Here is a 112,997-nt window from a genome sequence, read left to right as displayed (position 1 = left end):
CGGCGGCACCCGGGCGCCCGCGCCCCGCCGCCGGGGGCACCCAGCGGCGGCGGTCAACGAGCCCGGCGCCGACACGGTCGCCACGAGAATCAGGCCGACGGCGCACACCGGCGACCGCACCGCACGCGTGAGGTCAGTGCTCGCGCGGGGCGGGCACCACGCGCTCGACCTCGGGGTGGACCGTGAGCAGTTGGCGCATGGCCGTTTCGGCGGCCGCGCCGTCGCCGGTGCCGAGCGCGTCGACGATCCGCGCGTGCTGCCCGAGCGACGCCTCGTTCGGCCGGTCGCAGCCCGTGACCGGACCGCCCGACACCTGGAGGGCCGCCGAGACGATCCCGGAGAGGTGCTCCAGCATGCGGTTGCCGGCGATCTGGATGAGCAGTCCGTGGAACTCGTTGTCGGCGCGCGAGTACGTCAGCGCGTCGCCCTGCGCCATGGCGTGACTCATGATCTCGACCATGTCACAGAGGCGCTGCTGCACGTCCTCCCGCCCGTGCCCGGCGGCGAGGCGGGCGGCGAGCGGCTCGATCGTCCAGCGCAGCTCGCTCAGCTCGCGGCGCTGGTCGTCGCGCTGGGGCCCGAAGGCCCGCCACTCGATGATGTCCGGGTCGAGCAGGTTCCAGTCGCTGACGGGACGCACGCGCGTGCCGACGTTCGGGCGGGCGCTGACCAGGCCCTTGGCCTCGAGGACACGGAGGGACTCGCGGACGACGGTGCGGGAGACCTCGAAGCGCTGGCCGATCTCCTCGGGCACCAGCGGGCGGTCCGCGCCCAGGTCGCCGGAGACGATCATCTGTCCCAGCTGCTGAACGAGTTGGCCGTGCAGTCCGCGTCCGCGGCTGCCCGCGGCGCGCCGGCCGACGCGGCCCAGGTCGGGGTCCGCGCCCTCCCAGGAGGGTGCTCCGACGCGGTCGGCCACCTGGGGCTCTGCGTAGGGGTAGCGGTCGAGTTCGCCCGGGCCGGCCAGACCGGAGTCGGTGGAGCGGGCGGCGGTCATCATGGTGTGCGCAAGGGTACTCACGGATCCTTTGTCGGCGCCGCCTCCAACTCCCTTGAGGTCTTTGGTGAAAAGCACACGAAAGGGTGATCGCTCACCCCGTCGCAATTGACGCCTTATCGGAAAGAAATGGGCTTTCCTCGGGGAGTTGTGTACACGGCGGGATCGGAAGTGGACGCACGTCCATCACCGGAGCCGGGTGCGCAGTGTCGTGTACAGATACGCGCACAGCAGCGCCGACAGCGACAACGCCAGTGCGCTGCCCACGGGTTGGGCGAGCACGCGCGCCATCCCGAGCAGGTAGCGCTCCCCGCCGAAGGGCCACTGCAGCAGGAGGACCTCCCGCATCCGCACCGGGAAACCGGCGGCCACGCGCGGGGCGGGCCCCCGCAGTGCCTTGTGCACGACGGGGACGACGACAACGGGTACGGCGAGAACGGCGGCCATCCCGCCCGCGGTGGACCGGAACACGCCGGCCGCCAGCACACCGGCCCAGGCGCAGCCGACGACCAGACCGAACCAACTCGCGCCCAGCGAGAGCCAGTCCGCGGGAACTTGCGTCAGCTCCCGTCCGTAGAGAACGTAGAGCGCTTCGGCATCGCAGCCCACGGTGAGGAAGGCCAGCATGGCCGCGGTGGCCCCGGAGACGAGCAGTTTCGCGGTGAGCAGCCCCAGCCGGCGGGGCACGGTGCCGCGGTCCGCCGCGAGGGCGGGGTGGCGGAACTCGTCTCCGAAGGCCAGTGCACCGAGCAGCCCCGCCGCGAGCGCCGCGGGCGGCAGCGGCAGCTCCCGCGGCCACGCGGCGAACAGCCGCGCCTGCGGGGTGTGCCCGGTCCTGGCCAGCAGTACGGCCGTGAGCGCGGACACCACGAGCACGGCACCGCAGGTCAGGAATCCGACGCCGATGCCGGCGGCGCGCCGGATCTCGTAGCGAAGAGGGCGCAGGGGGCTGGGGGCGGGGCGGGGGGAGATGGGGGGCGGGAGAGAGGAAAGGGAATCAAGGAAACCTACACCGTCGGGGCGGCCGGCGCTCGTGGCCTGCGCCTGGCGGGTGCCGGGGTTCCTGGCGCCGGGGAGGCGGGTGCGCAGGATGGAGATGACCGCTGCCGCAGTGCTCGCGCCGCCGGTCTGCGGTTGCCGGGCAGCCGAGGCCGCATCGCGCCCGGCCTCCGTGTCGGCCGCAGCCTCGGTGATCCGGCCGCCGGCTTCCGCGAGGACTTCGGCGGGCACGAGTCCAGCGCTTCCGTCGCGCGTGTCCTCGCCCGCGGGCCCGGCATCGCCGTCTGCCGTGCGGCCGGTTCCCGGGGCCGCGTCGTCCGGCGCCTCTCTCTCGGCCGGTACGCCCCGGGCGGGTTCCGTGTGCTCCGTCCCTGGCCGGGCCTCGGACGTCTCCCCGAGCGACGGCTGCTCGCCGCTTGGGGCCTGCGCCCGCCCGTCCGCCAGTGGTTCCTCGCACGAGGAGACACCGGACACATCCCGCTGCGGCGCCGGAGTGTCCGCCGGGCAGTCCTCCCGCTCCCCCACCGAGAAGCCGAACGGCATGACGCCCCGGTCTCTCCCCGAGGCACCCGACGCCGTGACGCCCGGCTCCCCCGACGAAAGTCCGGACGCCACAGGGACCTGCTCCGAGACGGACGCGTCCAACACCGACCCGCCGCACTCGGCCGCCGGCGAACCGGGCACCGGGACGCCTGACACGGACGCGGCCAGGCCGACCTCCGAGGCACACGTCTCCACCGTCGCCAAGCCGTGGACCGTCGGCTCGGGCTCCACGGGCGAAGAACCGGGCCCGGCGTCTTCCCGCTCCGCAAGCGGCTCGTTCGCCGCCTCCGTGACCGCCTCCCCGGACGAGACTGCGGCCCCGCCGCCGGATCCCGGCCCCATGTCACCGACCTCGTCGGCGAGTTGGTGCACGAGGATGCCGTGGCGGAACGCCGTCTCGCCCACATCGGCGGTCGTGGAGCCGTACACCGAGAGGCGATTGCCTCCCTCCCGTACGACCTCGACGGACCGGCGCCCGGTGCGGGCCTCCTTGGCGAGCAGGGCCGCGAGGCGTGGTGCGTGCGGGCTGCGGACGGCCACGCGCGGACGCAGCCGGGTGCGGGCGAACTCCCTGGCCTCCTGATCGGCCACGAGCCTGCCGCCGTCGAGGGTCACGACCCTGTCGGCCGTGCGGGCGGCCTCCTTGGGGTCGGCCGTGGTGAAGAGCACCGTGCCCCCCTGGCCGGCGTGCGCTCGCAGCATGCCGTGCAGCCATTGCGCCTCACGGACGGAGAGGCCGTCGGTGGGCTCGTCCAGGACGAGTGTGTGCGGATCGGGCAGCAGAGCGCACGCCAGGCCGAGCCTGCGGTCCATCCCGCGCGAGAGCGTGCCGAGGCGTTCCTCGCGGAAACTGACGAGGCCGACCACTTCGAGGACCTCGTCGGCCCGTCGCGCCGGAACGCCCGAGGCCGCGCACAGCATGCGCAGATGTCCGCGGACCGAGCGGGCCGGATGCCCCGGCACATCGCCGAGGAGCACGCCGACCTCCCACGAGGGATGGGCGATCCGGTGCAGGGGCCGCCCCCTGAAGTAGGTGACACCGCGCCCATGCTGAAGCTCGAGCATCAGTCTGAGCGCCGTCGTCTTACCCGCGCCGATGCCTCCGAGGAGCACGGTGACATGTCCCGCGCGCGCTTCGAAGGAGAGGTCGTCGACGACGGGCGGGTACGCCTTGCGGGGATTGCTGGTCAGTCCGAAGGCCTGGATCACCTGCAGCAAGATAGCGCGTGATGTCGGTTTTTTCGGGTATCAGTCGATCTGCTACCACACATACTGCCGATAGACCCGGTTCACGTCCGCCGTTCGGATGAATCGACGCCCCGCCCGAGTGGTCGGCCCACCTGATCGCCGGGCGGGCACTCCCGAGTGCGCCTCAGACCTCGGGGCGCAGCATCGGCGGATTGAGCAGGGTGGCGCCGCCCGCCCGGAAGAGCTGTGCCGGCCGACCGCCCTGGCGCGTGGTCGTTCCTCCGGTGGGGACGAGGAATCCGGGGGTTCCGGTGACCTTGCGGTGGAAGTTGCGCGGGTCCAGGGCCACTCCCCACACGGCCTCGTACACCCGGCGCAACTCGCCGACGGTGAACTCGCTCGGGCAGAACGCGGTGGCCAGCGACGAGTACTCGATCTTGGAGCGGGCCCGCTCCACCCCGTCGGCGAGGATCTGGGCGTGATCGAAGGCGAGCGGTGCCACGGGCTCGCCGTCACGGCCGTAACCGCCCTGCTGGAGCAGTTCCTCGACCGGCGCCCAGCGCGCGTTGCTGGCGTCGCCTCCCGCACGCGGGGCGGGCAGGTCGGGCGCCAGCGCGAGATGCGCGACGCTCACCACGCGCATGCGCGGGTCCCGCTCGGGGTCCCCGTAGGTGGCGAGCTGCTCGAGATGAGCCCCGTTGTCCTGGGCCGGGGCCGAGGGGTCGTGTGCACACAGCCCGGTCTCCTCGGCGAGCTCGCGCGCCGCCGCCTGGGAGAGGTCCTCGTCGGCCCGTACGAAACCTCCGGGCAGTGCCCAGCGCCCTTGGAACGGTGGCTCGCCCCTGCGGACCGCCAGCGCGCACAGGGCATGGCGGCGCACGGTCAGCACGACCAGGTCCACGGTGACGGCGAAGGGCGGAAAGGCTGACGGGTCGTAGGGCATGCCGCGATCATAGTCGTCTGCCTGACGATAAACACTCCCTTCCCCGGCCGCATCGGTCGTGGTTCCGCTTCGTTCTGGTATGGGGCGCAGAACCGGCTCCTGTTGTTCGTCTCGGTGGCGTCGTACGAGGTCACACTCCCAGTTGCAGGCCGTCCGCCGCCTCCTCGACCATGGCGAGCCCCAGCCGGCTGATGCGCACGGCGAACGGGGCGCCGGCGACGCGCAGCCCGGTGAGGCCGAGTTCACCGAGCGGCGCGCTGCGCACGGGGCAGAGGGTGACCGTCCGGGCGGGGGTGTCGGGGCGGATGCCCGCGAGCGTGGTGAGAACCATGATCGCGGACGCCGCCGCGGTGGCCGCCGGCCGGCAGGCCGCGGGATGCGGGAGGGGAGCGCTCGCGGCGGAGCGCTGTTCTCCGGCGAACATCTCGGGCAGCCGGTGGCCGAAGTGTTCCGCTGCGTCCAGCAGTCCCTTCAGCAGGCCGCCGGCTTCCTTCTCGTAGCCGGCGGCGGCCAGTCCGGCGATGGCGACTGCGGTGTCGTGGACCCGGACGGCTCCGGTCCGGTGGCCGAACGGGTTGTGTCCCGCCTCCTTGGCACCGAGACCCCGCAGTCCCCAGCCCGCGTCCATGGCGGGGGCCCCGAGCAGCCGGGCGAGGTGTTGGGTCTGTGCGGGGTCGAGCAGGCCCGGTGCGAGCCGGCCGGAACCGAGCAGGCCGGTGTCGAGGAGGTGGACTGCGGCGGAGCCCAGGTGCGGTACGGGTCGGCCGTCCGGTGCCAGGGCCGCGGCCGGATGTCCGCCGCCGAGGTCCTCGATCCAGAAATCGGCCCGGAATGCCGCCTGGAGGGCCTGGGCCCACTGGCGTAACTCGGTGGCGCCGGGCCGGTCGTAGGTGTCGAGGAGATCGGCGCCGAGCAGGGCCGCCCGATGCGCGTGGGCCTGTGTCTCGCAGCGGGCCGGACCCCCGGGCTGGGGGTCGCGGAGGTAGGTGCCCTCGCCGATGGTCGTCCGCAGCCAGGTGAGGCAGCGTTCTGCCGCGGGCAACAGCTCCCTTGTCTCCTGCTCGGGCAGTCCCCAGCGGCGGGCCTCGGCGAGCAGTGCGGGAAAGAGCAGTGTGGCCTCCGTGCCCGTGCAGCCGGGTGGTAGGAGCGGGCCGGCATCGCGTCGTGGCCCGGGAATCAGGCCGGCCTGTGGGCTCCGGTCCGCCAGCTGGGTGCGGGCCAGGGTACGCAGTGTGCCCGCGGCGAGCCGGGTGCCGAGCGGCAGGGCCATCCGGGCCGCGGCCAGGGCCTCGGCGGGAGACATTCCGCAGCGCCAGGGCGCGCCTGCCGCGAGATGGGTGTCGGCGGGGTGGGCGGGGTCTCGCAGGAGCAGCGCCTGGAGATCGACGACCGCCCAGTCCAGCAGCGGGGCCACCCGGGAGTCGTCGCCTGTCGCCCGTGCGGGGGCGAGCGGGCTGGTCGTGGCCTGTGCCGCCGCCCGCAGGGGGCCCGCGCCGTCGAGCCGCACCCTCAGTTCCACGGCTGCCGTACCGCCCGGCGGGAGTTCCAGCTCCCAGCGCAGCAGCCCGGCGGACGCGAGGGCGTCGGAGGGCGGCGGGTCGGCGGTGACGGAGGCGGCGACACCGGCCGTGGCCCAGCGCAGGCCGGAGTCGTGGACAGTGGCCGGGAGTTCGGGGCCTGCCTTGCCGGAGGCGATGGCGCCGAGGTCGGCGAGGTCCGTGCCGAGGGCGAGCTCGACGGGCAGCCTCAGCGGTCGTGCGGCGGCATTGCGGAGCGTGATCCGCTCGGTTCCGTCGGCACGACGGGTCCGCTCGACCACGACATCGGGATCGGGACCGGCGGTCGGGGAGGCACGCAGAGTCCCCACGAAGCGGGCGCTGTCGGCGCCGGTCATCCTGGCAAGCACGGCGAGCGGTTCGCGCCCGGCCACGCGCATCTGGCACCGCGAGAGCAGGCGCCTGCCGGCACGGTAGAACCCGTCCAGTCCCCGGCCGGTCAGTTGTCCGCCACCGGAGATGGCGAGACCGGGCAGGGCGACACAGATCAAGGCGGTGTGCGTGGGCGGCAGCTCGGGTGCCGGCCGACTGCCCTGCGGTGTGCGCACCGACGGGGCGGCGGACCGGCGGCGGCTTGGGGCAGGGGTGGGCGCGGGTGAGTCGCCCCGGCCCCGGACCGGAGCCGACACCGGTGACGTGCCCTGGCCTGGGACGGGGGTCGACGCCAGTGGCATGTCCTGGCCTGTCGAGGAGTTCGCCCGAAACTCCTTGGGCAATGACAGGGGGCCGATGGTCTGCCGTTCGGTGACACCGGCGCCGTCCGTCGGCGACCACTCGCCCCTGTCCCAGGGCAGGCGTTCCTCGTCGGCGGCGGAGGTCGGAGTCGGCGGTTGGTGCATGGGGTGGCTTCCTCTGCGCTCGCGGCGCCTCGAACATGCCGGGCGACCCGTGGGACGCCCCGGCGGACCAGGGTCGTACGGCGGCAGGGCCCGTCCAGGCGCTCCGCCACTCAGGTGAACGGAGAGGGACTCGTCCGGGTCACGGCTCGCCTCGGGGGGAGGCGGCCGAACGGCAGCGCAAGGGACGAGTGGTGCCGCTCGAGCCGGCCAGGCGGCCCAGAAGTGTGCCGCCGCCACGGCAGCCGCACCGGCTCGTGCGGGATCGGTTCCGGAACAGGCTCCCGGGGGGTGCGCAGCGCCCCGTGGATACCGTTGACGCGCCACGCGTCCTCGCTGGGCAGACCTGCTGCTCGGCCAGGCACCCGCCCGTACTCCCCCGCATGGCGATCAACCCTCCTCTTCAGGCTTGCGGTGGTCGTTGTTCGACCGGACTGCTCCGGTCGTGGTGGCGTCCGGTTCCGTCGCACGCGTGCGCGCGCTGCCGAGGCTGCGACTGCGACCGCCGGAGCTCGGGGATTCGGCAGCCGACGGGCCGGGGTGGGAACCGGCCGGCCTCCGCCGTCCGGCCATGGGCCTGGCCGCGCGAGGGGCGTCGCCCCCGTCGGCCGATCGCACACGGCGCCGTCGGCGCGTGCCCGTCCCCCTGCCCGCTTCGGCGCCCCGGTCGTCCGCGCCGGCGCTCGGTCCGTGCGTCGGGTCTTCCGTTGCCGGGAGCTCGGCCCGAGCCGTGGGCTTCCCCGCTGTCTTCTCCGCGTGCGGTTGTGAGCCCGTCTCCGCCGGCGTGCGCCTCGCGCGATCCGCAGGGTCCGCGCGCAGGCAGCGGCGGATCGCTTCCGGGTCGAGGCCTTCGTTGCAGGCCTGGTGCAGGAGCCGGGCGAACAGATAGTCGGGGTCCGCGCCCAGCGCCATGGCCAGCGCTTCACGGGCCTCCAACTCGTCACCTGTCGACCAGGCGACCCAGCCGGCCAGGGTCAGCGGGGCCGCGGCGTGTTCGCCGTAGGGTCCGACGCAGCGGCGGGCCAGGGCGCGCCAGAGCCGGAGGGCCGGGCCCGCCTCGTCGCCCTCCATCCACGCGGCCGCCCGGTCGCGGGTCGTGCGGTCCTGGAGCCCGAGGATCAGAGTCGCCGCCTCGTCGTGGGCGAGCAGGCGGTCGTCGCGCAGGTCCGCCGGATGCGTGCCGGACACCGGTGCCGCGGCGGCGAAGCGGTGGATGATCCGCTCAGCGAGGTCCAGGGTCTCCCCTGCCACGTCCGCGCGGGACGCCTCGTCGAGAATTCGGGGCACCAGAGTCATACCGGCCGCGTCCAGGGCGGTCTCCTGCTCCAGAGCCGCGGTCGTCTCCCAGGGCTGCAGCCTGGCACGCAACTCCCTGAGCGTGCCGCGCACTTGGATGCCTGCGTAGGTGGCCGCGGCGGCCAGCACGGAGGTGCCGGGAAGTCCCATGGGCGAGCCGTCCTCGGGGCAGCAGCTCTCGATCGGGCAGCAGTACGACCAGAATCGGCCGTCGGAGATGCACAGTGCCTCGATGACCGGCACGTCGAGGTCGCCGCACTGGGTACGCAGCAGGTGGGCCAGCCGCTCGAGCCGCCGTTTTACATCGCGGCCGGACTCGCCCGGGGCCGGTTCCTGGCAGACGTAGGCCACCATCTGTTCGGGCCGGGCGCCCCGCCGTTCGCTGCCGGTGACCAGCCCGTGGGCCAGCTGGCGTACGGCCGCCTCCCAGTCCTCCTCGTTCGCCGGGATGCCGAGCCGGGCCCGGCCGCCGAACCTGCCCCGGCCTTCACGGTCGTGCAGGGCCACCAGCACCATGCTGTCCTCCGGCCGGTAGCCGAGGAGATAGGGGAGGGCGTCGGCCAGCTCGGCCGGGGTGCGCAGGGTGACCTGCGTGTCGTGCGCGGACGGGCCGCTGAACGGCTCCTGTCCCGAGATGTCGCTGTTTTCGAAAGGTCCGGTGGTTTCGCTGTGATTCGCCATGCGCAGACGATCTCGCGGATCCTGCGATTCCGGTTGAGCCTGTGGACAAGTTGGATCAGGGACACGACAACGCTGGCCTGGCTGTCCACAGCCCGGGACAGTGGCCCGCCCGCTTGTCGGTCCCGTCCTGTTGTATGGGACGCATGGAGCACACGAGCAACGCGGATCTCCGGGCGCAGGCTGACGCCGTCCTCGCCCGGCTCGTCGGGGATGCCACGGGCGCGGCCCGGCTGCGCGAGGACCAGTGGCGGGCGATCGAGGCGCTGGTCGCCGAGCGGCGTCGGGCTCTGGTCGTGCAGCGCACGGGGTGGGGCAAGTCCGCGGTGTATTTCGTGGCGACCTCGTTGCTGCGGGCCAGAGGCAGCGGGCCCACGGTGATCGTCTCGCCCCTGCTCGCCCTCATGCGCAACCAGGTGGAGGCCGCGGCCCGGGCCGGCATCCACGCCCGCACCATCAATTCCTCCAACACCGAGGAGTGGGACGCCGTCCAGGCCGAGATCGCGGCCGGCCAGGTCGATGTCCTGCTCGTCAGCCCGGAGCGGCTGAACAACCCGGACTTCCGCGACCAGGTCCTGCCCAAGCTGTCCGCCGCGACCGGCCTGCTGGTCGTGGACGAGGCCCACTGCATCTCCGACTGGGGTCACGACTTCCGTCCGGACTACCGGCGGCTGCGCACCATGCTCGGCGACCTGCCGCCCGGTGTCCCCGTCCTGGCCACCACCGCCACGGCCAATGCCCGGGTGACCGCGGACGTCGCCGAGCAGCTGGGCACCGGCGGCACCTCGGACGCCCTGGTGCTGCGCGGGCCGCTGGACCGGGAGAGCCTCAGCCTCGGCGTACTGCGGCTGCCGGACGCCGCGCACCGGATGGCCTGGCTCGCCGACCACCTCGACGACCTGCCGGGCTCCGGCATCGTCTACACGCTCACCGTCGCCGCCGCCGAGGAGGTCACCGCGTTCCTGCGGCAGCGCGGGCACACCGTCGCCTCGTACACGGGAAAGACCGAGAACGCCGACCGTCAGCAGGCCGAGGACGATCTGCTCGCCAACCGGGTCAAGGCGCTGGTCGCCACCTCCGCGCTCGGTATGGGCTTCGACAAGCCGGATCTCGGTTTCGTGGTACACCTCGGTTCCCCTTCCTCCCCCATCGCCTACTACCAGCAGGTCGGCCGGGCGGGCCGCGGTGTCGAACACGCCGAGGTACTGCTGCTGCCGGGGAAGGAGGACGAGGCGATCTGGCAGTACTTCGCGTCGCTCGCCTTCCCCTCCGAGGAGCTTGTCCGGCGCACACTGGACGTCCTCGCCCGGGCGGACGGCCCCCTGTCGCTTCCCGCGCTGGAGCCCCTGGTCGAACTGCGCCGCTCCCGGCTGGAGACCATGCTGAAGGTCCTCGACGTGGACGGAGCGGTCCACCGCGTCAAGGGCGGCTGGATCGCCACCGGGCACCCCTGGTCGTACGACACCGAGCGCTACGCCTGGGTGGCCCGGCAGCGGGCGGCCGAGCAGGAGGCGATGCGCGCCTACGCGTCCACCACCGAGTGCCGGATGGAGTTCCTGCAGCGTCAGCTGGACGACGAGGGTGCCAAACCCTGCGGCCGCTGCGACAACTGCGCCGGCCCGCGCTTCACCGCCGACACGTCCACGGCGGCGGTGGACGCCGCGCGCAGCGACCTGGGCCGGGCCGGCGTCGAGGTGGAGCCCCGCCGCATGTGGCCGACGGGCCTGCCGGCCATCGGCATCGATCTCAAGGGGCGCATTCCGGCCGGTGAACAGGCCTCGTCGGGGCGGGCTCTGGGTCGACTGTCGGACATCGGCTGGGGCAACCGGCTGCGTCCGCTCCTCGCGCCGCAGGCACCGGACACCGCTGTGCCGGACGATGTGGCGCGGGCCGTGGTCGGCGTCCTGGCCGACTGGGCGAAGGGCCCCGGCGGCTGGACCTCCGGTGTGTCCGACGCCCAGGCGCGGCCGGTGGGCGTCGTCACCGTCGCCTCGCGCACCCGGCCCTTGCTGATCCACTCCCTGGGCGCCCGGATCGCCGAGGTCGGCCGGCTGCCGCTGCTCGGGTCCGTGGAGTACGCCGAGGACGTACCGTGGGTGTCGCGCAGCAACAGCGCGCAGCGGCTCAAGGCCCTCGACGGTGCGCTGACGGTACCGCCCGCCCTCGCCTCGGCGCTGACCGCGGCCGACGGCCCGGTGCTGCTGGTCGACGACTTCACGGAGACGGGCTGGACGCTCGCGGTCGCGGCACGTCTGCTCAGAAGGTCCGGCGCGCGGACGGTGTTGCCGCTGGTCCTGGCCGTCCAGGGCTGAGCGCGCACCCGCGGCGGCAGCCGTACGGGACACGGCCGGGCACCTCAGGCGTCATCGGGCTGAGCTTTGGGTAGGGATATAAGCCACGCACCAGCAGATAACAGTCGGTGGCCCCAATTGCTCGTTGCCGCATCCAAGTTCGGCAGGAAGAATTGAGGTCCGCTCCCCGCGCGGCTCGTCCGTGATCGGTCGGGCTCTGCTGCGGTGCGCGGTCCCTCGAATCCGACCTCGCCCGCAGTGTGGGCGCGTAGCCGAAGGGAGGAACGTGACCTTCGGATTCGCCTCGTCCTCGGCGGCCTCGTTGTCGACCTCCGCGTCCGCCGCTTCCGCCAGTCGCCTGCTCGAGCCGGCCGAATGGGCCGCCGCCGGAATCCCTCTGCTGCGCAACCCCCGTGAGGTCATCAGCGGGCTGCACGCCCGCCATCGGCCGAGGCCCTCCACGGCGATCGTGGCAGTGCTCGATCCGGACGAGCGGCTGTGCGCCAGCGCGTCGTTCACACGTCGGCCGGCCCCGGCCGACGGCTGGATGTTCCGTAACGCGCTGCTCGCGCAGTTGCGCCGGGTGATTCCGCACGACCTGAGACGCCGGACGCCGGTGCGCACCGCCATCCTCGTCTACTGCCGTGAGGGGGACGCGCATTGGACGGAGGAGGACGGCGCCTGGATGTGGGGCCTGCGTGACGCCTGCACCCTGCACGGGCTGAGGTGCGGGGCGTACATCACGCTGACCCACGACGGCTGGCAGGTGCTCGGCGAAGGACGCAGCGGCCGCCATCCCAACGCGGACTCCGCCCCCGAACCCTTCGCCACGTCCGAGACACCGCCGCTCGCGCCGCGCACCGGCGGCCCGGTCTCCGAGGTCCTGCGCCGCGTGGCGGCTCGCTGAAGGGCATGGCAGGAGGCCGGGGCTGCGCCCGACCGTCTTCCGGCCACCGCCCTGCCCGCACGGACGGACGGCGGGCCGGCCGGCCGCCCACCGCTCGGCCGCCCACCGCTCGGCCACCAGGACACCCACACCGCACCGTGCCGGGCCGGCCCGTGTTCCGAGGAACGCGAGGGCCGCCCGTCTGCGAAGCGAGGTGAGGGCCATGCGACGTGAGGCCGTACCGTGCCGGGGGCACACCGTGGTGCCGCGCCGGGCAAGCCGGCGCCCGCCCCACATCCGGATCCGGCAGCCGTGCGAGCCGTACTCGTGGTACGAGAAATACGAGAGCCTCGCCCCGAGTGCCCGCGGCCATGGCTCTGCGGACGGCGGCGTCACGGTCCGGCCACGGCAGGGCAGGCAAGCCGCGCGAGCCAGGGTCCCGCCTCCGCGCTGCAACCACTGCTCCGCGTCTGGCGTCTCGGCATACTGCCGGGAAGCCGTCCACGAGCGGTGGTCCGCCGGTCATGCGGGCATGCCACAGGCCACGCCGTGCGGATTCCACCGGGACGGTTCCCTTGTCACCCCGGTGCCCCGAGGTGCCGGACGAGGCTCAGACGCCTGCGCCCAGCACCGAGTTGATCTGCTGCGGGTCGCCGCAGACGATCAGCAGGGCACCGGCCCGGGTGTGGGCCAGCGGAAGAGCCGAGGCAGCGGCGGAGGCGGGGCCTCCGTTGACGGCCACGACGACCACGGGACGGGTCGCGGCGCGGGAGGCCACGGCGGCGTCCGCATAGAAGACGTCGTCACCGGCGTCGTGCTGCGCCCAGTAGGAAGCTTCACCGAAGGACAGCTCGTGCTCCGCCCACGGATGCTGGGACCCGGTGGTGATCACGAGCACGTCGCCCGGGGCACGACCCGAGTCCAGCAGCAGGTCCACCGCCTCCTCGGCGGCGTCGAGCGCACCCTCGGCCGAGGCCGGGATCAGCTGGATCTGCGGGGTGGCCGCCGGGGCGGCGGGAGCGGCCGGTCCGGACGGGCCCGGCTTGGCCGGAGCCCCGTCACGCGGCGTGCGCTGCACCGGCGGCACCGGCCGCGGAGGACCGGGACGACCGGGGCGGGACGGAGCCGCGGGGCGGGGGCCGGGTACGGGACGGGGGGTCGGCGCGGTACGGCCGCTGGCCGGAGTGGCGCGGGGACCCTGGGCACTCTCGTGAATCTGAGGCTCCTCGGGAATGAGAGGCATGAGCTGATATTTATCAAACGTTGGTGCGGCGCGGGTGACCGGGTGGCACATCAGTGCGGGCGGAACCGTCAGAAATCGAATCCGAGCTGACCCTCGATTTCCGGAACACTTCCGTCCGCCCAGCTGCGGACCTTCTTGAGGTGCCGCCACTGAGGCAACGCATCAAGATACGCCCACGACAAGCGGTGGAGCGGGGTGGGCCCCCACTCCTCCAGTGCGGCCTTGTGCACGGGCGACGGATACCCGACGTTGTCCGCAAATCCGAAGTCTGCATGGTCGACACCCAGTTCGGCCATCATTTTGTCGCGCTGAACCTTGGCGATCACCGACGCCGCCGCGACGGCCACACACGACTGATCGCCCTTGATCACCGTGCGCACCCTCCAGGGGGTGCCGAGGTAGTCGTGCTTCCCGTCGAGGATCACGGCGTCGGGGCGGACCGGCAGGGCGTCCAGGGCGCGGACCGCGGCGAGCCGCAGCGCGGCCGTCATCCCCAGGTCGTCGATCTCCTCGGGGGAAGCATGCCCCAGCGCATAGGCCGTCACCCACGCCCGCAGGACCTCCGCCAGTTCCGTGCGCCGCTTGATCGTCAGCAGCTTGGAGTCGGTCAGCCCCTCGGGCGGGCGGCGGAGTCCGGTGATCGCGGCACAGACGGTGACAGGCCCGGCCCAGGCGCCGCGCCCCACCTCGTCGACACCGGCAATGACCTTCGCTCCGGTCGTGGCGCGCAGGGAGCGCTCGACGGTGTGAGTAGGCGGTTCGTACGGCATGGCGCCCCTAGCGTACGCCGCCGGGGTCATCAGCCGACACCCCGGTCGCCCGACCGTCACACGGTTCCCGGGGGTGCGGGATCAGCTTCCGTGGGGCCGCAGCAGCGGGAGCATCAGCTGGTCGATCATCTCTTCGAGATCCCGATCGCACCATTCGCTGGCGCACATTTTCGAGCGGTACATCATCATGGCCGGGATGGCGTCGAAGACATAGCTGTTGGCCGCGTCCGGACGCACCTCGCCCCGTTCAATCCCTCGGGTGATGACCTCGCCCAGGAGCTTGACGGTCGGCTCCACCACTCCCCCGACGATCACCTCCTGGAAACGCTCCGCCTGGATCTGGTCGCATTCGTGAATCACCGAGCGCAGCGCCACACCGGGGGGTGAGTACATGATCTGCCGCACCTGCCGGCACAGGGCGAGGAGGTCCTCGCGCACGCCGCCGAGGTCCGGGGCCGTCTCGACGCGGGGCAGTCCGGCCACCAGGGCGTCCGCGACAAGGTCCTCCTTGGAGGGCCAGCGGCGATACACCGCCGCCTTGCCGGTCTGGGCGCCGGCGGCGACTCCTTCCATGGTCAGGCCCTTCCAGCCGACCTCACCGAGTTGCTCCAGCGCGGCTTCGAGGATCGCGCGTTCCAGCACCACGCCGCGCCGACGAGGGGAAGCCGCCCGAGCGGGAGCGGCCGTCCAGCGCGAGGTAACCATCTGTTTCTCTCCAACTGCAAGGGAAGCGGGGATTCCGGGGAAGGGTGGGCCGCGCCGCAGCAACAGGGGGGACGCGAGGCGGCACCTTTACTCAGGATCCATAGTGGCGGCCTCTCAGCTCCTTCAGGAACCAAAACCGGGCACGGCCCGCCGGGAGGGGCATCCCGGCATCGCACTCACCGTCATCGCGGCCCGCCAACTCATGGTGGTCCTGGACGCGACCGTTCCATCGCGCGTTTCACCGTCCCTGTCTTCGCCGTCGTCCGTGAGGAACAAGTGGGGTTCGACCACGCCCTCGACCAGCATGTCAGGCAGCGGCGGCTCTTTCGATGGTTCGGGCACCGGAAGGACCGGAAGGACCGGAATCGCCCGGAACCCCGCCAGCACCTCGGCCGGCCCCCGACTCACTCCCCGGTGCCCGATGACGGGCAGGACGGTGGTGGGCAAGGGCGGCGTGCTGAACGTCACCGCCGTTGACATCGGCTCGGGCATCTCGTGGACCGCGCGGACGCCCGGGGCCTCTTCGGCGAGGGTCGCGATCAGGGCAGCCAGGTCGATGTCCGCTGATGACCGGCGCACAACGCCCACCCGCGGCACGTGCCGGGCGACGTCCTGGGCCGTGGCCACCGCGGCGGTTGCCTGGGCGACCCGGCCGCCGATCTCGCCACCCCACGGCGCCACTTCAAGGTCAACCCCTTTAGAGAACGCTTGTGTTCACAAAGGCCGACTCGCTATCGTCCCGAGTAGTGAACGCATACGTTCACTAATTCGCCTCTGGGGGACATTCTGTGACGCACGATCAGATACAGACGCAGTCACCCGTACCCGCGCCACCGGGTCCGGCCTCACGCCCGTCACACCCAGGCATCGCGCTCATGGTCATCGCCGCGTGCCAGCTGATGGTGGTGCTCGATTCCACGATCGTCAACATTGCCCTGCCCCACATCCAGACCGCGCTGAACTTCTCCACGACCGACCTGACCTGGGTGGTCAGCGCCTACACCCTCACCTTCGGCGGCCTGCTGCTGCTCGGCGGGCGAGTCGGGGACATCCTCGGGCGCCGCAGGGTCTTCATCGCCGGCATCCTGCTCTTCACCTTCGCCTCCCTGCTCGGCGGACTCGCCCAGGAGCCCTGGCAGCTGCTGGCCGCACGAGTCCTGCAGGGAATGGGCGGAGCCATCGCATCACCCACCTCGCTCGCGCTCATCACCACCACGTTTCCCGAAGGCCCCGAGCGCAATAGGGCATTCGGCATCTTCGCCGCCGTCTCCGCGGGAGGCGGCGCCATCGGACTCCTGGCCGGCGGACTGCTCACCGACTGGCTCGACTGGCGCTGGGTGCTCTTCGTCAACGTACCCATCGGCATCCTCATCGCGGCACTCGCACCGCGCTACATCAACGAGTCCGAGCGCCACCCCGGCCGCTTCGACGTGACCGGCGCGCTCACCTCGACGCTCGGCATGGTCGCACTGGTCTACGGGTTCATCAGGGCCGCATCCGACGGCTGGCGGGACTCGCTGACGCTCGGCGCGTTCGGCGCGGCCGTGGTACTCCTCGCCGCCTTCATGTTCGTCGAAAGCCGCGCCAGGGAACCGATCACCCCCCTGCGGATGTTCGCCGACCGCAACCGCTCGGGCACATACGTGATCATGATCAGCCTCGCGGCAGCGATGTTCGGCATGTTCTTCTACATCGTGCTGTTCGTGCAGAACGTGCTGGGCTACTCCCCCACCCGCGCCGGCCTGGCCTTCCTGCCCGTCACCGTGGTCATCGCGGCGGGCGCGGGGGTATCACAGCGGCTGCTGCCGGTGCTCGGCCCCAAGCCGTTCCTGATGACCGGAACCATCCTCGTCGCCGTCGGCCTGGCCTGGCAGTCCATGGTCGACTCGGGTAGCTCGTACGTCGGCGGGGTGCTCGGCCCGATGCTGGTCTTCGGCTTCGGCATGGGACTCAACTTCGTCACCGTCACCGTCACCGCCGTATCCGGCGTCGCCCCCCACGAGGCGGGCGCTGCATCCGCGCTTCTCAACGCGACACAGCAGGTGGGTGGTTCGCTCGGGCTGTCCATCCTCACCACCGTCTTCGGCTCGGCCAGCCGCGACGAGGCGACCAGGCAAGCCGCGTCGTTCCTGGCCCGGGCCACGCCGGAGCAGAAGGCCGCGTTCGCCAAGTCCCATCAGCTTCCCGCCCCGTGGAGCCACGAAGTCCTCGCCCACGGGATCTCCACTGCCTTCGTCCCGGCCGCCGCCATGGCCGTCCTCGCGTTCGTCGTCGCCGCAGTCGTCATACGCGTCCGCAAGAGCGACTTGCAAGCCCTCAGCGGCGCGGGCGGCGGCCCGGCCGTGTGACCCCGCGCGTCCCCCGATCTCGGCGTCCGTAACCGATCGAACCGCCCGCCACGGGTACGTCGGCCTACGGACGCCGTGCGCCGCCCCCCTGACCGGCTCCCGCCGTCGCACCGTGACCCCAATTGGCGCCCTGGCAAGGCCCGTTGCAACGCCACCGGTGACCTGGAGCCAGGGAAAGCCCGGGGCTATGGTTACTGGGCATGGGGTCAGGAGAGCCGCCCGAGGGCGAGAACCCTCACAGCCACAACCCCCGCCGGCAGCCGAGGTGGCCGCGGCCGTCGAGCGGCGGGGACGGTGGGAACCGGGCAAAGGCCGTTGCGATCGCTGCGGTCACGACCGTGGTCGTAGCCGCCTGCGTCACCGGCTCGCTGATCCTGGGCGGCTTCAAGGGCGACAACGCCGACGGCGGCAGCAGGAACACGAAGGCGCCCGCGAGTGCCCCGCGGAGCCCGACGGCCTCGGCTCCGACGTCCAAGAACCCACGCGGCAGCACGACCCAGAGACCCACCGTCCCGGGCTGGAAGGTCGTCATCAACCCCGAGTGGGGCACGGCCTTCGACGTGCCGCCGGACTGGGACGTCAAACCGTCGAACCTGTTGTTCGGCTTCGAGAACAGCAAGCTCGACTACAACGACCCGAAGAACGCGGGCGAGTTCGTCATCATGATGGGCGCACCGGCGGTCCTCCAGGAGGACTGGTGCCTGTCCGACGCCGACAAGGACGGACGCGTGGACGGCACAGCGCTGGCGGTGGCGGGCACCAAGGGCGCCGAGGGTGCCCGGAGCACCGCTGACGCCGCCCTGAGCCAGTCGGTCCAGTGGGTGTACGGCGGTTACACGCAGCCCGACAGGAAGAGCATCGTCTCCGACAGGACGGCGAGGCCTTACACGACCACGTCCGGTCTCAAGGGCAGCATCGCCTGGGCCCGGTCCAAGAACGCGCCCAGGAATGACAAGTGCACGAGCGACGGGAAGGCCATCACCTTCAGCTTCAAGGACTCCGCGGGTGGCCTCGTCGCATGGAGCCTCCTCGGCGCCACGGGCGTGCGGGGCGAGCTGCCGGACCGGACGATCATGAAGATCCTCAGCACGGTCCGCCTCCACGGGAAGCCGACGGAATCCTGAACCGTCACCGGCGACGGCCGTTCCCCGATGAGTACAGTGGGAACGGCGACGACGGGGGCGGACGCACATGGAGAGGCAGACGGGGTCGGGCGGTGGGCCGCAGATCACCAACACCGCGGTCGACTGCACCGCCGATTACCTGATCCAGATCGGGATCCTGCACGGCGACATCATCGTCCACTCGCCGGTGGACACGCCCGTTGGCGACACCCCGCTGGCCGCGGCCGAGCAGGAACTCGCGCGCAGCCTCCTGCGCCGCTGGCGGGCCGAGGCCGACGCCTGGGACATGACCGACCCGCAGCCGCTGCCCGTGCGCTGGACGCCCAGCCGCCGGGTGGTGTCCGCCGGAGAGTACATCCCGGCGGGTTCCGGGACGGACACCATCGCCGGGACGTTCCTGAGACTCAGCCCCCGGCGGCGGCTGGTCGTGCTCGGCACCGCGGGGTCCGGCAAGACCGTCCTGTCCGTCCTGCTCACCCTCGAACTGCTCGCCCGCCGGCTCACCCAGGGCGAGCACGAGGTACCGATCCCGCTCGTACTGTCGCTGGAGTCCTGGGACACCCGGCGGCAGTCGCTGACCGAGTGGCTCGTGGACCGGCTGCACCGGGACCACCCGGGTCTGCCGCCCGTGGACGGCGTCCACCCGGGCCGCCGGCTGGTCCTTGACCGGCGGGTGCTGCCCGTCCTCGACGGCCTCGACGAACTCCCCGCGCACCGCCGCGCCGAGGTCCTCGACGCTCTCAACACGGGCCTCGGCGGCGACGGGGACGCCGTACTCGTCTCCCGCTCGGCGGAGTACGCCGACCTGGACGGGAAGGGCAAGGGCCTGCGGCACGCCACCGTCATCGAGTCGCTGCCGCTGCGCCCGGAGGAGGTGGCGGACTACCTCCGCAGAGCCCGGCCGCCGGCCCGCGCCGCCGCCTGGGCCGGCCTGCTGAGCACCCTGCGCAACCAACCCTCCGCACCGGTCTCGTGGGCCCTGACCAGTCCCCTGATGGTGTGGCTGGTGCGCCGCTCGTACGAGCAACCGACGGCCGATCCGGACGAGTTGACGGAGCGGGAGCGCTTCCCCACGCGGGAGGCCGTCGAGGCGCACCTGCTCGACCGGATCGTGCCCGCCGCTTTCCCGGCGCGGCCGCCGGACCCCGGCCGGCTGCACCCGCCCCGCGCCTGGGACGCCGAACGGGCCGGCGCCTGGCTGTCGTACCTGGCGCTGCTGCTCAGCCGCCGGGGGGAGTCCGAGCTCGCCTGGTGGCGGTTGTACGCGGCGCCGCTGCCCCGGCTGCTCGCGGTGCCCGCGCTGCTGTCGGCCGGCATCCTGCTGTCCTTGGTCATCAGGGCGGGCATGTCCGGCTATGCGGCGGACTCCCCGGTGGGCCAAGTCGGCGTGACGATGGACGTGTCGTTCGGGGCCATTCTGGCGGCGCTCGCGCGGTCCGTCACCGCGGGCTGGTTCGGCCAGCGGCTCGCCGAGCCGCGCCGCAGCGCCAACCCGCTGCTGTTCATCCACGCCCTGCGCTCCGTCGACCGGCACGCGCGGGTCGGCCCACGAGTCCGTCTCGCGGCGCTCACGGGCGGTCCCGCTCTCGTCGTCCTCCTCCTCGCGCTGTACCTGTCCGGGGCGCGGGACCCGGGCCTGGTCGCGCTGGCGATCGGAACCGTGCTGCCGATCCTGCTGATGATCGTGTACGCGGCACCCGCCGACACCGTGGACGCCGCCACCCCCGGGGAACTCCTGCGCGGCGAACAGACCGCGCTCGTCACGACGCTGACGCTGGTGGCTCCCCTCATCGGGGTCGGTGCCGGTTCGTTCTTCTGGCTCGACTCGCAGGGTTCGGGCAACTGGTGGCCCGCGTTCGCGGCCTGGGCCGGTGCCTCCGCGATGTTCGTGCTGCTCAGCCCGTGGAGCCGCTGGTTCCTCGCCAAGTGCTCCCTGGCGGCGACCGGGCGGGTGCCCTGGACGTTCATGACCTTCCTCGGGGACGCGCGGACGGCGGGCCTGCTGCAACTGTCGGGCGGCACGTACCGGTTCCGCAACCACAGGCTCCAGGAGCACTTGGCGGCGCGGCTCGCTCGGGAGCGGGGCTCGGCGGCCGCCCCCGAGCCGCCGCGCGTCCCCACGCTCGCGGACCCCCGGCACTTCACGGTGGAGAGCACGACGGACCATTACCGCCTCCGCGGCCGCTCCCGCAGGGTGCCGCTGGCCCACTGGGCGGCGCTGGGCTCCATCATGGCCGTCTTCCTCGTGCGCTTCTCCGTGTCCGGCCAGTGGCGGCAGGCCATCTACTGGTTGCCGCTGCTGTTCTTTCCCTTCCTCGGCGTCCTGATCACGGTGATCGGCCTCCTCATGCCGCGTCAGCGGATCGAGCTGGAGCTGACCCGGGACGGCGTCACCTCGGTCACCGGACGCAGGCGGCGCTCCTACGCCTGGCGACACGTGGAGGAGATCACGGTGCGCCGGGCGGTCTCCCGGGGCCGGGACGCGGGCTTCTACGCGCTCCAGGTCCGGCTGGCCCCCGACGCCCCGCGCCCACCGCGTCGCTCCCGCATGGGCGACGGCTGGTACTTCGTGCTGTCGCTCGGTCTGACCGGGCACGTCGACGACCGGCTGGGTGCGGCCCTGGCCGACTTCGCCGGGCCGCGCTGGACGCACTGAGGCCCTCAGCAGGCTGACGCCCTCAGCAGAGCGACTCGGTGCCTCCGGCGGCCGTGAGCAGGGCCAGGCAGCGGGACGTCACCGTGGTCCCGTCCTCGGTTGCGTCGACGGCGTAGGCGACCGGGGCGCGGCCCTCGGCGCCGCTCGGCGCCGTGATCCGCCAGCCCGCCTCGTAGGTGTCCTCTGCCCGCAGCACCCGGGGCGGGCGTCCCACGAGCGCGGCGTGCCAGCCCGCGGGCAGCAGGGGCGGCCGTACGACGATGGCGAGGTCGCGGGCGGTGGCGTTCTCGATGCGGAGCCGGCCACCGTCCGCCGGGTGCAGGCGCAGGGCGTCGGAGCTGGTCCAGCGGATGTTGAACTCGCGCAGGCGCAGCTTCTTCTCCCGACTCTCGTCACGCAGGGAGTCGAGACCGATGCGGACGGAGTCGACGGTGTGCCGGTAGGGGAAGTCGTAGCCGTACGTCTTGCCGTCGCTTCCCGTCCTGGCGGCGCGCCACTCGTAGGAGTCGTCGGCCGAGACGGTACTGGCACCGACCTGCCCCTCCACGCTGACCCCCGGCGACGAATACGCCCCGATGGTGTCCGGGTCGAAGTCCACCGAGACCCTGCTCAGCGGCAGTGGCATCCCGAAGTCGACGCGCAGCCAGTTGTCCGGGTGCGGGGAGCCGCTGACCGACCAGTACCCGTCGTGCCCGGGCAGCGCCGCCGAGGGCGGATGCCCCGGGTCCGCGTAACTGACGCTGAGCCTCGGCCAGTCCCGGGTCGCGAAGGCCATGAGGTCGACCTGGTGGACCGAATCCCGCAGCGGATGCCGCCACTTGTCGTAGGCGGAGGGCAGACCGAGGAACGCCCTCGGTGGCAGGGCGCCCGCCTGCAGGAGGACCAGGACGATCGGCACGGCGAGGAAACCGGCGAGGTGGGTGGCCAGGAGGCTGTGCCGGGCCACACGGTGGCGTGGCAGCCGGGCGGCGGCACCTGTGGGGCGGCGCGCGGGCGGTGGGGTGATGCTCCCGCCCGGGGCCGGGGTGCCGTCCGTCCCGGCCAGCCACTGCGAGATCCCGGCGAGAGCGGAGGCCGGGACGCAGCGCACCGGGATGCCGGTGGCGTCGAGGGCGCGCAGCAGATGGCCGCCGTCGGCCGCTTCCAGCTCGGCGCGTACGGCCGTGTCGTCGCCCTGCCGGGCCCGGGTGTACAGCAGCGCGAGACGGCGTGGGCGTCGGCGCGCGGGCAGGGCGCTCACGACGTGCAGGACACGGGTGACGGCGTGCACGGCGACGCTGTGCGCGGCCGGGTCGTCCACCACCAGCAGCAGTCCGTCGGCCCGGCCCAGCACCTCCAGCCGGGCGACCGACTCCTGACTGCGGTACGCGTCACCGGCCGGGTCGTACCAGAGCAGGGGCGTCCGGCCCGAGCGCACCAGCGGCGGTTCACTCCCGGGCGAGGCGCCCAGCTCGGTCAGGCCCTGCCGGTGGACACCGGTGCGCTGCTCGCGCGGGCCGCCGACGAGCACCACGACCCGGGCCCGCTCGTATCCGGCGGGCAGTGGGTTCTCGCAGTGCGGGCAGCGCGCGTCCAGGCGGCGGGCGCCGAGAACGGCCGGCAGGCGGGTGCCGCAGCGGCAGCGGTGGTACAGCGCGCCGTACCGGTTCGGGGTCAGCGCACCGTGCCCGGCGCCGCAGCGGGGGCACAGGCGTACGGGCCGCACGACGGTGCGTCCACAGTGCGTGTACGGGCACGGCGCCGGCCCGCGGCGCAGTGCGCGTCCCGTCCGTTCGACCGCGGCCCACATCACCCACCACAGCGTCCACAGCGCGCAGCACAGGGCCCAGAACAGGAGCGAGAACAGCAGCGGGAGGATGCTCAGCGCGGTCGCGGTCAGGATGACGGCGGTCATCGTGGCCACGAGGACCGGGGCCACGACGACCACCAGGAAGCGCTGTCCGCGGGTCACGCTCTGCGGCGAGGGCTCGAGTCCTCTCACACAGCGGTCCAGGAACCGCTCGGCATCGCTCACCAGCCGTGTGTGTTCGTCGAGACCGTCCCACCAGGCCGCGCGCAGGTCGCGCAGCGCGGTGACGCGGAAGTAGGCGGGGGCGGCCGGTTCGCCGTCCGGGGCGGCTGCGGCGCCGGCGGCCGGGCCGAACGTCCGCCAGACGATGCCCAGTTGGGACAGGACGAGACGTGGCAGGGTCACGCACACGCCATGGCCGACGATCAGGGCGACCAGCAGGGTGACCATCAGGAGGAGAACGACGGGGTTGGCCACGGCTCACTCCTTCTCCCGCGCGGATCCGCGCCGCCACGGCAGCCGTGGCCCCCGTTCCCGCTCGGGTTCCGGCTCCTCGGCCCGCACGAGGTCGCGCAGGGCCTCGTAGGTCTCCGTCTCCTCCCACAGCCCCCGCCGGTACAGCCGCAGGATCCTCAGGCCGGCCCGGCGCGGCTCTTCGGGCGCCCGGCGCAGCACGTGCAGCGCGGTGCCGGGAGCCTCGGCGAGCACGTCCGGTACCCCGCCCGGTGCTCCGTCGGCGAGGAAGGCGAGGAAGGCACACGCCTGGGCGTCCAGTACCTCGGCCCGCGACTCGGCGGCGGCCTCGAGCGCGGTGAGCAGCCCCGCCAGGACGGCGCCCCGGTAGGGCTCGGGCAGCGGCGCGAGCGCGGCCCGTAGGTCGCCGAGTGGTGCCGTCAGGGTGGCGAGGTGGCGTTCGGCCGCGTTCCGAACACGCTCGGGCGGGACACCCGCCGCCTGTGGCCGCAGCTCCGCCAGCGCCCGTACGAAACCCACGAGCCCCGAGGGGGCGGACGTCGCCTGGACCAGGTCCCCGGCGGTGCCCTCCGGCGCGAGCAGTGCGCACGCGGACCGCAGCCGCCGCACTCCCGCCCCGGCGCCCTCGTCCGGAGCCGCGTCCCACAGCTCGGCCACCGTGTCCACCACGTCCAGCCGCCCGCTGCCCCACGCGCCCGCGAGGAAGCGCGCCGTCGCGCACGGCTCCGGGTCTCCGTCCTCCCTCAGCCCGTCGAGATCGAACACCGGGGCCGGCGCCCGCTCCCCCGTCTCCGGCCGTGTTCCCGTCAGATGACGGTGGTCGTCCTCCGGCCGTGCCGTGTACGTCGTGAACGTCAGTCGGGCGGCCAGGCCCGCCGGGAGGGTGTAGGAGACCGCGGCGATCCAGTCGACGACACGTTCCGGGTCCGCGGAGGCCAGGGTCGCGCCCGTGCCCTCGCCGGCGAGCGCCCGCAGGGCCACGGCGAGCAGCCGCTCCAGGAGGCGGACTCCCGCTTCACCGGTGGCGTCCAGCAGCCGTCGGACCCGGTCGGGCCCGACGGCACTGCCGGGCACGAGTTCGGCCAGGTCGGGCAGGACGTGGCCGTCGTCGGGCGCGGGGGACGGTGCCCACTGCGGGGTGTCCCACAGCTCGACGGGGCGCAGGCCCGCCAGTTCGCCGGGGCCGGCGCAGAGGGCGTGGCAGAAGTGGTTGCCCAGGCGCCCGGTGTAGTCCCGGCCGGTGAAGCGGGTACGGGTCAGTACGGCCGTGTCGTCGTCGGGGCGGTCGTAGGCGAACGCCATGGGATATCCGGCAGGTGGGACGGCGCCCGGCGGGGGCGTGTACCCCGTCAGGGGGCGCAGGAGGCCGAGCGCGGGGCGGGCCGCCGGGGAGACGGCGGTGAAGCGGAACCCGCCGTGGCGGTCGGCGGCCGACGGCGGGGCGGAGGTGTAGTGAGCCTGCCCGGCCATGCCGGTCACCCCCGTCCCCGGTCGAGGGCGCCGAAGCGGTGCAGCAGCCACATCAGGGGGTCCTCCACGCGGTGCGGCCGTACGACGCCGCCGTGGCCGAGGCCGCCGCCGCGCTGTGGCGCGGTGCCGAGTGTGGAGAGGGCGAACAGTTGGTAGTCCGTGCAGAACCGGCGCAGCCGCGCGTCGAGTTGGTGTTCCTGCCAGCGGTTCAGCAGGGCCTGGAGTTCGGCGTGGACGGCGGCGCGGTCGTCGGCGTCGAAGACGGGCCCGGGGCGGCGGGTGCGGTGCAGGGCGGAGTTGTCCGGCAGGTGGGGCCACAGCAGGTCGGCCTTGGTGAGGGCGACGGCGACCGGCACGGTCACCTTCCCGCCGCCGCCCAGGTGGCCGAGCACCCGCGCCAGTACCTCGCCGGACCGGCCCGGCACCCCGTCCCCCTCCTTCAGGGGGGCGCCGGGCAGGTCCTGCGGGTCGACGAGGACGACGACGGCGTCGGCCGAGGTGAGGTAGCGCAGTTGGGTGTCCATGCGGTCCCGTGAGGTGAAGTGCTCGCCCGCGGTGTCGAGGAACACCAGGGTCAGCACCTGCTCGCGGGCGCGCCCGAAGCGGCCCCGCCGGGTGCGGCCGAGGCGGTGCACCAGGGGTCGGCCGCCGTCGTGCTCGGCGGTCTTGGGGACGGTGTGCTGCTCCTCGTACAGGTGCCGCTCGTACCGTTCGTGGTAGTCGGTCATGGTGTCGTCGTCGCAGGGCAGCAGGGCCGCGTCGAGTTCGGCGCCGAGGCGGTGCAGCAACTCGTGCACGAGGACGGCGATGTAGGTGCTCTTGCCCGAGCTGACGGGGCCCGCGAGCGCCACCAGTTTCCCGGGGGTGCGCAGATAGCCCTCCGGCAGCCGGCCCCCGCAGGCCGTGCAGCGCAGCCGGGTGGCGGTGCGGCCGCAGGTGCGGCACACCGCCGAACCGGTCCGGGGGTCGGCGGACATCAGGCCCTTGCCCTCGGCGCAGGCGGCGGTGCCGCTCGCGCAGACGTACGCGATCTGCGTCCGGGTGACGTTCCGGAAGCAGTGCGGGCACACCCAGGTGCGGCGGCGCGTCGGTCTCATGTCCCCTGCCCCTAGGTGATCTCGAGCGTGTGGTGCGGCGGGTCCCGCAGGACGAGCCCCTCACCGACGGCGAAGCAGCGCAGCCAGCCGCCCGGGCCGCGGGGCAGCCGCGCCGACAGCCGCACGTCCCGCCCCGGGCCGAGCTCCGCCTCGGCGAGATCCGCGAGGACGTCCCCGTCGGCGGGCTCCAGCGGCCAGACCGGGCCGTGGGAGCGCACCAGCAGCAGGCGCTCGGCCCGTACGGGGGCGGGCGCGGTGAACACGGCGGTGACCGTGCGCCGTCCGGGCATGCCGTGCCGCTGAAGCCGGTAGCCGACGTCGGTGCGCGCGGGCAGCACCGCCGTGCTCGGCGGGCCGTACGTGCGCAGCCCGCCGAGCACGGCCACCGGCCGCACCTCGACCTCCACGCCGGCGCCGTCCGCGACGGGCAGCCGTACGCCCGCCTCGTGCCGGTAGGCGGACCGGCCGACGGTGCGCCGACGCTCGTCCTGCTCGCCGGGGGTCCGCCAGGTGACCTCGACCTCGTCGCCGGCGTCGGGCGGCCAGTCGAGGACGACGGCCACGCCCGTGCCGCCGTGCCGGGTGAGGGTGAGGGCGCCGAGCGACCGCACGGCGGCGACCGCGTGCGCTCCGGTGACGGCACGTTCCCCGGCGACGGTGACCGCCAGCACCACCGTGGGCCGGTCCGGCGGCGGGAACCGCAGCCCCTCGGGGGCGGGCCGGGCCGTGATCGGCCGCCCGGGCAGTTCCGCCGTGCGCAGCCGGGTGCCGGGCGGCCACGGGGGTTCGTCGCCGAAGCCGTACAGGCGCACCTCGCCGCCGGGCGGCGGGTCGAAGGAGGCCAGGAGGTCGCCGTCCACGCGGCGGATCTCCAGGTCCGTGACGGGCTCGGGCGGCCCGAGGGGTGTGGCGGTGAGCGAGACGCCGCCCGTGCGCACGGGCCGCCCGTCGTCGGTGTGGTAGACGACCCGGATGCGGTAGCGGTACGTCGTGCCGTTGGTGAGCCCGCCGTCCGTGAAGCCGTCGGGGCGGGCCGCGACCCGCACGTCCTCGCCGTCCGGCCCGGCGCGGACGACCTCGACGGACCGGGTCTGCGCCGGACGGGTCCACGCGGCGGTGATCACGCGGTCCTCGGGGCGCAGTTGCACGCCGCTGACGTCGGGCCAGTACGTGACGGGTCCGCACACCGCGAGCGGCGAGGGCCCACTGTCGGGTTCGGCGGCCCGGCGCACGGCGACCGCGTAGTACAGCGGGACACAGGCGGGTGCCGAGCGGTCCACGAACGAGGTGGCCCGCGGCGACGGCAGCGGCAGCCCGGTTCCGTCGGCCGGGTCGTACGGCGGGCGGCGTTCGGTGCGCAGCAGCACGTACTCGGGCTCGCCCGCCGTGGACGGGCTGGGCCGCCACGTCAGGGCGACGCCCGTGCCGTCGGGCGTGGCCGTCAGGCCGGAGACCGGGCGGACCGCGAGGGCCCGGCGCACGGCGTCGGCGCCCGGCACGTCGCGGGCTACGGCCTCCGCCTGCTCCAGCAGTTCCCAGGCCAGGTCGGCCTCGCGGGCCGGCAGCCTCCGGGCGCGGTCGACCAGGGCGCGGGCCTCGGCCAGTTTCCCTCGCACGTGGGCGGCCAGGCTGCGGACGTCCTCGGGCAGGGCGTCGGCGGGCAGGCGGTCGGCGACGGCCGCCGCCTCGGCGAGCCGCCCGTCCGCGGTCAGCCTCCGCAGCCGTCCCGCCAGGGGGTTCCCGGCCTCCTCGTGAAGCACCGCGAACACCAGCCGCCGCGCGTCCGGTGCGGCGATCGACAACTCCCCGGTTGCATGGGCGAGAAGGGTGGCCGGGGTGGCGCGTGCGGCGAGCCTCTCCCGCAGCGGCACCGCCACCTCGTACAACCGCACCTGCGCGAGGCCCTCGGCGCCCTGGTCGGCCAGTACCCGGCGCACGGCGGCGCCGACGGCCTGGGCGGCCGTGTGCGCGGCACTGTGCGGCAGCCGACCCCAGCGGCGGGCCGCCTCCTCCACGGCCGCGGCCTCGACGGGCGGCGCGTCGAAGAGGCGTACGGCCTGCGGGGTGCGGCCCCCCGGGGTGCCGGTCGTGAGGAAGTCGTCGAGGTGGCGCAGGCGCAGCACCTCCAGGTGGCGGGCGCAGCGGGCGTAGGCGGGGTGCGGCACGTCCCGGGGCAGCGGGTCCGGTTCGGCGATGCGCAGCCCGAGTCCGGGCAGCAGGTCCCGTGCCTGCGCCTCGCTCACCCGGTGTGCCGCGGCGGCTTCCGCGACGGTGGCCTCCGCGAGCAGGCCGAGCCCGCCCGCGGCCTCCTGGAGGGTCGCGCCCAGGGCAGCCTGCCCGGACTCGGCGTGCCGGTCGTGCTCGGCCAGGGCCGCCCGCAGCGGGCCCAGGTCGCCGCCGGCCGCGGCGTCGAACAGCGGCCGGTGGATGAGGTGCCCGGCCTCGAGCTCCTCGATGACCGGGCGGTACTTGAGGCGGGCGCGGTTGCGGCGCCAGCAGGCGCGTGCCGCGGCGACCGTCTCGGTGACCGCGGGCCCGTCCAGGCGCCGCGGCAACTGGTAGCGGATGCGCAGGTCGTCGGTCACCGGCAGTCCGGCGTCGAGCACCTCGCGCCGGTAGCGCGGCTCGTCGAACGGCACGGCGTGGTCCCCCGTCCTTCCCCCCGCGTCAGCTGAAGCGCTGCCGGCTCAGAGCGTCCCGTGCGGTGGCGACCGCGTCCGGCGTCATCCCTCCGATCTGCACGGTCAGTTCGAGCCTCTCGCCGCTCTCCTTCTCGACGGCGACGACGCCGAGGAGTCCGGAGGAGTCCAGCGTGTAGACGCACTGGATGGGCCAGTTCTCGGGTTTGCCCGGCGGAATGGCCAGGTGCCCCTCGGCGACACAGGTGTTGTGTGCCAGCTCCTCGGACTCCTCCACGCCCGCCTGCTCCATCACGCGGATGCGCACGCTGCGCTGCCCCGCGTGCGTGGTGTAGAACTCGTCGGTCACCGACACGGGCAGGGGGTCGTTGGCGTGCACCAGGTGGAAGACGTAGCGCCGGTCCGTGGTCCGCTCCACGAGCTGGATGCCATAGCCGCGCGAGGCCACGGTGGAGATCTGGTACGGACGGTGCGGCAGCCCCGTCTCCGGCACGTCCGGCACCTGGTCCGCGGGGAGTTCACCGCTGGAGACGATGTACGCGGCCCGGTCCAGCGCGTAGATCGCGGCGCCGCGGGCCACCGCGAGGTCCGGGTTGTGCAGCCTGGGTTCGAAGCCGAACTGGGTGCGCAGGGCCTCGGCCACCGCGGGCATCTTGGTGGCGCCGCCGACCAGCAGCACCTCGTCGAAGTGCGACACCCCGCGCTCGGCGGCCAGTTCGACCGTGCGGCGGGTGATGTCGATGGTGCGGTCGAGCAGGTCGCCGGTGAGTTCCTGGAGCTTCTCCCGGGTCAGCTCCACCGCTTCGACCCTGCCCTGGTGCATGACGCGGACGGTGTAGCGCTCCCGGAAGGACAGCGCCTTCTTCGCCTCCTCGGCGTCCTTGCGCAGCTGCGTCTCGGACTGGGGGTCGGACAGCGGGTCGTCGACGTCCGGGAAGCGCTCGCGGAACCGCTCCACCAGGTGCACGACGATACGGTCGTCGAAGTCGCTGCCGCCCAGCTCCTTGGCACCGTCCGTGCACAGCACGGTCAGCTCGCGCCCGCGCAGGGTGAGCACGGTGGTGTCGAAGGTGCCGCCGCCCAGGTCGTACACGAGGATGGCCCGGTCCCCGCGCTCCTCGTCTCCGTCCAGGGCCCCGTAGTCGAGCGCGGCCGCGACGGGCTCGGCGACGACGTCGAGAACACGCAGGCCGGCGATCTCGCCCGCCTTGCGGGTGGCGTCCCGCTCCGCGAGCCCGAAGTAGGCGGGCACGCTGATCACCACGTCGCGCGCTTCCTCACCGCCGGCGGCCTTCGCGTCCTCGACGAGTTTGCGCAGGATGCGCGCGGAGATCTCCTCGGGTGTGTAGGTGCGGCCGTGGAACTCGCGCGGCACCACATCGCCCATGTCCCGCTTGATGAGCTGTACGACGTGGTCGGGGTCGAGGACGGTGGCGTCCTTGGCGCTCTGTCCCACGACGACGCTGTCGGTGCTCTCGAAGTAGACGACGGACGGCGTGGTGTCCGCCCCTTCGAGGTTGCGCAGCACGGTCGGTCTGCCGACGTCGTCGATCCGTGCGACGCAGGAGTAGGTGGTCCCCAGGTCGATGCCGTACACGGCCATACGGTCTCCCGCCACCGGGACGGCCGCGCTCGCAGCCGTCCCGTCTGCTGTTCGTCAGTTGTCCTGGTAAGTCGTGCCCTGAGAGCCCGGCGGAGAAGCCGACGTTCACGAGGCCTCCGGTTCCCACCGGGAAACCACGACGTCGGCCTTGCGTACGACCCGTTCCCCCTGGACGAATCCGGCCGCCACGACGTGTGCCACCGTCCGGTCCGCCTCGGGACCTTCGGCGGCGACGCGGCCCACCGGACGGTGCAACGCCATGTCGAATGCCTCGCCGGACCGGGGGACGTACCGCTCCACGCCGGTCCTGCCCACGGTGTCCGCCGCCTCGTCGGCCAGCGCGGTCAGCAGGGCACGCAGCTCCTCGACGCCGAGCGGCCCGGTGACGTGTTCCGCCTGGCGCAGGATCTGGTCGTGGAGCCGGATCAGGGAGTGGCGCACCAGGTCGAGCGCCATTTCCATCTCGCCCCGGCGCAGCCGCTCGACCTCGTCGTGCAGCCTGGTCACGACCTCCTCGCGGCGTTCGGCGAGCTGTTGCTGACGAGCGAGCGCAGCGGTGAACTCACTTGCGAGCGCACAGGGTTCGACTCGTTCCGACACGTCGCTCACACTAGACCACGGGGGCACGACGCGTCAGCCGAGGCTGTCACGACCGTCCACCGCGTCAGCCACCGAGATTGATGGAGCCGTGAACGTCCCGCGCCTGGACGACAGTGCTCTGAGTGCCCCCGGAGATCGTGTTGTGCACATCGCCCGCGCCGGTCCGGGTCCCCTCCAGGGCTTCGGCCTCCCGCCGCCAGGCCGCGAGTGCCTGGGCGAACGCGGGGTCCTGCCGGGCGCGGCGAGCCAGTACCTCGGCCAGCTCGGCAGCACGCTCCGCGCTGTCAGGCGCCTCGGCGAGGGCGGTCAACTCGCGCTGGTCGCTCGGCTCCGCTCCCGAATGCCGTCGTCTGACCAGATCCCGCAGGGACGTCCAGATCTGCTCCCCCGCCGCACCCGCGGTTCCGCTGGCCAGGGCCATCAGCAGTTCGGGGGCAATCAGGTCCACGAGGCCCTCCACCGTTTCCCACACACAGGTCGTGGATCGAGCGTAAGGCACGGTGGGCCCGCGGAGACCCGATTCCGGGAATCCCGCCGTCGCATGCTCAACTCCGCGCAGCAGGCGGGCGGTTCGCTCGGACCGTCCATCCTGACGACGCCGTCTGGTTCGGCCGCCGAGGACGGGACGAAGAAGCAGTCGCCGAAGCTCCTCGCCCACGGCATCTCCACCCCCTCCGAACCGTCACTCTCCACCTGTCCGTCGGCCCTCCGCCGCAGGCCGCGGCGTACGGCGGACATGGGAGGAACGCGCGACGGTCACGGAGAGTTCCCGGCGGGCACGGAGTGTTTCCAAGTCCCCTACGCCCGTCAGAGCCCGGTCGGCACCCAGTCCGGCAGCGCCTCGGAGCGTTCCGCCCACTTGGCGGGCGGCGTCCCCGCCTTGCCGGAGGCGAGCACACCGCCCACGATCGCGCAGGTCGTGTCCACATCGCCGCCGACCCCGGCCGTGGTCCAGAAGGCCGCCTCGTAGTCGCCCAGACTCCGCGCGGCGGACCAGAGGGCGAAAGGAACGGTGTCGTGGGCGGTCGTACGGCGTCCGCAGCCCAGCACCGCCGCGACCGTGCCCGCGTCGTCGTAGTCGAGCATGTCCCGGGCGCGCCGGAGCCCCTGGCCGACGGCGCTCTTCGGCACCAGGGCGATGACGCCGTCGAGGAGCGCCTCGGGGCTGGGCGGGCCGTCCGGCGAGCCGGCCAGCGCCGCCGCGGCGGCCACGGCCATGGCGCCGACGACGGCCTCACGGTGCTGGTGGGTGGGGTAGGCCGAGATCTCCGCCTGGTGGGTCGCCTGCTCCGGATCGTCCGCGTACCAGGCGCCCAGCGGCGCGATCCGCATCGCCGCTCCGTTGCCCCAGGAGCCCCGTCCGTTGAACAGCGCGGCGGCCAGTTCACGCCAGTCCTCGCCCTCCCGGACGAGTCTCAGCAGCCGGTTGACGGCGGGGCCGTAACCCCGGTCGAAGTCGTGGTGCTCGGCGAAGGAGCGGGCCAGTGCGTCCTGGTCGATGCGCCCGTGGGCGGCCAGGACGGCGACCACGGAGCAGGCCATCTCGGTGTCGTCCGTCCACTGCCAAGGCCCCGCGGGCAGCTCGCGCCGCTTCAGCAGGGGGTAGTTCGCCGGGACGAAGAACTGGGATCCGAGGGCGTCCCCCACGGCCAGTCCGTGCAGGCTCGACAGGGCGCGCTCCAGGCGCCCGGAGGAAGAGGAGTCAGCGGTCATCGCTCTGCCACTCTATCCGTTCACCCAGTACGGCACCGGCTTCCGCCAGCGCTCGAAAGGCCGGTCGAGCGTGTACTTGCCGTCGTCCCCCAGAACGAGCATCCGCATCTCGGCGTTCCCGGGGTTCGACAGTGACTCGAATTCCGCGACCGTCCAGTGGAACCAGCGCATGCAGAACAGCCGCATCGCGAGTCCGTGTGTCACGAGGAGCACGTTCGGCGGGTGGTCCGGGGCCTCGAAGCTGCGGAACAGGCTCTCCAGGAAGCCGCCGACCCGGTCGTACACGTCGGCGCCGGACTCGCCCTGCGGGAACCGGAAGAAGAAGTGGCCGTACGCGTCGCGGTAGGCCTTCTGCAGGCGCACGTCGTCGCGGTCCTGCCAGTTGCCCCAGTCCTGTTCGCGCAGCCTCGGCTCCTCCCGGACCCGTATGAGGTCGGGGTCGAGGTGGAAGGCGCGGAGCGTCTCGTGCGTCCGGCGGTACGGGGAGACGTACACGCTCACGCGTTCCCGGCCGAAGACCTCCCGGAGCTCCTTGCCGGTCTCCTCCGCCTGCCGCCGGCCGCGCTCGGTCAGCGCGAGAGCGTGGTCGGGCTCGCGCTCGTACACGGAGTCGTCGACGTTGCCCGTGGACTCGCCGTGCCGGACAAGGACGATGCGCCGTGGTCGTGCCATGCCAGAACCCTAGATCGAGCGGGGGAGAGTCGAGCACTCGTACGGGCTCCATACGGCGTAGGTCACACGAATCCCGTCTCCAGGGCCGTCCCGGACGCCATGACCCGCACCTCAGGACCGGTAAGTCTGCCATTCAAACGTACGACGGTGGTCTCAGACCGTCCAGGACGGCTCCAGCTCCACGATGTCACCGGAGAGCGCCGCCACGTCGGCCTCGGTCTGGGCACGCAGCGCGAGGCGTTCCACGCGCTCGGTGCGGTACTTGCCGTGCTCGGCCGCCGCCCGCCACATCGACAGGACCAGGAACTCATGCCCGGGCGCCTCGGCGAACATCCCGCGGATCATGCCGGGCGAACCGGCCATCGCCGGGTTCCAGACCTTCTCCTGCATGAGCGTGAAGTGCTCGACACGCTCCTCGTGGACCCGGCACAGGGCCACCCGGATCAGGTCGGAGTCGGTGAACCGCGGCTCGAAGCCCGTCTTCACATCGAAGCGGTACTCGAACAGCTTGACCTGCGCGTCCTTGAACGTGCCGGACTGGGTGGCCGCCAGGCGGTCGTGCGAGCGGGCCATGAAGGAGTCGTAGAAGGCACGGCTCTCCCAGAAGGCGAAGATGTGCGCCACTCCCGGCCGCTGCCGGCTCCAGCCTCCACCCTGCCCCCGGAAACCCGGCTCCCCCGGAAGCCCCGCCCATTTCCGCTGCCCCCGCTCGAAACCGCGGCGGTCCACCACGGTGCAGCGAATCCACTTGACCAGCACCGCGCCATCGTAAGGCCACGGGACGTGGCGTCGGTCACGCTCCGGCGGAGATCGCCCGCGCACGCGCCCCGCGCGCGTGGCACGATGGACAAGGAGCCCTGACTGCACCCGAGTTGGGGAGTGAGGCAACCACCCGGGGGAAGGGGAAGCCTGTTGACCGGCTTCAGCAAGGGAATCACCAAGGTCGAGGTCGGGCTCAAGTGGGACCCCAGTCCTGCGGGCCGGCCTCCCACCGATCTCGACCTCGTCGCCGCGACGTTCCTGTCGGGCGACCCGTACGGGACCCCGGCCTATCTGGTGCACTTCGACAGCCGTTCACCGGACGGCACGATCTTCCTCAACCGGGACAGCACCGACGGCAGGGGCTTCGGCTGGGACGAGGTCATGACGCTGGAGCTGGACCGGCTCGACGCCCGGTACGCGCGCGTGGTGGTCGGTGTCGTCATCCAACAGCGGTCCGGCCACAGGACCTTCGCGGGCGTGCTGAATCCGGCCATGCGCATCCGGGAGGACCGCTACACCGTGCTCGCCCAGGACGACTTCGCCTCGGTCCTCGGGGCGACGGCGGCCACCATCGCGGAATTCGTCCGTGACGCCGACGGGGAGTGGATCTTCCGTCCCGGCGTGCACGGCTTCGAGGAGGACCCGGCGACCTTCACCCGGGTCATGGGCAGAGCCCGATAGCGGTAAGGGGCGCCGGCCCATGGCCGGCGCCCCTTACCTCACTTCAGGAACCGCGCGTCGTCAGCTGCAGCCGCTGGTCGAGCCGCAGCCCTCGCAGATGTAGCAGGACCCGGCCCGCTGCATCTTCGTGCCGCAGGAGAAGCACAGCGGGGCGTCGGCCTGGATGCCCAGCTGCATCTCCACCAGCTCGGCGCTGGTGTGGGCCTGCTTCGGGGCGGGCTTGGCCGCCTCGGACTCGGCCTTCGGCGTGGCGACCGCCTTCAGCTCCTGCGCCCGCGGCGCGGACTGGGCGAGGCCCTCGACGTCGACCTCGTCGTCGTCCATGGACTGCTCGTAGGAACCGGTCTCCAGGTGCCGCTGACGCTCCTCGGCGGAGTGGATGCCGAGCGCGGAGCGGGTCTCGAAGGGCAGGAAGTCCAGCGCCAGGCGGCGGAAGATGTAGTCGACGATCGACTGCGCCATCCGCACGTCCGGGTCGTCGGTCATGCCGGCCGGCTCGAAGCGCATGTTGGTGAACTTCGAGACGTACGTCTCCAGCGGCACGCCGTACTGGAGGCCGACGGAGACCGCGATGGAGAAGGCGTCCATCATGCCCGCGAGGGTCGAGCCCTGCTTGGACATCTTCAGGAACACCTCGCCGAGACCGTCGTCCGGGTAGGAGTTGGCGGTCATGTAGCCCTCGGCGCCACCGACCGTGAAGGACGTGGTGATCCCCGGGCGGCCCTTGGGGAGGCGCTTGCGGACGGGACGGTACTCGATGACCTTCTCGACCGTCTCACGGATGGTGGCCTCGGCCTTCTCCGTGACCTCGGCCTTCTCCTTCTCCTTGGTCTTGGCGGAGAGCGGCTGGCCGACCTTGCAGTTGTCGCGGTAGATCGCGAGCGCCTTGACGCCCAGCTTCCAGGCCTCGAAGTAGATCTCCTCGACCTCCTCGACGGTGGCCGTCTCCGGCATGTTGACCGTCTTGGAGATGGCGCCGGAGATCCACGGCTGGATCGCGGCCATCATGCGGACGTGGCCCATCGGGGAGATGGCGCGCTCGCCCATGGCGCAGTCGAACACCTCGTAGTGCTCGTGCTTCAGGCCGGGGGCGTCGATCACGTTGCCGTGCTCGGCGATGTGGGCGACGATCGCCTCGATCTGCTCCTCCTGGTAGCCCAGGCGGCGCAGGGCCTGCGGGACGGTGCCGTTGACGATCTGCATCGAGCCGCCGCCGACCAGCTTCTTGAACTTCACCAGAGCCAGGTCGGGCTCGACGCCGGTGGTGTCGCAGGACATCGCGAGGCCGATGGTGCCGGTCGGGGCGAGAACGGATGCCTGGGAGTTACGGAAACCGTTCTTCTCACCGAGACGGACGACGTCCTGCCAGGCCTCCGTGGCGGCGGCCCACACCGGGGTGTCCAGGTCGTCCATGCGGACGGCCGCGCCGTTGGCGTCGGCGTGCTGCTTCATGACGCGCTGGTGGGCGTCGGCGTTGCGGGCGTAGCCGTCGTACGTGCCGACGACCGCGGCCAGCTCGGCGGAGCGGCGGTAGGCGGTACCCGTCATCAGGGAGGTGATGGCACCGGCGAGGGCGCGGCCGCCGTCGGAGTCGTAGGCGTGGCCGGTGGCCATCAGCAGGGCGCCGAGGTTGGCGTAGCCGATGCCGAGCTGGCGGAACGCGCGCGTGTTCTCGCCGATCTTCTGGGTCGGGAAGTCCGCGAAGCAGATCGAGATGTCCATCGCGGTGATGACCAGCTCGACGACCTTCTGGAAGCGCTCGGTCTCGAAGGACTGGCTGCCCTTGCCGTCGTCCTTCAGGAACTTCATCAGGTTCAGCGAGGCCAGGTTGCAGGACGTGTTGTCCAGGTGCATGTACTCGCTGCACGGGTTCGACGCGGTGATCCGGCCGGACTCGGGGCAGGTGTGCCAGTTGTTGATGGTGTCGTCGTACTGGATGCCCGGGTCGGCGCAGGCCCACGCGGCCTCGGCGATCTTGCGGAACAGCGCCTTGGCGTCGACCTCCTCGATGACCTCACCGGTCATGCGGGCGCGCAGGCCGAACCTGTCGCCCTCCTCGACCGCCTTCATGAACTCGTCGTTCACACGGACCGAGTTGTTGGCGTTCTGGTACTGGACGGAGGTGATGTCCTCGCCGCCCAGGTCCATGTCGTAGCCCGCGTCGCGCAGGACGCGGATCTTCTCCTCCTCCTTGACCTTGGTCTCGATGAAGTCCTCGATGTCGGGGTGGTCGACGTCGAGCACGACCATCTTGGCGGCGCGGCGGGTGGCACCGCCGGACTTGATGGTGCCGGCGGAGGCGTCGGCGCCGCGCATGAAGGAGACCGGACCGGAGGCGTTGCCGCCGGAGGACAGCAGCTCCTTGGAGGAGCGGATGCGGGAGAGGTTCAGGCCGGCACCGGAGCCGCCCTTGAAGATCATGCCCTCTTCCTTGTACCAGTCGAGGATCGACTCCATGGAGTCGTCGACGGACAGGATGAAGCAGGCGGAGACCTGCTGGGGCTGCGGGGTGCCCACGTTGAACCAGACGGGGCTGTTGAAGCTGAAGATCTGGTGCAGGAGGGCGTAGGCCAGCTCGTGCTCGAAGATCTCGGCGTCGGCGGGCGAGGCGAAGTACCTGTGGTCCTCGCCGGCCTTCCGGTACGTCTTCACGATGCGGTCGATCAGCTGCTTGAGGCTGGTCTCGCGCTGCGGGGTGCCGACGGCACCTCGGAAGTACTTGCTGGTGACGATGTTGACCGCGTTCACCGACCAGAAGTCGGGGAACTCGACGCCACGCTGCTCGAAATTGACCGAGCCGTCGCGCCAGTTGGTCATGACGACGTCACGGCGCTCCCACGACACCTCGTCGTACGGGTGCACGCCGGGGGTGGTGTGGATGCGCTCGATACGCAGCCCCTTGGTGGCCTTGGCGCCCTTGGCTCGGGAACCTCGTGCCGGACCGCTCGCCGTCTCTGTCATGCCGCCTCCCTGTACGGGCAAAAACGCCCTGAAGTGCCCCGTTTGTTCCCGTGGCACGGTGTTCTGTCTTGTGTTGCGGGCACCCTCAGCTGCCACCCGCAACAGGTCTTCGGTCGCCGCCTTCCGGCCGGAACCCGTCTCTCCTCCGGATTCCGGCCCGCCGGTCAGTCGGCGGCGTGGGCGGGCACGGGGACCTCAGTGGTCCCGCCGGGCCCGCGTTCGTCTTCCTGGCCCCCCGCTCCCGCGTCTTCCTCGTCCGCGGCGGGGCCTCGCGTCGTCTCCCTCAGCTCCGCGATGGCGGCCTCGAAGTCCTCGAGCGAGTCGAACGCCCGGTAGACGGAGGCGAATCGCAGATAGGCGACGAGGTCGAGCTCCTGCAACGGGCCGAGTATGGCCAGCCCGACGTCGTGGGTGGTCAGCTCGGCGCTTCCGGTGGCCCGCACCGCCTCCTCGACCCGCTGGCCGAGCTGGGCGAGTGCGTCCTCGGTGACAGGCCGTCCCTGGCATGCCTTGCGCACGCCGTTGATGACCTTGGTACGACTGAAAGGCTCGGTGACCCCGGACCGCTTGATCACCATGAGTGAGCAGGTCTCCACGGTCGTGAAACGACGGGAGCAGTCGGGGCACTGGCGGCGCCTGCGGATCGACGTGCCGTCGTCGGTCGTACGACTGTCGACCACGCGGCTGTCGGGGTGCCTGCAGAAGGGGCAGTGCATGATCTCCAACCCTCCTCACAGCAGACTCAAAAACCTCATCGGGCCACAGGGGCCCCGTGAAGCAGCCCTAAGCATAGGCGATCGCAGAGCCGCCTCAGACCGGGGGGACCACAACTTCTGGGCCGGTGTAGCCATCCAACCACTAGATGTGGGGATTGGCTCATACATCAAGGCCAACTCGCGTGTCGCGAGGAACGAAAGCGGACGCCCGGGACACCGAGGGCCTGCGGAGACACGCGGGCGCAGAGGCGTATCGCTGTGCGACTTACGGAGATACCGTGGGCGCCGCACGGAGGACGCGTGGGACTCCGGCACAGAAGGGCCCCGGAACCCGGACGAGCAGGTTCCGGATGGCAGACTGGGGCGGCGGCCCACAAGGTCGGCGACCCCGGCGGGGAAGAGTACAACAATGGGCGCTTTTGCCCGCCAGGTGGCGCGTCAGCAATACACCCAGACACGTGATCGCGTCAGGTGAATCGCACTTTTTCACTCGAACGTGTGTTTGGCGCAACCTTTCGAAAGCAACTACCGTTGTCCAGCAGGGAGACCATCGAGAGGGGCCGACGTGACCACCACCGCAGACAGTGCCACCATCACCGCCCAGGACCGCTCCCAGGGACGAGTCGAGCCGGTACACGTGATGAACGAAGCCACGAATCCCGAGGGACACAAGCGCTCCCTGCCGGGCCGACCTCCAGGCATCCGGGCGGACAGCTCGGGACTGACCGACCGCCAGCGCCGAGTGATCGAAGTCATCCGGGACTCCGTGCAGCGGCGCGGTTACCCGCCGTCGATGCGGGAGATCGGCCAGGCCGTCGGCCTCTCGAGCACCTCTTCGGTCGCGCATCAGCTGATGGCGCTGGAGCGCAAGGGCTTCCTGCGCCGCGACCCGCACCGCCCGCGCGCCTACGAGGTCCGGGGCTCGGACCAGGCCGTGACCGTGCAGCCCACGGACACCGCCGGCAAGCCCGCCGCGTCGTACGTCCCGCTGGTCGGCCGCATCGCCGCCGGTGGCCCCATCCTCGCGGAGGAGTCCGTCGAGGACGTCTTCCCTCTCCCCCGCCAGCTCGTCGGCGACGGTGAACTGTTCGTCCTCAAGGTCGTCGGCGACTCCATGATCGAGGCAGCCATCTGCGACGGCGACTGGGTCACCGTCCGCCGGCAGCCCGTCGCCGAGAACGGCGACATCGTGGCGGCGATGCTCGATGGCGAAGCCACCGTCAAGCGCTTCAAGCGCGAGGACGGCCATGTCTGGCTCCTCCCGCACAACGCGGCCTACGAGCCGATCCCCGGCGACGACGCGACCATCCTGGGCAAGGTCGTCGCGGTGCTGCGGCGCGTGTGACGCCTGCGGCGAGCGGGCCGTACGGCCGGCTCGCCCCCTGACCGGGCCCCGGAACCCCTGCGCCGGTTCCGGGGTCCTGCTGTGTCCAGGGGGCTGCTCTCTGCTTTCGCATGCGGGGTAGCCTGACCGGCGGCCGGTCAGGCTACCCCGCGATCACTTCGCCTCGGCCTGCTGCGCTTCCGCCGCCTTCGCCGCCGCGTCGATCGCCGCGAGCGACTTGCGCACCTGGTTACGGTCCGTGGTGTACCAGAAGTCGGGCAGTGACGCCTTGAGATAGCCGCCGTACCTCGCGGTGGCCAGTCGCTGGTCCAGTACGGCGACCACGCCCCGGTCTCCCGACGCGCGGACGAGCCGGCCGGCGCCCTGGGCCATGAGCAGGGCCGCATGGGTGGCGGCCACCGCCATGAAGCCGTTGCCGCCCGCGTCCTCCACCGCCTTCTGCCGGGCACTCATCAGCGGATCGTCGGGGCGAGGGAACGGGATCTTGTCCATGACGACCAGCTGACAGCTCGGGCCGGGGACGTCGACGCCCTGCCACAGGGACAGGGTGCCGAACAGGCAGGTCTTCGGGTCGGCCGCGAAGTTCTTGATCAGCTCGCCGAGCGTCTCCTCGCCCTGGAGGAGGATCGGGAACCCGGGAATCCGGGAGCGCAGCTCCTCCGCCGCGAGCTGCGCGGCCCGCATGGACGAGAACAGCCCGAGGGTGCGACCGCCGGCCGCCTGGATGAGTTCCGTCAGCTCGTCGAGCATGTCGGAACGCTCACCGTCACGCGCGGGGCGCGAGAGGTGCTTGGCGACATAGAGGATGCCCTGCCTGGGGTAGTCGAAGGGCGAACCGACATCGACGCCCTTCCACTTCGGCAGGTCCTCGCCCGCGGCACCCTCCGGGCCCAGGCCCAGGGACGCACCGACGCCGTTGAAGTCGCCGCCCAGCTTGAGGGTCGCGGAGGTGAGGACGACGGCGCGGTCGGCGAAGAGCTTCTCCCTGAGCAGGCCCGAGACCGACATGGGAGCGACCCGCAGGGACGCGCCGAAGCGGTCGTGCCGCTCGAACCAGACGACATCCCATTCCGAGCCGTTCAGGACTCGCTCCGCCACGTCGTGCACCGTCTCCACCGAGGCCAGCGCCTGTTTGCGGACCGCGTCCTCGTCCTGCACCGACTTGTCACGTGTGGCACCGATGGCGGAGATGACCGTGCGGGCCGCGTCCCGCAGCGCCATCAGCGCGTAGCCGAGGTCTTCCGGGATCTCCTCCAGACGGCCCGGCAGGGCCAGCTCCATCAGCCGCTCGAAGCCCTCGGCGGCGGTCTGGAGCTGATCGGCGGCCTTCTCGTTCACCAGCTTGGCGGCCCGGCGCACCGCACGGTTGACCTGGCCGGGCGTGAGCTCGCCGGTCGCGACGCCGGTGACCCGGGAGACGAGCTCGTGAGCCTCGTCCACGATCAGCACCTCGTGCTGCGGCAGCACCGGCGCACCCTCGATGGCGTCGATGGCGAGCAGCGCGTGGTTCGTGACCACGACCTCGGCGAGCTTGGCACGCTCGCGGGCCGTCTCCGCGAAGCACTCCGCGCCGTACGCGCACTTCGACGCGCCCAGGCACTCCCGCGACGACACCGACACCTGCGCCCAGGCGCGGTCCGACACGCCCGGAGTGAGGTCGTCCCGGTCGCCGGTCTCCGTCTCGTCCGACCAGTCCCGCAGCCGCAGGAGGTCCTGGCCCAGCTTGCTGGTGGGCGCGGCGGCCTCGAACTGGTCGAAGAGTCCGTCTTCCTCGTCCTGCGGCATGCCCTCGTGCAGGCGGTGCAGGCAGAGATAGTTCGACCGGCCCTTGAGCATCGCGAACTCCGGGCGGCGGCGCAGCAGCGGGTGCAGGGCCTCCACCGTGCGCGGCAGGTCGCGCTCCACGAGCTGGCGCTGGAGTGCGAGCGTGGCCGTCGCGACGACCACTCTTTCCCCGTGCGCGAGCGCGGGCACGAGATAGCCGAGCGACTTTCCGGTGCCGGTGCCGGCCTGGACCAGCAGGTGGGATCCGTCGTCGATCGCCTCGGCGACCGCTTCGGCCATGGTCACCTGGCCGGGGCGCTCCGTGCCGCCGACGGCTGTGACGGCGGCATGCAGGAGTTCGGGGAGGGAGGGCTTCGTCATAGCCCGACCACCCTACGGCCCGGCACCGACAAAGGTGCGGTCAAGCGGGTGAGGGAGGGCGGGATCACGGCCTGGCTCCTGAGGGAAATGGGCTTCGGAAATTTCTCGGAACGCGGGAACTCCGCCGCCCCGCGCTTCGTACTACATGTGAACGCGCAGTCACACGGCGCTACATCACATCGCGCAGGACTCGGTCCCGGATCATGAGGGCGGCCCGCTTGCCGGGCAGGTCGACCTCGTCCGCGTACCGGAAGCCGGCGCTCAGGAACGCCGCGACGGAGGGGGTGTTGCGAAGATCGGGTTCCGCTACGACCCGTGCGCACGCGGGGCGCCGGTCGAGGATCAGGTCGGCTACGGCTCGGAGCAGGGCGGATCCCATCCCCCGCCCTCGATCCCCCGCCGCGCCGACGAGCAGGTGGATCCCGGTGTCATGGGGACGGGCCGGGTAGTGGCGGGCCAGTGGATCCAGGTCCGCCCGGTAGATCTCCCAGTAGCTCATCGGTGTGCCGTCCAGTACGCCGAGGCACGGCATGCTGCGTCCGTCGCCGGCCAGTTGGGCGCGCAGGTGGTCCTCCGTCCGGTTCCGGGGCCCGGCCAGCTCCCAGTACTCCGCGACGCAAGGGTCGTTCATCCAGCGATGGATGAGCGGCAGGTCTTCATCGAGGCGGACAGGAGCCAGTTGGAAGGAGCCGAAACGAGTGACCAGGGGGCCCCAGGTGTGAAGTTGGTCCAGGAGGCAGGAGGTGCCTGCGGCGAAGAGCGCGAGGTACTCGGCGGGCAGATGCAGGTCCAGCGTGTCCTCGCAGTCCCCCTCGTCGTCCTCGATGGCGAACCCGGTGAACGGGGCCCCACGGGTACCCATGCCGTCCGCTCGGGGGCCAAGGGTGCTCCCCCACGCCCGGCTTCGCTCGCGCGGGGGCGCCCCCACGTGGGCGGGGGCGCCCGGATCGGCGGGGGCGCCCGGATGCGCAGGGCCGGGGCCGGGGCCGGTGTTCGCGTCGGTGGGAGGCATGGTGCGCTCCTCTCAGGAGACGGGGTGGGTCATGGTCCTCGGAAGTGCGGGGCGAAGGTGCGATGCGTTCAGGAATGAAGGGGGTTGGCGATGGTGACGTAGACGGACTGGGTGTCGACCGGGCCGACGAGTTCGTCGAGGCCGTGCAGCCGGGTCAGCAGGTTGGCCTTGCAGCGCAGCACGGGTGAGTCGAGCAGGTGGCGGGGCAGGGCGGTGCGCAGGGCGTCGGGTCCTGCGGCGGCATCGGTCAGAAAGCGGCGGAAGGCCGCGAGGAGGAGTCGTTCGTCGGCCAGGCCTTGCGAGCCGAACGCACCGATCAGGCCCAGTACGTTGTTGATGGCGAGGTAGTAGGCGAAGCGTTCGTCGGCGACCTCGTCGGAGACGAAGGTGTCGGTGCGCTCGCCGATACCGGGCAGCCGGGCGTCCAGTTCGGCCCGCCGGGACTCGCGGAAGTAGTAGCCCTGGTTGTCGCGGTAGTAGCCGCCGGCGGGCCAGCCATGGCCGTCGAGCAGCAGCAGGGTGTTCTGCTGGTGTGCTTCGAGGGCGATGCCGGCCTCGCTGTCCAGCCAGAGCACGGGGCGGACGACCTGCTCCAGGTAGCGCAGGAACCACTCCGCGGCAACGGCTCCGACGGGCCGCCCGGTGCGTGCGGCGAGCCTCGCCACGAGCTCGGCCAGCCGGGAGCGCATGGGCCAGGCCGCCTGCTGGACCGAGGAGTCGCCGCCGGGTTCGGGAGCGGGCCGGGGCGAGACGAGTCCGGCGACACAGCCGGCGTCGTCGGCCGGACCGAACGGGTTGTGCCTGATCACCACGTCGAGTCCGGGCACGGGCCGGCCGTCCGGGTCGTCGACGGCGAGCCAGGCCGGGTCGCGGACGATGTCGAAGCAGGGGTGTACGGCCTGCCATTGCCTGGACAGCCCGGTGCGCAGCAACCGGTGCACCTCGACTCCTCGACGGAGTTCCTTGCGCAGGTTCTCCCGGCGGGAGTTGGTGATGCGCAGGCCCAGCGACAGTTTGAGCATCGCGGGGGCCCCGGATCGGTGGACCGTGCGCACGGAGGAGGTGGGATGCCAGCCGGTGCCGAGGGGACCGAGGTCCCGGAGGAGACCGGAGTCGAGCAGGGCGGCGACGGGTTCGCGATGGCCCAGTTCGCGGGCCTGCCACGGGTGCAGGGGGAGGGCGGCATGCCCGTCGGGCACGGGGAGGTCGGTTTCGGCGAGGCGTCGGGTGAGGTGGTCGGCGGGAACGGGACGACCGCGCTCGGTCCAGGCCGAGTCGGTGGCCAGGAGAGAGGGGGCGACAGCCATCCAGTGCAGGGGGAAGGATCCGCGCAACTCCGGTGAGTAGAGGCGGGCTTCTGCCTCGGTCAGGCCTTCCCGGCTTTTGGGGGTCGGGTGCAGGGGATGGCCGAGGAGGAGGGCCTGCTCGGCGGAGAGGAAGAGGTCGGGGGTGTCGGTGGGGTGCTCGCGCCGGTCGCGGATGAAGGTCGCGGTGCGGCGGAGGGAGTCGGCCACCCTGGCCACGAGATCGCCTGCGCCGTGCGGGTCGGCTGCGCTGCAGGTCTGGGCGCGGGAGGTGCTGCCGGTGTCACCGGGTGACTCCCGGGCGAGCAGCGCCGCCAAGGTGACGGCGTCGACGGCCGGGGCGGCGTCGGATGCGCTGGTCAGGCGTGGTGGACCGAAGCGGTGTGCGCCGGTCGGTGACCAGTAGCGGACGGGCACGAGCAGGGAGGTGCCGCTGGCCGGAAGCGGGAGGCGGAGGGTGCCACCGGTGGGGGCGGCGAGGTTGGTCTCGCGTGCCCAGCAGCGCAGCAGGTTCTCCACGGCGGCGGCCTGGGCCGCGATGTGCGGGTCGGGATGTTCCAGCAGGTCGGCGCCGGGCTCGGTCACCCGGGTGAGATCCGCGGTGCGCCTCTTCTGCGGGGGAACGGACTCGGCCAGCGGCACGGCAGAGGCCGGGGTGGCGGAGTCTCCCTGCTCGTCGGGAGCGCCGGAGCTGCCGTCGGGAGGGGGAGTGGCGTTCATGACGGCTCCTCGTGGCCGGCTGGGGTGGTGCTGGGCTCGTGCCGTCGCTCGGGCGCCGTTCCTTCGTGGCCGATGGTCGCCTCGGCGGCGTCGGCGGTTGGCCTGGCCGGGCCGAAGGGCCGGGGCGGCGGGGAGAGCGGGCTCGGGCGAGAGGGCTGTGGGTGTGTCATGGGAGGCCGTTTCGGCCTGACGTCCTTGGAGCGGGGTGCAGTGGGATGGCGAACGGCAGTGGTGCAAAGGCTGATTCCGGCTTCGAGGGCCGGGCGGTGGGGGTGCGGGCCTCAGCCCGTGCGGCGGCCGGGTCCGTGGTGTCTGTCGTGGTGTGCGCCGTGCTCTTCGTGACCGCGGGCGACCGCGGCCACCGCGTCCGACAGGCGGTCCAGAACGGCCGCCGCCTGCTCGTCGCTGATCGTGAGCGGGGGCAGCAGCCGGACCACGGCCGAGTGGCGGCCGCCGAGTTCGACGATCAGGCCGCGTTCGAGGCACTCCCGCTGTACGGCCACGGCGAGTTCGGGCGCGGCCGGGTGCGGGGCGGGGGTGGCCTCCGGATCCGTGGCCGCGGCGTGGTGGTCGAGGGGCTGGGGTCCCGGGCCCGCCGGGTCCACCAGCTCGACCCCGATCATCAGTCCGCGCCCCCGTACCTCGCCCACACACGCGAACTGGTCGACAAGTTCACCGAGTTGGCTCAGCATGCGGGCGCCGAGGTCGGCCGCTCGTTCGGCGAGGCCGTTCTCCCGGACGTGGGTGAGGGTCGCGGTGCCCGCGGCCATGGCGAGTTGGTTGCCCCGGAAGGTTCCGGCGTGGGCTCCGGGCTGCCAGACGTCGAGATCCTCGCGGTAGACGATCACGGCCAGCGGGAGGCTGCCGCCGATGGCCTTGGACAGGACCATGACGTCGGGGGTGACGCCACTGTGGTCGACGGCCCAGAAGGTGCCCGTCCTGCCCACTCCGGTCTGGATCTCGTCGGCGATCAGCGGGATGGACCGGTCCGCCGTGAGCCGGCGCATACGGCGCAGCCAGTCGTCCGGGCCGGGAATCACCCCGCCCTCGCCCTGGACGGGTTCCAGGATCATCCCGGCGGGCAGGGGCACGCCCGACTTGGGATCGTCGAGGAGGGACTCGGTCCAGCGGGCGGCGAGTTCGGCGCCACGGGGTCCGCCCACGCCGAAGGGGCAGCGGTAGTCCTGCGGATAGGGCAGGCGGGTGACCTGGACGTCATGGGCTCCGCCGGAGGCGGCCAGGGCGCCGGCTGTCATGCCGTGGTAGGCGCCGGTGAAGGCGAGGATGCCGGTGCGGCCGGTCGCGGCCCGGACCAGTTTGAGGGCGGCTTCGACGGCGTCGGTACCGGCCGGGCCGCAGAACTGGACGCGGGCGCGGTCGGCGAGTCCGGGCGGGAGGGTGCGGAACAGTTCGGTGATGAAGGCGTCCTTCACGGGGGTCGCCAGGTCGAGGACGGAGAGGGGAGCGCCGGAGTCGAGGACCCTGCGGATGGCTTCCAGGACGACCGGATGGTTGTGCCCGAGGGCGAGTGTGCCGGCGCCGGAGAGACAGTCCAGGTAGCGGCGGCCGTCGGCGCCCTCGATGGTGAGCCCTCGTGCCCGGACCGGGACGATGGGCAGGGCCCGGGCATAGGTGCGGGCGGAGGACTCACGCGCCGACTGGCGTCTGAGGATCCCCTCGTGCACCGCACGCGCTTCCCCGTGCCTGCCTCCAGCCATCGACTCCGTAACGGCCACGGCTCGCTGTCCTCCCCGCTGTCCAGAGGCGAGTTGATCCGCGGGGACCGGATACAGGCAGCTGGCCCCCCACCGCTACAACCGTGGACCGTCCGGTGGGTTACGGGTTTACGCGAGATCATTTGTGACGACGGGACGACAGCATGCGCGGCACACCGGGGAGCCGTCTCGGTGAGTGGACGTCAAATCGGGCAATCTGGGGATGACTGGCCTGGTCAGACGGCTTGTAGCCGAACCGTTGCCGTTCCGTCGGAAGTCCCCCACAGCGAGCGCATAGTGTGTGATGCCGTTCCTAGACGGTCGTGAGACCGGCGTGAACTCCTCATGAGTTCACGGCCGGTGGCACGGCCGAAGCGCCGAGTACCTTCACAGCAGGGGGAGTCACACCATGCGATCCATACGGCCGTCGTCCATCGTTCGGCGAGGGAGGGGCCCCCGCCGCACCTCCTCCGCACTGGCGGCCGTCGCCCTCGCCTCGGCCCTGGCACTGACCGCCACCGCCTGCAACGGCGGCGACAAGGCCGACGGCCAGCCGACCGCCTCCGCGACCGCGGCCGGCAGCGGCGACGGAAAGATCAGGATCCCGGACGACCTCAAGCAGAAGCTCAAGGAGCACGGGATCGACATCGACAAGTGGAAGAACGGCGCCTGGGAGAACTGGAACAAGCAGGACTGGCTGCGCGAGGCCAACGACTTCATCAACCCGATCATCAAGGGCCTGTGGGATCCGAGCCGGATGCGCCACGCCAACGACCCGAACAAGGGTGTCAACGACAACGACATCTCCGGTGACCAGGGCGTGACGGACCCGACCCCGCAGCCGGTGAAGGCCCAGGCGGTCGCGCCGCCGTACCACACCGACGCGGCCACCTCGGGCAAGGTGTTCTTCGACTCCCCCGAGGGCCACATGGTGTGCTCGGGCACGGTCGTGGAGGACCCCGCGCACCCGGGCAAGTCCAACCTGGTGTGGACGGCGGGTCACTGTGTGCACGCCGGCAAGAAGGGCGGCTGGTACCGCAACATGGCCTTCGTGCCGTCGTACAACAACTCCGGCAAGTCGGTGGCCCAGCTGCAGAACGCCAGCCGGTCCGAGATCGCCCCGTTCGGCGTCTGGTGGGCCGACGCGGCGCGGACCTCGCAGCAGTGGATCGACCAGGGCGGCGAGACCGGCGGCAACGGTGCCCCGTACGACTTCGCGGTGATCCATGTGACGCCGGAGCAGGGCAACGGCGGCAAGTCGCTGGAGGAGACCGTCGGCGGGGCGCTGCCGGTGAACTTCAACGCTCCGGCGGTGCCGAAGGTCAGCAGCATCACGGCGTCCGGCTACCCGGAGGCGGCTCCGTTCGACGGTCAGCTGCTCTACCAGTGCAAGGACAAGCCGGGTCGGCTGTCCATCGAGCAGTCGGCCCCGACGATGTACCGGATCGGCTGCACGATGACCGCGGGTTCCTCCGGAGGGGGCTGGGTGGAGACCGGTTCCGACGGCAAGCCGGCGCTGGTGTCGAACACGTCGATCGGTCCGGTGACCTCGGGCTGGCTCGCCGGGCCGCGGTTCGGTGACGTGGCCAAGGGTGTGTATCAGTCGGTGAGCAAGAAGTTCGCCGGGCAGTGAGTAAGCCGCATATTGACGCGGCCCCGCGCCCCTGAAGGGGCGCGAAAGGCCCGCTCCCCGACAAGGGAGCGGGCCTTTCGCATGGCCTTGGATCAGGCCGCGGACACCGGTGCGTACGGCGCCAGGTCCGCCGCGAGTTCCTCGTGCACCCGGACCTTGAGCAGGGTGCCCTCCGCGGTGTGCTCCTCGGAGATCACCTCGCCCTCGGTGTGGGCGCGGGCGACGAGCTTGCCGTGCGTGTACGGCACGAGGGCCTCGATCTCGACCGACGGACGCGGCAGATCGTCGTCGATCAGGGCGAGCAGCTTCTCGATGCCCCGGCCGGTGCGGGCCGAGACGGCGATGGAGCGCTTCTCGACCCTGAGCAGCCGCTGGAGGACCAGCGGGTCGGTCGCGTCCGCCTTGTTGATCACGACGATCTCGGGCACGTCGGTGGCGCCGACGTCCCGGATCACCTCGCGCACGGCGGCGAGCTGCTCCTCCGGGTTCGGGTGCGAGCCGTCCACCACGTGCAGGATCAGGTCGGAGTCGCCGACCTCCTCCATGGTGGAGCGGAACGCCTCGACCAGGTGGTGCGGCAGGTGCCGGACGAAGCCGACGGTGTCCGCCAGCGTGTACAGCCGGCCGCTCGGGGTCTCCGCCCGGCGGACGGTCGGGTCCAGGGTCGCGAACAGGGCGTTCTCGACCAGGACGCCCGCGCCGGTCAGGCGGTTGAGCAGGGAGGACTTGCCGGCGTTGGTGTAGCCCGCGATGGCGACGGACGGCACCTTGTTGCGCCGGCGCTCCTGGCGCTTGATCTCGCGGCCGGTCTTCATCTCCGCGATCTCCCGGCGCATCTTCGCCATCTTCTCGCGGATCCGTCGCCGGTCCGTCTCGATCTTGGTCTCACCGGGGCCACGCGTGGCGAGGCCGCCGCGACCGCCACCCATCTGCCGGGACAGCGACTGCCCCCAGCCGCGGAGCCTCGGCAGCATGTACTGCATCTGCGCGAGCGCGACCTGCGCCTTGCCCTCTCGGGACTTGGCGTGCTGGGCGAAGATGTCCAGGATCAGGGCCGTACGGTCGATGACCTTGACCTTGACGACGTCCTCCAGCTGGATCAGCTGGCCCGGGCTCAGCTCACCGTCGCAGATGACCGTGTCGGCGCCCGTTTCGAGGACGATGTCGCGCAGCTCCTGGGCCTTGCCGGAGCCGATGTAGGTGGCCGCGTCGGGCTTGTCCCGGCGCTGGATCACGCCGTCGAGAACGAGCGCGCCCGCGGTCTCCGCGAGGGCGGCCAGCTCCGCGAGGGAGTTGTCGGCGTCCTGAGCGGTGCCGGTGGTCCACACCCCGACGAGCACGACCCGCTCCAGCCGGAGCTGCCGGTACTCGACCTCGGTGACGTCCTCCAGCTCGGTGGACAGGCCCGCCACACGGCGCAGGGCCGCGCGCTCGGAGCGGTCGAACTGGTCGCCGTCCCGTTCGCCGTCGATCTCGTGGCTCCAGGCGACGTCCTCTTCCATCAGGGCATCGGCCCGAAGACCCTCGGGATAGGCGTACGCGAGGCGCTTGGCGTCCTGGGAAGGGGAAGAAGAGGAGGTCATTGGATCCTTACGTCGATGGGATGCCGTTTGCGGCGTCGGTGGGGCGGTCCTGCCGGACCGCGCATCTGGTCAACGTCCGGGCACCTCGGGAAATTCCGTGCCCCGGCTCGCGCCGACCCGATGATGGTCGCACGAGGCGGCCCGTGTCGTCACCGCGTTATCACGCGCTCCGCTTTGCCTTGTGCCCTGCGGACGTGTCCGGTGCCAGCTGCTTCCAGTCGGGGTGGCCGGGCATCGGCGGGGTCTTCTCGCCGTACAGCCAGGCCGTGAGGAAGCCGCTCAGGTCCTGGCCGGAGACCGCCGAGGCCAGCCGGACGAAGTCGGCGGTGGAGGCGGTGGAGTCCCGGTGTTCGCGGACCCAGCTCCGCTCCAGCTGCTCGAAGGCCGGTCGGCCGATCTTCTGGCGCAGGGCGTAGAGGACGAGCGCGGCGCCGTCGTACACGTTGGGCCGGAAGATGCTGATCTTCTGCTCGGGGGCGGGGGGCTTGGGCCGGGCGGGCGGGCCGCCGGACTCGCGCCAGCGGTCGGACGAGCCGTAGGCGGCCTTCATCCGGTCCTCCATGGACCGGTGCGCGGTCTCCTCGGCGTACAGCGCCTCGTACCAGGTGGCGTGTCCCTCGTTCAGCCAGACGTCGGACCAGCTGCGGGGGCTGACGCTGTCGCCGAACCACTGGTGGGACAGCTCGTGCACCATGATCGACTCGATGTACCACTTGGGGTAGGCGGGCTCGGTGAACAGGTTCTTCTCGAAGAGGGAGAGGGTCTGTGTCTCCAGCTCGAACCCGGTGGAGGCCTGTGCCATGAGCACGCCGTACGTCTCGAAGGGGAACTTCCCGACCTTGCTCTCCATCCAGGCGATCTGGCCGGGCGTCCTGGCGAGCCAGGGCTCGAGGGCCTTGGCGTCGGCACGGGGCACGACGTCACGCATCGGCAGGCCGTGCGGTCCCTCGCGGTGCAGCACGGCGGACCGGCCGATGGACACCTGGGCGAGTTCGGTGGCCATGGGGTGCTGGGTGCGGTAGGTCCAGGTCGTGCTGCGGCCGACCCGCTTCGTACCGGCGGGCAGACCGTTGGCGACGACGGTGTAGCCGTTCGGGGCGGTGATGTGGAAGGTGAACATCGCCTTGTCGGACGGGTGGTCGTTGCAGGGGAAGACCAGGTGGGCCGCGTCGGCCTGGTTGGCCATGGCGAGGCCGTCGGAGGTGCGCACCCAGCCGCCGTCCTGGTCCTTGGCGAAGACGGGATCGCTGGTGTGCTTCACGGTGATCCGGGTCCAGCGGCCCTGCGGGATGCCGTGTTCCGGCGTGACGACCAGGTCCTCGCCGGCGCCGGTGAAGGCCGCGGGCCGCCCGTCGACCTCGACGGACTGCACGGAGCCGTGCGCGAAGTCGAGGTTGATCCGGTCCAGGTCGGCGGTGGTCCGGGCGGCGATGGTGGTGACGGCCTGGAGCGGCTTGTCGTTGGTGCCGGGGTAGGTGAAGGACACGTCGTACGACGCCACGTCGTAGCCCGGGTTGCCCAGGTACGGGTAGAGCCGGTCGCCCACGCCGAGGGGCTCGGCCGGGGCCGCGGCGGCGAGGAGGCAGACGGAGACGGCGGAGGCGAACAGGGCCGCCTTCCGGTGCCGGGAGACCCGGGGCTGGGTCCGGGACGTCCTGGACTCGGTCCTTGACCGGGTCCGGGACTCGGAGGAGGCGCGGAGGCCGACGCGGGGGGTGAGCAGCATGCACCACCGCTACCAGTGCGTTCCCTTGCTCCGACGGCGACTCGCGCCCGGCCCACCCGAACGGGTTCGGTTCGGACGGCCTTCTGATCCAAGCCACCCCGTCGAACGCCCGGCGCTCCCGGTTGTGTCCACGCTCCCCGGTCGTGTCCTACGCTCCCCGGTCGCTCCCCGCGCCCCTCAGGAGCCCGGGGCCTGGTGCTGGGCGCGGGCCACGTCGTACACGCCCGGGACGTCCCGCATGGCGCGCATCAGGGCGGGGAGGCCGGCCGCGTCGGGGAGCAGCAGGGTGTATGTGTGCCGTACCCGCTGCTGGCTGGGCGGTTCCACGGTCGCCGAGACGATGTCGACGCCCGCCGAGGAGATCGCCTCGGTGAGGTCGGCGAGCAGATGAGGGCGGCCGAACGATTCAGCGACCAGTGTGACCCGGCACTCGGTGGTGTCCCCCCAGCGCACGCCGATCTCGGCGCGGCCTCTGCTCTTCATGTGCGCCACCGCGGCGCATTCCACCCGGTGCACCGTCACCACTCCCCCGCGTACCGCGAAGCCGGTGATCTCGTCGGGCGGCACGGGCGTACAGCACCGGGCGAGCCGTACGGAGGCCCCCGGCCGGTCCGTGAGGACGTCGGCGCCGCGAGAACGGGCCGCGGAACCGCTCTCGGCGGGTGCCGCGTCCGCCGGGCGGGACGCGGCCGTGCCCGGGGCCGCGTCGGGGCGCCGCGCGGGGACGGCGCCCTCCGCGGTTTCGGCGCGGCCGCCGGTCATGTCCTCCGTGCCGGTGCCGCCGCCGGGATGCGTCGCCAGCCAGCGCTGGATGGCGATACGGGCGGCCGGGGTGTGGGCGTGCTCCAGCCATTCGCGGGAGGGCTCGGAGGCCGGGTCCTGGCCCATGAGGAGCTGGACGGTGTCGCCGTCCTTCAGGACGGTGCTGAGGGTGGCCAGGCGGCCGTTGACGCGGGCGCCGATGCAGGCGTGCGCGTCCTCGCCGTACTGGGCGTACGCGGCGTCCACGCAGCTGGCGCCCTCGGGCAGGCCGAGCGTGCCGCCGTCGGGACGGAAGACGGTGATCTCGCGGTCCTGGGCCAGGTCCTCGCGCAGGGTGGACCAGAAGGTGTCGGGGTCGGGGGCGGCCTGCTGCCAGTCGAGGAGCCGGGAGAGCCAGCCGGGACGGGTGGGGTCGGCGCGCTCGCCGTCGGCGGGGGCGTCGGAGGAGGAGGTGTCGGACGCGGGGGCGTAGGGGTTGCCGAGGGCGACGACGCCGGCCTCGGCGACCTTGTGCATCTGGTGGGTGCGGATGAGGACTTCGACGACCTGGCCGTCGGAGCGGGCGACGGCGGTGTGCAGCGACTGGTAGAGGTTGAACTTCGGTACGGCGATGAAGTCCTTGAACTCCGAGACGACCGGCGTCATACAGGTGTGCAGTTCGCCGAGGACGCCGTAACAGTCGGCGTCCTCGCTCACCAGCACGAGCAGGCGGCCGAAGTCGGTGCCGCGCAGCCGTCCGCGTTTGCGGGCCACGCGGTGCACGGAGACGAAGTGCCGGGGTCGGATGAGGACTTCGGCCTGGATGCCGGCCTCGCGCAGTACCCCGCGCGTCTCGTCGGCGACCTCGGCGAGGGGGTCGTCGGAACGGGCGGCGTTCCGGGCGATGAGATCGCGTGTGTGCTCGTACTCCTCGGGGTGCAGGATGGCGAAGACCAGGTCCTCCATCTCGGTCTTCAGGGCCTGCACGCCGAGGCGTTCGGCGAGCGGGATGAGGACGTCGCGGGTGACCTTGGCGATCCGCGCCTGTTTCTCCGGGCGCATCACGCCGAGCGTGCGCATGTTGTGCAGGCGGTCGGCGAGTTTGATCGACATCACGCGCACGTCGCTGCCGGTGGCGACGAGCATCTTGCGGAAGGTCTCCGGTTCGGCGGCGGCTCCGTAGTCGACCTTCTCCAGTTTCGTGACGCCGTCGACCAGATAACGCACCTCCTCGCCGAACTGTTCCCGCACCTGGTCGAGCGTCACATCGGTGTCCTCGACGGTGTCGTGGAGCAGAGAGGCCGTCAAGGTCGTGGTCTCGGCGCCGAGTTCGGCGAGAATCAGGGTCACGGCGAGCGGGTGGGTGATGTACGGTTCACCGCTCTTGCGCATCTGGCCGCGGTGCGAGGACTCCGCGAGGACGTAGGCGCGGCGCAGCGGATCGAGGTCCGCGTCGGGGTGATGGGCGCGGTGCGCCTCCACGACATGGCCGATGGCGTCGGGCAGTTTGCCGCGCACGGCGGGGCCGAGCAGCGCGGCCCGGCCGAGCCTGCGCAGGTCGATCCGGGCCCGGGACTTCCTGCGGTCCGACCTGGGCACCGCGGGGGCGGTCGCCGCCGCGGACGCCGTGGGCGCTACCGGGCCAGGGGTCGCAGGGTTCGTGGCCTCCGCACTCATGGGCACCTCCGGCTCGTGGACCGGCGGACGGGGCCCCAGGGCGTACGCGGCTCAGGGATGGCGACGTTCCCCCGTCCGTGCCGGTGCTTGATGCTATCGAGCCCACCACGTGCGACCGACCGCCTCTCGCCGAGCGTGAAACGGATCACCCATTCGAGCGACGAAAAGGAGGTTTAGGGTTTGCGCCAACTGCCCTGGATTCGTCCGGGGCTTCGAACGCCCCGGGCACCGGAAACAGCTGCTCCGGGAGCCGTGGGCGTCCCCCTCGTGGTGACGCCGGGTCAGCGGACGGCGTTTTCCAGCCATTCGCCGTCGATCTCGCCCTCGGCGACGATCACGGCGGGTCCGGTCATCTCGATCTCCCCGTCGGGCCGCTCGGTGATGACCAGACGGCCGCCGGGCAGGTCGACGGTGTACGTGGCCGGGGTTCCGGTGACGGCCGGGTCGGCCCCGTCGCGCCGGGCGGCGGCCACGGCGACGGCGCACGCGCCCGTGCCGCAGGAGCGGGTCTCGCCGGAGCCGCGCTCGTGCACGCGCATGGCGACGTGGCCGGGGCCTCGGTCGACGACGAACTCGACGTTGACCCCGTCGGGGTAGGCGGCGGCCGGGCTGAACGGCGGCGGGTCGTACAGGTTGCCGGCCTGCGTGAGGTCGTCGACGAAGGCGACCGCGTGCGGGTTGCCCATGTTCACGTTGCGGGCGGGCCAGCTGTGCTCGCCGACACTCACCGTGACCTCGCCCTCCGGCAGGCGGGCGCGGCCCATGCCGACCGTGATGTCACCGTCCTTCGCGATGTGGACGGTCTTCACGCCCGCGCGCGTGGCGATGGCGAGGTCACCCTCCCCCACATGTCCGGCGTGCTGGAGGTAGCGCGCGAACACACGGACGCCGTTGCCGCACATCTCGGCGACCGAGCCGTCGCCGTTGCGGTAGTCCATGAACCACTCGGCGTCGGCCGCCATCGACGTGGCCTCGGGGTGCGCGGCGGAGCGCACGACGTGCAGCACCCCGTCGCCGCCGATGCCGGCCCGGCGGTCGCACAGGGCGGCGACGGCGGCCGGGCTCAGGTCGAGGGCGTTCTCCGGGTCCGGGACGATCACGAAGTCGTTCTCGGTGCCGTGACCCTTGAGGAAGGGGATCCGCGTGCGCGTGCTCATTCCTCGATCGTAAGGGACGGCAGCGCTCACGCTGCGGGCCGGCTGTTCAGCGGAGCCTTGCCACGCGCCAGACCGCGAGGACCGCGACCACGGCCACGAGGAGTACGTATCCGAGTACGACCCGCCAGTCCGGGCGGCGGCCCGAGCCGCGGGCCGGCAGGCCCGGCCAGGTGTAGCCCACGCGGCGGGCGGCCATCATGCCCCAGCCGGCGGCGCAGGAGCAGATCAGCAGGCCGAGCATGGCGATGACGGCGCCGCTGTCGCCGAAGTCGAAGGCGAGCGGGAAGGCGAACATCAGGGAGCCGACGGCGGACAGTCCCACGATGGGGGCGAGCTGCCAGAGGCGCAGCCGGCGCTGCGGGCGCAGCTCGACCTCGACCTCCGGACCGCCCGGGTACATCTCCTCGGGCTCCGGCCCGTCGTCGGTCACGCCGTCCGGCGTCTCGTCGAAGCCGTCGTCGGTCAGCCGGTCGCCGGTGAGGTGGTCGACGACGAGGTGGTCCGCGGCGAGCCGGTCGCCGGTGAGGTGGTCCGCGGTCAGCCGGTCCTCACCCAGGCAGTCGTCCAGGCAGTCGTCCAGGTGGTCGTCGGCCGGACGGCCGCCGGCCGGGTCCGGTTCGTCACCGGCGGTGGTGACGTGTTCGGCACTTTGTGCGGTGTCGCGAGGGCCGGCCTCCATCGCCACGCGCCCTCCCAACTAGGCTCCACTTGGTCGATCGAAGCTCGATGATGGCACGGCGTCGGAGGCCTCGATGACCGGCGGCGCATCCCGATGCCATGACGTGATCAGGCTGTAACCGGTCGTTCGACCAACGCCAGGGCCTGGTGCGGAAGTTCCCCGCGATCGGCCACGGCCCCACTCAACCAGTGCACCCGGGGATCGCGCCTGAACCACGAATCCTGACGGCGCGCGAAGCGCTTGGTCGCACGGACGGTCTCGGCCCGCGCTTCCTCTTCGGTGCACTCACCGGCGAGCGCCGCGAGCACCTGCTGGTAACCCAGCGCACGCGACGCCGTGCGCCCCTCGCGCAACCCCTCCGCCTCCAGTGCGCGCACCTCGTCCACGAGGCCCGCCTCCCACATACGGTCGACACGGCGTGCGATGCGGTCGTCCAGTTCCGGTCGTGCCACGTCGACGCCGATCTGGACGGTGTCGTACACGGAGTCGTGACCCGGCAGATTGGCGGTGAAGGGCCGGCCGGTGATCTCGATCACTTCGAGCGCCCGGACGATACGGCGGCCGTTGCTCGGCAGGATCGCGCGGGCGGCCTCCGGGTCGGCGGCGGCCAGCCGGGCGTGCAGCGCGCCGGAGCCGCGCAGCGCCAGCTCCTCCTCCAGGCGGGCCCGGACCTCGGGGTCGGTGCCGGGGAACTCCAGGTTGTCGACGGCCCCGCGAACGTACAGGCCGGAGCCGCCGACCAGGATCGGCCAGCGGCTCTCGGCGAGCAGTGCGTCGATCCGGTCGCGGGCCAGCTTCTGGTACTCGGCGACGGAGGCGGTGACCGTCACGTCCCAGATGTCCAGCAGGTGGTGCGGGATGCCGCCGCGCTCCTCGGGCGTCAGCTTGGCGGTGCCGATGTCCATCCCTCGGTACAGCTGCATGGAGTCCGCGTTGACGACCTCCCCGCCGAGCTGCTGGGCCAGGAAGACGCCGAGATCGGACTTTCCGGCCGCGGTGGGGCCGACGACGGCGATGACGCGGGGGGAGGAGGGTGCACTGCTCACCGCACCAGTCTCGCAAACCTCCTGGGGGCGCCTCGAACGAGTTACGTGACGGGTGGGGTTCCGGGTCGTTGCCCGTGGCGGATACCGCCATCCGGATCACGGGAGGCGGTGACCCGGGCGGCGCAACCGTACGCACCGGGTAACGCGGGAATTCGCCCGCACGAGTACCGTATGGAGTGGATATGGGCGTTTTTGCACGGCTCCTCGGCAGGTCGAAGGCGACTCCGGAGGCGTCGGCCGCCGAGGCGCAGACCGGCGCGGAGCCGGAGGAGGCCGAGGCGGCGGAAGCAGAGCCGGCGGAGGCGGAGGCGGAGGCGGCCGGGACGGCGGAGGCGAAGGGTACGGCCGGGGACGGGAGCGAGGACGTGGCGGCGGAGTCCGACGCCGCCGCGGACGACGCGTCCGAGGGCTCCGGCATCCCCAAGCAGCAGTCCGCCGAAGAGGCCGCCGACAGCGAGACCGGCGAGGGCGCCCGCAGGTAACTGGCCCGCGAGGGAAGGTGGACCATGGGGCTGTTGGACAACATGAAGGCCAAGCTCGGCCCGGCCAGGGACAAGGTGTCGGACCTCGCGCGGCAGCACGGGGACAAGGTGCAGCACGGTCTGGACAAGGCCGCCAAGGCCGTGGACGAGCGGACCAAGCACAAGTACAGCGACAGGATCCAGGCGGGCACGGGCAAGGCCAAGGAGGCGATGGACCGCCTCGCCCACAAGGAGGGTCCCGGCCCGGCCAGGACCACCGGAGATCCGACGCCCCCCACCCGTCCGGAGGGCCCGCCACCGGCATCCTGAGCCTCTTGGACGGCATGCGGATCGGCGGACGGTCGCGGAGCACACCGGCTCCCGGCCGTCCGCCGTTTCCGCCTGCGCGGGCGTGGGCTCGCGCGGGCCGGAGTCCCCGCCGTGCTAGGACCAGGTGGCCACCACGTACCCCACGCCGTACGGCGCGTCCTCGTACAGCAGCGCGCCGCTGAGGTTCGCGCCCTCCGCGGCGCCGGCCAGGACCTGCCAGGGGGCCCGGCCGGAGGCCTTCAGTTCGGCTGCCAGCTCGGCGTCCAGCGCCTGGACGGCCGCCACGTCCGCCGCGCCCAGCGCCCGCGCGACCTCGGCGTCGAAGGGTGCCGCCCGCTCGTCCAGGTAGCCCGGCGCCTTGACCGTGCGGCACGCGCTGGCGTCTCCCAGCACCAGCAGCGCCACCCGCCGGGCCTTGGCCCCGATCTCCCTGCCGGCTTCGGCACACCGCTCGGGCGCGAGCGGTTCGCCCACCCCGAGTCCCTCGATCGGGGCATCCGCCCAGCCGGTCCGCTCCAGCAGCCAGGCGCCGACGGCCAGCGACGGCGGCAGCTCGCGCTCGGAGACGGTGTCCCCGGCGGGACCCAGGCGCACCTCCACGCCGACCCCGAACCCGCGGAAGGACCCCGGCGCGCCCTGCGGAAACCATCCGCGCCCGCTCTGCTCGGCGGGCCCGACGACCACCAGGAGGTCCGGGCGGGCCGCGGCGAGCACCCCGAGCGCGTCGGCACAGGCCGAGCGCGCCGCGTCCATCTCGGGAGCGGCGCCCGCGGCCAGCTCGGGCACGAGCAGCGGAGGACAGGGACAGACTGCGGCGGCGACAAGCATGATCGGCAGGGTACGCCGCCAGGCGGTCGGTAGGTGCCGAGGCGGCCGAAGCGCGCCCCGGCCTCCGCGAACGTGCCGTCGGGCCGGGCCCGGTCAGTCGCAGCCGCAGCCGCTTGCCGTGGCGACCGGCAGCGGCTCCGGCACCCCGATCTTCGGCAGGCCGAGCATGACGCCGGCCGGCCCCGCGGGCTCGGCGGCGTTGCGCTTCTCCCAGGCGTCGCCCGCGCGCGTGCGGCGCACGGAGAGCACGGGGCCCTCGGCCAGGAGGTGGTGCGGGGCGGCGTAGGTCACCTCGACGGTGACGACGTCACCGGGGCGGACCTCCTGCTCCGGCTTGGTGAAGTGGACCAGCCGGTTGTCGGGGGCGCGGCCGGAGAGGCGGTGCGTGGCGCCGTCCTTGCGCCCCTCGCCCTCGGCGACCATCAGCTCGAGCGTGCGGCCGACCTGCTTCTTGTTCTCCTCCCAGGAGATCTCCTCCTGAAGGGCGACCAGCCGCTCGTAGCGGGCCTGGACGACCTCCTTGGGGATCTGGTCGTCCATGGTCGCGGCCGGGGTGCCGGGCCGCTTGGAGTACTGGAAGGTGAAGGCCTGCGCGAACCGCGCCTCACGGACCACGTGCAGGGTCTGCTCGAAGTCCTCCTCGGTCTCGCCGGGGAAGCCCACGATGATGTCGGTGGTGATCGCGGCGTGCGGGATGGCGGCCCGCACCTTCTCGATGATCCCGAGGTAGCGCTCCTGCCGGTAGGAGCGGCGCATCGCCTTCAGCACGGTGTCCGAGCCGGACTGCAGCGGCATGTGCAGCTGCGGCATCACGTTCGGGGTCTCGGCCATGGCGGCGATGACGTCGTCGGTGAAGTCACGGGGGTGCGGGGAGGTGAAGCGGACCCGCTCCAGGCCCTCGATGTTCCCGCAGGCGCGCAGCAGCTTGCTGAAGGCCTCGCGGTCGCCGATGTCGGAGCCGTAGGCGTTGACGTTCTGGCCGAGCAGCGTGATCTCGGAGACGCCCTCGGCGACCAGCGCCTCCACCTCGGCGAGGATGTCGCCGGGCCGGCGGTCCTTCTCCTTGCCGCGCAGCGCCGGGACGATGCAGAAGGTACAGGTGTTGTTGCACCCGACGGAGATCGACACCCAGGCCGCGTAGGCGCTCTCGCGCCGGGTCGGCAGGGTGGACGGGAAGGCCTCCAGAGACTCGGCGATCTCGACCTGCGCCTCCTCCTGCACGCGGGCGCGCTCCAGCAGGACCGGCAGCTTGCCGATGTTGTGCGTGCCGAAGACGACGTCCACCCAGGGCGCCTTCTTCACGATGGTGTCGCGGTCCTTCTGCGCGAGGCAGCCGCCGACCGCGATCTGCATGCCGGGCCGCGAGGCCTTCTTCGGCGCGAGCCGGCCGAGGTTGCCGTACAGCCGGTTGTCGGCGTTCTCCCGTACCGCGCAGGTGTTGAACACGACCACGTCCGCGTCCCCGTCCGACCCCTCGGGGGCCCGCACGTACCCGGCGTCTTCGAGCAGGCCGGCCAACCGCTCGGAATCGTGGACGTTCATCTGGCACCCGTAGGTGCGCACTTCATAGGTCTTGGGTGCCTGAACGTCCACTGCGGGGCTCCGGTCGCTGCTGCTGGTCATGGGTCAAGGGTAGGCGGTGCCCGGACATGCCGGTTCCGGGGTTCGGCCCCGCCCCCGGGCACCTACGGCCGGCCCGGAGGCCAGTACAGAGGCCGGAGGGCCAAGCGGCGGCTGTGGCGCCGGCGTCGCGAACGCGCCCCTCGCCGACGCCGGTGGATCACCAGGTCTTCGCGGCGGCCAGGAGGCACTCGCGGACGAGCGTGACGTGGGGGTTGGTGGAGCTGCCCGGGCGTTGGACGAGGTAGGCGGCGTTGATCGGGGGATCCTCCGGCTGGTGGAGCAGCCGGAGGGCACCGGAGGCGAGTTCGGTGCGGCACAGGTAGCTGGGCAGGACGCTCCAGCCGGCGCCGGCGGTGAGGGCGGTGAGGACACCGCGCAGGTCGGGGATGGTGATCGCGGCCTCGACGTGCAGGCGGCGGTCGAAGACATGACGCCAGTAGCGGCGGGCGATGGGCAGGTCCTCGGCATAGCTGATCAGCGGAAGGCTCTCCAGGGCGCTGGGCAGGTCCCGGCCCTTGAGTCGTTCGACCCATGCAGGGCCCGCGACCAGGACGAATTCCTCGTCGGCGAGGACTTCGGCGCGGAGCGTCCGGCCGCGGGGGCGGCGGGTGGCGACGAGGAGGTCGTGGCGTCCGGCCCGCAGTTCTTCGAGCAGCGGTTCGGTCAGTCCGATGGCCACCCGCAGCCGGACGCCCTGGGCGATCAGCGGAGCCAGCACCTTGAGGCCGGCGGCGCTCATGAACTCCGCGGGCCCCGCCAGATGCACCGGCTCCACCGTGCTGCCCGGTTCCTCCCCGGTGATGACGGCCAACTGGTCGAGGGGGGCCGACAGGCGGGTGGCGAGTTCGTCCGCATGAGGCAGTGGGGAGACGCCCTGCGCCCGGCGTTCGAACAGCTCGTGGCCCAGGCGGTGCTCCAGTGCCCGGATCTGCGTGGTGACGGTGGACTGCGACACGCTCAGCTGACGTGCGGCGGCGGTGAAGGAGCCCAGGCGGTGCACCGCCAGGAAGGTGCGCAGCAGGTTCAGGTCCAGCGGACCGGATCCCTGCGGGTCGTGAGCGCTCACGGTGTCGAGCGTACGAGGTGCGAAGGGCAGCCACGTGCCGTCCGTGCCCGGGAGGGGCATCGGTTCGTCGATACCTGGTATCGGTCTCTTCATTGGCCCAGATACTTCAGTACCTTTAATTTCGAGAGCTGAAGCACTGGCGTTCCGAGCACGAGCGGCAGAGCGTGAACCCCCGGACTCTCGGAGACCGCACCATGTCGAAGATCCTTTTTGTGATGACCGGCGCCGACCACTGGACGCTGGCGGACGGCACCAAGCACCCGACCGGCTTCTGGGCCGAGGAGGCCGTCGCCCCGTACCAGGCGTTCACGGCCGCCGGCCACGAGATCGTCGTCGCCACACCGGGCGGCGTCGTGCCGCCCCTGGACCAGGGCAGCCTGGCGCCGCAGTTCAACGGCGGCGAGGAGGGGGCGAGGAAGACGGCGGCCGCCCTCGCCTCGATCAGCGAGATCCAGCATCCCCTCAGGCTGGAGGACGTCGACCTCGACGACTACGCCGCCGTCTTCTACCCCGGTGGCCACGGCCCGATGGAGGACCTGGCGGTCAACGCCGACTCCGGCCGGCTGCTCACCTCGGCGCTGAAGTCCGGCAAGCCCCTCGGCGTGGTCTGTCACGCCCCGGCTGCCCTGCTCGCCGCGGTCGAGCAGGACGGCACCAACTCCTTCGCCGGGTACAAGGTGGCCGCGTTCACCAATGCGGAGGAGGCCCAGTCGGGTCTTGCGGACCAGGCGAAGTGGCTGCTGCAGGATCGTCTGACCGAGGTGGGTGTGCAGGTCCAGGTGGGCGAGCCCTGGGTTCCGAACGTCGTCGCGGACCGCAACCTCTTGACCGGCCAGAACCCCTCCTCCTCCGCGCCCCTGGCCGCGGAACTGCTGAGGAAGCTGGCCTGACCCACGCATCGCCGATCACGGAGGCAGGCCGCGCGCCAGATCGACGAGAACGGCGGCCTGGTCTCCTCGGTCTGCCACGGCGCCTGCGGACGCTCGTCATCACGCTGTCCGACGGCTCCCTGCAGAACCCCTGCTCCACCGAACTCCACCAAGGCGGTGACGGCCGAGATCATCGAGACCCTGCGCCGCCCTTCCGACAGCTCTGCGCACGGAGGAACGTCATGAAAGCAATATCGATCACGCAACCCGGGGGGCCGGACGTCCTGCAGTGGATCGATGCAGAAGATCCCGTCCCCGCAGCAGGAGAAGTGGTCATCGACGTCGTCGCCGGCGCCGTCAACCGGGCCGATCTGGCACAGCGGCTGGGGCTGTACCCGGTTCCGGAGGGAGCCTCGCCCTATCCGGGGCTGGAGGTCTCCGGACGGATCAGTGCCGTCGGCGAGGGTGTGACGCGTTGGCAGCCCGGCGACGAGGTGTGTGCGCTGCTGACCGGAGGCGGATACGCGCAGAAGGTCGCTGTTCCTGAAGGGCAGCTGCTCACGGTGCCCCAGGGCGTCAGCCTGGTCCAGGCGGCGGCGTTGCCGGAAGCCACCGCCACGGTGTGGTCCAACGTCTTCATGACGGGTGGCCTGAAGGCAGGCGAGACCTTCCTCATGCACGGCGGAGCCGGCGGCATCGGCACGGCGGCCATTCAGATCGCCAAGGCCCACGGCGCCCGCGTCGTCACCACCGTCGGCGGCCCCGAGCAGGCCGCCCGGGTCCGGGAACTCGGCGCCGACCTCGCGATCGACTACCGCACCGAGGACTTCGCCGAGTACGGCCCCTACGACGTGATCCTCGACGTCATCGGCGGCGATTACCTCCCGCGCAACGTCACGTCCCTGGCCCTCGACGGGCGCCTGGTCATCATCGGGCTGCAGAACGGTCTGACGGCCGAACTCAACCTCGTCGAACTCCTCGCCAGGCGCGCATCCGTGCACGGCACCACCCTGCGCTCCCGACGGGCCGGACAGAAAGCAGCCATCGTGGCCGAAGTCCAGGAACACGTATGGCCGTTGATCGAGAACGGAACCGTGCAGGTCGTCATCGACCGGACCCTGCCCATGGACCAGGCCGCAGAGGCGCATCGCCTCCTGGACGCCCGCCACATCGGCAAAATCGTCCTGCTCAACCCCGACGCGGCATGACTCGAGGAGTCACCGCAATGGCCCCCCGTGCTGCCGGGCGCACACTGTAAGCAGAAGGCCATGCGTCATGAGCCGCACAGGGAGGTCAGCCATGAGCACCCTCGAGCTGCATGTCGACGTCGACGTTCCGGTCGACAGGGCCTGGGAGACCCTGCACCGGGTGGAGAACTATCCGCGTTTCGTGCAAGGAGTGCGGGGCGCGCGTACGGAGGCCGGGGGGCGAGCACATCTGGAGGTCGAGACGGCTGGGCCGGCCCGCGAGGTCGAGGCCGAGGTGATGGACCGCGGTGAGCGTGTGATGGAGTGGCTCACCACGAGCGCTCCCGAGCTGACGGGCTCCTTCTCGGTCCAGCCGATCGACCAGAACCACACCCGGATCCAGGCACGACTGGAGTACGACCCGGCCACGGTCCACGACACCTTCGGCGGGCCCAAGGGTTTCGCCCAGACCAACGCGATCGAACGGCTGGTCCGCAGCGACCTGGAGCACTTCAAGGAGTACGTCGAGGGCAGCCGATAGGCCGGTCAGGTCTCCATCACGGCATCGCAGTCCTGGCAGACCACGGAGGCGTGTTCCGGGGGGTACCAGGGCGCTCCCGGGTGGTCGGACGGCTTCCAGCCGGCCGGCTCCATGGCGAAGGTGTCCTTGCCGCAGAGGGTCCGCGGTCCCGTGGCCGTGTGCGACCCCGGTGCCATCGGTGCCGCGTGCACCTTGCGGACGCGCCGTTGCGCGCCACTCGCCGGTCCTGTGGAGGAGCCGGTCGCGCCCGGCCTGTCGAGTTCGTAGACGACGATCTCGCTCATGTCTCCACCGTAGGCGTCGCCACCGGGTGATGGGGTGAACCAGGCCGTGAACGCCGTACCCGGAGAACCCGACGACCTCGTGCGGGCCCTCACGGCCGCCGGGGTCGGCGACGAGCGGCTGCTCGCGGCCGTGCGGACGACACCCCGGGCGGGATTCGTCCCGGCCGATCAGCTGGCCGCCGCCTACCGGGACGTACCCGTTGCCATCGGGCAGGGCCAGGTCACCACGCAGCCCTCGCTGTCCGCGATGATGATCGAGGGCCTCGGTCTGGACGGGTGCGAGCACGTCCTGGAGGTCGGTACGGGTCTGGGCTTCCAGACCGCTCTGCTCGCCCGGCTGGCCGCGGACGTGGTCAGCATCGAGATGCGGCCGGACCTGGCCCGCCAGGCACGCGTGAATCTCGCACGCCAGGGCGTGCGGAACGTGGAGCTGCGCGTCGGCGACGGCAGCGGCGGTGTACCGGACCGGGCTCCGTACGACGCCGTCCTCGTGTCGGCCGCGTTCCCCGAGGTGCCCGGGCCGCTGGCCGCACAGGTGCGCCCGGGTGGCCGCCTGGTGCAGCCGATCGGGCCGGGCGGGCACGAGCAGGTGGTGTGCTTCGAGCGCACCGCATCGGGACTGGTGCGGTTGCGGGTTCTGACCTCGGCCTGCTTCGTCCGGTTGCAGGGGCGGTACGGCTTCCCGCCGGACGAGTCGGGGTGGCGCTGAGCTGCTCCTTGGGCCGTGAGGTGTTCCTTGTGGTGTTCCTCGGCCTCGACTATTCGTCGGCGACGCGTACGACCGCCAGCGTGATGTTGTCGGGGCCGCCCGCCGCGATGGCCGCCTTCCACAGCTCGAAGGCAGCACGGCCGTCGTCGTGCTCCCGCATCACCTCGTCGAGCACCTCCGCCGGCAGCGGATCGGTCAGACCGTCGGTGCAGATGAGGTAGCGGGCGCCGGGAGACAGGGGCTCGGCCGTCACATGGGGGTGGACGGCGCGGTACGAAGGGCTGCCGCCCAGGCACTGGGTGACGATGGACGTGGTGTGCTGCCCGGGCTCGAGCGGGGGGCTGTCGTCGACGCTCACCTGGCGCAGCCCGTCGCGGGCAGCCGCGTAGACCCGGCTGTCGCCCACGTTGAACACCAGCAGCGAGCCGGGCTGCACGACGATGCCGGCGACCGTGGTGCCCATGGCGGCGAGCTCGGTCTCCTCCTCGCCCCCGGCGGCCGCGTACACGGCGCGGTTGCAGGCGTTCAGGGCGTTGCGGAGGGTGTCCTCGCTGCCCAGGGTGGGGCCGAGGGACGCGATCCGGCGGGCGACCAGGGAGCTGGCCAGGTCGCCGCCGGGATGCCCGCCGAGCCCGTCGGCGACGGCGACGACAAGGGGCGTGCCGATCGGGAAGACCAGGGTCTGCGGACTCTCCGTCACCGTGGCGCACAGGGTCCACGGCCCGACCGCGAGGCTGTCCTCGTTGCGCTCGCGGAGCAGCCCTGGATGACTCAGCGCGCTCACAGCCACGTACCGCATGGAACGCCACCGCCTTCCCGGACGGGCCACGGCCGGTCGGCTCGCTGCCCGTCGGCCAGCTGCCCGCGGCTCCAGGGTAGGCGCTCGGCGGACGAGCCGAGCTGCGTCGAAGCGCTTGCGCGCCCGGCGGCCGGACGGCGGCCGTCCGGTTCGGGTCAGGTGAGCGGCGGTGCCAAGGACGCGGTGACGGGTCCGTCGGGACGGACGGTGAGGCCGTACTCCGCCTTCGTGGGCCTGGAGTGGAAGGAGAGGGTGTGGACCGGCAGCAGGTGTTCGAGGAGGGCGGTCGATTCGCGGAGCGCGAACTGGACACCGAGGCAGGCGCGGGGACCGATCCCGAAGGGGAGGTAGGCGCCCGGGTGGGTGGGCCGTCCGTCCGGGACGGTGAAGCGCCGGGGGTCGAACCGCTCGGGGTCCGGCCAGAGTTCGGGGTCGCGGTGCGTGAGGTAGGGGCAGACCAGGATGTCGGTGCCGGCCGCTACGGTGTGACCGGCGAGGGTGTCGTCCTCGGCAGCGTGGCGGGGCAGGATCCAGGCGGCCGGGTACAGCCGAAGCGTCTCGTGGACCAGGGCCTGGACGGCCCGGCGGCGCTGCGCCGAGCCCTCGCCGCCGACGGCCAGAGCTTGTTCACGGGCGGCGGGGTACTGGTCGAGCAACAGGTAGAGCCAGGTCAGGGTGGTGGCGGTGGTCTCGTGCCCGGCCGAGAGCAGCGTGACCAGCTCGTCGCGGATCAGCCGGTCGGTGTACTCGGGGTGCTCGTCGGCGGCGTCGATCAGGACGTGCAGCAGGCCCGGCCCGTCGGGGCCGGCCGCCCCGGCGCGGGCGGTGTCGACGGCATGCCGCGCGACGGCGTCGATCCGGGCGAGATCGGCGGCGACGGCGTCCTGGGCGGCGGTGACATCCGCGGGCAGCGTCGGAAGGGCGGCCGCCACGGCGGCCACGGCCGCCAGCTCGCGCTCGGTCCCGTCGTCGAGGGCGTGCCCGGTGAGAGAGCGCCAGATGGCGTCGAGGGCGAAGCGGCGCATCTCGCGTACGACGTCCAGGGTCTGGCCGGTACGGGCGTACCCTTCCCAGCGCCCGGCTGTGGTCCGGGCGGCCGCGTTGATCCGCTGTTCATGGCGCCGCATCCCGGTGCCGGTGAACTGGGACTGCAGCAAGCGCCGTTGCCGCTTCCACGCCGCACCGGTGGCGGCGAGGACACCGTCGCCGATCAGCAGCCGGGCGCGGTGCGAGCGCTTGACGTACCGCTCGGGGTGCCGGGCGAGTACGTGCTGGACCGCCTGCGGGTCGGTGACGAGAACGGTGCGGGCCGGCCCGAGCCGGAAGCCGGCGACGCCACCGCAGCGCTCGCGCACCTGGGACAGCAGCTCCACCAGCTCGCCGCCCGCCGAACGCCAGCCCTCGACGAGTGCGGGCTCGACCTCGGGAACTGGCCGTCCCGTTCCCGGAACGCGCGCAAGGGAGCCGGTACCGGCTTCGATGTCCATGATCTCTTCTACCCCGTCCCGGCACGACAGAAGCGCACGCGAGAGAGGGGAAGGAGCCCTGGCGCCTTCGGAAAACCCGGTGGAGACCGGGAGCCCGTCACGCCTAAGGTCGCGGAATGAGCACTCGCACCTTCCGGATCACCGTACGCGGCGCCTTCGACGGTCTCACCGACGCGCAGCGGGCCGAGCTGCTGGCCGACGCCGCCGAACACGACGTACTGCGCGCCGCGTTCACCCCCGAGGGCAACCTCACCTACGACATCGCCGCCCGGCCGGCCTTCGTCTTCCGTTTCTCCGACACCGGGGACGAGGAAGAGGACATCCTGGAGGCGACCGAGCGGGCCGAGGACGCGGCGAAGGCCTGGCTGGCCGAGCGCGGCTACGGCTTCAAGAACCTCCGCTCCACCGCCGAGGACCTCTCCCAGGCGCCGATGGGCAAGCGGCAGCGACGGGCGGCGCGTTCGAGTGGCGCATGAACTTGAGTACTCAAGGAGGGAGCAATGAAGGCGAGCGGCCATGAGTGACGCCCTGGACGCGGCCCTGCGACTGGTGCGAGCCCAGGCAGCGCTCGTGCGGCGCTTCGACTCCCGGCTGAGCGCGCTGCACGGCGTGAGCCTCGCCGACTTCACCCTGCTGCTGCGACTGAGCCAGGCTCCCGGCCACCGCATGCGGCGGGTCGACCTCGCCGAAGCACTGGGCCTGACCGCCTCCGGGGTCACGCGCGGGCTCGCGCCACTGGAGCGGATCGGGCTGGTGACCCGCGAGGCCGATGCCCGGGACGCGCGCGTGGCCTACGCGTCGCTGACCGGGACGGGCCGACGGCGACTGAAGGAGATGCTGGCGACGGCCGAGGAGACCGCCACCGAGGCCTTCGCCGCACCCACGCTGAACGCCGAGGACATCACACGGCTGTCGTCCCTGCTGACCCGCCTCGGCGGCACCGGCCTGGCCGTCCCCTGAGCCGGAGAGACACCCCCCGCATCGCCGGTTTCCGGTCCCGGCGTGACGCGAACTCGCCGTGGTGCAGGTCACCTTGAGATGTGGCCGGATTGTGAGGGGTCCCCGCACAAAGGCATGGCATGCTCATGGCTCGTTCATGAGTTACCGGCCGGTTCTACCGCCAAGTAGCCCGCTCGTCCGGTACCTCTCTGCCACCCCCCACTCCACACAGGACCGACCATGCGCAGACGCATGCGGCACAGACGTGCCCTGCTGCCCGCCTTCGCCGTGACCACCCTCTTCCTCTCCGCGGCCTGTTCCTCACCCGGCTCGCACGCCGGACCGTCGGCGACCGCCGGGCACGGCCGGCAGGTCGCCGCCGACCGGCCCGCCGACGGCACGGACGGCTCACTCGCCGTCGCCGCCGCGCCCGCCACCACCGCGACCGGCACGACCGCCGCGACCGCCGCGGCGGGGCCGGCCGGCTCCGGGCAGCGTGCCCGCAGGACGGCGCTCGCCATCGGCTCGTACGACAGCCACACCCGGCGCGCCGTCCTCACCGACAAGCCCGTCCGGCACGGGAGTTCATCGCCCGCCTCCCCGGCGGCCTCCCCCACCCCCTCCGGAGCCCCGTACAAGGCCGCTGTCGGCGATGTCATCGCCAGCGCGCCCGCGCCCGGCGCGCCGGACGGGCTGCTCGCCAAGGTCACCAAGGTGATCGGCAAGACCGGCGGTGGCACCGAGGTGCAGACGGAACCGGCCACCCTCAACGCGCTGCTCGGCGACGAGACGGCGAAGGGCGCCGTACCGGTCGACCCGTCGTCCTTCACCGTCGACAAACTGCTGCCCGGTGTGAAGGTGTCCTGGGCGAAGACCGGTCACGTGCACGCCGGCCCCAAGGGTGCCACGCTGCCGCTCGGCAGTCTCCGGCTCGACGTGAGCGCCGGCATCCCGACGGCCCCGAACGCCCCGGTCTCCGCCGCCGCCTCGGTGAACGGCTTCGTCCAGGTCGCCCCCCAGGTCGACTTCGCCTACGGCGGCGCCGGTACCGATGCCCCGCCCGGCTCCGCCTACCTCGGCGTGTCCGGCGACTGGACCTCCGGCTGGGCGGTCGAGGGCCGGGCAGCCGCGGCCACCGGTACCCCGCTGCGGATCCCGTTCGCCAAGCTGCACGCCGACCCCGTCCTCGAGGTCGGCCCGGTCCCCGTGGTCGTCAACCTCGACCTGACCGCCTACGTCCAGATCAGCGGCGACGGGCGGGTCACCGTCGACGTCCAGCAGAACCTCAGGGGCGACTTCAAGGCGGGCGGCACCTTCGGCCCGGCCCGGGGCTGGACGCCGGTCAGCTCCTCGGACATGACGAGCACGCCCGTACGTGCCTCCGTCACCACCGCCGGGACCGTGAAGACGGCGCTCGGGGCCGAGGCCTCCGTCGGCCTCTACGGCGCCGTCGGTGTCACCGCCGACCTGGCTCCGTATCTGCGCGGCGAGGCCTCCGGCACGGTCACGGCCTCCTCCGACGGCGGCGCGGCGAAGGCCGCGGGCGCCTGGGGCGTGTACGGCGGGGTCGACCTGTCCGGGACCCTGCGGCTCCAGCTCTCCGTCTTCGGCACACCGGTCATCCAGCGGAGCATTCCGCTGGGCAGCCTGAACCGCGAGTGGAAGCTGGCGGGCGGCACCTTCTAGGCGCTCGCCTGCGCAGAACTGTCCTGCGCCGCCGGTATCCAGCCCTGGCGGCGCAGTACGGCCGACACGTCCGGCGCCCGGTAGTGCTCCCCCTTGAGGACCTTGCCGTCGGCCCGGCGGGCGACCTGTCCGTCCGGGCCGAGCTTGCTCATGTTGGCCCGGTGGATCTCGGCGATCACCTGGTCGAGGTCGATGCCGTGCACCAGCGCCGTGCCGTACGCCACATAGACCACGTCCGCCAGTTCGTGCGCGAGCTTGTCCAGCGGGCCGGCGACCGCGACCTCGGCGACCTCCGCGGCCTCCTCGGCGAGCAGTTCCCCACGGTGCGCGGCCAGTTCGGGGTCCACCTCCGCCGGCGTGGTGCGGGCGTCGAGGCCGAAGGCGCGGTGGAACTCTCGGACGAGGTCGGCGGGAGAAGTGCTCATGCGACGACTCTAACGGCCACCACTGACACAGCCCTCCGTCCGCCTCCGGAGCCCGGAGTGACCCCCGAGTGACCCCGGAGTGACCCCGGCCCTGGTCAGCGTCGCACCCGGCCTGGCAGGATCGCCGCATGTCCAAGGTCTTCCCCCGTTTCAGCAGGCGCCGGGCGCTGCCGGCCGCGGCCACCGGTGCCGTGGTGCTCGGGCTGCTGCTGTGGTGGCTGCTGCCGCTCGGCGAGAAGCCGCCGAGCGGGACGATCGTCTTCAGCACGGGCACGCCCCGGGGGGTCTACCAGGAGTACGGCGAGCGGCTGCGCGCCGAGTTCGCCAAGGACATGCCCAACCTGAAGGTGAAGCTCCTGAACAGCGCCGGCTCGCAGGAGAACGTGCAGCGGGTGGCGACCGGCAAGGCCGACTTCACCATCGCGGCGGCCGACGCGGTGGAGGCGTACGAGCTGCGGCACGGCAGCGGCGCCGAGCGCCTGCGCGGGGTGGCCCGGCTCTACGACGACTACGTCCACCTCGTCGTGCGCAGTGACTCGGACATCAGAAGCGTCGCGGACCTGCGGCACAAGCGGGTGGCGACCGGGCTGCCGGACTCCGGGGTACGGCTGATAGCCGACCGGCTGCTCAAGGCCGCCGGCATCGATCCCCACAAGGACATCACCCCGGTCGCGGACGGCATCGACACCGGGCCCGACCAGCTGGAGCAGCGCAGGATCGACGCCTTCTTCTGGTCGGGCGGCCTGCCCACCAAGGGACTTGCCGCGCTGGCCCAGAAGTCCGCCTTCAAGTTCGTGCCGATCGGGGGCGACCTGGTCACCAAGCTGCACGGCCAGGGCGAGGAGGCGCGCTACTACCGGGCCACCAACATCCCCGAGTCGGCCTACCCGGCCGTACAGCAGGGCACCGAGGTCCCGACGATCGCCGTGTCCAACCTCCTGATGACCCGCGCGGACATGGACCCCAGGCTCACCGAATGGGTGACCCGCACCGTCATCAAGAGCCGCGACGACATCGGCGCGCATGTCCACTCCGCCCAACTGGTCGATCTGCGGACCGCCATCTACACCGATCCGCTGCCCCTCCAGGAGGGTGCGCGCCGCTACTACATCTCGATGAAGCCGTAGCGGGGCCCGGGGCCGATCCCCGCAAGCCTCGCCGTCGAGCCGCACCCCGTGCCCCGGCCCCCGGTCACGGCTCCGCGTGTCTGGGCACCGTCACCGTCACCCGTAGTCCCCGCGGCTCATGGTGGGTGTAGGCGATCGAGCCGCCGCCCGCCGTGAGCAGCGTGTGCACGATGGACAGGCCGAGGCCCGAGCCCTTGATGTTCTGGTGGCGGCCGCTGCGCCAGAACCGGTCGCCCACGCGCGCGAGTTCCTCGTCGCTGAGACCGGGCCCGCTGTCGGTGACGACGACCGTGGACCTGTCGCCGTCGGCGGCCACGGTGACCTCCACCGTGCCGCCCTCGGGGGAGAACTTCACGGCGTTGTCGATCACGGCGTCCAGGGCGCTGGACAGGGTGATCGGGTCCGCCCAGGCGGTCGTGGGCGGGCAGTCCCCGGTCAGCCGGACGCCGTTGGCCTCGGCGGCCGGAGACCAGGCGGCGACCCGCTCCTCGGCGAGGGCGCCGATGTCGGTCAGCCTCAGGTCGGCCTCGGCGTGCTCGGCCAGCGCCAGGTCCAGCAGGTCGTCCAGGACCTGGGCGAGGCGCTTGCCCTCGGTGCGGACCGAGGCGATCTCCTCGTTGTCCTCGGGGAGTTCGAGGGCGAGCAGTTCGATGCGCAGCAGCAGCGCCGCGAGCGGGTTGCGCAGCTGGTGCGAGGCGTCCGCGACGAAGGCGCGCTGCTGCTCCAGCACGTCCTCGACGTTGTCCGCCATCTCGTTGAACGAGCGGGCGAGCCGTCTGAGTTCCGGCGGTCCCCCACCGACCGCGACCCGCGACTTCAGCCGTCCGGTGGCGATGTCGTGGGTGGTGGCGTCGAGGACCCGTACCGGTCTGAGCACCCAGCCCGTCAGCCGCAGCGCCGCGCCGACGGCCAGCAGCATCGCCGCGATCTCGCCGGCCCCGATGATCAGCCAGCCGCGCAGCGTCCGCGAACGCATCTGCCCGGTGGGCGAGTCGGTGACCACGACCGCCACGACGTCCCCGTCCCGGATCACCGGGGAGGCCACGACCAGCCGGGTGCGCTGCCAGGGCCACACCTGCCGAGGGTCATGGCTGCGCCGGCTGAGCAGCGCCTCCTCGAACGCCTCCCGCAACTCCCCCGTCCGCGGGACGAACCAGTCGTCGGGGGCGTTGACCATCGCCGAGCCGTTGCGGTAGAAGACGCCCGCGCGGATGCCGTAGACGCCGTAGTAGCTGGCGAGTTCGCTGCGCAGGGCCTCCAGGCGCTCGCCGGTGCTGGTGCGGCGCGATCCGCCGGGCCCGTCGGTGACGAACTGGGCGAGCGCCGCGAAGCGTGCCGTGTCGTCGATGCGGTCGACCACGACCTTCTGCTGCTGTGCGGCGGCCAGGCTGACGGCGAGCGGAAGCCCGAGGGCGAGGAGGACGGCCGCCATCAGGATGATGAGCAGCGGCAGCAGACGTGCGCGCACCCGTCCCCGCTAGGCGGCCGGGGCGACGAGCCGGTAGCCGACGCCGCGTACGGTCTCGATCAGCGCGGGCATGCGCAGTTTGGCGCGCAGGGAGGCGACGTGCACCTCCAGGGTGCGGCCGGTGCCCTCCCAGCTGGTGCGCCAGACCTCGCTGATGATCTGCTCCCGCCGGAAGACGACTCCGGGGCGCTGCGCGAGCAGGGCGAGCAGGTCGAACTCCTTGCGGGTCAGTTGGACAACCGAACCGTCCACGGTGACCTGCCGGGTGGGCAGTTCGATGCGTACGGGACCGAGATGCAGCGCGCTCTCGCCGCCGGTCGCCGGGTCCTCGTGGACGCTTCGCCGGCTGACGGCGTGGATACGGGCGAGCAGTTCCCCGGTGTCGTACGGCTTCACCACGTAGTCGTCGGCGCCCAGGTTGAGCCCGTGGATGCGGGAGCGGACGTCGGAGCGGGCCGTCACCATGATCACCGGGGTGCTGGTGCGCTTGCGTATCTTGCCGCAGACCTCGTAGCCGTCCTGGTCGGGCAGGCCCAGGTCCAGCAGGACCACGCCGAAACCGTCGCCCTCGGGGACCAGCGCCTGCAGGGCCTCCTCGCCGCTGCGCGCGTGGGTGACGTCGAAACCGTGACGCGCGAGTACGGCGGACAGGGCCGCGGCGACGTGATTGTCGTCCTCGACGAGCAGCAGTCTCATCCCGGCCCCCTCCGGTTCAGCGGTCGTACGGTCTCGGTTCACGCGGGTCCGGTACGCCACGCGCGCGTGCACCATGGCAGTCACGCCGATGGATAAGGACGGCGTCAAGGGGCTTCCGGTTGCCTGCCGCTTCCGTTATCCGGCCGATACACGCAAGGGCGGCAGGTGCTACCACACGTGTCCGACTGCTATCGGATCGTGATGCTCAGATCTCCCTCAGATGTGATGACGCAGGTCACAGCCGCTCACTACTGTCCTCCGAAACCGAGGAGGACGGAGCCCGAGAGCGATGACCAATGTATCGGTGACCAAGGAAGACGTGGTCACGTCCGACGAACTGGTCGTCCTGAAGAGCGTCAACAAGCACTTCGGCGCGTTGCACGTTCTCCAGGACATCGACCTGACGATCGCCCGCGGCGAGGTCGTCGTGGTCATCGGGCCCTCCGGGTCCGGAAAGTCGACCCTGTGCCGGACCATCAACCGCCTGGAGACGATCGACGAGGGCACCATCACCATCGACGGCAAGCCCCTGCCCCAGGAGGGCAAGGAGCTGGCCCGGCTGCGGGCGGACGTCGGGATGGTCTTCCAGTCCTTCAACCTCTTCGCGCACAAGACCGTGCTCGAGAACGTGATGCTGGGCCAGCTCAAGGTCCGCAAGACGGACAAGAAGCAGGCCGAGGAGAAGGCCCGGTCCCTGCTCGACCGGGTCGGCGTGGGCACCCAGGCCGACAAGTATCCCGCCCAGCTGTCCGGCGGCCAGCAGCAGCGCGTCGCCATCGCGCGGGCACTGGCGATGGGCCCGAAGGTCATGCTCTTCGACGAGCCGACCTCCGCCCTCGACCCCGAGATGATCAACGAGGTCCTCGAGGTCATGCAGCAGCTCGCCCGTGAGGGCATGACGATGGTCGTCGTCACCCATGAGATGGGCTTCGCACGATCGGCTGCGAACCGCGTGGTCTTCATGGCCGACGGCCGGATCGTCGAACAGGCTGCGCCCGACCAGTTCTTCAGCAACCCGCGCAGCGACCGGGCCAAGGACTTCCTGTCCAAGATCCTGCACCACTGACGGCGCCGCGCTGCTCAGCGCCCCTGGGTCGCCTTTTCCAACGGACCTCGTTCCGCACCACATCAAAGGATGTTCACCATGAAGCTCCGCAAGGTCACCGCCGCCTCGGCCGCCGTCCTCGCCCTCGCCCTGTCCGCCACCGCGTGCGGCGGCGGCAAGAAGAACGACAGCGGTTCCTCCGGCGGTGGCAAGAAGATCGCGATCGGCATCAAGTTCGACCAGCCGGGCCTCGGCCAGAAGACCCCGCAGGGCTACGCGGGCTTCGACGTCGACGTGGCCACCTACGTTGCCAAGAAGCTCGGCTACAGCGCGGACCAGATCGAGTGGAAGGAGTCGAAGAGCGCCGACCGCGAGACCATGCTGCAGCGCGGTGACGTCGACTTCATCGCCGCGACCTACTCGATCACGCCGAAGCGTGAGGCGAAGGTCGACTTCGCCGGCCCGTACCTGCTGGCCCACCAGGACGTGCTGCTGCGCGCGGACGAGACGAAGATCAAGTCTCCGGCGGATCTGAACGGCAAGAAGCTCTGCTCGGTGGCCGGCTCGACCTCGGCGCAGAACGTCCACGACAAGCTGGCTCCCAAGGCCAACCTCGTGACGTACCCGACCTACTCGGCCTGTCTGGGCGGTCTGCAGAGTGGCGCGATCGACGCCCTCACCACGGACGACTCGATCCTCGCGGGCTACGCCTCCCAGGCCCAGTTCAAGGGCAAGTTCAAGCTGGGCGGCTTCAAGATGACCAATGAGAACTACGGCATCGGCGTCAAGAAGGGCAGCGACCTCAAGGCCAAGATCAACAAGGCCCTTGAGGAGATGGTCTCCGACGGCTCGTGGGAGACGGCCGTGAAGAAGAACTTCGGCCCGGCCGGCTACAAGAACGAGCCCGCCCCGAAGATCGGCGACATCAAGAGCTGAGGCAACGCCCCGCCGGTGCGCCGCCTCTGAACACGGCGGCGCACCGGGGCATCCCTACACGCGGAAGCGCGGGAGATCGTGTTCGACTTTCTTGACAAGTACGACGTGCTGGGCGCCTTCTGGACGACGGTGCAGCTGACGCTGCTGTCGGCCGTGGGCTCCCTGGTCTGGGGCACTCTGCTGGCCGCCATGCGAGTGGGCCCGGTGCCGCTGATGCGCGGTTTCGGCACCGCCTATGTGAACATCGTGCGGAACATCCCGCTCACGGTGATCATCCTGTTCTCCTCCCTCGGCCTCAACCAGACGCTGGGGATCAGCCTCGGTGCGGACGACTTCAAGACGATCAACTTCCGGCTGGCCGTGCTCGGTCTGATCGTCTACACCTCCGCCTTCGTCTGCGAGGCGATCCGTGCCGGCATCAACACCGTGCCGGTCGGCCAGGCGGAGGCGGCGCGAGCCATCGGTCTCAGCTTCAACCAGGTGCTGGGCCTGGTCGTACTGCCGCAGGCCTTCCGCGCGACCGTCGGCCCGCTGACCAACGTACTGATCGCGTTGACCAAGAACACGACCGTGGCCGCCGCAATCGGTGTGACGGAGGCGGCGCTCCTGATGAAGGACATGATCGAGAACGAGGCGCAGCTGCTGGCGATCTCCGCCGTCATCGCCTTCGGGTTCGTCTGCCTGACCCTGCCGACCGGTCTGATCCTCGGCTGGGTGGGCAAGAAGGTGGCGGTGAAGCGATGAGCTCGGTCCTGTACGACGTCCAGGGGCCCCGCGCCAAGCGGCGCAACATCCTGTACACGGCGGTCTTCCTGATCGCCCTCGCGGCCGTCGCGTGGTGGGTGTACAAGTCGTTCGACGACAAGGGGCAGCTGGACTGGGCGCTGTGGAAGCCCTTCTTCAGCGGCACCGAGGCGTATACGACGTACATATGGCCCGGTCTGCAGAAGACCCTGGAAGCGGCGGCCCTGGCGATGGTCATCGCGCTTCCGCTCGGCGCCGTCCTCGGTATCGCCCGGCTCTCGGACCACCTGTGGGTGCGCGTCCCGGCCACGATCGTGATCGAGTTCTTCCGCGCGATCCCCGTCCTGGTCCTGATGATCTTCGGGCTCGCACTCTTCGCCCAGTACACCGACGTCAGTTCGGACGACCGGCCGTTCTACGCGGTCGTCACCGGCCTGGTGCTGTACAACGCGTCGGTGCTCGCGGAGATCGTCCGCGCGGGCATCCTCGCCCTGCCGAAGGGACAGTCCGAGGCGGCCCTGGCGATCGGCCTGCGCAAGGGGCAGATGATGCGGCTCATCCTGCTGCCGCAGTCGGTCACCGCCATGCTCCCGGCCATCGTCAGCCAGCTGGTGGTCATCGTGAAGGACACCGCCCTCGGCGGCGCGGTCCTCACCTTCCCCGAACTGATGGCCTCGGCCAACACGATGTCCGGCTACTACGGCGACATGATCGCCTCGCTGACCGTGGTGGCCGTGATCTTCGTGATCATCAACTTCTCCCTGACCTCGTTCGCGAGCTGGCTGGAGGGCCGGCTGCGGCGCGGCAAGAAGTCGACCGGCGCGATGCTCGGCGTCGAGGACACCGTGGGCATCCCGGGCCACGCGGGAACGGGAACCGCCGCCTGACGCCCGGTCAGAGCCGAAAGCATCACCCGGAGGCAGTGGCGTGATCGCCACTGCCTCCGTTCGCTTGACGCAAACTCTGCCAATGGGTTGCATACGTTGTGTGATCGTGCACCCCGCTCCCCCTTCCTGTTCACTTGTCTCCGTCAGGGAATCGTCACGGGCAGGGGGCGCCGCGTCATGGACCCGGTGATCATCGTCGGTGCGGGGCCGGTCGGGCTCACGCTCGCCCTGGCGCTGGCCCGCCAGGAGGTGCCGACCGTCGTCCTGGACGAGGGGCCCGGCAAGGACGAACCCCGCCCGGCGCGCACCGTCGTGCTGCGCGAGGACACGGCCGCCCTGCTGGAGCGGCTGACCGGGATGGCGCTCGGTGAGCAGGGCATGCGCTGGGCCGGATGGCGGTCCCTCAGGCGCAAGCAGGTGATGAGCGAGTGCACCTTCGACGAGGCGGACCCCGCCGCCCCGCTGCACCTCGCCCAGCACGTCCTCACCGGCGCCCTGCGCGCGGCCATCGCCGACGAGCCGCTGGTCAAGGTGGCCGTGGACAGCCGTCTGGACTCGATCGAGCAGGAGCGTTCCGGCGTCACGGCGCACACCCGGGGCGCGAACGGCACGTGGTGGCGCGGCAGTTACCTTGTCGGGTGCGACGGACCGCGCTCCACGGTGCGCAAACTCCAGGACATCCGCTTCCCCGGCCGTACGGCGGTGGAGCGGCACGCGGTGGCCGCGCTGCGCACGGAACTTCCGTGGGGGGACCGGGCGTTGCTCCATCGGATGCCGCCGTGGCGGCAGTCAGGGCCCTCGGCCGGGGAGGTGACCGCCCGTCCCCTCCCGGACGGCGTGTGGCGCCTGGACTGGCTGCTGCCCCCCGGCAAGGACCTGGTCACGCCCGAGATCCTGGTGACCCGGATCCGCGAGACGCTCGCGGGCTGGACGGACGGCTCCACACCGGTGTACGACCTGCTCGACACCGGTGTCCACACGGTGCACCACCGGCTGGCCCGCCGGTGGCGCGTCGGCCGGGTCTTCCTCGCCGGGGACGCGGCCCATCTGCTGGGCGCGCTCGGCACCCAGGGGCTGGAGGAGGGTCTCCGGGACGCCGACAACCTCGCCTGGAAGCTGGCCTCGGCCTGGCACCACGGCCCGCGTGAGGCGCTGCTGGACAGCTACCAGGCCGAGCGGCGCGCCATGATCGCCGCCCGGCTGCGCGCCGCCGACCAGGTGCTGCCGATGCTGCGCGGCTCCGGTGGGCTGCGCCAGATCGTCCCCGGTGCGGCACGCGGCCACGACACCCTGCTCACGGAAGGTCACCTTGGGCGCGGACCGCTCAGTGCGCCGGAGGCGTACGCCGAGTCGCCGCTCGGTCCCCGGCAGCTGGAGGGCGAGATCCCGGTCGACACCCCACGCGGCGCGCCCGTCACCGACGTACGGGTCACCGCGGAGGATGGTTCCTTCGTGCAACTGCGCGACCGGCTCGGCCGCGGCGCCCTCCTCGTCGTGCTGATCGCGCCCGGCACGGGGGTGTGGGACCGCAGGCACTGGGTCTCCGCCGGAGTGATGCCCCGGCTCGCGGCGGCCGTGACCGCCCTGCCGTACCCCGCCGAACTGCTGGTCGCCGAGGGCTACCCGGGTGCGCCGGCGCACAGCGTGCTGCTCGTGCGCCCCGACGGTCACCTGGTCACAGCGCTGAGCGGCGTCCGCCCGGCCGACCTCTACGCGGCGGCGGAGGCGGCGGTGGGCGGCCCGGCCAAGGAGGAGGCACAGGCGGCCTCCGGCGCCCGCTGACCCGAGCCCAGTCACCCTCTGTCCACATGGTGACGGTGAGTTGACCGGAGTACACCGGCATGCTGTACTCCGGACCATGACCGACACGTGCGTGCGCCTGTGGCGGAGGGTCCACATGGACCTCGTCCGCTACGCGGGCTGCGTGTGTCGCCCGTCCTGCTGAATTCGCATCCCTCTTCCTGTCCGGGCGCCATGGTGTGCGCCCGTTCCGCGAACCCTCTTCAGGCTTCAGGACGGTGTACGTGTCTGTCTCCCCCACTCCCGTGTCCCCTGCCGTCGGCTCGGCGCCCACCCAGGCGGACCTCCTCGACTTCGCACGGCGTACGGCCGCCGACGCCGAGCTGATCGCCTCCCTTCCGCTCGACCCGGAGGGCCGCACCTGGGTGCGGCTGAAGGGTCCGGGCGGCAGCGAGGCATGGCTCATCGGCTGGCCGCCCGGCACCGGCACCGGCTGGCACGACCACGCCGACTCGGTCGGCGCGTTTCTCACCGCCTCGGGCGTGCTCAAGGAGAACTCGCTCGCCGCCCGGCTGCCGACCGACGGCTGGAAGAAGCTGGAACTCACCGAGGGCGTGGACCGCGAGCGCCGACTGCCCGCCGGCGAGGGCCGCGCCTTCGGCCGTCACCATGTCCACGAGGTCTTCAACGAGTCTCGCACCCAGCACGCGATCTCCGTGCACGCCTACTACCCGCCCCTGCCGCGCATCCGCCGCTACAGTCGCAGCGGTCAGGTCCTGCACCTGGAGCAGGTCGAACGCCCGGAGGACTGGCAGTGAGCGGCACCATCGGTCAACCACCGGTCGGCATCGACGAGTTGCTGGACCGGGTGCGCGCGGGCTATCGGCGCATCGAGGCACGGGAGGCGCACGAGGCGGCGCGGACGGGCGAGGCGCTGCTGGTCGACATCCGGTACGCGGCCCTGCGCGAGCGGGACGGGCTGATCCCCGGCGCCCTCGTCATCGAGCGCAACGAACTGGAGTGGCGCCTCGATCCCCAGGGCAGCCATCGCGTCCCCGAGGCCACCGGCCACGACCTGCGCATCGTGGTGATCTGCAACGAGGGCTACGCCTCCACCCTCGCCACCGCCTCCCTCCACCAACTCGGGCTGCACCGGGCGACGGACCTGGTCGGTGGCTTCCAGGCCTGGCGGACGGAGGGCCTCCCGGTGGAGCCGGCGTCACCCTGATCCGGAACGACTCCGGGAAGCCCGGCGTGCAGACTCGCCCGCGCGTGGCGGGGAGAGCGCTGCGGCGGCCCGGCGTCTTCGGCAGGGGGTTGACCTCCCCTGCGCATGTGGGGAGTTCGTGGAAGTCCCGGGGCCCGCCCGGCCCCGGACCCACCGATACCCCGCCCCCGTCCCGGGGCCTCAGCAGTCCCCTTCGCCGAGGAACTCCGTGTCCTCGCCCTCTTCCTCCAGGGCCTGACGGACTACGCGGAGGGCCATGCCCTCGGGGTAGCCCTTGCGGGCGAGCATGCCGGCGAGACGGCGGAGCCGCTTGTCACGGTCGAGGCCACGGGTGGCGCGGAGCTTGCGGGCCACGAGTTCGCGGGCCGTCGCCTCCTCCTGCTCGGAGTCGAGCTGGGAGACGGCCTCGTCGATCAGTGCCGACTCGACCCCCTTGGTGCGCAGCTCCTGGGCGAGTGCCCGGCGCGCGAGCCCCCGGCCGTGGTGCCGGGACTCCACCCAGGCGTCCGCGAACGCGCTGTCGTCGATCAGCCCGACCTCCTCGAACCGCGACAGCACCTCCTCGGCCACGTCCTCGGGGATCTCCCGCTTGCGCAGGGCGTCCGCGAGTTGCTTGCGGGTGCGCGGGGTCCCGGTGAGCAGGCGCAGGCAGATCGCCCGTGCCCGCTCAGCCGGGTCCCCTGAAGACTCCCCCCGCTCGGCCCTCGACGAGGCAGGGGAGCCTTCGTCCTCCTCACCGGGGGCGTCCCCGAAGCCGCGCCGCCGCCGGCCGCGCCTCCGGCCACTCGGCGGGCCGACGCCACCGCGGGAGCCGCGGACGGGTGAGCCACCCCCGTACGGCTCGTCGCCCGTGTCGCCCGGTCGGGCAGCGCCGGTATCCCCGTATCCACCGGTGCCGTGGTACTCGTCGTGCCCGTCGTGACCCTGGTAACCGTCGTCCGCGTATCCGTCGCCACCGCCCGGGGCGGAGGCCGGGCGGCCCCCGGTGCCCCTCCCCCGTGGGGCACCGGGGGTGGCGTACTCGTACTCGGCCCAGTCGGTTCGTCGTGTCACGGGTCAGCTCTTGGCTGCGGCGGCCTTGGGCTTGGTGGCCTTGGCGGCTGCCGGGGCGGGCGCCGCCTTGGCGTCGTCGGCGGCAGCGGTGGCGACCGCAGCGTCCGCGCCCGGCTCGGCGGCGGGCTCCTCCGGCCGGACTCCGACGCCCAGCTTCTCCTTGATCTTCTTCTCGATCTCGTTGGCCAGGTCGGGGTTGTCCTTGAGGAAGTTGCGCGCGTTCTCCTTGCCCTGGCCGAGCTGGTCGCCCTCGTACGTGTACCAGGCGCCGGCCTTGCGGACGAAGCCGTGCTCCACGCCCATGTCGATCAGACCGCCCTCGCGGCTGATGCCCTGGCCGTAGAGGATGTCGAACTCGGCCTGCTTGAAGGGCGGGGCGACCTTGTTCTTGACGACCTTGCAACGGGTGCGGTTGCCGACCGCCTCCGTGCCGTCCTTCAGGGTCTCGATGCGGCGGATGTCGATACGCACCGAGGCGTAGAACTTCAGCGCGCGGCCACCGGTCGTGGTCTCCGGGGAGCCGAACATCACGCCGATCTTCTCGCGGAGCTGGTTGATGAAGATCGCGGTGGTCTTGGACTGGTTGAGCGCGCTGGTGATCTTCCGCAGGGCCTGGCTCATCAGGCGGGCCTGCAGACCGACGTGGCTGTCGCCCATCTCGCCCTCGATCTCCGCGCGCGGGACGAGCGCGGCGACGGAGTCGATGACGATGAGGTCGAGGGCGCCGGAGCGGACGAGCATGTCCACGATCTCCAGGGCCTGCTCGCCGTTGTCGGGCTGGGAGAGGATCAGGTTGTCGATGTCGACGCCGAGCTTGCGCGCGTACTCGGGGTCGAGGGCGTGCTCCGCGTCCACGAAGGCGACCTGGCCGCCGGCCTTCTGGGCGTTGGCCACGGCGTGCAGGGTCAGGGTCGTCTTACCGGAGGACTCCGGGCCGTAGATCTCGACGACACGGCCGCGCGGCAGGCCGCCGACGCCGAGGGCGACGTCGAGTGCGGTCGACCCGGTCGGGATGACCTCGATGGGCTCCTTCGACCGCTCGCCCATGCGCATGACCGCGCCCTTGCCGAATTGCCGTTCAATCTGTGCGAGCGCGGCGTCGAGCGCCTTCTCGCGGTCGGTTCCTGCCATGGGTTCCACCCGGTTTGCTTGAGTCGATCGCTTCACGTCAAAGACGCTAACGCCTGCCACTGACAATGCGCCCCGACGCAGGTCCAGCCTGTGGATAACCATGGGACTTCTGCCCGCGAAACGGTACGAAATCCACTGCCCAAAGCCTCGCCTGAGCCTCCATGAGAATGGATGTTCGATTTTGGTGTCAAGCGACACCATGCGGTGCCCGGAACCCGTGCTTCAGCACCCGGCGCCGCTACTCCCGGCGGCGTACGGCGGGTGTCTGCGGCCGGACGACGACCGGGCGGGCCGCTCCCGGGAGCCTTGGCCCATGAAGAATCCGCGCGCCGTCGACCGCCTCTGTCATGCGACGGGGCTGCTCCTCGTCCTGTCCGGCCTCGTGCACCTGGGGGTGTTCGCGGTCGACGGAGGCCCGTGGGACGGTCCCGTCTCCTGGCGCAAGCCCGTCACCTTCGGGCTCTCCTTCGGGGTGACGCTGATCGCGATCACCTGGGTCACGTCGTATCTGCGCGTCGGCCCTCGGCTGCGCTCGGCCCTGCTGCTCGTCTTCGCCGCCGACTGTGTGGTGGAGGTCGGCGGGATCACCCTCCAGGCGTGGCGCCGGGTGCCCTCGCACCTGAACATGGCGACCCCCTTCGACACGGCGGTGTCCATGACGCTGGCGGTGGGCGGGGGTGTCCTGGTCGCCCTGCTCACGGTGTTCGCCGTCGCGTCCTTCCGGCACCGGCCGACAGGCCCGGCCGGCATGCCGCTCGCCGTGCGCTCCGGGTTCGCGATCCTGCTGGTGGCGCTGGCCTCCGGGGCGGCGATGATCGCGCGGGGGGTCGTACTGACCCGGACCGGCCACCAGGAGGCCGCCTACCACTCGACGGCCCCGCTCAAGCCCCTGCACGGCGTGAGCCTGCACGCCGTACTCGTCCTGCCCGCGCTGGCCTGGCTGCTGTCCCGCTCGGCCTGGAACGAACGGACACGCGGACGGATCGTGGCCGCGGCGGTCGGCTGTTACACGGCGGCCGTCGCCGGAGCGGGAGCGTGGGCGGTGCTGACGTACCGATGACAGGACCGAGGCGGCGCACCGGCGCCAAGTCTCGCCCACGCCACCGACAACCGGCGCCCACCTGCGGTCTTCGTGACCGATCGGTGCCGTACGACCGGTCTCTTCACGGACGAATCAGGAGGTTCCAGGCAGCGCGTCAGCGCCGCTCGCCCGGCACGTCCATGACCGTGCAGACCACGCGCCACACGTCCTTCGCGTCCCAGCCGGCGTCCAGTGCCTCCTGCACCGTGCGCCCGCCCAGCTCCGACATCACGTGATCGCGCGCGAACGTGTCGGCGTACCCCGGACCGAAGTGTTCCGCCATCCGCTGCCAGAAGACCGTCAACCGCATGACTCCAGTATCCCGCCCCTGGGGGTGGGCCCCGGCCGGGAGCGCTTGCCGAGACCGCTTTCCGTCCTACGGTCTGACACATGGCCGAAACAGGAGTTTCCCCACTCCCCTCCACGCCCCCGGCGCGCTCCCCGCTCTTCCGCGCCGAGCAGTTCGTATGGCTCACCGCGCGCGTGCTGGAGCAGCGCCTCTTCGCATACCACTTCCTGCACGGCACCCCGGACGCGGTGGAAGCGGCGCTGGACGCCTACCGCAACGACGACGGCGGGTACGGGCACGCGCTGGAGCCCGATCTGCGCGGCCCCGTGAGCCAGCCGCTGCACACCGCGCACGCGCTGCGCGTCCTCGATGCCATCGGGCGCTGCGGCGGGCAGCGGATCGAGCGCGTGTGCCGCTATCTGACCTCGGTCTCCACCGCGGACGGCGCCCTGCCGGCGATCCATCCCAGCCAGCGCGGGTATCCGGTGGCACCGTTCGTCCCGGTCGTCGACGACCCTCCCAGCGAACTGCTCGCCACGGGACCGGTGGTGGGGCTGCTGCACCGCAACGAGGTGTGGCACGCCTGGCTGTTCCGGGCCACCGACTTCTGCTGGCAGGCCGTGGAGTCCCTGGAGAAGTCCCACCCCTACGAGGTGGAGGCCGCCGTGGCCTTCCTGGACTCCGCTCCCGACCGCTCGCGCGCGGAGGCCGCCGCGGACCGGCTCGGCCGCCTGGTGCGGGAGCAGCGGCTCGCGGCCCTGGAGCCGGACCGGCTCGACGCGTATCCGGTCGCGTCCGGTTACGCCCCGGGCGAGCACCATTTCCCGCACGACTTCGCCAGGACGCCGGAGTCACTCGCGCGCGCGTGGTTCACGGACGACGAGATGGCACGCTCCCTTGACCACCTGGCCGCCGAGCAGCAGGACGACGGCGGCTGGCCGATCCGCTGGCGCCAGTGGGCAGCGGCGCCCGCACTGGAGGCGCGTCCCCTGGTGACCATCGAGGCACTGAGCACCCTGCGGGCGTACGGCCGTTTCGTGGGCTGAGCCGGTGGCTACGGCGGCTGATCGCGTCCCGCGTGGCCGCCGAACCGATCGGTACGCGCGCGGAACCGCCGCGCGAGCCGTGCCAGTCTGCAGCCGCACCGGCCGGCGCCCGTGACGCGTCACCCGCCGAGAGCCCGTACGCCTGCCGTCACCACCACGGCCGCCGCGACGACCAGCAGGAACGGTGCGCGCAGCACCAGCGTCACGGCGGCCGCGCCGAGCCCTGCGACCCGTGCGTCCAGCACGAGGGCGTGCCCGTCGGCGAACGTCTGCTGAGCCGTGAGCGCGGCGAGGAGGGCGACGGGCAGCAGGGCGGCGAGCCGCCTCACGAAGGGCCGCTCCATGGCGCCCGCGGGCACCAGCAGCCCGGCGAGCTTGACGGCGTAGCAGCCGAAGGCGGTCAAGCCGATCGCGATCCAGGTGTTCACCGGTCCTCCTCCGTTGCGGCGCCGCCGTCCGATCCGGTCGCTGGCTCGTCCTGCGGGCCGCGCGGCCTTCGACGGCCCTCGGCGACGAGAGCCATCGGTGCCGCCAGGGCCGCCGCCAGGACCGGAACGCCGGCCGGCAGGACGGGCAGCAGGCCGAGGCCCAGCAGGACCGCCAGGCCCGCGACGGCGCGCTCGGTGGTCGTCCTCAGCATCGGTGCGAGCAGTGCCAGGAACACGGCGGGCCCGGCCGCGTCCAGGCCCCACGCGCGCGTGTCGCCGATGGCCTTGGCACCGAGCGCGCCGAGCAGCGTGGTGAGGTTCCAGAGTGCGTACAGGGTGAGCCCGGTGACGGTGAAGCCGATCCGCCGGGCGCGCCGGGTCGGCTGGGCCAGGGTGACCGCCGTGGTCTCGTCGATCACCCACTGGGCGGCGAACGGCCGTACCGCGCGGGGGAGGGCGAGCAGCTGCGACAGCCGCAGCCCGTAGAAGGCGTTGCGCACGCCGAGGAAGAAGGCGCCGGCGGCCGCCGTGAACGGATTGCCTCCGGCGGCGAGCGCTCCGACCAGGGCGAACTGGGAGGCGCCGGTGAAGACCAGGAGGCTGAGCGCGCAGGTCTGGAGCAGCCCGAGCCCGCTGCCGGCCGAGGTCACCCCGAAGGCGAATCCGGACAGGCCCACCGCGACGCCGACCCCGAGGGCGTCCCGTACGACGGCCCGGTCGGGCTTGTCCGCGCCGTCGGCGGTCATGTCCGCGAGTGCTGTCTGCTGTGCCACGCCGCAAACGGTACGAATGACCCTCACTCCGGGTCTTGTACGTTCTTGCGCCCACGCGTGTTCCGCGGCTCGTCCGCGTTCCTGCGCTCGCGCTGGTAGGCCCCCGGGGGCACGCCGACGATCCGCGTGAAGTGCCGGTTGAGGTGCGGCTGGTCGGTGAACCCGACGGCTACGGCAGCCTCGGCGGGAGGTGACCCCGCGTCCAGCAGGAGCCGCGCGCGGCGCACGCGGGCGTCGGTCAGCCAGGCGTGCGGCGGCATGCCGTAGGCGTCACGGAACGCCCGCAGCAGCGCGAAGGGGCTGGTGCCGAGGTCGGTGGCCAGCCGTTCCAGGGTCGGCGGCTCGGCCATCCGCTCGTCCAGCACCGCACGCGCGCGTGCCGCGACACCGGCTCCGGCCGTGCGGACCGGTCGCTGCGGGAGAGGTCCGCCGTTCAGCCGCAGCAGCCTGGTCACGGCGATCCGCAGCAGGGTGTCGGCGGCCAGGGCGTTGCCCTCCTCGGCGGCGCGCAGCACCTGGTGGACCAGGCGGCCGGTGCAGGGGTCGTCGAGGACGGGGCTGACGAAACCCGGCGTGCCCCGGATGGTGGTGGTCTCGGCCGCGATCGCGGCGACCACCTCGGGTGAGGGGTAGACCGCGCCGTACCGCCAGCCCTCGGGGACGCCGGCGCGGCCGGTGTGCGCGGTGTCCGGGTTGACCAGAGCGAGGGCTCCCGCGCCCGCGGACACGTCGGAGCCACGGTGGTGGAAGACCTCGACGCCGTCGGCTATCGCCGCGATCACGAAGTGCTCGTGGGTGTGCCGGACGAAGGTCTTGTGGATGTACCGGGCCCGCAGCAGATCCACGCCGGGCAGGTCGTCGTACCGCCAGTGCCGCGCACGCTCCACCGGCCGACGCCCACCCGTCTCCTCGCCCGTCCGTTCCTCGCCCCGCCGAGCCGCACCCGCCATACGCCCATTCTCCTCGTCGCCCGCGCCGGGCCTCGACCCACGCCCGACCCCGACCCGCGCCCGACCTCGACCCGCGCCCGACCTCCGGCCCGCTCGCCGCCACACGACCCGCAGCCGCCTCTGCCGGCACCCCGCCCGACGACCCGCAGCCGCCGCCGCTCCCTCCCCGCACCACCACCGCAGCCGCCACCGCTCACCCCCCTCCCCACCACCCGCAGTCGTCACCACCTCGCTCCCCCACCCCGGCTCCCGCCCGCTCCCCGCGGCACGGCGTTCGTTTGCCCAGGTCAGCGCGATTGTCAGTGGCCGGGTGCAGGATGGACGCATGGTCAGCTCCGCACACCGAGCCCTCGACGGCTTCTCCCCCGCGACCCGCGGCTGGTTCACGGGGGCGTTCTCCGCGCCCACGGCCGCCCAGGCCGGCGCGTGGCAGGCCATCGGTGCCGGCTCGGACGTGCTGGTGGTGGCCCCGACCGGCTCGGGCAAGACGCTGGCCGCGTTCCTCGCCGCCCTGGACCAGCTGGCCTCGGCCCCGCCCCCGGCCGACCCGAGGAAACGCTGCCGGGTGCTCTACGTCTCCCCGCTGAAGGCCCTCGCGGTCGACGTCGAGCGCAACCTCCGCAGCCCGCTGACCGGCATCCGCCAGGAGTCCGTGCGCCTCGGCCTTCCCGAGCCCGAGGTCAGGGTCGGTATCCGCTCCGGCGACACCCCCGCCGCCGAGCGGCGCGCCCTGTCCACCCGCCCGCCGGACATCCTGATCACCACCCCCGAGTCGCTGTTCCTGATGCTGACCTCGGCCACGCGCGATGCGCTCACGGGCGTGGAGACGGTGATCCTGGACGAGGTGCACGCGGTCGCGGGCACCAAGCGCGGCGCCCATCTCGCGCTCTCCCTGGAGCGGCTGGACGAGCTGCTGCCGAAGCCGGCCCGGCGGATCGGCCTCTCGGCCACCGTCCGCCCGGTGGACGAGGTGGCCCGGTATCTCTCGCCGCGCCGCAAGGTGGAGATCGTCCAGCCGGAGTCCGGCAAGGAGTTCGACCTGTCGGTGGTGGTCCCGGTCGAGGACATGGGCGAGCTGGGCGGCTCCCCGGCGGCGGACGCGGCCGAGGGCGCGGAGCGGCCGTCGATCTGGCCGCATGTGGAGGAGCGGATCGCCGACCTGGTCCAGTCCCACCGCTCCACCATCGTGTTCGCCAACTCCCGGCGCCTCGCCGAGCGGCTGTGCAACCGGCTCAACGAGATCGCCTACGAGCGAGCGACCGGCGAAACGCTGGACGAGCACCACGCCCCGGCCCAGCTGATGGGCGGCTCGGGCGCGGCCCAGGGCGCGCCCCCGGTGATCGCCCGCGCGCACCACGGCTCGGTCTCCAAGGAGCAGCGCGCCCTGGTGGAGGAGGACCTGAAGGCCGGCCGGCTGCCCGCCGTGGTCGCCACGTCCAGCCTGGAGCTGGGCATCGACATGGGCGCCGTCGACCTGGTCGTGCAGGTCGAGTCCCCGCCCTCGGTCGCCTCCGGGCTGCAGCGCGTCGGCCGCGCGGGGCACCAGGTGGGGGCCGTCTCCACCGGTGTCGTCTTCCCCAAGTACCGCGGCGACCTCGTCCAGGCGGCCGTGGTCACGGAGCGGATGCGCTCGGGCTCGATCGAGTCCCTGAGGGTGCCCGCGAACCCGCTCGACGTGCTCGCGCAGCAGCTGGTCGCGATGACGGCGCTGGACACCTGGCAGTTCGACGACCTGCTCGCCATGGTCCGCCGTGCCGCACCCTTCGCGTCGCTGCCCGAGTCGGCGTTCACGGCGGTCCTCGACATGCTCGCGGGCCGCTATCCGTCCGACGCGTTCGCGGAGCTGCGCCCGCGCGTGGTCTGGGACCGCGTGACCGGCGAGATCACCGGCCGCCCGGGTGCCCAGCGCCTCGCGGTCACCTCCGGCGGCACGATCCCCGACCGCGGCCTCTTCGGGGTCTTCCTCGCCGGTGCCGACCCCAAGAAGGGCGGCGGCCGGGTCGGCGAGCTGGACGAGGAGATGGTCTACGAGTCCCGGGTCGGGGACGTCTTCACGCTGGGCACGAGTTCCTGGCGCATCGAGGACATCACCCGCGACCGGGTCCTGGTCTCCCCCGCGCCAGGCGTGCCCGGCCGGCTGCCCTTCTGGAAGGGCGACCAGCTGGGCCGCCCGCTCGAACTGGGCCGCGCGGTGGGTGCGTTCCTGCGCGAGGTCGGCGCGCTGCCCAGGGACGACGCCCGGCTGCGGCTGCTGGCGGCGGGCCTCGACGCCTGGGCGGCGGACAACGTGCTGTCGTACCTGGACGAGCAGCGCGAGGCCTGCGGCCATGTCCCGGACGACCGCACGATCGTCGTGGAGCGGTTCCGCGACGAGCTCGGCGACTGGCGGGTCGTCGTCCACTCCCCCTTCGGCGCCCAGGTGCACGCCCCCTGGGCCCTCGCGCTCGGCGCCCGCCTGTCCGAGCGGTACGGCATGGACGCGCAGGTCATGCACGCCGACGACGGCATCGTGCTGCGCCTGCCCGACGCCGACCTGATGGGCCTGGACCTGCTCGACCAGGCACCGATGAAGGCCGGCACGGAGTACGACAGCGAGCAGGCGCCCGTCGGCGCGGCGGACGTCGCCTTCGACAAGGGCGAGGTCGACCAGGTCGTCACCGACCAGGTCGGCGGGTCCGCCCTGTTCGCCTCCCGGTTCCGCGAGTGCGCGGCCCGCGCGCTGCTGCTGCCGCGCCGCAACCCCGGCAAGCGCACCCCGCTGTGGCAGCAGCGCCAGCGTGCGGCCCAACTGCTCCAGGTCGCCAGCGAGTTCGGCTCGTTCCCGATCGTCCTGGAGGCCGTCCGCGAGTGCCTCCAGGACGTCTTCGACGTCCCCGGGCTCGTCGAGCTGATGGGCGACATCGAGTCCCGAAAGGTCCGCCTGGTCGAGGTCACCACCCCGGAGCCGTCCCCGTTCGCCCGCTCCCTGCTGTTCGGGTACGTCGCGCAGTTCCTGTACGAGGGTGACTCCCCGCTCGCCGAGCGTCGCGCCGCCGCGCTGTCCCTGGACTCCCGGCTGCTGGCCGAGCTGCTGGGCCAGGCGGAGCTGCGCGAACTGCTCGACGCGGAGGTGCTGACCGAGCTGGAGCGCGAGCTGCAGTGGCTCACCGAGGACCGGCGGGTGAAGGACGTGGAGGGCGTGGCCGATGTGCTGCGGCTGCTCGGCCCGCTCACCGATGCCGAACTGGTGGCTCGGGGCGCGGATCCGCAGTGGGCGCGCGAGCTGGCCGGCGCCCGCCGGGCCATCAAGGTCCGTATCGCCGGCGCCGACCACTGGGCGGCGGTCGAGGACGCGGGCCGGCTGCGCGACGCGCTCGGCACGGCACTGCCGGTCGGCGTGCCCGAGGCCTTCACCGAGCCGGTCAAGGACCCGCTGGGCGATCTCCTCGCCCGGTACGCCCGCACGCACGGCCCGTTCACGTCGGCCACGGCGGCGGCGCGCTTCGGCCTGGGTGTGGCGGTCACCGAGGGCGCCCTGCAGCGGCTCGCCGCGAACGGCCGGGTCGTACAGGGCGAGTTCCACCCGGCGGGCATCGGCCAGGAGTGGTGCGACGCGGCCGTACTGCGCCGGCTGCGCCGCCGCTCCCTGGCGGCCCTGCGCCATGAGCTGGAGCCCGTGCCCCCGGCGGCGCTCGCCCAGTTCCTGCCGCAGTGGCAGCACATCGGCAAGGGGCATGGTCTGCGTGGCATCGACGGGCTGGTGCGCGCCATCGAGCAGTTGCAGGGCGCCTCCGTGCCCGCCTCCGCCCTGGAGAAGCTGGTGCTGCCCTCGCGGGTGGCGAACTACACGCCCTCGATGCTCGACGAGCTGACCTCCGCCGGAGAGGTGGTCTGGGCCGGCGCGGGCGCCCTGCCCGGCAAGGACGGCTGGGTCGCCCTCTATCTGGCGGACGCGGCACCCCTGCTGCTCCCGCCGCCCCACCCCCTGGAGCTGACCGCGCTCCACCAGTCCGTCCTGGACGCGCTCTCCGGCGGCTACGGCCTGTTCTTCCGCCAGATCGCCGACCAGGTCCGCGCCACCACCCACCCCGACGCCACCGACCCCCAACTGGCCGACGCCCTCTGGGATCTGGCCTGGTCGGGCCGGCTCACCAACGACACCCTCGCGCCGATGCGCTCCCTGCTGGGCTCGGGCCGTACAGCCGGCTCGACCGCCCACCGCGCCAAGCGTGCCGTCCCGCGCGGGCGTTACGGCTCCCTGACGGCCGCCGCACGCACCGCCTCCCGTACGGGCCCGCCGACGGTCGCCGGCCGCTGGTCCCTGCTCCCCGCGGCCGAGCCGGACCCCACCGTGCGCGCGCACGCGCTGGCCCGCACCCTGATGGACCGGCACGGCGTGGTCACCCGCGGGGCGGTCGCCGCGGAGGGGATCGAGGGCGGCTTCTCGGCGGTGTACCGCGTGCTGTCCGCGTTCGAGGAGAGCGGCCAGGCGCGGCGCGGCTATGTGGTCGAGGGACTGGGCGCGGCCCAGTTCGCCATGGACGGCGCCGTGGACCGGCTCCGCGCGGTGTCCAACGCCCGCGAGCGCGGCGAGAGCCTGACCACCACAGACCCCCGGGGCGGCTTCGCGGCTCCCTCCAGCGGCTTTGCCGTACCGGCGTTCCCGGACGACTTCGGCGGAAGCGACGGCGCGCCCCACGAACACCCCCCTACCGGCGCCTTCGACGGGTCGGACGGCGGCTTCGCCCACCCCGGCCTCGACGGCGACTCCACCTGGCCGCCCGCGGACCCCCGGCCCGCCCCCGGCGACTACGTCTCGCCCCGCGACCTCGCCGACCCCTTCGCCTCCCCCGGCTACGGCGGTCCCCGAGGAGGCGGATCCGGCGGCTACGGCTCGCCGGTGGACCGGGGGTACGGCAGCGGTCGTACGAGCACGGCCTCACCCGACCCGCGTGCCGTGGTCCTCGCCGCGGCCGATCCCGCCAACGCGTACGGCGCGGCCCTGTCCTGGCCCGAGCCGCCGACCGGTGCCGGGCACAAGCCGGGCCGCAAGGCGGGCTCGCTGGTCGTCCTGGTGGAGGGCGAGCTGACGCTGTACATGGAGCGCGGCGGCAAGACCCTGCTGGCCTGGCCCTCCGGCCCGGACACCACGGACCCGGACGACCCCCGTCTCCGTACGGCCGCGCAGTCCCTGGCCGCGGCGGCCCGCGCGGGTTCCCTCGGCACGGTCACGGTCGAGCGGATCAACGGCGCCCAGGCCCTGACCTCGCCCATAGGCACCCTCTTCGAAGCGGCGGGCTTCGTGGCCACGCCGCGCGGCCTGCGGCTGAGAGCATGACGCTCCGCCAGGTGCCGCGACGTTTGCCGGTGCCGCGATGTGCCGTCGTGCGTCCACGGCGCCATCGTCGCTGGTCAGGCCCGCGCGGCGGAGCCGCACATCGACAGGGTCCCGCACCGCTTGCGGCGCTGCCCGTGGCACCCTTGACCCATGCCCGAAGGTGACACGGTCTGGCAGGCCGCGAGACGGCTGCACGAGGCCCTCGCGGGCAAGGCCCTGACCCGCAGCGACTTCCGGGTGCCGAAGTACGCGACGGTCGACCTCACCGGCCGTACGGTGCTCAGCACGATCCCGCGCGGCAAACACCTGCTCACCCGGTTCGAGGGCGGCCTGAGCCTCCACACGCACCTGCGGATGGAGGGCACCTGGAAGGTGTACGGCACCGGCGAGCGCTGGCGGGGCGGCCCGGCACACCAGATCAGGGCGATCCTCGGCACCGCCGACCGCACGGCCGTGGGCTACCGGCTCCAGGTCCTGGAACTGCTGCGCACGAGCGAGGAGGAGCGGGTCGTCGGCCATCTGGGTCCCGACCTGCTCGGCCCGGACTGGGACCCCGAGCGCGTCCTCGCCAACCTCCTCGCCGATCCCGCCCGCCCGCTCGGCGAGGCCCTGCTCGACCAGCGCAACCTCGCCGGCATCGGCAACATCTACAAGAGCGAGCTGTGCTTCCTGCTGGGCGTCACCCCGTGGCTGCCGGTCGGCGCGCTGCCCGCGGACCGCGCCGGGAAGCTGCCCGCGCTCGCCAAGAGACTCCTGGAGGCGAACCGCGACCGCCCGGTCCGCCAGACCACGGGCCTGCACCGGCACGACCTGTTCGTCTACGGCCGCGCACCCCGCCCCTGCCTGCGCTGCCACACCCCGGTCCGCGTGGCCGACCAGGGCGACGGCTCCCGGGAACGCCCCACCTACTGGTGCCCCACCTGCCAGCCGGGCCCCGCCCCGGCTGCCGGCTCACCGCAACACCGGCGAGACCGCCGGCCCCGCCGCACCACCTGACGCCCCGCCCCGCACCCACGCCCCCTGCCACACCCGGTCCGGCGCACCCGGCCGCCGACGCCCCGGGTATCCCGAGCCCGCCGATACCCGAGCCGGCAACGCCAGAGCCGACGACGTCAAAGCAACCGAAATCCGAGCCGCCCCGCGCCCCGGTCGCCGCCCCCGTGCGACGCCCCGGCGCCAGCCGACCCGCACCCCGGACACACCCGCGGCCCCGAGCCGATGGGCGCACACCGAGCCAGTCCCCGCACGAGAATTGACGATCCGTCAGAATTACTCGTACCGTCGCTCCATGCCCCTCACGGCGTACGACCTCACCGGACGCACCGCATTCGTCACCGGAGCCGCCGGCGGTATCGGCCGGGCCTCGGCCGTGCTGCTCGCCGAGGCGGGGGCGGCGGTGCACTGCGCCGACCGGGACGCGGACGGCCTGCAGGGCACGGCGGAGCTGATCGAGAAACGCGGCGGCACGGCCCGTACCCACGTCCTGGACGTCACCGACCGGCCCCGGCTCGCCGAGGCCGTCCAGTCCTGCGAGCGCCTGGACGTGATGGCGGCGATCGCCGGGATCATGCACAGCAGTGCCGTACTGGAGACCCGCGACGAGGATCTCGACCGGGTGCTGAACGTCAACTTCAAGGGCGTGCTGTACGCCTGCCAGGAGGCGGCCCGCTCGATGCTGGCCCATGACACGCGGGGCAGCATCGTCACCATGGCCTCCGGCGCGGTCGACACCGGCGGGCCCGGGCTGCTCTGCTACGGCGCGGCGAAGGCGGCCGTGGTCCAGCTGACCAAGACGCTGGCCGCCGAGGTCGGCCGGCACGGCATCCGGGTCAACGCGATCGCGCCGGGCTGGATCCGCACCCCGATGACCGACCGCCACGACCGCGAGGCGCAGGCGCACACCGAGGGCGTGATGGCCCGGATGGCGCCGCTGGGCCGGGTCGGTGAGCCGGACGACGTCGCGCACGCGGTGCTGTACCTGGCGTCGGACGCCTCGGCGTTCACTACAGGTCAGATACTTCGCCCGAACGGGGGCGTGGCGATGCCCTGGTAGCGGCCCCCGTCCGCCAGGCCGCCATCCAGTGCCCCTTCGGCACGGCACCCACGGCCTGCCCCTTGGGGACGCAGTGCACGGGCAGCAGGCTCAGCCCCCATCCGCCGGCCGCGACGGCACCTTCCAGCACGCCCGCGCCCTGTCCCAGGGTGATCCTCAGCACGGCCCACCACCACACGGCTCCGAGCCCCAGCCCGACCGCCCAGCGCGCTATCCGTCCCACCATGGCCGCCACCACCTCCTGCGGGACGCTAGACCGCCGCCCGTACCGCGCGGAAGGCGCACCTCGGGCTCACCGGTGCACGAAGCCGAGTCCGGTGCCCCCGCCGAAGCAGCCCCGGAAGCAGCCCCCGGCCGGACCGCTCACGCGTTCTCGGCCTGGAACATCCAGTGATGCTTCTCCAGATCCGCCGTGATCCCGATGAAGATGTCCTGGGTCACCGGATCCGGCTCCCCCGTCGCCGCCACCCGCTCCCGCATCCGGGTGATCACTGCACCGAGCGCGTCCACCATCGCCCCGACCGCGTCCCCGTCCTTGATCCAGCCCGCCGCAGTGGTACCGATGCCGCTGCCGGAGGCCACGGTGGCGGCGCGCCCGTCCGGCGGTACGCCCAGGGCCGAGGCCCGCTCGGCCACGGTGTCGGAGTGGGTGCGCGCCGAGGCGACGACCTCATCGAGCTGGAGATGGATCGAGCGGAAGCGGGGTCCGACGATGTTCCAGTGGATCTGCTTGGCGACCAGGGAGAGGTCCACCAGGTCGACGAGGGCACCCTGCAGCGCCTCGGTCACCGTCTTCAGGTCCGCGTCGGCCAACGGGCTCTTCACGACGTACATCGGCTTCCTCCGGTACTTCGGCGCCGTCACGTCTCTCCACCATGACCGGACCGACCGACCCCGGCAAACCGGCGCAAAAGTGATGAAGGTCGCACTCGTGCCCGGAAAAACGAAAGCCCCGGCGGGCTGCTACAGGTCTCCCTGAAGCAGCCGACCAGGACTTGACTCGTCTTGGATCAGCAGGCCGCGCACAGGATTACGCGGCGACCACGTCCACTGCCTCGGCGGGCGCCTTGATGGTCACCCGTTCCGGTGGCACACCGGTCACCGAGACGGAACCCAGCATCGGACGGACCGGCGTGGGCACGGGCTCGGTGGCCGCGGCGGACTGGGCCAGTTCGGCGAGCGCCAGCTCGTCGCTCACTTCCCGCATGAGTTCCGACATCCGTACGTCCAGCGCGTCGCAGATGGCGGCGAGCAGCTCGGAGGAAGCCTCCTTCTGCCCCCGCTCCACCTCGGAGAGATAGCCGAGTGAGACTCGGGCGGACGAGGAGACTTCGCGCAGAGTACGGCCCTGGCGTTGGCGCTGCCGACGCAGCACGTCACCCAACAGGCGACGGAGCAGAATCATCGGTGGCTCCCTCCTCGGACCGCGTAGCCGCATCCTTCTCGCCCCACCGTACCGCCTCGCGCTGCGGCCGTGCGGGGAGCGATGTCGTGTTCACTCAGGGCTGCAAACATCAAAACCCCCCGTTCCGTTCCGTATCCTGTGCCCGCTCATTACCGGTCTGTTCGCCCGCAAGCTGCTCGAGGAGCACTGCGAGTACGCTCCGTACACTCTCCATACGAATTTCCGCACGGCTGCCGTTCAACCGCAGGGCCTCCACTTTTCCGCCACCGGCAGAACCAGGGCGGTCGGTGAGCGGCCCGTCGACGGCCACGAAGACCGTGCCGACGGGCTTGCCGTCCTGTGGTTCGGGGCCGGCGACGCCGGTGGTCGCGACACCCCAGTCGGCGCCCAAAGCCTTCCGTACGCCGGCTGCCATCTCGGCCGCGACCTGCGGATCCACCGCTCCTCGCCGCGCGAGCAGGGCGGCGTCGACGCCGAGCAGCTCGTGCTTCAGCTCGGTGGCGTAGGCGGTGACCGAGCCCCGGAACACCTTGGACGCTCCGGGGACCGAGGTGATCTCCGCCGCCACCAGGCCACCGGTGAGCGACTCGGCGACAGCGAGGGTCTCGCCCCTCACGGTCAGTAGTCGCACCAGTTCGGTGGCCCGTGAGCTCACGCTTCCCTCTCCTCCAACGCCGCCGCGCGCTCGGCGATTCCCCGCCTGCGCAGCACAATGGCTTGTCTCACATAGTCGAGTCCGGTGACGACGGTGAGGACGACCGCCACGGCCATCACCCAGAACCTCAGCGTGGCCAGCCATCCCGTCAGCGCCAGGACATACATCCCGACCGCCACCCCCTGGGTGAGGGTCTTCAGCTTGCCCCCACGGCTGGCCGGGATCACGCCGTAGCGAATGACCAGAAAACGCAGCAGCGTGACGCCGAGTTCCCGGCCGAGGATCACGGCCGTCACCCACCACGGCAGATCGCCCAGGGCCGACAGACAGATCAGCGCCGCCCCCATGATCGCCTTGTCGGCGATGGGGTCGGCGATCTTCCCGAAGTCGGTGACCAGGTTGTAGGTGCGCGCCAGGTGCCCGTCGAACAGGTCGGTGATCATGGCGATGGCGAAGGCCGCCCAGGCCAGCGAGCGCCAGGCCGGGTCGTAGCCGCCGTTCGCCAGCATCAGCGCCACGAAGCCGGGCACCAGGACGAGGCGGAGCATGGTCAGCAGATTGGCCACGTTCCAGACGCTCGCCTGGTTGACGGCCACGGCCGCGATCTTCCCGCCGCGCGGGGCCTTGCCACCGCTGTCGGGACCTGGAGCAGAACCGGAGACCTCGGACCGGGCGCCGTCGGCAGCGGCGGCGGAACCCCGAGCGCCGTGCGCGCCGGAGGAGCCACCCGCGGCGGATGCCGGGACTCCGGTCATCTGCCCGCCTCCTCACTACACGCGAGCGAGCCGGTCAGCGGCTCGGCCACCAGGTCGACACCTTCCGTACCGACCACCTTCGCCTCGACCATACGTCCGACGCTCAGGCCGGCGCCGCTCGTGAGCAGGACCTGGCCGTCGGTCTCGGGCGCCTGGTGCGCGGCACGGCCGGACACGCCCTCTTCCTCGTCGACGGACTCGACCAGGACGCGCACGGTGTCGCCGACGCGCTCCTCGGCGCGCTGGGAGACGAGTTCCTCGGCCAGCCGGGACACCCGGGCCAGGCGCTCGGCCACGACGTCCTCGTCGAGCTTGTTGTCGTAGGTCGCCGCCTCCGTGCCCTCCTCGTCGGAGTAGCCGAAGACACCGATGGCGTCCAGGCGGGCGCCGTTGAGGAAGCGCTCCAGCTCGGCCAGGTCCGCCTCGCTCTCGCCGGGGAAGCCGACGATGAAGTTGGAGCGCACGCCGGCCTCGGGCGCCTTGGAGCGGATCGTGTCGAGCAGTTCCAGGAAGCGGTCGGTGTCGCCGAAGCGGCGCATGGCACGCAGCACGCCGGGCGCGGAGTGCTGGAAGGAGAGGTCGAAGTACGGGACGACCTTCGGGGTGGAGGTCAGTACGTCGATCAGGCCCGGGCGCATCTCGGCAGGCTGCAGGTAGCTGACCCGCACCCGCTCGATGCCGTCGACCTCGGCCAGCTCGGGCAGCAGGGACTCCAGCAGGCGGATGTCGCCCAGGTCCTTGCCGTAGGAGGTGTTGTTCTCGGAGACCAGCATGATCTCCTTCACGCCCTGCTCGGCCAGCCACCGCGTCTCGTTCAGCACGTCGCTGGGGCGGCGGGAGATGAAGGAGCCCCGGAAGGACGGGATGGCGCAGAAGGAGCAGCGCCGGTCGCAGCCGGAGGCGAGCTTCACCGAGGCGACCGGGGAGCCGTCGAGGCGGCGGCGCAGGGGCGCGCGGGGGCCGGAGACGGGCGCGACTCCCTCCGGGAGGTCGGCGGGGCCGTGCCCGGGCAGGGCGACGGACGCGGCCGAATCCTGCCGCTCGGCCGGGCTGATCGGGAGCAGCTTGCGGCGGTCGCGCGGGGTGTGGGAGGCGTGGACGCCGCCGGACAGGATGGTCTGCAGGCGGTCGGAGATGTCCGCGTAGTCGTCGAAGCCGAGCACGCCGTCGGCCTCGGGCAGCGCCTCGGCCAGCTCCTTGCCGTACCGCTCGGCCATGCAGCCCACCGCCACGACGGCCTGGGTTCTCCCATGGTCCTTGAGGTCGTTGGCCTCGAGGAGGGCGTCGACGGAGTCCTTCTTCGCGGCCTCGACGAAGCCACACGTGTTGACCACGGCGACGTCGGCGTCCGCGGCGTCCTCGACGAGCTGCCAGCCGTCCGCCTCCAAACGGCCTGCGAGCTCCTCCGAGTCCACCTCGTTACGGGCGCAGCCGAGTGTGACGAGTGCGACGGTACGGCGTTCAGGCATGGGCTCAAGAGTACTTCGTCTCACTGACAGCCCACGTCGACGGGGTTGGCCGATCTTGGCCGACCCCGTCACATCCGTCCCGCCCCGGGAACGGCCTATCCCGCGACCGGGTCGCCCTTGGTGTAGGTCAGGCGCTGCACCTGGCCCGGCTGGAAGTTGTCGTCGATCTTCTTGCCGTTGACGTAGAGCTCGATCGCGCCGGCGTCGCCGAGGATCAGGTCGATCTTGGAGCTGTCCTGGAAGGTCTTGGACTGGCCCTTGTTCAGCAGCCCGTCGAAGAGCATCCGGCCGTTGTGGTCCTTGGCCGAGATCCAGCTGCGTCCTTTGGGGGCGCTGACCTGGACGGTCACCTTGTCCTGGGGCGCGGCGGCGATGGCGCTGTCGGAGGGCGCGGTGCTCGGCGCGGCGGGCTTGTCCTTCGTCGGCGTCGGGGAGGCGGACTTGCTCGCGGTGGGCGTGCCACCGCTCCGGGCGACCTGCGACTTCGCATCGTTTCCGGATCCGCCGCCCTTGACCGCGGTGAAGCCCACGAAGCCGATCACCACGACGATCGCGGCGACCATGGCGGCGGTCCAGTTCGGCCCGCGCCGCTCGGGCCGGATCCGCTCGGCCTCGAACAGAGGCGCCGCCGGGGTGGGGGCGGGACGGCCGCCGTGCTCGGCGTCGTACTGGGCGATCAGGGGCGCGGGATCGAGGTGGACGGCCTTGGCCAGTGTGCGGATATGCCCGCGGGCGTACACATCGCCGCCACAGGGCGCGAAGTCGTCCGCCTCGATGGCATGGATGATGGCGATACGGACACGAGTGGCGGTGCTGACGTCGTCCACGGTGAGCCCGGCCGCGATCCGCGCCTGCTGCAGGGCGCGGCCCACGGAGACACGGGGTTCCTGGGACTCGTCTTGGAACGGACGCTCGTCTTCAGGGGAGTTGCCGATGGACACGGGGGCGCCTTTCGAGCGTGTAGCCACCTGTGCTGGAAGCTCAGTCTAGGGGGGTTGCGAAAGGGTGGGACAACCGGGCGGTCGGACTTTGCCACCATAGGAATGGCCGGACATTCCTATGATTCGACAGGCAGGTACCCCATGGTGGGATGCCTATCTGTCCTTTCGCTCAACTGGACGTACGACGAAGGGAAACGGTTGCTCGCCGTTCTCTAACGGGTGGATCACGACGCGCCGCCCGGCGTGACCGGCGTCCGCCGGGCGGCCGTTCGTGCTACTCCTCAGACTCCCCGCGAATCATGGCGAGCACGCCGTCCAGCTCCTCAGGCTTCACAAGAACGTCACGTGCCTTGGATCCCTCGCTCGGGCCCACGATGTTGCGGGACTCCATGAGGTCCATGAGCCGCCCGGCCTTGGCGAAGCCGACGCGCAGCTTGCGCTGGAGCATGGAGGTCGACCCGAACTGGGTGGAGACGACCAGCTCGGCCGCCTGGCACAGCAGGTCCAGGTCGTCGCCGATGTCCTCGTCGATCTCCTTCTTCTGCTTGGTGCCGACCGTGACGTCGTCCCGGAAGACCGGCGCCATCTGGTCCTTGCAGTGCTGCACGACGACCGCGACCTCGGCCTCGGTGACGAACGCGCCCTGCATACGGGTCGGCTTGTTCGCGCCCATCGGCAGGAACAGACCGTCGCCCTTGCCGATCAGCTTCTCGGCGCCGGGCTGGTCGAGGATGACCCGGGAGTCGGCGAGCGAGGAGGTGGCGAAGGCCAGCCGGGAAGGCACGTTGGCCTTGATCAGACCGGTCACCACGTCGACCGAGGGGCGCTGGGTGGCGAGCACCAGATGGATGCCGGCCGCGCGCGCGAGCTGGGTGATGCGCACGATCGAGTCCTCGACGTCGCGCGGGGCGACCATCATCAGGTCGGCCAGCTCGTCCACGATCACCAGCAGGTACGGGTACGGCTGCAGCTCGCGCTCGCTGCCCTCGGGCGGCTTGACCTTGCCGTCGCGGACGGCCTGGTTGAAGTCGTCGATGTGCCGGTAGCCGTACGCCGCGAGGTCGTCGTAGCGCAGGTCCATCTCGCGTACGACCCACTGCAGCGCCTCGGCCGCCCGCTTGGGGTTGGTGATGATCGGCGTGATCAGGTGCGGGATGCCCTCGTAGGCGGTCAGTTCGACGCGCTTGGGGTCGACCAGGATCATCCGGACGTCCTCGGGGGTCGCCCGCATCATGACCGAGGTGATCAGGCAGTTGATGCAGGACGACTTGCCGGAGCCGGTCGCGCCGGCGACCAGGATGTGCGGCATCTTCGCCAGCGAGTGCATGACGTACCCGCCCTCGACGTCCTTGCCGAAGGCGACCAGCATCGGATCGTCGTCCTCGGCGGACTCCGCGAGGCGCAGCACGTCGCCGAGGTTGACCATCTCCCGGTCGGTGTTCGGGATCTCGATGCCGACCGCGGACTTGCCGGGGATCGGGCTGATGATCCGCACGTCCGGGCTGGCGACGGCGTACGCGATGTTCTTGGTCAGCGCGGTGATCCGCTCGACCTTCACGGCGGGGCCGAGTTCGACCTCGTAGCGGGTGACCGTCGGGCCGCGGGTGAAGCCGGTGACGGCGGCGTCGACCTTGAACTCGGTGAAGACCTGGGTGAGCGAGGCGACGACCGCGTCGTTCGCCTCGCTGCGCGCCTTGCCGGGGCCGCCGCGGGTGAGCAGGTCCAGCGACGGCAGGGAGTAGGTGATGTCGCCGGAGAGCTGGAGCTGCTCCGCGCGCGGCGGCAGGTCGCGCGGCTCCTCGGGGGCCTGCTTGGTCAGGTCGGGGACGACCCCGGCCTTGAGCTTCTCCTGCTTGGGGCGGGCGGCCGGGACCGGCGCCGGGGCGGGCTCGGGGGCCGGCGCCGGAGTGGGCACCGGCGTGGTCTCCTCGCGGTCGCCGACGCTGACGCCCTGGGTGAGGTCGGCCACCAGCGGGGACGGCGGCATGCCGTGCAGCACCGCACCGTCGAGCGCCGCGGCGGCGGCCGCCGCGACGTCCACGGCGTCCATGCGGCGCTGCGGATCCGGCTGGGGCACCGCGGAGCGCCTGGGGCGGCCACGGCGCTGCGAGAGGGCCACCTCCTCGGCGCTGTCGGGGTCGTACGCCTGAGGGGCGGACGAGCGCTTGCGGGGGCGCGCGGGCAGCGCCTCGCGCCACTGCTCGTCGTAGCGCTCGTCCTCCTCGGTGTACTCCTCCGCCTCGTGGTCGTGCAGCACGCCCAGGCGCACGCCGAGCGCCCGCAGCCGCTGCGGGATGGCGTTGACCGGCGTCGCGGTCACCACGAGCAGACCGAAGATCGTCAGCAGCACCAGCAGCGGCACGGCGAGCACGTCGGTCATGCTGTACGTCAGCGGGGTGGCCGCCGCCCAGCCGATGAGGCCGCCGGCGTCCCTTATGGCCTGCATGCCGTCGCTGCGCGCGGGCGAGCCGCACGCGATGTGGACCTGCCCCAGCACCCCGATGACGAGCGCGGACAGGCCGATCACGATCCGTCCGTTGGCCTCCGGCTGCTCCGGGTGCCGGATGAACCGTACGGCGATCACCGCGAGCAGTATCGGCACCAGCAGGTCGAGCCGGCCGAAGGCGCCCGTGACGAGGATCTCCACGAGGTGGCCGACGGGGCCCTTCAGGTTGGCCCAGGTGCCGGCGGCGACGATCAGCGCGATGCCGAACAGCAGCAGCGCGATGCCGTCCTTGCGGTGGGCCGGATCGAGGTTCCTGGCGCCCCGCCCCACGCCGCGGAGGACGGCGCCGACGGCGTGCGCGAGGCCCAGCCAGAGGGCGCGCACGAGCCGGTACACGCCCCCGGTGGGGCTGGGCGCCGGCTTCGGCGGCGCGGCCTTTCTGGCCGGAGCCTTCTTGGCGGGCGCCTTCTTGGCCGGGGCCTTCTTCGCTGCGGCCCTCTTCGCCGGAGCCTTCGCGGGAGCGGCCGCCTTCTTCGGTGGCTGCTTCTTGGCTGCGGAGGGACGTGAGGCCATGGGTGTGAGGTTACCGGGGGAGACGACAGCGGACACGTGTGCCCACAGCTTCACCCGTTCGTGTCGCCCTTGACGGAGACCGGAACTGACGCACGCTCATCGGCAACCGCCACCCGGGTGTACGTCAGTTCTGCGCCGGCACCGACGAGCCGCCGGGGCCGGCACCCGGCTCCAGGGCGTCGAGCGCGCGCCGCAACCCGGTGAGTTTGCGCTCCAGATGGGCCGCCGTGGCCACCGCGGCCGCGTCCGCCGAATCGTCGTCCAGCTGCTTGGACAGCGCCTCGGCCTGCTCCTCGACGGCCGCGAGCCGCGCGGACAGCTCGGCGAGCAGCCCGGCGGACTCCTTGCCGCCGACCGCGCCCTTGCCGCCGCCCTCCAACTGCAGCCGCAGCAGCGCCGCCTGCTCCCGCAGCTGGCAGTTCTTCATGTACAGCTCGACGAACACCGAGACCTTCGCGCGCAGCACCCACGGGTCGAAGGGCTTGGAGATGTAGTCGACCGCGCCCGCCGCATAGCCCCGGAAGGTGTGGTGCGGGCCGTGGTTGATCGCCGTGAGGAAGATGATCGGGATGTCCCGGGTCCGCTCGCGCCGCTTGATGTGCGCGGCGGTCTCGAACCCGTCCATGCCCGGCATCTGGACGTCCAGCAGAATGACCGCGAAATCGTCCGTGAGCAGTGCCTTGAGCGCTTCCTCCCCGGACGATGCCCGCACCAGCGTCTGATCGAGCGCCGAGAGGATCGCCTCCAGCGCCAGCAGATTCTCCGGCCGGTCATCGACCAGGAGGATCTTGGCCTTCTGCACCATGGCCCGCCCTCCTCGCCCCGGCGGTACACCGGGCGCCGCCCCAGGGGACGACTCCCTTTCGCCGCCCGTCCTTGTGCCGGTCATCGTAGCCGCACCCCGCCCGTCGACACACCCTGTCACCGCGATGTCACTGTGCACGTACCGGAAACGCGGCGGGGACCGGAATGGTTCCCGGAATCCGGCATTCCCATACGTTCGCACGCCACCTTAGGCCGTTCGTTCGCCGTCACATCAAGTGGGCAACTCCCGACCCACGCCAAGGGTTCCCGGTGTGTTCACATCCGGGTGGCCGGATCTCGTCACTCTCCACCCATCCACTGCTGCATCACGGCCAGCAGATGATCCGGGTCGACCGGCTTGGTCACGTAGTCGGAGGCACCGGACTCGATCGCCTTCTCCCGGTCGCCCTTCATCGCCTTCGCGGTCAGCGCGATGATCGGCAGCCCGGCGAACTGCGGCATCCTGCGGATCGCCGTGGTCGTCGCGTACCCGTCCATCTCCGGCATCATGATGTCCATCAGCACGACGGCCACGTCGTCGTGCTGTTCCAGCACCTCGATGCCCTCACGGCCGTTCTCGGCGTACAGCACCGAGAGGCCGTGCTGCTCCAGGACGCTGGTCAGGGCGAACACGTTGCGGATGTCGTCGTCGACGATCAGCACCTTCTCGCCGCCGAACCGCACCCCGCGCGCGGACTGCGGCGCGCTGTCCTGCTCGGGCACCGCCGTCCAGTGCTCCGGCCGCTGCTCGCCCTGCGGCAGACCCCGGCGCCGGCGCCGGAAGAGCGCCGCCGGGCCGTTCTGCGTCTCCCGGTACGACTTCACCTCCGCCGGTGTCTCGATCTCCACGGCGGACAGCTCCGAGGACCGCTCGGCCTCGGAGGCCAGCAGCTCCCCCGCCTCCAGCGCGGGCACGGACTGCTGGTAGCCCTGCGGCGGCAGTTCGCTCGGGTGCAGCGGCAGGTACAGCGTGAACGTCGAGCCGCGGCCCGGTTCGCTCTGCGCGTGGATCTCACCGCCGAGCAGCTGCGCGATCTCCCGGGAGATCGACAGGCCGAGGCCGGTGCCGCCGTACTTGCGGCTGGTCGTGCCGTCCGCCTGCTTGAACGCCTCGAAGATCACCCGCATCTTGCTGGCCGCGATGCCGATGCCGGTGTCCGTCACCGAGAACGCGATCAGCGGCCCGTCCGGATCCGCCAGCGAACCGGTCTCCAGCAGCTGCTCCCGGATACCCACCGGCACGTCCGCGCCGGCCGGCCTGATCACCAGCTCCACCGACCCGGAGTCGGTGAACTTCACCGCGTTCGACAGCAGGTTGCGCAGCACCTGCAGCAGCCGCTGCTCGTCGGTGTGCAGGGTCGCGGGCAGCTCCGGGGAGACCCGTACGGACAGATCCAGGCCCTTCTCCGCCGTCAGCGGACGGAAGGTGGCCTCCACGTAGTCCACGAGCTGGACGAGCGCGATACGCGTCGGGGAGACGTCCATCTTGCCCGCCTCGACCTTCGACAGGTCGAGGATGTCGTTGATCAGCTGGAGCAGGTCGGAACCCGCGCCGTGGATGGTCTCGGCGAACTCCACCTGCTTGGGCGAGAGATTGCCCTCGGCGTTGTCGGCGAGCAACTTGGCCAGAATCAGCAGCGAGTTGAGCGGCGTACGCAGCTCGTGCGACATGTTCGCGAGGAACTCGCTCTTGTAGCGCATCGACACCGCGAGCTGCTCGGCGCGCTCCTCCAGGACCTGCCGGGCCTCCTCGATCTCGGTGTTCTTCACCTCGATGTCGCGGTTCTGCCGGGCCAGCAGCTCGGCCTTCTCCTCCAGTTCGGCGTTGGAGGCCTGCAGCGCCTTCTGCCGGTTCTCCAACTCGGCCGACCGCTCCCTCAGTTGCTCGGTCAGCTCCTGCGACTGCTTCAGCAGCTGTTCGGTCTTGGTGTTGACCGAGATGGTGTTGACGCTCGTCGCGATCATCTCGGCGATCTGGTTGAGGAAGTCCTTCTGGATCTGCGTGAACGGCGTGAAGGAGGCCAGCTCGATCACGCCGAGCACAGTGCCCTCGAACAGCACCGGCAGCACGATCACCTGCGACGGCGGGGCCTCGCCCAGACCGGAGGAGATCTTCAGATAGCCGCTGGGCGCGTTCTCCACCAGGATCGTGCGCTTCTCCTCGGCGGCCGTGCCCACCAGCGCCTCACCGGGCCGGAACGACGTCGGCATGGAACCCATCGAGTAGCCGTACGAACCCAGCATGCGCAGCTCGTAGTTGTCCTCGCCGTCGCCGCCGTCCTTGCCCTCCATGTGCGGCATCGCCAGGAAGAACGCGCCGTGCTGGGCGGAGACGACCGGCGTCAGCTCGCTCATGATCAGCGAGGCCACGTCCTCCAGGTCCCGGCGGCCCTGCATGAGGCCGGAGATACGGGCCAGGTTGCCCTTGAGCCAGTCCTGCTCCTTGTTGGCGATCGTGGTGTCGCGCAGGTTGGCGATCATCTTGTTGATGTAGTCCTGCAGTTCCTGGATCTCGCCGGACGCGTCGACGTCGATCTTCAGGTTCAGGTCGCCGCGGGTCACCGCGGTCGCCACGCGCGCGATGGCGCGCACCTGCCGGGTCAGGTTCCCGGCCATCTCGTTCACCGACTCGGTCAGGTCCCGCCAGGTGCCGTCGACGTCACGCACGCGTGCCTGGCCGCCGAGCTGTCCTTCGGTACCCACCTCGCGGGCCACGCGCGTGACCTCCTCGGCGAAACTGGACAGCTGGTCAACCATCGTGTTGATCGTCGTCTTCAGCTCGAGGATCTCGCCGCGCGCGTCGATGTCGATCTTCTTCGTCAGGTCACCCTTGGCGATGGCCGTGGTGACCATGGCGATGTTCCGCACCTGGCCGGTCAGGTTGGACGCCATCTGGTTCACGGACTCGGTGAGGTCCTTCCAGGTGCCGGCCACACCCGGTACGTGCGCCTGACCGCCCAGGATGCCGTCCGTGCCCACCTCACGGGCCACCTTGGTGACCTGGTCCGCGAACGAACTCAGCGTCTTGACCATGATGTTGATGGTGTCGGCGAGCTGCGCGACCTCACCGCGCGCCTCGATGGTGACCTGACGCGTCAGGTCACCGTTGGCGACGGCAGAGGCGACCTGGGAGATGTTCCGCACCTGCATGGTCAGGTTGTTCGCCATCAGGTTGACGTTGTTGCTCAGGTCCTTCCAGATGCCGGTGACGCCCGGCACGTGCGCCTGGCCGCCCAGGATGCCCTCGGTGCCCACCTCACGGGCCACCCGGGTCACCTGCTCGGCGAAGCTGGACAGTTGATCAACCATGGTGTTGACCGTCGTGACCAGCTCAAGGATCTCGCCCTTGGCGTCAACAGTGATCTTCTTGGACAGGTCGCCCTTGGCCACCCCCGTCGTGACCTCGGCGATGTTGCGCACCTGGATGGTCAGGTTGTTCGCCATGAAGTTCACGGACTGCGTGAGGTCCTTCCAAGTGCCGGAGACGCCCTGCACCTCGGCCTGACCGCCGAGGATGCCCTCCGTACCCACTTCGCGGGCCACCCGGGTGACCTCCTCGGCGAACGACGACAGCTGGTCGACCATCGTGTTCAGGGTGTTCTTCAGCTCCAGGATCTCCCCGCGCGCGTCCACGGTGATCTTCTGGGAGAGGTCGCCACGGGCCACGGCGGTGGCGACCTGCGCGATGTTGCGCACCTGGGCCGTCAGGTTGCCGGCCATCCCGTTCACGGAGTCGGTGAGGTCCCGCCACACACCGGCCACACCGGGCACCTGCGCCTGCCCGCCGAGCCGGCCCTCCGTACCCACGTCACGCGCCACCCGGGTCACCTGGTCGGCGAAGGCGGACAGCTGATCGACCATGGTGTTGATCGTGTTCTTCAGCTCGAGAATCTCGCCGCGCGCGTCAACGTCGATCTTCTGCGACAGGTCGCCGCGCGCCACGGCCGTCGTCACCTGGGCGATCTGCCGCACCTGGGACGTCAGGTTGCCGGCCATGAAGTTGACGGAGTCCGTCAACTCCTTCCACGTGCCCGACACGCCGTCCACCCGGGCCTGACCGCCCAGCCGACCCTCCGTACCCACGTCCCGGGCCATTCGTGTGACCTGGTCGGCGAAGCTCGACAGCTGGTCCACCATCGTGTTCACGGTGTTCTTCAGCTTCAGCATCTCGCCGGAGACGTCGACCGTGACCTTCTGCGACAGGTCACCGTTGGCCACCGCCGTGGTCACCTGGGCGATGTTGCGCACCTGCCCGGTCAGGTTGCGGAATGCGGTGTTGACGGAGTCGGTCAGGTCCTTCCAGGCACCGGCGGCACCGGGCACCTGTGCCTGACCGCCCAGTTCACCCTCGACGCCGATCTCCCGCGCGACCCGCGTCACCTCGGCGCCGAACGCCGACAGCTGGTCCACCATCCCGTTGACGGTGTTCTTCAGCTCCAGCATCTCGCCGGCCACGTCGACCGTGACCTTCTGCGACAGGTCACCGTTGGCCACCGCGGTCGTCACGGTCGCGATGTCCCGCACCTGGATGGTCAGGTTCCGGAAGACCGTGTTGACGGAGTCCGTCAGGTCCTTCCACGTACCGGCCGCGCCCGGCACGTTCGCCTGACCGCCCAGCCGGCCCTCCGCGCCGACCTCGTTCGCCACGCGTGTGACCTCGTCTGCGAAGATCCGCAGCGTCTCGGTCATCTGGTTGATCGTCTCGGCGAGCTGCGCCACCTCGCCACGCGCCGGAACCGTGACCTTCTGTGACAGATCACCATTGGCGACAGCGGTCGTGACCTGCGAGATCCCCCGCACCTGCGCGGTCAGGTTGCCCGCCATCGTGTTGACGGAGTCGGTCAGCTCCTTCCACACCCCGGCCACGCCCGGCACCTGCGCCTGACCGCCCAGGATGCCCTCGGTGCCCACCTCACGGGCGACCCGGGTCACCTCGACGGAGAAGGACGACAGCTGCTCCACCATCGTGTTGACGGTGTTCTTCAGCTCCAGCATCTCGCCGGCGACCTGCACCGTCACCTTGCGTGACAGGTCACCCCGGGCGACGGCCGTCGTCACCAGCGCGATGTCGCGCACCTGCGCGGTCAGCTGCCGCGCCATGGTGTTGACGGACTCGGTCAGATCCTTCCACGAACCCGACATACCGCGCACCCGGGCCTGACCGCCCAGCTTGCCCTCGGTACCGACCTCGCTGGCCACGCGCGTGACCTCGTCCGTGAACGTCGACAACTGGTCGACCAGGTTGTTGACGGTACGGCCGACCTTCAGGAACTCGCCCCGCAGGGGATGCCCGGTGCCGCCGTCCAGGGCCTGCGTCCGCAGCTCCATCCGCGGCGACAGATCACCCTCGGCGACCGCCGTGAGCACCCGGCCGACCTCCGACACCGGCCACACCAGGTCGTCGACGAGCGCGTTGGAGGCGTCGATCGCGGACGCCCAGGAGCCCTCGCAGGCCCCCGTCTCCAGCCGCTCCGTGAGTTTGCCCTCACGTCCCACCATGCGCCGCACCCGGGACAGCTCACCGGTCAGATGCAGGTTCCGGTCGGCCACCTCGTTGAAGACGGCCGCGATCTCCGACATCACGCCGTCCCCGGAGACCGTGAGCCGTTTGCGGAAGTTCCCGTCACGCATCGAGACGAGAGCCGCCAGCAGCCGGTTCAGGGCAGCCGTGTCCACGGCGGTGGTCTCGCCGCGCCTGCCCAGGGACGGTCCGCCTTTCGCGCGCGTCTTCGTACCACGCGTCGCCGCGCCAGACTCCACTGTGTCCCTCCCGGAGGGGTAGACCGTTACTGCTGTGCTCGGCCGCTTCGGCCCGGCGTGCCGCTCATTCGGCATACCGGATACTTCCGCGTACCGGTTACTGCTGCGTATTTCTGCCAGACGAGATCCGGCCACACCAGAGGCTGCTGCCCGCCGTACACGGAACACACGCAACCCGACCCGACCTTCATCAGAAGCTTGCCCAGTGTTTCACCCTGCCCGAACCAGGCCATAACAGTTCGGCAGCTTCGCACATCGTCCGCACACCCTGGGGGGTAAACACCGGCGACCGGCATCCGCTCGGACGGCGAAGGTAAGTAACCTTGCATGCGGCTGTCCAGCCGCACCGGTCCGACCGGCTTGGGCGGTGGCACGAGAACGAGCGGGCATCGGAGGGGCGGCCGCAGACCATGACCACCGGAGTCATCCCCGGGGGACAGCCCCCGGAGCCACAGCCGACGGGCGCGCTGATGCCGCAGCAGCGGAGCGAGCCGGCCGGCCACGCAGCCCTGCACGACGACAACCGGCCGAGGAGTTCTGTGATCACCGCGCGCGCGGCCGCCACCTTCGAGCCCGTCGGGCGGTCGGTCGCGACCGCCCGGTCCTTCGTCCGCGACACCCTCCAGGGCTGGGGCTTCGCCGACATCGTCGACGACGCCGTGGTCCTCACCAGCGAGCTGGTGACCAACGCGGTCGTCCACGCGGGCACGCACGCGGACGTCCTGTGCCTGCGCGCCGAGGACGGCGTGCGCATCGAGGTCTCCGACCGCTACCCCGAGCGCGAGGTACCCCTCCAGAACGCCCCGGCCACCATGGGCAGCCCCGACCGCGAGGGCGGCCGCGGCCTGCAGCTGTGCGCGGCTCTGGCCACCCGCTGGGGCGTCGACTACACGCCCACGCACAAGAACGTCTGGTTCCAGCTCAACCTCCCCGAACGCCCGGTCGGCACTCGAACGGCCGGCCCGTCCCTCCCCGCCGACCTGCTCCCGCTGGCCGACGGACGCGTCCGCGTCGCCGTCGTCCAGGTCGACCGCAAGGGCGCCATCACCTCCTGGAACGAGGACGCCGAAGAACTGTTCGGCTATCCGGCCGCCGAGGTCATCGGCAGAGCCCTCACCGAACTGGCGGCCTGGCCGCACACCCCGGGCACCAGCACCGGCGTGGCCGAGGCCCTGCAGCTCTCCCGCTGGGAGGGCAGCTACGGCATCCGCGGCGCCGACGGCCGGGTGGCCTCGGTCTACGCCTCCCATCTCAGGGTCCGCGACACCGGCGGCGAGCCCTCCACCGTGTGTCTCCTGGTCCGCGAGCACGAACGCGCCGTACTCCAGTCCCCGCCGCGCGTCCCGGCCGGCGACCAGGGCACGTCCTCCGACGGCCAGAGCGCGGATCCCTTCGAGGTCTTCATCGGCTCCCCCGCCCCGGACGACCTCGACGGCCTCCTGCAGCGCACGGTGGAGCGCGCCCGCGACATGCTCGACGGCGACTCCGCGTTCCTGCTGCTGGCCACCGACGACGAGACCGAGCTGGAGGTCCGCGCCTCCACCGGCCTGCCCTCCGCCCGCCAGCGCTTCGCGCGCGTGCCCGTCGAGGCCGGCCCCGGCCGCTACGGCTCCGCACGCATGCCCGCCGTCCACGACGACCTCACCGCCGTACCCGGCGCCGTACCCCTGCTGTCCGGCACCGGCATGCGCTCGGTCGTCACCGTCCCGCTGAAGGTCGAGGGCCGCCTCACCGGCTCGCTCGGGGTCGCGGCCGAGGCACCGGGCCGGTACTCCAACGAGGAGGCGCTGCGCCTGCAGTTCGCCGCCGACCGGATCGCCCTGGCCGTCGAGTCGGCCCGCCTGGGCGAGCTGGAGCGGCTGCGCCGCGGCTCCCTGAGCTTCCTGGTCGAGGCCTCCGACCTGCTGGCGGGCACCCTGGACCGCGACCAGACGCTGGCCCTGATGGCCCAGATGACGGTCCCCACGCTGGCCACCTGGTGCGCCGTCTATACGATCGCCGACCAGGCCTCCGAGCCGTATCTGTCGTACGTCCTGCACGAGGACGAGGACCTCATCGACGGCATCAAGTCGTTGCTGTCAAAGGTCCCGCCGCCGGACCCGGTACCGACCCCAGGCGCCCGGGTCTGGACGATCCCGGCCGAGGTCGCGCACCAGGCGGCCCTGCGCAGCTCCATGCGCAGCCTCGGCCTGTCCGGCGGGCCCACGCGCCAGATCTCCTCGGGCATCGGCCCGACCCTCGCCACGGCCTCCGCGGTCGGCGGCGAGACGGTCGTGCTTCCGCTCGTGGCCCGCAACCGCGTCATCGGCATGCTCGTCCTCGGCAAGCCCACCGACGAACACTTCCGCCAGGAGATCCTCGAACTGGCCGAGGACCTGTCCCGCCGTGCCGCCCTCGCTCTGGACAACGCCCGCCTCTACTCGGAGCGCACGGCCATCAGCCAGGCCCTCCAGCGCAGCCTGCTCCCGCCGGGCACCCCGCACATCGACGGCGTCGAGGTCGAGGTCATCTACCGCGCGGCCGGCGAGGGCAACGAGGTCGGCGGCGACTTCTACGACCTCTTCCCGATCGGCAACGGCGCCTACGGCTTCGCCATCGGCGACGTCTGCGGTACGGGCCCGAACGCGGCGGCGGTCACCGGCCTGGCCCGGCACGCGCTGCGCCTGCTGGCCCGCGAGGGACTGTCCGGACCGGCGGTCCTGCAGCGCCTGAACTCCGCGATCCTCGACGAGGGCGACCGCAGCCGCTTCCTGACCCTCCTCTACGGCGAGATGCGCCCGCAGGAGGACGGCAGCGCCGAGCTGAAGGTGGTCTGCGCCGGCCATCCGCTCCCGCTGCGCCTGCGCCAGGACGGCACGGTGACGCCGGCCGCCGAGCCGCAGCCGCTGCTGGGCGTGATCGAGGACCTGGAGCTGCACGAGGAGACCGTCACCCTCGATCCCGGTGACGTGCTGCTCTGCGTCACGGACGGCGTCACGGAACGCCGTGAGGGCACGCGCATGCTGGGCGACGACGGCCTCGCCGACGTCCTCACGACCTGCACGGGTCTGACAGCGGGCGCGGTCGCCGCACGCATCATGCGGGCGGTGGAGCGCTTCGCGTCGGACGCCCCGTCGGACGACATGGCGATCCTGGCGATGCGTGTCCCGGGAATCCACAAGGACGCATGAGGAACGCACGAAAAAGACCCCGCCCGGAAGGGCGGGGTCTTTTTACTGAGCCCCCAAACGGAATCGAACCGTTGACCTTCTCCTTACCATGGAGACGCTCTGCCGACTGAGCTATAGGGGCCTGTCGTTTTCGAGGTTTCCCTCGCGGCGACGAAGAAACTCTACCCCGAGCCGGGCCGAGTTCCCAAATTCGTTCGGAAGCCGCTCAGTAGGCGGGCTGCAGCAGTCCCCCGAGCGCGTTGCACGCGGACACGATCCGCTGCATCTCCCGCTTGGTGAGCGCGGCGTCCACGGGCAGCGTCAGCGTCTCGTCGGCGGCCAGCTCGGTCTCCGGCAGGGACACGCACCGCCGGAACTCCGGCAACCGGTGCACGGGCGTCTTGACCGGCACCCGGCACTCAACTCCCTTGGCCCGCAGGGCCATCGCGAAGGCGTCCCGGTCCGGTCGGCCATTGCCCGGCACCCGCACCACGTACTGCTGATAGGTGTGCCCGTCACCGCCGTCCGGCGTCCGTACGCCCTTGAGCTTGCCGTCGAGGTAGGCGGCCCGCTCCCTGCGCTGCGCTATCTCGTCGTACGGCGCCTCGGACTCGCCCTGCTCCAGCACCAGCACACCGTGCCGCTGCCCGAGCGCGTGCAACCGCGGCACGTCGGCCCGCCGTCCGAAGCGGTGTACGACAACAACCGCGGCGGTACGCGGAGTTATGACTGCCTCGACAGCGCCGGCGTCGAGGCAGTAGGTCACCGGGTCTATGTCGGCGAACACCGGGAGCGCACCGGCCAGGGTCACGGCCTCGGCGACTTCGACGTTCCCGAAGGCAGGTACGACGACCTCGTCACCGACGCCGACGCCTGCGGCCCTGAGCATTGCAGCAGTTCCCATGTGCTGGATGCTGGGTGCGCAACGTGAACGACACGTTAAGGAGAACGTAAAAAGGTCGGACCCCGAACCGAAGTTCAGGATCCGACCTTTTTGAATAATTGTTCGGCGGTGTCCTACTCTCCCACAGGGTCCCCCCTGCAGTACCATCGGCGCTGTGAGGCTTAGCTTCCGGGTTCGGAATGTAACCGGGC

88 protein-coding genes, 1 tRNA gene and 1 rRNA gene are annotated in these 112,997 nt (G+C 71.8%); 32 read left to right on the top strand and 58 right to left on the bottom strand.

From position 1 onward, the window contains the following. Positions 1 to 133 precede the first annotated feature (133 nt). From ACWDEN_RS32970 to ACWDEN_RS32950, 5 genes are all read right to left on the bottom strand, one after another. On the bottom strand, positions 134 to 1,021 hold the full coding sequence (locus ACWDEN_RS32970; protein WP_450861487.1) for a FadR/GntR family transcriptional regulator: 888 nt from the start codon (positions 1,019 to 1,021) through the stop codon (positions 134 to 136). A 162-nt stretch (positions 1,022 to 1,183) separates the two neighbouring features. Then, the gene (locus ACWDEN_RS32965; protein WP_450861485.1) at positions 1,184 to 3,748 is read right to left on the bottom strand and encodes an ATP-binding cassette domain-containing protein; all 2,565 of its coding nucleotides are present in this window, start codon (positions 3,746 to 3,748) and stop codon (positions 1,184 to 1,186) included. Between the two features lie 163 nt (positions 3,749 to 3,911). Then, the gene (locus ACWDEN_RS32960) at positions 3,912 to 4,670 is read right to left on the bottom strand and encodes an NUDIX hydrolase (protein ID WP_351612397.1); all 759 of its coding nucleotides are present in this window, start codon (positions 4,668 to 4,670) and stop codon (positions 3,912 to 3,914) included. A gap of 130 nt (positions 4,671 to 4,800) precedes the next feature. After that, entirely contained in the window at positions 4,801 to 6,900 is a 2,100-nt protein-coding gene (locus ACWDEN_RS32955) for an amylo-alpha-1,6-glucosidase (protein ID WP_450861491.1), read from the bottom strand. A gap of 552 nt (positions 6,901 to 7,452) precedes the next feature. Continuing rightward, the gene (locus ACWDEN_RS32950; RefSeq protein WP_351612403.1) at positions 7,453 to 9,039 is read right to left on the bottom strand and encodes a DUF4192 domain-containing protein; all 1,587 of its coding nucleotides are present in this window, start codon (positions 9,037 to 9,039) and stop codon (positions 7,453 to 7,455) included. A gap of 143 nt (positions 9,040 to 9,182) precedes the next feature. Between ACWDEN_RS32950 and ACWDEN_RS32945 the strand changes: the two genes are divergently transcribed. Further along, a complete protein-coding gene (locus tag ACWDEN_RS32945) occupies positions 9,183 to 11,348 on the top strand; it encodes a RecQ family ATP-dependent DNA helicase (RefSeq protein WP_450861483.1) in 2,166 nt (721 codons plus the stop codon). A 265-nt stretch (positions 11,349 to 11,613) separates the two neighbouring features. Then, the gene (locus ACWDEN_RS32940) at positions 11,614 to 12,234 is read left to right on the top strand and encodes a hypothetical protein (RefSeq protein WP_450861481.1); all 621 of its coding nucleotides are present in this window, start codon (positions 11,614 to 11,616) and stop codon (positions 12,232 to 12,234) included. Between the two features lie 589 nt (positions 12,235 to 12,823). Here the strand turns inward: ACWDEN_RS32940 and ACWDEN_RS32935 are convergent. The 4 genes from ACWDEN_RS32935 to ACWDEN_RS32920 form a co-directional block, all read right to left on the bottom strand. Then, on the bottom strand, positions 12,824 to 13,456 hold the full coding sequence (locus ACWDEN_RS32935) for a hypothetical protein (protein WP_450861479.1): 633 nt from the start codon (positions 13,454 to 13,456) through the stop codon (positions 12,824 to 12,826). Between the two features lie 68 nt (positions 13,457 to 13,524). Beyond that, a complete protein-coding gene (locus ACWDEN_RS32930; RefSeq protein WP_450861477.1) occupies positions 13,525 to 14,226 on the bottom strand; it encodes a ribonuclease HII in 702 nt (233 codons plus the stop codon). Positions 14,227 to 14,307: 81 nt separating this feature from the next. Then, positions 14,308 to 14,931 (bottom strand): TetR/AcrR family transcriptional regulator, encoded by a 624-nt coding sequence (locus ACWDEN_RS32925; protein WP_450861475.1) that lies wholly within the window; start codon positions 14,929 to 14,931, stop codon positions 14,308 to 14,310. 123 nt (positions 14,932 to 15,054) lie between these two features. Further along, on the bottom strand, positions 15,055 to 15,612 hold the full coding sequence (locus ACWDEN_RS32920; RefSeq protein WP_450861473.1) for a hypothetical protein: 558 nt from the start codon (positions 15,610 to 15,612) through the stop codon (positions 15,055 to 15,057). 194 nt (positions 15,613 to 15,806) lie between these two features. Between ACWDEN_RS32920 and ACWDEN_RS32915 the strand changes: the two genes are divergently transcribed. The 3 genes from ACWDEN_RS32915 to ACWDEN_RS32905 all read left to right on the top strand — a co-directional run bounded on the left by ACWDEN_RS32915 (position 15,807) and on the right by ACWDEN_RS32905 (position 21,059). Continuing rightward, on the top strand, positions 15,807 to 17,279 hold the full coding sequence (locus tag ACWDEN_RS32915; RefSeq protein ID WP_351612423.1) for an MFS transporter: 1,473 nt from the start codon (positions 15,807 to 15,809) through the stop codon (positions 17,277 to 17,279). 338 nt (positions 17,280 to 17,617) lie between these two features. Then, the gene (locus ACWDEN_RS32910) at positions 17,618 to 18,403 is read left to right on the top strand and encodes a hypothetical protein (protein ID WP_450861471.1); all 786 of its coding nucleotides are present in this window, start codon (positions 17,618 to 17,620) and stop codon (positions 18,401 to 18,403) included. Between the two features lie 67 nt (positions 18,404 to 18,470). Next, on the top strand, positions 18,471 to 21,059 hold the full coding sequence (locus tag ACWDEN_RS32905; protein WP_450861469.1) for an NACHT domain-containing protein: 2,589 nt from the start codon (positions 18,471 to 18,473) through the stop codon (positions 21,057 to 21,059). Positions 21,060 to 21,081: 22 nt separating this feature from the next. On the opposite strand, the gene ACWDEN_RS32900 is transcribed toward ACWDEN_RS32905, so the two are convergent. The 10 genes from ACWDEN_RS32900 to ACWDEN_RS32855 form a co-directional block, all read right to left on the bottom strand. Further along, positions 21,082 to 23,325, bottom strand: coding sequence for a discoidin domain-containing protein (locus ACWDEN_RS32900; protein ID WP_450861468.1), 2,244 nt, complete (start codon positions 23,323 to 23,325; stop codon positions 21,082 to 21,084). 3 nt (positions 23,326 to 23,328) lie between these two features. After that, positions 23,329 to 24,792, bottom strand: coding sequence for a GAP1-N2 domain-containing protein (locus ACWDEN_RS32895; RefSeq protein WP_450861466.1), 1,464 nt, complete (start codon positions 24,790 to 24,792; stop codon positions 23,329 to 23,331). Between the two features lie 5 nt (positions 24,793 to 24,797). Continuing rightward, on the bottom strand, positions 24,798 to 25,889 hold the full coding sequence (locus ACWDEN_RS32890) for a TRAFAC clade GTPase domain-containing protein (RefSeq protein ID WP_450861464.1): 1,092 nt from the start codon (positions 25,887 to 25,889) through the stop codon (positions 24,798 to 24,800). 11 nt (positions 25,890 to 25,900) lie between these two features. Beyond that, on the bottom strand, positions 25,901 to 28,528 hold the full coding sequence (locus ACWDEN_RS32885) for a hypothetical protein (protein WP_450861462.1): 2,628 nt from the start codon (positions 28,526 to 28,528) through the stop codon (positions 25,901 to 25,903). A gap of 28 nt (positions 28,529 to 28,556) precedes the next feature. Beyond that, positions 28,557 to 30,131 carry an Hsp70 family protein gene (locus ACWDEN_RS32880; protein WP_351612442.1) on the bottom strand — a complete coding sequence of 525 codons (1,575 nt, stop codon included), beginning with the start codon at positions 30,129 to 30,131 and terminating at the stop codon, positions 28,557 to 28,559. Positions 30,132 to 30,236: 105 nt separating this feature from the next. Then, positions 30,237 to 30,731, bottom strand: coding sequence for a nucleotide exchange factor GrpE (locus ACWDEN_RS32875; protein WP_351612445.1), 495 nt, complete (start codon positions 30,729 to 30,731; stop codon positions 30,237 to 30,239). Positions 30,732 to 30,795: 64 nt separating this feature from the next. Continuing rightward, a complete protein-coding gene (locus ACWDEN_RS32870; protein WP_351612448.1) occupies positions 30,796 to 31,179 on the bottom strand; it encodes a hypothetical protein in 384 nt (127 codons plus the stop codon). A gap of 359 nt (positions 31,180 to 31,538) precedes the next feature. Further along, entirely contained in the window at positions 31,539 to 32,444 is a 906-nt protein-coding gene (locus ACWDEN_RS32865; RefSeq protein ID WP_450861459.1) for an ADP-ribosylglycohydrolase family protein, read from the bottom strand. 12 nt (positions 32,445 to 32,456) lie between these two features. After that, positions 32,457 to 33,116, bottom strand: coding sequence for a histidine phosphatase family protein (locus ACWDEN_RS32860; protein WP_351612451.1), 660 nt, complete (start codon positions 33,114 to 33,116; stop codon positions 32,457 to 32,459). Between the two features lie 153 nt (positions 33,117 to 33,269). Further along, entirely contained in the window at positions 33,270 to 33,875 is a 606-nt protein-coding gene (locus ACWDEN_RS32855; protein WP_351612454.1) for a YdbC family protein, read from the bottom strand. A 153-nt stretch (positions 33,876 to 34,028) separates the two neighbouring features. Between ACWDEN_RS32855 and ACWDEN_RS32850 the strand changes: the two genes are divergently transcribed. After that, on the top strand, positions 34,029 to 34,559 hold the full coding sequence (locus tag ACWDEN_RS32850; protein WP_351612456.1) for a TerD family protein: 531 nt from the start codon (positions 34,029 to 34,031) through the stop codon (positions 34,557 to 34,559). 60 nt (positions 34,560 to 34,619) lie between these two features. On the opposite strand, the gene ACWDEN_RS32845 is transcribed toward ACWDEN_RS32850, so the two are convergent. Next, a complete protein-coding gene (locus tag ACWDEN_RS32845; RefSeq protein WP_450861456.1) occupies positions 34,620 to 37,520 on the bottom strand; it encodes a vitamin B12-dependent ribonucleotide reductase in 2,901 nt (966 codons plus the stop codon). A 164-nt stretch (positions 37,521 to 37,684) separates the two neighbouring features. Continuing rightward, the gene (gene nrdR, locus ACWDEN_RS32840; RefSeq protein WP_351612461.1) at positions 37,685 to 38,236 is read right to left on the bottom strand and encodes a transcriptional regulator NrdR; all 552 of its coding nucleotides are present in this window, start codon (positions 38,234 to 38,236) and stop codon (positions 37,685 to 37,687) included. Positions 38,237 to 38,801: 565 nt separating this feature from the next. On the opposite strand from nrdR, the gene lexA reads away from it, so the two are divergent. Then, positions 38,802 to 39,581 carry a transcriptional repressor LexA gene (gene lexA, locus ACWDEN_RS32835; protein ID WP_055710152.1) on the top strand — a complete coding sequence of 260 codons (780 nt, stop codon included), beginning with the start codon at positions 38,802 to 38,804 and terminating at the stop codon, positions 39,579 to 39,581. 153 nt (positions 39,582 to 39,734) lie between these two features. On the opposite strand, the gene ACWDEN_RS32830 is transcribed toward lexA, so the two are convergent. The 4 genes from ACWDEN_RS32830 to ACWDEN_RS32815 all read right to left on the bottom strand — a co-directional run bounded on the left by ACWDEN_RS32830 (position 39,735) and on the right by ACWDEN_RS32815 (position 46,480). Then, positions 39,735 to 41,726, bottom strand: coding sequence for an ATP-dependent DNA helicase (locus ACWDEN_RS32830; RefSeq protein WP_450861455.1), 1,992 nt, complete (start codon positions 41,724 to 41,726; stop codon positions 39,735 to 39,737). 169 nt (positions 41,727 to 41,895) lie between these two features. After that, positions 41,896 to 42,738 (bottom strand): GNAT family N-acetyltransferase, encoded by an 843-nt coding sequence (locus ACWDEN_RS32825; protein ID WP_450861453.1) that lies wholly within the window; start codon positions 42,736 to 42,738, stop codon positions 41,896 to 41,898. A 68-nt stretch (positions 42,739 to 42,806) separates the two neighbouring features. Next, positions 42,807 to 44,762 (bottom strand): IucA/IucC family protein, encoded by a 1,956-nt coding sequence (locus tag ACWDEN_RS32820; protein WP_450861452.1) that lies wholly within the window; start codon positions 44,760 to 44,762, stop codon positions 42,807 to 42,809. A 281-nt stretch (positions 44,763 to 45,043) separates the two neighbouring features. After that, on the bottom strand, positions 45,044 to 46,480 hold the full coding sequence (locus tag ACWDEN_RS32815; protein ID WP_450861450.1) for a diaminobutyrate--2-oxoglutarate transaminase family protein: 1,437 nt from the start codon (positions 46,478 to 46,480) through the stop codon (positions 45,044 to 45,046). Positions 46,481 to 46,886: 406 nt separating this feature from the next. Between ACWDEN_RS32815 and ACWDEN_RS32810 the strand changes: the two genes are divergently transcribed. Then, positions 46,887 to 48,110, top strand: a complete 1,224-nt coding sequence (locus ACWDEN_RS32810; protein ID WP_351612472.1) for a trypsin-like serine peptidase — start codon at positions 46,887 to 46,889, stop codon at positions 48,108 to 48,110. Positions 48,111 to 48,202: 92 nt separating this feature from the next. On the opposite strand, the gene hflX is transcribed toward ACWDEN_RS32810, so the two are convergent. From hflX to miaA, 6 genes are all read right to left on the bottom strand, one after another. After that, the gene (gene hflX / locus ACWDEN_RS32805; RefSeq protein ID WP_450861448.1) at positions 48,203 to 49,693 is read right to left on the bottom strand and encodes a GTPase HflX; all 1,491 of its coding nucleotides are present in this window, start codon (positions 49,691 to 49,693) and stop codon (positions 48,203 to 48,205) included. Between the two features lie 160 nt (positions 49,694 to 49,853). Further along, positions 49,854 to 51,419 carry a M1 family metallopeptidase gene (locus tag ACWDEN_RS32800; protein ID WP_450861446.1) on the bottom strand — a complete coding sequence of 522 codons (1,566 nt, stop codon included), beginning with the start codon at positions 51,417 to 51,419 and terminating at the stop codon, positions 49,854 to 49,856. A gap of 177 nt (positions 51,420 to 51,596) precedes the next feature. Then, the gene (locus tag ACWDEN_RS32795) at positions 51,597 to 53,837 is read right to left on the bottom strand and encodes a RelA/SpoT family protein (RefSeq protein WP_351612480.1); all 2,241 of its coding nucleotides are present in this window, start codon (positions 53,835 to 53,837) and stop codon (positions 51,597 to 51,599) included. A 281-nt stretch (positions 53,838 to 54,118) separates the two neighbouring features. Continuing rightward, positions 54,119 to 54,994 carry a diaminopimelate epimerase gene (dapF, locus tag ACWDEN_RS32790; protein ID WP_351612482.1) on the bottom strand — a complete coding sequence of 292 codons (876 nt, stop codon included), beginning with the start codon at positions 54,992 to 54,994 and terminating at the stop codon, positions 54,119 to 54,121. Between the two features lie 46 nt (positions 54,995 to 55,040). Beyond that, positions 55,041 to 55,673: a hypothetical protein gene (locus tag ACWDEN_RS32785; RefSeq protein WP_450861489.1), complete on the bottom strand. Its 633-nt coding sequence runs from the start codon at positions 55,671 to 55,673 to the stop codon at positions 55,041 to 55,043. 107 nt (positions 55,674 to 55,780) lie between these two features. After that, positions 55,781 to 56,719, bottom strand: coding sequence for a tRNA (adenosine(37)-N6)-dimethylallyltransferase MiaA (miaA, locus tag ACWDEN_RS32780; protein ID WP_351612485.1), 939 nt, complete (start codon positions 56,717 to 56,719; stop codon positions 55,781 to 55,783). Between the two features lie 182 nt (positions 56,720 to 56,901). Between miaA and ACWDEN_RS32775 the strand changes: the two genes are divergently transcribed. Continuing rightward, positions 56,902 to 57,201, top strand: a complete 300-nt coding sequence (locus tag ACWDEN_RS32775) for a hypothetical protein (protein WP_450861443.1) — start codon at positions 56,902 to 56,904, stop codon at positions 57,199 to 57,201. A 24-nt stretch (positions 57,202 to 57,225) separates the two neighbouring features. After that, on the top strand, positions 57,226 to 57,510 hold the full coding sequence (locus ACWDEN_RS32770; protein WP_351612491.1) for an antitoxin: 285 nt from the start codon (positions 57,226 to 57,228) through the stop codon (positions 57,508 to 57,510). Between the two features lie 114 nt (positions 57,511 to 57,624). On the opposite strand, the gene ACWDEN_RS32765 is transcribed toward ACWDEN_RS32770, so the two are convergent. The 3 genes from ACWDEN_RS32765 to ACWDEN_RS32755 form a co-directional block, all read right to left on the bottom strand. Next, positions 57,625 to 58,338 (bottom strand): class III extradiol dioxygenase subunit B-like domain-containing protein, encoded by a 714-nt coding sequence (locus ACWDEN_RS32765; protein ID WP_351612493.1) that lies wholly within the window; start codon positions 58,336 to 58,338, stop codon positions 57,625 to 57,627. 93 nt (positions 58,339 to 58,431) lie between these two features. Further along, positions 58,432 to 59,961 carry a tRNA (N6-isopentenyl adenosine(37)-C2)-methylthiotransferase MiaB gene (gene miaB / locus ACWDEN_RS32760; RefSeq protein ID WP_450861441.1) on the bottom strand — a complete coding sequence of 510 codons (1,530 nt, stop codon included), beginning with the start codon at positions 59,959 to 59,961 and terminating at the stop codon, positions 58,432 to 58,434. Positions 59,962 to 60,118: 157 nt separating this feature from the next. Further along, on the bottom strand, positions 60,119 to 61,027 hold the full coding sequence (locus tag ACWDEN_RS32755; protein ID WP_450861439.1) for a LysR family transcriptional regulator: 909 nt from the start codon (positions 61,025 to 61,027) through the stop codon (positions 60,119 to 60,121). Positions 61,028 to 61,221: 194 nt separating this feature from the next. Between ACWDEN_RS32755 and ACWDEN_RS32750 the strand changes: the two genes are divergently transcribed. From ACWDEN_RS32750 to ACWDEN_RS32740, 3 genes are all read left to right on the top strand, one after another. Then, positions 61,222 to 61,917: a type 1 glutamine amidotransferase domain-containing protein gene (locus ACWDEN_RS32750; RefSeq protein WP_351622587.1), complete on the top strand. Its 696-nt coding sequence runs from the start codon at positions 61,222 to 61,224 to the stop codon at positions 61,915 to 61,917. A gap of 221 nt (positions 61,918 to 62,138) precedes the next feature. Beyond that, entirely contained in the window at positions 62,139 to 63,104 is a 966-nt protein-coding gene (locus ACWDEN_RS32745; RefSeq protein WP_450861437.1) for an NAD(P)H-quinone oxidoreductase, read from the top strand. Positions 63,105 to 63,195: 91 nt separating this feature from the next. Continuing rightward, positions 63,196 to 63,624, top strand: coding sequence for an SRPBCC family protein (locus ACWDEN_RS32740; protein WP_351622582.1), 429 nt, complete (start codon positions 63,196 to 63,198; stop codon positions 63,622 to 63,624). A gap of 5 nt (positions 63,625 to 63,629) precedes the next feature. Here ACWDEN_RS32740 and ACWDEN_RS32735 read toward each other — a convergent pair whose 3' ends face one another. Next, positions 63,630 to 63,908 (bottom strand): hypothetical protein, encoded by a 279-nt coding sequence (locus tag ACWDEN_RS32735; RefSeq protein WP_351622579.1) that lies wholly within the window; start codon positions 63,906 to 63,908, stop codon positions 63,630 to 63,632. A gap of 34 nt (positions 63,909 to 63,942) precedes the next feature. Here ACWDEN_RS32735 and ACWDEN_RS32730 point away from each other — a divergent pair, with 34 nt between their 5' ends. Further along, a complete protein-coding gene (locus tag ACWDEN_RS32730) occupies positions 63,943 to 64,617 on the top strand; it encodes a protein-L-isoaspartate O-methyltransferase family protein (protein ID WP_450861435.1) in 675 nt (224 codons plus the stop codon). Positions 64,618 to 64,666: 49 nt separating this feature from the next. Here ACWDEN_RS32730 and ACWDEN_RS32725 read toward each other — a convergent pair whose 3' ends face one another. Then, positions 64,667 to 65,416, bottom strand: a complete 750-nt coding sequence (locus ACWDEN_RS32725) for a PP2C family protein-serine/threonine phosphatase (RefSeq protein WP_450861433.1) — start codon at positions 65,414 to 65,416, stop codon at positions 64,667 to 64,669. 155 nt (positions 65,417 to 65,571) lie between these two features. Further along, complete coding sequence (locus tag ACWDEN_RS32720; RefSeq protein WP_450861431.1) at positions 65,572 to 66,903, bottom strand: cytochrome P450; 1,332 nt, start codon at positions 66,901 to 66,903, stop codon at positions 65,572 to 65,574. Positions 66,904 to 67,019: 116 nt separating this feature from the next. Between ACWDEN_RS32720 and ACWDEN_RS32715 the strand changes: the two genes are divergently transcribed. The 3 genes from ACWDEN_RS32715 to ACWDEN_RS32705 all read left to right on the top strand — a co-directional run bounded on the left by ACWDEN_RS32715 (position 67,020) and on the right by ACWDEN_RS32705 (position 69,528). Next, complete coding sequence (locus ACWDEN_RS32715) at positions 67,020 to 67,379, top strand: DUF6204 family protein (RefSeq protein WP_450861429.1); 360 nt, start codon at positions 67,020 to 67,022, stop codon at positions 67,377 to 67,379. A 40-nt stretch (positions 67,380 to 67,419) separates the two neighbouring features. After that, on the top strand, positions 67,420 to 67,863 hold the full coding sequence (locus ACWDEN_RS32710; RefSeq protein ID WP_351622564.1) for a MarR family winged helix-turn-helix transcriptional regulator: 444 nt from the start codon (positions 67,420 to 67,422) through the stop codon (positions 67,861 to 67,863). A 231-nt stretch (positions 67,864 to 68,094) separates the two neighbouring features. Next, positions 68,095 to 69,528: a hypothetical protein gene (locus tag ACWDEN_RS32705; protein WP_450861427.1), complete on the top strand. Its 1,434-nt coding sequence runs from the start codon at positions 68,095 to 68,097 to the stop codon at positions 69,526 to 69,528. Here ACWDEN_RS32705 and ACWDEN_RS32700 read toward each other — a convergent pair. Next, on the bottom strand, positions 69,525 to 69,953 hold the full coding sequence (locus tag ACWDEN_RS32700; RefSeq protein ID WP_351618404.1) for a pyrophosphohydrolase domain-containing protein: 429 nt from the start codon (positions 69,951 to 69,953) through the stop codon (positions 69,525 to 69,527). The two genes, ACWDEN_RS32705 and ACWDEN_RS32700, sit on opposite strands and share 4 nt — an antisense overlap. A 128-nt stretch (positions 69,954 to 70,081) precedes the next feature. Here ACWDEN_RS32700 and ACWDEN_RS32695 point away from each other — a divergent pair, with 128 nt between their 5' ends. Next, entirely contained in the window at positions 70,082 to 71,080 is a 999-nt protein-coding gene (locus ACWDEN_RS32695; RefSeq protein WP_351618402.1) for a TAXI family TRAP transporter solute-binding subunit, read from the top strand. Between the two features lie 64 nt (positions 71,081 to 71,144). On the opposite strand, the gene ACWDEN_RS32690 is transcribed toward ACWDEN_RS32695, so the two are convergent. Next, the gene (locus tag ACWDEN_RS32690; RefSeq protein WP_351618399.1) at positions 71,145 to 72,548 is read right to left on the bottom strand and encodes a sensor histidine kinase; all 1,404 of its coding nucleotides are present in this window, start codon (positions 72,546 to 72,548) and stop codon (positions 71,145 to 71,147) included. A gap of 9 nt (positions 72,549 to 72,557) precedes the next feature. Then, complete coding sequence (locus ACWDEN_RS32685) at positions 72,558 to 73,244, bottom strand: response regulator transcription factor (protein ID WP_351618397.1); 687 nt, start codon at positions 73,242 to 73,244, stop codon at positions 72,558 to 72,560. A 289-nt stretch (positions 73,245 to 73,533) separates the two neighbouring features. Here ACWDEN_RS32685 and ACWDEN_RS32680 point away from each other — a divergent pair, with 289 nt between their 5' ends. The 8 genes from ACWDEN_RS32680 to ACWDEN_RS32645 all read left to right on the top strand — a co-directional run bounded on the left by ACWDEN_RS32680 (position 73,534) and on the right by ACWDEN_RS32645 (position 79,824). Further along, positions 73,534 to 74,310: an amino acid ABC transporter ATP-binding protein gene (locus ACWDEN_RS32680; RefSeq protein ID WP_351618394.1), complete on the top strand. Its 777-nt coding sequence runs from the start codon at positions 73,534 to 73,536 to the stop codon at positions 74,308 to 74,310. Between the two features lie 78 nt (positions 74,311 to 74,388). Continuing rightward, positions 74,389 to 75,225 (top strand): glutamate ABC transporter substrate-binding protein, encoded by an 837-nt coding sequence (locus tag ACWDEN_RS32675; RefSeq protein ID WP_351618392.1) that lies wholly within the window; start codon positions 74,389 to 74,391, stop codon positions 75,223 to 75,225. Positions 75,226 to 75,303: 78 nt separating this feature from the next. Next, positions 75,304 to 75,969, top strand: coding sequence for an amino acid ABC transporter permease (locus tag ACWDEN_RS32670; protein ID WP_351618389.1), 666 nt, complete (start codon positions 75,304 to 75,306; stop codon positions 75,967 to 75,969). Continuing rightward, on the top strand, positions 75,966 to 76,856 hold the full coding sequence (locus tag ACWDEN_RS32665; RefSeq protein ID WP_351618386.1) for an amino acid ABC transporter permease: 891 nt from the start codon (positions 75,966 to 75,968) through the stop codon (positions 76,854 to 76,856). Before ACWDEN_RS32670 ends, ACWDEN_RS32665 begins: the two co-directional genes overlap by 4 nt. Positions 76,857 to 77,033: 177 nt before the next feature. Beyond that, positions 77,034 to 78,638, top strand: a complete 1,605-nt coding sequence (locus ACWDEN_RS32660; protein ID WP_351618383.1) for an FAD-dependent monooxygenase — start codon at positions 77,034 to 77,036, stop codon at positions 78,636 to 78,638. 76 nt (positions 78,639 to 78,714) lie between these two features. Continuing rightward, on the top strand, positions 78,715 to 78,801 hold the full coding sequence (locus ACWDEN_RS32655) for a putative leader peptide (RefSeq protein ID WP_313960178.1): 87 nt from the start codon (positions 78,715 to 78,717) through the stop codon (positions 78,799 to 78,801). Between the two features lie 79 nt (positions 78,802 to 78,880). Beyond that, the gene (locus ACWDEN_RS32650) at positions 78,881 to 79,414 is read left to right on the top strand and encodes a cupin domain-containing protein (RefSeq protein WP_351618380.1); all 534 of its coding nucleotides are present in this window, start codon (positions 78,881 to 78,883) and stop codon (positions 79,412 to 79,414) included. After that, a complete protein-coding gene (locus ACWDEN_RS32645; protein ID WP_450861423.1) occupies positions 79,411 to 79,824 on the top strand; it encodes a rhodanese-like domain-containing protein in 414 nt (137 codons plus the stop codon). Before ACWDEN_RS32650 ends, ACWDEN_RS32645 begins: the two co-directional genes overlap by 4 nt. Before the next feature lie 180 nt (positions 79,825 to 80,004). Here ACWDEN_RS32645 and recX read toward each other — a convergent pair whose 3' ends face one another. Together recX and recA are read right to left on the bottom strand one after the other, a co-directional pair. Then, the gene (gene recX / locus ACWDEN_RS32640; protein WP_450861421.1) at positions 80,005 to 80,877 is read right to left on the bottom strand and encodes a recombination regulator RecX; all 873 of its coding nucleotides are present in this window, start codon (positions 80,875 to 80,877) and stop codon (positions 80,005 to 80,007) included. 3 nt (positions 80,878 to 80,880) lie between these two features. After that, the gene (gene recA / locus ACWDEN_RS32635; protein ID WP_351618374.1) at positions 80,881 to 82,008 is read right to left on the bottom strand and encodes a recombinase RecA; all 1,128 of its coding nucleotides are present in this window, start codon (positions 82,006 to 82,008) and stop codon (positions 80,881 to 80,883) included. 313 nt (positions 82,009 to 82,321) lie between these two features. Here recA and ACWDEN_RS32630 point away from each other — a divergent pair, with 313 nt between their 5' ends. Continuing rightward, a complete protein-coding gene (locus ACWDEN_RS32630) occupies positions 82,322 to 83,068 on the top strand; it encodes a hypothetical protein (protein WP_450861419.1) in 747 nt (248 codons plus the stop codon). Between the two features lie 136 nt (positions 83,069 to 83,204). Here ACWDEN_RS32630 and ACWDEN_RS32625 read toward each other — a convergent pair whose 3' ends face one another. Then, positions 83,205 to 83,399 (bottom strand): DUF3046 domain-containing protein, encoded by a 195-nt coding sequence (locus ACWDEN_RS32625; RefSeq protein ID WP_351618369.1) that lies wholly within the window; start codon positions 83,397 to 83,399, stop codon positions 83,205 to 83,207. A gap of 80 nt (positions 83,400 to 83,479) precedes the next feature. Here ACWDEN_RS32625 and ACWDEN_RS32620 point away from each other — a divergent pair, with 80 nt between their 5' ends. Further along, positions 83,480 to 84,424: a hypothetical protein gene (locus ACWDEN_RS32620; RefSeq protein WP_450861417.1), complete on the top strand. Its 945-nt coding sequence runs from the start codon at positions 83,480 to 83,482 to the stop codon at positions 84,422 to 84,424. Positions 84,425 to 84,543: 119 nt separating this feature from the next. Here ACWDEN_RS32620 and ACWDEN_RS32615 read toward each other — a convergent pair whose 3' ends face one another. Genes ACWDEN_RS32615 through ACWDEN_RS32605 form a run of 3 tightly spaced genes read right to left on the bottom strand, consistent with a single transcriptional unit; the run spans position 84,544 to position 86,575 of the window. Continuing rightward, entirely contained in the window at positions 84,544 to 84,852 is a 309-nt protein-coding gene (locus ACWDEN_RS32615) for an AzlD domain-containing protein (protein WP_351618364.1), read from the bottom strand. Continuing rightward, positions 84,849 to 85,625, bottom strand: a complete 777-nt coding sequence (locus ACWDEN_RS32610) for an AzlC family ABC transporter permease (RefSeq protein ID WP_450861415.1) — start codon at positions 85,623 to 85,625, stop codon at positions 84,849 to 84,851. Before ACWDEN_RS32610 ends, ACWDEN_RS32615 begins: the two co-directional genes overlap by 4 nt. A 23-nt stretch (positions 85,626 to 85,648) precedes the next feature. Next, on the bottom strand, positions 85,649 to 86,575 hold the full coding sequence (locus tag ACWDEN_RS32605) for an AraC family transcriptional regulator (protein WP_450861413.1): 927 nt from the start codon (positions 86,573 to 86,575) through the stop codon (positions 85,649 to 85,651). Positions 86,576 to 86,900: 325 nt separating this feature from the next. Between ACWDEN_RS32605 and ACWDEN_RS32600 the strand changes: the two genes are divergently transcribed. The 3 genes from ACWDEN_RS32600 to ACWDEN_RS32590 all read left to right on the top strand — a co-directional run bounded on the left by ACWDEN_RS32600 (position 86,901) and on the right by ACWDEN_RS32590 (position 93,945). Then, positions 86,901 to 91,892, top strand: coding sequence for an ATP-dependent helicase (locus tag ACWDEN_RS32600; protein ID WP_450861411.1), 4,992 nt, complete (start codon positions 86,901 to 86,903; stop codon positions 91,890 to 91,892). Positions 91,893 to 92,042: 150 nt separating this feature from the next. Further along, the gene (locus ACWDEN_RS32595) at positions 92,043 to 92,888 is read left to right on the top strand and encodes an Fpg/Nei family DNA glycosylase (protein WP_450861409.1); all 846 of its coding nucleotides are present in this window, start codon (positions 92,043 to 92,045) and stop codon (positions 92,886 to 92,888) included. Positions 92,889 to 93,180: 292 nt separating this feature from the next. Then, complete coding sequence (locus ACWDEN_RS32590) at positions 93,181 to 93,945, top strand: SDR family NAD(P)-dependent oxidoreductase (protein ID WP_351618353.1); 765 nt, start codon at positions 93,181 to 93,183, stop codon at positions 93,943 to 93,945. Positions 93,946 to 94,308: 363 nt separating this feature from the next. On the opposite strand, the gene ACWDEN_RS32585 is transcribed toward ACWDEN_RS32590, so the two are convergent. From ACWDEN_RS32585 to ACWDEN_RS32545, 9 genes are all read right to left on the bottom strand, one after another. Next, positions 94,309 to 94,779 (bottom strand): Dps family protein, encoded by a 471-nt coding sequence (locus tag ACWDEN_RS32585; protein ID WP_351618410.1) that lies wholly within the window; start codon positions 94,777 to 94,779, stop codon positions 94,309 to 94,311. Positions 94,780 to 94,975: 196 nt separating this feature from the next. Further along, a complete protein-coding gene (locus tag ACWDEN_RS32580) occupies positions 94,976 to 95,350 on the bottom strand; it encodes a helix-turn-helix domain-containing protein (protein WP_053666341.1) in 375 nt (124 codons plus the stop codon). A gap of 109 nt (positions 95,351 to 95,459) precedes the next feature. Next, positions 95,460 to 96,005 (bottom strand): CinA family protein, encoded by a 546-nt coding sequence (locus ACWDEN_RS32575; RefSeq protein ID WP_351618348.1) that lies wholly within the window; start codon positions 96,003 to 96,005, stop codon positions 95,460 to 95,462. Then, positions 96,002 to 96,760, bottom strand: coding sequence for a CDP-diacylglycerol--glycerol-3-phosphate 3-phosphatidyltransferase (gene pgsA, locus ACWDEN_RS32570; protein WP_351618346.1), 759 nt, complete (start codon positions 96,758 to 96,760; stop codon positions 96,002 to 96,004). Before pgsA ends, ACWDEN_RS32575 begins: the two co-directional genes overlap by 4 nt. Next, positions 96,757 to 98,229 carry a 30S ribosomal protein S12 methylthiotransferase RimO gene (rimO, locus tag ACWDEN_RS32565; RefSeq protein WP_450861406.1) on the bottom strand — a complete coding sequence of 491 codons (1,473 nt, stop codon included), beginning with the start codon at positions 98,227 to 98,229 and terminating at the stop codon, positions 96,757 to 96,759. The genes pgsA and rimO overlap by 4 nt, the downstream gene beginning before the upstream one ends. Before the next feature lie 95 nt (positions 98,230 to 98,324). Continuing rightward, positions 98,325 to 99,170: a helix-turn-helix domain-containing protein gene (locus ACWDEN_RS32560; RefSeq protein ID WP_351618341.1), complete on the bottom strand. Its 846-nt coding sequence runs from the start codon at positions 99,168 to 99,170 to the stop codon at positions 98,325 to 98,327. A 274-nt stretch (positions 99,171 to 99,444) separates the two neighbouring features. Continuing rightward, entirely contained in the window at positions 99,445 to 102,189 is a 2,745-nt protein-coding gene (locus tag ACWDEN_RS32555) for a DNA translocase FtsK (RefSeq protein ID WP_450861403.1), read from the bottom strand. Positions 102,190 to 102,313: 124 nt separating this feature from the next. Then, entirely contained in the window at positions 102,314 to 102,994 is a 681-nt protein-coding gene (locus ACWDEN_RS32550) for a response regulator (RefSeq protein WP_069778400.1), read from the bottom strand. Positions 102,995 to 103,293: 299 nt separating this feature from the next. Beyond that, complete coding sequence (locus ACWDEN_RS32545) at positions 103,294 to 108,753, bottom strand: HAMP domain-containing protein (protein ID WP_351622402.1); 5,460 nt, start codon at positions 108,751 to 108,753, stop codon at positions 103,294 to 103,296. Positions 108,754 to 109,163: 410 nt separating this feature from the next. Here ACWDEN_RS32545 and ACWDEN_RS32540 point away from each other — a divergent pair, with 410 nt between their 5' ends. Next, the gene (locus ACWDEN_RS32540) at positions 109,164 to 111,923 is read left to right on the top strand and encodes a SpoIIE family protein phosphatase (protein ID WP_450861400.1); all 2,760 of its coding nucleotides are present in this window, start codon (positions 109,164 to 109,166) and stop codon (positions 111,921 to 111,923) included. A 48-nt stretch (positions 111,924 to 111,971) separates the two neighbouring features. On the opposite strand, the gene ACWDEN_RS32535 is transcribed toward ACWDEN_RS32540, so the two are convergent. The 3 genes from ACWDEN_RS32535 to rrf form a co-directional block, all read right to left on the bottom strand. Then, positions 111,972 to 112,044: transfer RNA gene (locus ACWDEN_RS32535), tRNA-Thr, on the bottom strand. Between the two features lie 84 nt (positions 112,045 to 112,128). Beyond that, entirely contained in the window at positions 112,129 to 112,791 is a 663-nt protein-coding gene (locus ACWDEN_RS32530) for a DegT/DnrJ/EryC1/StrS family aminotransferase (RefSeq protein WP_351622408.1), read from the bottom strand. A 115-nt stretch (positions 112,792 to 112,906) separates the two neighbouring features. Then, a 5S ribosomal RNA gene (gene rrf / locus ACWDEN_RS32525) occupies positions 112,907 to 112,997 on the bottom strand; the annotation flags it as partial.

Source organism: Streptomyces sp. NPDC001153, assembly GCF_053598315.1.
This window is presented reverse-complemented; position numbering and strand designations above follow the sequence as displayed.

What these genes read in the sequence shown, in the direction of transcription:
- ACWDEN_RS32960 (WP_351612397.1), bottom strand. Translation starts at nt 4,670, where the DNA reads ATGCCCTACGACCCGTCAGCCTTTCCGCCCTTCGCCGTCACCGTGGAC.
- ACWDEN_RS32955 (WP_450861491.1), bottom strand. Translation starts at nt 6,900, where the DNA reads ATGCCACTGGCGTCGACCCCCGTCCCAGGCCAGGGCACGTCACCGGTG.
- ACWDEN_RS32950 (WP_351612403.1), bottom strand. Translation starts at nt 9,039, where the DNA reads ATGGCGAATCACAGCGAAACCACCGGACCTTTCGAAAACAGCGACATC.
- ACWDEN_RS32945 (WP_450861483.1), top strand. Translation starts at nt 9,183, where the DNA reads ATGGAGCACACGAGCAACGCGGATCTCCGGGCGCAGGCTGACGCCGTC.
- ACWDEN_RS32935 (WP_450861479.1), bottom strand. Translation starts at nt 13,456, where the DNA reads ATGCCTCTCATTCCCGAGGAGCCTCAGATTCACGAGAGTGCCCAGGGT.
- ACWDEN_RS32930 (WP_450861477.1), bottom strand. Translation starts at nt 14,226, where the DNA reads ATGCCGTACGAACCGCCTACTCACACCGTCGAGCGCTCCCTGCGCGCC.
- ACWDEN_RS32925 (WP_450861475.1), bottom strand. Translation starts at nt 14,931, where the DNA reads ATGGTTACCTCGCGCTGGACGGCCGCTCCCGCTCGGGCGGCTTCCCCT.
- ACWDEN_RS32915 (WP_351612423.1), top strand. Translation starts at nt 15,807, where the DNA reads ATGGTCATCGCCGCGTGCCAGCTGATGGTGGTGCTCGATTCCACGATC.
- ACWDEN_RS32905 (WP_450861469.1), top strand. Translation starts at nt 18,471, where the DNA reads ATGGAGAGGCAGACGGGGTCGGGCGGTGGGCCGCAGATCACCAACACC.
- ACWDEN_RS32895 (WP_450861466.1), bottom strand. Translation starts at nt 24,792, where the DNA reads ATGGCCGGGCAGGCTCACTACACCTCCGCCCCGCCGTCGGCCGCCGAC.
- ACWDEN_RS32890 (WP_450861464.1), bottom strand. Translation starts at nt 25,889, where the DNA reads ATGAGACCGACGCGCCGCCGCACCTGGGTGTGCCCGCACTGCTTCCGG.
- ACWDEN_RS32880 (WP_351612442.1), bottom strand. Translation starts at nt 30,131, where the DNA reads ATGGCCGTGTACGGCATCGACCTGGGGACCACCTACTCCTGCGTCGCA.
- ACWDEN_RS32865 (WP_450861459.1), bottom strand. Translation starts at nt 32,444, where the DNA reads ATGACCGCTGACTCCTCTTCCTCCGGGCGCCTGGAGCGCGCCCTGTCG.
- ACWDEN_RS32860 (WP_351612451.1), bottom strand. Translation starts at nt 33,116, where the DNA reads ATGGCACGACCACGGCGCATCGTCCTTGTCCGGCACGGCGAGTCCACG.
- ACWDEN_RS32845 (WP_450861456.1), bottom strand. Translation starts at nt 37,520, where the DNA reads ATGACAGAGACGGCGAGCGGTCCGGCACGAGGTTCCCGAGCCAAGGGC.
- nrdR (WP_351612461.1), bottom strand. Translation starts at nt 38,236, where the DNA reads ATGCACTGCCCCTTCTGCAGGCACCCCGACAGCCGCGTGGTCGACAGT.
- ACWDEN_RS32830 (WP_450861455.1), bottom strand. Translation starts at nt 41,726, where the DNA reads ATGACGAAGCCCTCCCTCCCCGAACTCCTGCATGCCGCCGTCACAGCC.
- ACWDEN_RS32825 (WP_450861453.1), bottom strand. Translation starts at nt 42,738, where the DNA reads ATGCCTCCCACCGACGCGAACACCGGCCCCGGCCCCGGCCCTGCGCAT.
- ACWDEN_RS32820 (WP_450861452.1), bottom strand. Translation starts at nt 44,762, where the DNA reads ATGAACGCCACTCCCCCTCCCGACGGCAGCTCCGGCGCTCCCGACGAG.
- ACWDEN_RS32815 (WP_450861450.1), bottom strand. Translation starts at nt 46,480, where the DNA reads ATGGCTGGAGGCAGGCACGGGGAAGCGCGTGCGGTGCACGAGGGGATC.
- ACWDEN_RS32810 (WP_351612472.1), top strand. Translation starts at nt 46,887, where the DNA reads ATGCGATCCATACGGCCGTCGTCCATCGTTCGGCGAGGGAGGGGCCCC.
- hflX (WP_450861448.1), bottom strand. Translation starts at nt 49,693, where the DNA reads ATGACCTCCTCTTCTTCCCCTTCCCAGGACGCCAAGCGCCTCGCGTAC.
- ACWDEN_RS32800 (WP_450861446.1), bottom strand. Translation starts at nt 51,419, where the DNA reads ATGCTGCTCACCCCCCGCGTCGGCCTCCGCGCCTCCTCCGAGTCCCGG.
- ACWDEN_RS32795 (WP_351612480.1), bottom strand. Translation starts at nt 53,837, where the DNA reads ATGAGTGCGGAGGCCACGAACCCTGCGACCCCTGGCCCGGTAGCGCCC.
- dapF (WP_351612482.1), bottom strand. Translation starts at nt 54,994, where the DNA reads ATGAGCACGCGCACGCGGATCCCCTTCCTCAAGGGTCACGGCACCGAG.
- ACWDEN_RS32785 (WP_450861489.1), bottom strand. Translation starts at nt 55,673, where the DNA reads ATGGAGGCCGGCCCTCGCGACACCGCACAAAGTGCCGAACACGTCACC.
- ACWDEN_RS32775 (WP_450861443.1), top strand. Translation starts at nt 56,902, where the DNA reads ATGGGCGTTTTTGCACGGCTCCTCGGCAGGTCGAAGGCGACTCCGGAG.
- ACWDEN_RS32770 (WP_351612491.1), top strand. Translation starts at nt 57,226, where the DNA reads ATGGGGCTGTTGGACAACATGAAGGCCAAGCTCGGCCCGGCCAGGGAC.
- ACWDEN_RS32765 (WP_351612493.1), bottom strand. Translation starts at nt 58,338, where the DNA reads ATGCTTGTCGCCGCCGCAGTCTGTCCCTGTCCTCCGCTGCTCGTGCCC.
- miaB (WP_450861441.1), bottom strand. Translation starts at nt 59,961, where the DNA reads ATGACCAGCAGCAGCGACCGGAGCCCCGCAGTGGACGTTCAGGCACCC.
- ACWDEN_RS32750 (WP_351622587.1), top strand. Translation starts at nt 61,222, where the DNA reads ATGTCGAAGATCCTTTTTGTGATGACCGGCGCCGACCACTGGACGCTG.
- ACWDEN_RS32745 (WP_450861437.1), top strand. Translation starts at nt 62,139, where the DNA reads ATGAAAGCAATATCGATCACGCAACCCGGGGGGCCGGACGTCCTGCAG.
- ACWDEN_RS32740 (WP_351622582.1), top strand. Translation starts at nt 63,196, where the DNA reads ATGAGCACCCTCGAGCTGCATGTCGACGTCGACGTTCCGGTCGACAGG.
- ACWDEN_RS32735 (WP_351622579.1), bottom strand. Translation starts at nt 63,908, where the DNA reads ATGAGCGAGATCGTCGTCTACGAACTCGACAGGCCGGGCGCGACCGGC.
- ACWDEN_RS32725 (WP_450861433.1), bottom strand. Translation starts at nt 65,416, where the DNA reads ATGCGGTACGTGGCTGTGAGCGCGCTGAGTCATCCAGGGCTGCTCCGC.
- ACWDEN_RS32720 (WP_450861431.1), bottom strand. Translation starts at nt 66,903, where the DNA reads ATGGACATCGAAGCCGGTACCGGCTCCCTTGCGCGCGTTCCGGGAACG.
- ACWDEN_RS32715 (WP_450861429.1), top strand. Translation starts at nt 67,020, where the DNA reads ATGAGCACTCGCACCTTCCGGATCACCGTACGCGGCGCCTTCGACGGT.
- ACWDEN_RS32710 (WP_351622564.1), top strand. Translation starts at nt 67,420, where the DNA reads ATGAGTGACGCCCTGGACGCGGCCCTGCGACTGGTGCGAGCCCAGGCA.
- ACWDEN_RS32705 (WP_450861427.1), top strand. Translation starts at nt 68,095, where the DNA reads ATGCGGCACAGACGTGCCCTGCTGCCCGCCTTCGCCGTGACCACCCTC.
- ACWDEN_RS32700 (WP_351618404.1), bottom strand. Translation starts at nt 69,953, where the DNA reads ATGAGCACTTCTCCCGCCGACCTCGTCCGAGAGTTCCACCGCGCCTTC.
- ACWDEN_RS32695 (WP_351618402.1), top strand. Translation starts at nt 70,082, where the DNA reads ATGTCCAAGGTCTTCCCCCGTTTCAGCAGGCGCCGGGCGCTGCCGGCC.
- ACWDEN_RS32685 (WP_351618397.1), bottom strand. Translation starts at nt 73,244, where the DNA reads ATGAGACTGCTGCTCGTCGAGGACGACAATCACGTCGCCGCGGCCCTG.
- ACWDEN_RS32680 (WP_351618394.1), top strand. Translation starts at nt 73,534, where the DNA reads ATGACCAATGTATCGGTGACCAAGGAAGACGTGGTCACGTCCGACGAA.
- ACWDEN_RS32675 (WP_351618392.1), top strand. Translation starts at nt 74,389, where the DNA reads ATGAAGCTCCGCAAGGTCACCGCCGCCTCGGCCGCCGTCCTCGCCCTC.
- ACWDEN_RS32665 (WP_351618386.1), top strand. Translation starts at nt 75,966, where the DNA reads ATGAGCTCGGTCCTGTACGACGTCCAGGGGCCCCGCGCCAAGCGGCGC.
- ACWDEN_RS32660 (WP_351618383.1), top strand. Translation starts at nt 77,034, where the DNA reads ATGGACCCGGTGATCATCGTCGGTGCGGGGCCGGTCGGGCTCACGCTC.
- ACWDEN_RS32655 (WP_313960178.1), top strand. Translation starts at nt 78,715, where the DNA reads ATGACCGACACGTGCGTGCGCCTGTGGCGGAGGGTCCACATGGACCTC.
- recA (WP_351618374.1), bottom strand. Translation starts at nt 82,008, where the DNA reads ATGGCAGGAACCGACCGCGAGAAGGCGCTCGACGCCGCGCTCGCACAG.
- ACWDEN_RS32630 (WP_450861419.1), top strand. Translation starts at nt 82,322, where the DNA reads ATGAAGAATCCGCGCGCCGTCGACCGCCTCTGTCATGCGACGGGGCTG.
- ACWDEN_RS32625 (WP_351618369.1), bottom strand. Translation starts at nt 83,399, where the DNA reads ATGCGGTTGACGGTCTTCTGGCAGCGGATGGCGGAACACTTCGGTCCG.
- ACWDEN_RS32620 (WP_450861417.1), top strand. Translation starts at nt 83,480, where the DNA reads ATGGCCGAAACAGGAGTTTCCCCACTCCCCTCCACGCCCCCGGCGCGC.
- ACWDEN_RS32605 (WP_450861413.1), bottom strand. Translation starts at nt 86,575, where the DNA reads ATGGCGGGTGCGGCTCGGCGGGGCGAGGAACGGACGGGCGAGGAGACG.
- ACWDEN_RS32600 (WP_450861411.1), top strand. Translation starts at nt 86,901, where the DNA reads ATGGTCAGCTCCGCACACCGAGCCCTCGACGGCTTCTCCCCCGCGACC.
- ACWDEN_RS32595 (WP_450861409.1), top strand. Translation starts at nt 92,043, where the DNA reads ATGCCCGAAGGTGACACGGTCTGGCAGGCCGCGAGACGGCTGCACGAG.
- ACWDEN_RS32590 (WP_351618353.1), top strand. Translation starts at nt 93,181, where the DNA reads ATGCCCCTCACGGCGTACGACCTCACCGGACGCACCGCATTCGTCACC.
- ACWDEN_RS32585 (WP_351618410.1), bottom strand. Translation starts at nt 94,779, where the DNA reads ATGTACGTCGTGAAGAGCCCGTTGGCCGACGCGGACCTGAAGACGGTG.
- ACWDEN_RS32580 (WP_053666341.1), bottom strand. Translation starts at nt 95,350, where the DNA reads ATGATTCTGCTCCGTCGCCTGTTGGGTGACGTGCTGCGTCGGCAGCGC.
- pgsA (WP_351618346.1), bottom strand. Translation starts at nt 96,760, where the DNA reads ATGACCGGAGTCCCGGCATCCGCCGCGGGTGGCTCCTCCGGCGCGCAC.
- rimO (WP_450861406.1), bottom strand. Translation starts at nt 98,229, where the DNA reads ATGCCTGAACGCCGTACCGTCGCACTCGTCACACTCGGCTGCGCCCGT.
- ACWDEN_RS32555 (WP_450861403.1), bottom strand. Translation starts at nt 102,189, where the DNA reads ATGGCCTCACGTCCCTCCGCAGCCAAGAAGCAGCCACCGAAGAAGGCG.
- ACWDEN_RS32550 (WP_069778400.1), bottom strand. Translation starts at nt 102,994, where the DNA reads ATGGTGCAGAAGGCCAAGATCCTCCTGGTCGATGACCGGCCGGAGAAT.
- ACWDEN_RS32540 (WP_450861400.1), top strand. Translation starts at nt 109,164, where the DNA reads ATGACCACCGGAGTCATCCCCGGGGGACAGCCCCCGGAGCCACAGCCG.
- ACWDEN_RS32530 (WP_351622408.1), bottom strand. Translation starts at nt 112,791, where the DNA reads ATGCTCAGGGCCGCAGGCGTCGGCGTCGGTGACGAGGTCGTCGTACCT.